Raw genomic sequence first — 115343 nt, forward strand, 5'->3', positions numbered from 1 at the left:
ATTGCTATTAAAATCCAGCAAATAAATCTTTGTGTGTTACAAGTAATTTCTTTAAAAACTTTTTGTATTCCAGAAGATAATATTGCTTGTAAGATCCAAGCTAAAGCAAATCCTGCTGCTAGTGCGATTCCGTACGCGCTTATTAGGCACAAAAATACTAGAGTTAAAGATAATTTCCAAGGTTCAGAATTGCGATTTTTCCAATAGCTAGCGCTCATTAGCAATCCTGCACAAAGTAGAGCATATGGGCGTGCTGTTACGCCATATTGGAAGCATACAAAATATGTGAAAGGTAGTAAAAGCGTAGCTGTGCGATTAAAAGGCGATTTGAAAATCAGCCATCCTCCGAATAGCGCAGAGCACAAAAATTGTATACTTTTAAGTCCGATTTCATATGGAACGCCAGTTTTTGCTGGAATTGAGAGAAGTAAAGTCCACAGTGGTGGGTGTCCTTCATAATGCGGACGGAGTAAAAGCAAATCAGTAAAAGATGAGTCGCGCGCAATAAGCCAACTTTGAGCTTCATCAAACCATGGCTCATGGAAGCACATTACGAGCGCAATAACAGCAAGATACGCAATGAATGTAAGAGTACGGGCATGCTTTGAAAACCACTCAATATAAGCAAAATGCGTACGAGTGGAGGAATTTTTCTCGTTCATAAATTTTTCTTTTTCTAATTATTTCTAATTATTTCTAATTCTTATTATTTTCTGATTATTTTATTTTCTATTTATTTTCTATTTATTTTCCTTGAGCGCTGCCAATCTGCGAGCATTAGATATTGCATATAAGCTAATTCCAGCTGCAACAGACGCATTTAATGATTCAACTGCGCTAGAAATAGGTATTTCAGCAATAGCATCGCAAGCTTCGCGCGTTAATCTGCTCATGCCTTTACCTTCGCTGCCAAGAACCACAACTAGAGGGTCGGTTTCAAATCCGGTTTCTCCTACTAGCTTATCTCCACCGCCATCAAGACCAATTGCGTACCACCCACGTTCGCGTAATCCGTCAATTGCTTTATTCAAATTTACAACTCTAGCTACTGGCAAGTGTGCTGCTGCTCCTGCTGAAACTTTCCAAGCTGCAGCTGTTACAGAAGCGCTCCTGCGTTCTGGAAGAATCACGCCATTAGCTCCAAAGGCAGCTGCTGAGCGGATTACAGCGCCAAGATTCTGTGGATCTGTAACTCCGTCTAAAGCAATAAACAGTGGGCGCGAATTTATGCGAACTTCTGCTGAATCCACAGTTTGCATAGCGCGTGCTCTTTTTTCAGCTTTCTCTACAAGCTCTTGAAGAGAATAATATTTATAAGGCTGAATCTTTAATATAATCCCCTGGTGATTGCTTGAGCGAGCAATGCGATCCATTTCCAATCGATCTGCTTCTAATAACCGCAATCCTTGCATGCCTGCTAACTTCACGATTTCGCGAGTGCGATCATCATGCTCAATCCTATTTGCTATATACAATTGAGTGCTTGGAACTCCTACGCGTAGAGCTTCCAATGCAGCATTGCGACCAATTACTGTTTCATCTGAATCAGCAGCCATCTTATCAACCCTTCTGCGTGCTGCTAATCTAGGATCTGCAAATGTTCGCTTTATTGCTGCTTTCTTTGCAAAATAAGCCTTGTGATATACGCGATCCTCTGCCTTTGGAGTAGGCCCTTTACCGCGTAATGCATTGCGATGTTTCCCACCAGAGCCCTTGGTTGGTCCTTTTTTCGTAGTCATATTTCCATTCTCACATGTCCCCGAGCCATTAACGTTTTAAACACTATTGGTTAATAGTGATTTTCGCTAGTTTAGTACTTTATTTATTTCGGCGCGCTGTAGTGTACTTTATTTCTGCGAGTTATATGGCATAATAGAACGGTATTTATTCGTTGTAATAATTACGTTTATTAAGTAAATCCACAACCGCGCAATAATTGAGATTCTTGCAAAAATAGATATATCGCGATTATTGACTACTCCGCGGCACTCCCAAGGGGGGAATTATGGTTGATCACGCTCTTGATCAATCCAGTGATAAAGAGACTGATTCTTCTATCAGCAGTAAAGATCCGTCATTATGTAGTGTGGAACAAGTAGCGCAATCGCTTAATGTAGATATTTCTCGAGGTTTGAGCTTTGAAGAAGCATCTTTAAGACTTGAAAAATATGGTGCTAACGCTCTTGCTGCTGCTCCTAAAGTACCTGCATGGAAACGATTCCTTGAGCAATTCAAAGATCCACTAGTGTATTTGCTTATAGCAGCTACTATTATCTCCGCGATTGCATGGTTTGTTGAGCGCGCTCAATCCAAAGGTAATGATGGAGGGGAAATATTACCTTTTGACGCAATCGTAATTATCATAATTTTGATTGCTAACGCTGTTCTTGGATATATTCAAGAATCTCGTGCGCAAGAAGCTGTTGAAGCATTGGCGCGAATGAGTGCTCCGCAAACTTCTGTGTTAAGAGATGGACGTGTTTTGCGAATTGACACATCAGAAGTAGTTCCAGGAGATATTTTAGTTCTTGGGGAAGGGGATGCTGTTTCTGCAGATGCTCGACTTATTGCTGCAGCATCATTGCGAGTTGCAGAAGCAAGTCTTACAGGTGAATCTGTGGCTGTAAGTAAAAAACCTGATGTTTTACAATCTGCAAAAGCTTTAGGCGATCGTACAAACATGGTATTTAATGGTACTGCTGTGACTCAAGGAACTGGTCGCGCTATTGTAACTTCCACAGGTATGAGAACTCAGGTTGGAAAAATTGCAGATATGCTTTCCAAATCAGATGAAGAATCTACTCCTCTTGAACGTGAAATGGTGAGAGTTTCTAAGGTTCTTGGAATTGCCGTATGTATTATTGCTGCTGTTGTTTTAATTTCAATGTGGTTACTTGAAGGTTTCCGTAGCGTACAAGACGTAATCAATTCGCTTTTGCTTTCAGTGTCTTTGGCTGTTGCTGCTGTTCCAGAAGGTTTGGCTGCTATTTTGACAGTTGTTCTCGCTCTTGGCGTTCAACGCATGGTAAAGCATCATGCTGTTGTAAAAAAGCTATCTTCAGTAGAAACCTTAGGATCTGCATCTGTTATTTGCTCCGATAAAACAGGAACATTAACTCGCAATGAAATGACAGTTGAACGCATAATTACTCCTAGTGGAGAAGTTCAGCTTACTGGAAGTGGTTATAAACCTGAAGGCAGAATGGTTTTGCTTGGTTCAAATGATGCAGATCTTGCAGTTGGCAAGAATCTTGAAACTGAAGTTATAGGAGCTTTAGGATCTGGATATTTAGCTAACGATGGAGATTTGCATTATGATGAATCGAATGGTAGTTGGCAGCCTGTTGGAGATCCAACGGAAGTTTCTCTAATAGTTGCAGCGCGTAAAACTAAAGCTGATCGCCGCTATGCACATCTATCTCGTGTTGCAGAAGTTCCATTTACTTCAGAGCGAAAGCGTATGTCTGTAGTCGTTAAAGATGGTTCCGATTCAGGTAATTTGATTGTTTGTGCTAAAGGTGCTCCAGATGTTTTGCTTTCCTATTGCAATCGAATTGCTGTAGCAGGTGCTGTGCGTCCGCTTACTGATGGAGATCGTGAAGATATTCTTGCAACAGTAGAGCGTTTATCTGGCGAAGCTTACAGAACTCTTGCAATGGCATATAGACCGCTTGGAGTAGATAGTCTTGCAAAAGTTGAAGGAATGGTTTCTAATGCCGCTGGACAGATTGCGGATGTTGCTGATCAGAGTGATGTTATTGAGTCTGATTTGATTTACAATGGCATGGTTGGAATTATTGATCCTCCTCGAATTGAAGTCAGAGATAGTGTTGCTCAAGCTCATCGTGCAGGAATTCGTACTGTTATGATTACAGGAGATCATCCTCTTACTGCAACTCGTATTGCTAGAGATCTTGGCATTGTTGGTGAAGAAGGACGTGCTATTACTGGAGATGAATTAGACGATCTTCTTTCTAAGAATGATGACAATATTGCTTTTGATGAAGCTATTAGCAAAACAAGCGTTTATGCAAGAGTTGCTCCTGAACATAAGCTTGCAATTGTTTCTTCTTTGCAACGTCAAGGAAATATTGTTGCTATGACAGGTGATGGTGTCAATGATGCTCCAGCAGTAAAGTCTGCAGATATTGGCGTTGCTATGGGTATTACTGGCACAGAAGTTACGAAAGAATCTGCAAAAATGATTTTGGCAGACGATAACTTTTCTACTATAGTTGCGGCTGTTCGAGAAGGACGAGGTATTTTCGATAATATTCGTAAGTTCTTGCGATATCTTCTTAGCTCAAACGTTGGAGAGGTGTTCACTGTTTTTGGTGGCGTAGTTTTTGCTGGCGCACTTGGAATTACTCAACCTGATTCTGTTGGAGTTACTTTACCTCTTCTTGCAACACAACTTTTATGGATTAACTTACTTACAGATGCTGCTCCTGCTTTGGCTATGGGAGTAGATCCGCAAACAGATGATGTAATGAGCAGACGTCCTAGAAATCTTAAAGATAGTGTTATCGACCGTCCAATGTGGGGAGATATTGTATTCATAGGTGTTCTTATGGCTGCAATTACTCTTATCGGTATGGATATGCATTTGTCTGGAGGATTGTTTACCGATAGATCTACTACAATTTTAAGTCATGCTGCTCAATTAACTCACGCGCGAACAATGGGATTCACAATTCTTGTGTTTGCTCAAATGCTTAATGCATTAGCATCTCGTTCTCATTTGCAAAGCGTGTTTGTGGGGCTATTTGCAAATCGTTGGCTTTGGGGTGCTATTGGTGTTTCTGTAGTTCTTCAATTGGCTGTGATTTACATACCATTCTTAAATGAGCCATTTGGAACTGTTCCGCTTGATTGGACTGAGTGGTTTGAGTGCTTAGGGCTTTCGATGGTTGTGTTAATAGGCTCGGAGCTTCGTAAATGCGTATTGCGTTTTATTGCTAATCGTAAAGGCTGAAACTTAATTTCTGTTTTTGCTGCTTATGCTCGCAATCATTTTGTAAATATTTATAAAACGTGGTGTGGTTAGTAGGATACTTTTGTTGACTACTTTTCGCGCCACGTTTTATTTTGCGTAATGGAAGCATATTTAATTATTTTTCTCAATAAAACTTGTTTTAATGGATTGTTTGGAGTTAATAAAAAAGGTTACTTTAATGTCGATATCGCAATTGTTGGACCTCGCCACGCGCTACAATTGCTTGTATTGTAATTTTCGTACAAAATAAACAATGAATTATTTCGTGCGAACAATGAAGTTACTTGTTTACTTATATCCATACAAGGAGAATTGACGCTATGCTGTTGTCTGATCGCGACATCCTCAAAGCCCATGATGAGGGGCATTTGGATTTGACTCCGTGGACTCCGGAAATGGTACAGCCGGCGTCTATAGATGTTCGTTTAGATAGGTTCTTCCGTCTGTTTAATAATCACGCTTATACGTATGTAGATCCTGCTGAAAATCAAGGTGAGCTTACAGAACAATTTGAAGTAGCTCCGGATGAGCCGTGGATTTTGCATCCGGGTGAATTTGCTTTAGGCGCAACTTGGGAATATGTAAAACTTGATAACACGATTGCAGCTCGCTTGGAAGGTAAAAGTTCGCTTGGACGTCTTGGAATATTGACTCATTCTACAGCTGGATTTATTGATCCAGGATTTGAGGGTCATATAACCTTAGAGCTTTCAAACGTGAGCACTTTACCAGTTAAGCTCTGGCCTGGAATGAAGATTGGTCAAATGTGCTTCTTCCAGCTAAGTTCACCGTGCGAGAATCCTTATGGTTCTGCAGTGAACGGCTCGCACTACCAAGGACAGCGTGGACCTACTCCTTCACGCTCATACGAGAATTTTTATCGTGCGAATTTAAGTGAATAGCTTGGATTATATGCAATTTGTGTTTTGCGATTATATGCTGCGAGTTAATGTTGCAGCTTAGCGTTTAGGAAGAATTGTTCTGATTATCTGTGATTTTCGAAAAAGTTTCGCAAGAGCTGCGCGCACTCAGATTCACATACTGAGCCAATAACTTCCGGATGGGATCCTATATGAGGATCTCGCAAAATATCCCAAACAGATCCGCATGCTCCAAGCTTTGCATCCCATGCGCCAAAAATTACGCGCTTAAGTCGAGTTTGAAGAATAGCTCCAGCGCACATAGGACAAGGTTCAAGAGTTACTACCAGAGTGCAGTCAGATAGATTCCAAGATTTATGCGAAATTGCAGCAGATTTCATAGCAAGCACTTCAGCATGAGCAAGAGGATCAGCGTTTTTCTCTCGCATATTTGCGCCTTTGCCAATAATATTGCCCTTGCTGTCAAGCACAACTGCTCCAACTGGGACCTCACCTGCAGAAGCAGATTCTCGAGCCAAATCCAAGGCTTGATTCATTGCAAATACTATCTCGTCTAGCATATCTATGAAATCACTTTACAAATTAAGAAATAAACGAAATCGAATAAAGCTAAATAATTCTAAATCCTACATAAATCATAACTTTACATAAGTTTACATAATTCTAAATAATTCTAAATAAGTTTACATGAGACCAGAAGAAATATCGTGAGTGACAAACCATTTGCGAATATCGCTAATTTCGTTCATGTCAACAGCATGATCCAGTCCACGGTAACGATGTTCTTCAAGCCAAGTGTGTTCTTCAAGCCATGCTGCAGCAGCAGAGAATTCGTAAGGTGCAATTACGTCATCTTCTAATCCGTAGCCGAAAAATACTGGAATATTACGTTCTGCTAAATCGTCATCTTTCAGAGCAATTTCAGATTCGCAAGTAGGAGTATTAGGGGCTATGAAACCGGAAAGCGAAACAGATGCACGGTATCGTGCAGGATTCAATCGTAAAACATGCACTGCTAACGCCGCGCCTTGTGAAAAACCAAATGGCACAATATCGCGATTTGCTGGAATATTTTCGCTCACCCACTCATTGATTGCGACTGCTGCAGCGTACATGTCGTAATCTAAATCTTCTCGCTGAGGCACAGCATCGTGGAACCAACTGTAAGCGCCTTCCGTTAGCTTAAGTGGAGCGCGTAACGCGATTGCATCATTATATGGTGCTACAACTCGCAATAAATCCAATAAATCTTCCTCATTTGAACCCCACCCGTGAAGAAGTAGAAGTATTGGATGCGTTGGATGAGCTGAAGCATTACCTTGTGAATATTGTGCATTTGTAACTTTTAAAGGCTCACCAAAACGGCCAGGCACAACATGTGATTCGCGACCGATATGCGTACGTTTCGAATTTTTCTCCGCATTATTGTCATTTAGTTCATCGCTAATATTCATTTCGTCACCGCCGCTCGTATAAATAGTTGCGTTATAAATCGTTATTTTAATAAATATTTCGTATCACGCCATTATGATTTATTATTTATGTCTTTCTAGATTACAGCATACAGCGCATCTTTGGCTTATAACCAGCGTCTTTGTTTTGAAGAGAATAAGTCTAATTACCTAAATGGCATGTGAAAAGAGACGTCCAAAATCCAAAGATAGCTAAAGTATAGAATAATAGAATATAAATTATAAAAATAATAATGGGGATTATATGACGACTTTTGACAGAGTGAACTTGCCGCAATCCGTGCGCACAAATGGCGCTACGCCAAATCCATGGTGGGCAAATGCAGTTGTGTATCAGATTTATCCGCGAAGCTTCCAAGATACTAATGGTGATGGCATTGGTGATTTGAAGGGCATTACTTCGCGCCTTGATTATTTGGCTGATTTAGGCGTTGACGTGCTATGGCTCAGTCCTGTTTACAAATCTCCTCAAGATGATAATGGCTACGATATTTCCGACTATCAAGATATTGATCCGCTTTTTGGCTCTCTGGAAGATATGGACGAGCTTTTGGCTGGTGCTCACGAGCGCGGTCTTAAAGTTGTGATGGATTTAGTGGTAAATCACACTTCAGATGAGCATGCTTGGTTCCAGGCTTCAAGAGATGCTTCGAGTGATTACGCGGATTGGTATTGGTGGAGACCTGCGCGCAAAGGCTGTGTGCCTGGTGAGCCTGATGCTGAGCCAAATAAGTGGGGCTCATATTTTGGTGGTTCTGCGTGGACTTACGATCCGAAGCGTGGCGAATACTATCTTCACCAGTATTCTCCAAAGCAACCAGACTTGAATTGGGAAAATCCTTCAGTCCGATCTGCTATTTACAAGATGATGAATTGGTGGATGGATCGCGGAATTGACGGTTTCCGCATGGATGTTATTACGCAAATTTCTAAGCATGTTGATTCTGAAGGACGTTTACCAGGTGAAGATGGTTGCCAGATTGAAGATTTGCAAGCCGGAGCTGACGGATACTCTTCGCCATTCCCATTCTGCTCGGATGGTCCTCGTCTAGACGAATTCTTACGTGAGATGCGTGCAAAAGTTTTCGAAGGGCGCGAAGGTTTTTTGACTGTTGGCGAAGCTCCGGGAATTTCAGCGAATCGCAACACGTATATTACCGATCCTGCTCACAGCGAACTCGACATGTTGTTCCTGTTTAATCACGTGGATATTGATTGCGAAAACGGAACTAAGTGGAATCCTGTGCCTCTTAAGCTTACTGCATTGAAGCGTGTGATGGCTGAGCAGCAGCATGCGGTAGCGGATTCTGGTTGGGCGAGCTTGTTCTTTAATAATCACGATCAGCCGCGTGCGCTTTCTCGTTGGGGGAGTGAATCTAGTGACGAGATGCGAGTTCGTTCTGCTAAGGCGATTGCAATGCTTCTCCACATGCATCGTGGTACTCCTTACGTGTATCAGGGTGAAGAAATAGGTATGACTAACGCGCATTTTACGCGTCTAGAACAGTATCGCGATTTGGAAGCATTGAACATGTTTAAGCAGCGCGTAGAAGAAGCGCATATTCAGTCAGCTGAGTCGATGATGGATGCGCTCGCAAAGCGTGGTCGCGATAATTCTCGAACTCCTATGCAATGGAACGCTTCTAAATACGCGGGATTCATGCCATTTAATGTGCAGTCGCCAAATAACTCAGAGCCGTGGATTAGTGTGAATCCTAATTATGTAGACATTAATGCTGCTGAGCAGATGGAAGATTCGGATTCCGTTTACGCTTTTTACAAGTATTTGATTGCGCTTCGTCATTCGGAGCCGATTGTTTCTGCTGGCTCTTGGAATTTGGTTGATGCGGATGACGAATGCGTGTACGCTTTTGTGCGCGAACTTAAATCTGATTGCGAAAAGCAGGAGGATTTTGTTGTAGATTCTGTAGATTCTTCTGCTGATTCTGCTTCAGATCCTACTGATTTCGCTTCAGATTCTGCTGAAAAAGTTTCTGAAAAATCTTCTGTATATTCCACAGAGCGCATGCTTGTGATGGTTAATATGACAGAATCTACTGTTCCTATACCTACAGAAAGCGCGCAATTATTGCAAAATCGCGCTTTAGGCAGATTTACTGAAAATGATGTGCTTCTTGCAACTTATGACGTGAACCATGCGCTTAATTCTGTGAAAAATGGCACGCTTTCACCTTGGGAAGGCATCGCTGTTATTTTGCAATAATCACTTTGCAATTGTTTCGTCCACTAACTTTGGCAGAGCTTTCGCAATATCTTCGCGAATAATTCGCTCTGCCAAGTAGTCGTATTGTGTAGAGCCTAGGTTCATTATTGTGATTGGTACTCCAGTGCGCGCTGCTAACGGTACAAGACTTGCTGCTGGAAATACTTCAAGAGTTGATCCAATAACCCACAATTCATCTGCTTTAACTATTGCTTGCGCGCTTCTTTCCATTGCTCCTTCAGGAAGTGCCTCGCCAAAATAAACAACGTCTGTTTTGATTAAACCGTTGCAAGGCATATTGCTACGGTATGGTAGAGCGCGTCTGCAATGCGGATCTGGATGCTCGTCTAAGTCGCGCATAATATCGGCAGTTTTATAGCTCGCGTGGCAGCTCATGCAGTGTGATGTTCCAATACTTCCGTGCAAATTTACTATGATGCCTGGGTTGTTTCCAGCTTTTTCGTGGAGTGCGTCAAAATTTTGAGTGGCGATTAAATCTAGCATTCCAGCTTTCTCAAGTTTTACAAGCGCTTTATGTGCTGTTCCCGGATGAGCGTTCCAAACAGGTGACTCTTTTTGCCATCGCCAAGAGTAAATACGCTCCTCTTCGCTGCTTAAAAACGCGTCTATGTCGTAAACGTTCATCTGCTCTGGATGCTTAGTCCATACGCCGTCTGGTCCGCGAAAATCAGGAATGCCAGCACTAGTTGAAATGCCTGCGCCTGTAAGAACTACTATGTGGTGGTTGTGACCTTTGCTGTTTTTGTTAGTCATTTCTTTCTCCTGCTATTACTTTATTTTAATAGTATATGCTTTATAACAGTTTCTTACAGCTAATACTTTGTTTTTGTGATTTGTTTGTGAGCTGTTCGTGAGCTGGAGCTGTTCTGAATTATTTTTTGTGAATTGGTACTATCTAGAATTATTCCTCGTGAGCTGTCGTTATTTTTTGAGTCTATCTTGCAAAACCCAAAGTACTTTGGAAAATATCAGATATAGGTGCGTGAAACGGTTCGCATACTAAGGAATCAGGGCTTGACGGTTCGTGATGTTGCAGAGCTTACGGGGGTTACTTCGCAGCGAATAAGTTCGCTTAAAGATTAGTGATTTAATCACAATGCGGTTGGGGTTATGCGAAAGTAAGTCGCTTAGTAACGTATAAACTTTATGCAAAATAAATCATTCTCTGGTATTACGCAAGCTCCAAAAATCATAAATGAAATCATCATTTAGTGTGATGCAAACTCTTTACGGCGATTATAGGCTATTAAGCAAAAGTTTAAATTCTAAATGAAGTGGTAATCATAAAAGCGTTAATTGCAGCATTACCGAGCCCTTTATTTATTTTGGATCAGTTTGAGAGGCTTGTTTCAACGCATCCTATGCGTTTACGAGTTTGGAGAGTGAGGAGCTTTGTATTATGCGTAAGTTTACAAAAGTACTCTTGCTTGCTGCTATGCCAGTGTGTTTGCTTACTGCATGCTCTGGTAGAGCAGTTGATAATAGTCAACAGCAGGCATCACGTGATTCAGTTCCACTTGTTTCAGTCAAAAAACAGCCTTTAACACAAGTTGTGTCGGGTAAGGCATCAATAGAACAATCGTCTACCTTTGTTATAACTGCTGTAAGTAGAGGGAATTTTTCTACATCGGTAAAAGCAGGAAGTGCTGTAAAAGCTGGAGGTATTTTAGGCTACAATGCTGGTAATAAAATTATTGCTCCCGTAGACGCTAAAGTTGTGTCAGTAGCTGAATCATCTGCGGACGTGCCTAAATCTTTCCCACTATTCACTCTTAAATATGAAGGTTTTTCAATAAGCCTTAATGCAAAAGCTTTACTTCGTTCTGCGGATATTGCAGATGTTAAAGGTCGCTTCCAAGTTGAAGATGGTGTTGGGCCAACCAATTGTTTGCAAATAGTACAAAGCGGTGGAACTTCTAGCGATGCTGCAGCTTCGGGTAGTAGCAAGAATGATAGTGCTGATTCGACTCAAACAGATGAGTCGAGTGAGCAAAGTACACCTAGTGTATCGTCAAAAGTTTTAACTTGTTTAATAGATAAAAGCGCAGAAGTAGAATCAGGCCAAAATGCGACTCTTGTTTTTAATGGCAAGCATAAACAATCGGTTCTAACACTGCCCGTTAGTGCGGTTGCTGGAAGAGTTCAAAAAGGTTTAGTCTCATACAAAAAAGGCGATAATTGGGAGAGTAAAGAAGTTGGTCTTGGAATCAGTGACGGCGCTAATATTGAAATTACGTCTGGTTTGCATGAGGGTGATGTTGTAGCAGGCGTTTCTCCTGATCTCATTCCAGGAGTGCAATGATTATGGGAAACAATACTGTTCCACTGGTTGAACTACAAGGCGTGTCAGCGCGTGTAAAACTAGGCAATGGCGAATGGCTTACCACTGTCAACTTTGCTTCTATGTTACTTAATCAAGGTGAAACATACGCGGTAGTTGGCAGGTCTGGATCTGGCAAAACGAGTCTTATTTCTATTATTGGATTTTTGAATAAAAATTTTACTGGAAAATACTATTATTCTGGCAAGTCAATCCAAAAGTGTAGCGATAATACAGTATCGCATATGCGCGCTCGAAATATTGGTTTTGTTTTTCAAAACTATTCTCTCATTAAGCATTTAAGTATTAGAGAAAATGTTGAGTTGCCGCTTTTATACGCAGGACTACAACAAAGCAAGCGGACAAGAAGAAAAACGATAGAAGAAGCATTATGTGATGTTGGATTGCAAGATAAACTAAACGAATACCCTGGAAGTCTATCAGGCGGTGAACAGCAGAGAGTCGCGATAGCGCGTGCTCTCGTTACTAATCCCGAATTACTTATTTGTGACGAGCCAACTGGTGCGCTCGATAGTAGTACGGGAGAAAAAGTGCTTCAAGTGTTGCATGATCGTGTTCAAGAATCTGGAACAACATTACTATTAGTCACTCATGATATGAAAGTGGCTCGTTCTTGCTCTCACATTTTTACTATGGAAGGCGGTGTTCTTTATGATCATGTTGCTTAAAGATTTGCGCCTGTCTCCTATGAGATCCTTCCTCACAGGTTTTTCAATGTTTATAGGCATTATTGCCGTTATTGCGTCAGTGCTTATCGGCACGGTTGGTAAGGACTATCTTATTGCAACTAACGAACAGCTAAACGGTCGTAGACCGACATACGAGATTACTTTTTCAGCACAAAATTTTGACGAATATTCAGTATTTGACAAATTCTTAAATCGCATTGAATCCGCAAACCGTAACGCTAACGTTATGCTACAACCAAACACTGGACTATTGTTTAGCGCTTCTATGCCAGCCTCGAAGAGTGTAAAAATAAGCAAAGAATATAAGACCAGCAATCTTCAATATGTTGACGCTGTTTACACTACTGCAGGATACAACAAAGTTTATAACTTACCTGTTGTAAGTGGGAGATGGTTTAGTAATAGCGCTAAAAGCAACGCATTAGAAATGGTAGTAAATCAATCTGCTGGCAAAAGATACAAGATTGGTGAAGTAGCATTTATTACTTCTCGCAAAACAACACAAATGAGTCCTATAAGGATTGTTGGAGTTGTGAACGATGGCGTAGACTCAGCAAAAGTATACGTGAATATTCTAGGATTATTACGTTACGCTCCAACTCTTTGGGAATATTCTGGAAAAGAAGCTCAAGGCTCAATCTACTGGTTGAATAAAGAAAATCGTTCTCAAAAATCAATTAAATCTTATGTTTCAGATGCTCTTTATGACTGTTGCGGTGGGCAAGTAAACGAAATTAGAAGACATGATAATAGTGATAATTACGAGAATGTTATAACAGTATTGCAATTAAGTTTTGCTATCGTAGCAGCATTATTGCTTTTTGTTTCCGCGCTAGGTTTAATCAATATTGGTTTAGCATCGTTGGAGCAGCGCACGCATGAACTGCTTATACGCAGAGCTTTGGGTGCTACTAAATGGTCGATTGCTTCACTCGTGTTAGGCAGTGCGATTATTTTAGCACTAATAGTTTCGATTGCTGCTGTTGCTGTTTCTTTTGGTCTTGTGTCTATAGCATCAAGTTTTTGGGATGCAGCAAGCCCAGTTAGTCCGCCAGTTTACCCATATGAAGCTGCTATTGGAGCTGTTATTGCGGCTTTTATTACAGCGCTTGCTGGAAGTGTGGTGCCGGCAATAAAAGCATCGCGTTTACAGCCAGCATTAGCATTGCGTTAATTTTCAAAAAATAAGAAAGAAGGAATAATGAATAATCATAATATTGGTAAAGCAACTCTTATTGTTGGTGTGCTTAGTGCGCTTCTTATGCTTAATGCGTGTGGAGGAGTGGGCAACAATAATGCGAGTGGTGTGGATGGTGCGCGATCGCAAAATAGTTCACCTAGAGAGACTGTTGATTTTGCTCATATAGAGAAGGAATATCAGGAGTCCGTTGCAAAGCTTAGTTGGCCTAAAAAATATAAAGCTCCTGCAAACTTGGTTGGAGAAGAAAAAGACGCTCAGTTCCAGAGTGGATATGGCGATACGCAAGCATCTAATTATTATCAGTGTGCTTGGGAACGGCAATGGTTAGACACGTATGCTAGTGATGAGCAAGCGGCAAGTAAAGCTTTGCGTGAGCTTGAAAAAGTGCCTAGCATGCCGTTTATGGGTCCAGACCGTTGTGATGATGCAACGCGAAACTTTTTCAAAGAGCATATGCGTAAAGCAAAACTGGGAGATCCGTCAGGATTCCAACAGGATGTGCAAACTAATTGTCCTGTGATGTAATTGCATTTTTATAGCTTTTTATTGTGTTTTCGCACTAAATAGCTTGTTATATGCCTCTTTTTATATGCTTCTTTTTACCCATGTTGATGGTGTCCAATAATCTTTGGTAATCATTGATGGGTATGTTTGTTTACGAGTTTGAATAATCCATAAGGCTATACCTGTTGAAACAAGTATTACACCGGCTGCAATCATTATGAATAATGATGAATTTAGATTTCCCCATGCTAGTACGCTTGCATACCCTACGATAATTCCGCATTGCTCCATAATAGAAGTAAAAGTAGTAGTCGCACCGAGAATGTGTGTTGGTATGCCATCGAGAAGAGCTGTTTGCCCATAGACAATAGTTGCGTCAAAAATAATACCTGCAATGAAAGCAGAGCAAAGAAAAAGAGCAATCCAATTATTAAGTGCGAAAATAAGTAAAGGAATAGAAAGGAATCCAGGTAATAAAATAGAGTATAAAATCTCATAATGCAGCACAATATATTTGCATAATAGCGAACCTACAATCATGCCAATGTTAAATATGCTGACTATTGAACCCCACGTGGATGCCGAATGAAAAAGCGTGAGACAATGGTGTGCTCCCATTAGTCTGAATGCGGCAAGCCATGATCCCGATTGTAATGCTGATACTACTCCTAAGACTATTAACCATGGTGTAGATTTCATATAGTGCAGAGAAGCTGCAAAACCAGCAGTTTTATTGCTTCCTGTCTTCGTATTGTTTGCGCTATTTTGTGCTTGCTGGTTTAGATTAACTAACAGTAGAGGTAGCGCCGCTAGTATCATCACAATAGCAATGCTCGTAAAGAAAATGAGCGGATTGCATATATCAACAAATATGCCAGTAATCGCTGGTGCAGCAAGCCTGCTGAGATTAATCCACATACGCATGCTTGCTAAAAATTTGGTTTTTTCGCCAGTTGGTGCGCTATATGCCATTAATACTTTTTGATTAGGCGAAGAAAATGCAGTAAAGAAACCGAATATTATGCCGAGTAGTGTAACCGTAATAGCAATAAGATTATGCTGTGCTACTAAAGCGAAACCATATCCAGTACACAACAATGCAAAACAAAACGTTAGCGCTATAAACAATCTAGTTGGTGGATATTTATCTGCAATAATTCCGCCAAGCGGTGCTGCTATGCAGGTCATAAGCGCTACGGACACCGCGTTAAGCGCTGCGTGAGATAAATCGACATGTATTAAAAGATATAGACTTACGCCAAATCTACAGCTCGTTAAAAGAAAAGCATTAAGCGATAAAACGGATATAACCAACCCCGATCGTACTCGTGCTGCAGCGTTCATGCTTACTCTTCTTACTTTTCTTTCTTTCATATTATGAATGATATGTGTCTTTCGATATGTACACCTTTATTTACACCTTTTTATGGACTGTGAGCGAAATGAGTGTTTATTGCGGTGTTTTACTCCGAAGTACCTTTAACTACTCTTAACTACTCCGAACTACTCCGAACTACTCCGAACTACTCCGAAGTGTTCTTAGCCTTACTCTCGTATAGCTTTGTTGGGTTTTCTTTGTGTTTATTGCGGTGTTTTACTCCGAAATACTCCGAACTACTCCGAACTACTCCGAAATACCTTTAACTACTCTTAACTGTTTTCTTTGTGCTTAATCTAATCTTTTATGCGCGCATAGTATTGCTTAGGGTCACGTTTTGAGTTACCATGCCATACAAGAGCTTGTTTGCTAGCAAGACCCTGTAATATTTTTCTGGTAGTAGTGTCGCTCATATTAATAAGATTTGCAGCTGTTTTTACGGTAATTCGATCATTGCTATATGAATATGCGAGAATTTTTCGCTCATTCTCATTGAACTCGCCATTATTTAGTTTTTCCTCTAACTCATTTATATGATCGTCCATGCGCATTTGACGTGAAGCATAGTTATTTTCTAACGTCAGCAATAAGGAATAAGGATTTGGCTGGCTGTATTGAGGATCATTGAGATAAAATTCCGCCATTTCCTCATAAATTCTATTAATTCCTTCATTAAGTTCTCGAACCCAGCCGAAGTTAACTAATGCGCGAGCAATACGAGGATTCCTAGCGTATCGCGTATGTCGCATATTCTCTAATGTAACAATATCTGGCAAGGAACCAGGACTGAATATCTCGAATCGATCGTCAAACATGCTGACGCGAATATAATCGCCTCTTAATGAATAATCGCGATGTGCTACGGCGTTAACAATTCCTTCAAACCAGGCAAATTCTGGATATTCTGGTACGACTTTGAATCTTCCATCGTTTCCAAGATATTCAAATTCGCGCAATTGCGTTCGTATAGCTGTTTGTGATTGTCGAATAATTGTTGGAATCGGTCCGTCAAAGGTTTGATCTTTAACAATATTCATTCGTGCGCCAGTCTCACGGTGGGTTCCTTCATATCGCAGGAATCTCAGACGAGCTTGTGGGAAATAATAGCTTGGATTTTTGCCAAACATTAAAATTGATGCGGCAGTTAGTTGACCTTGATGCATAAATCCGCGAGCTTCTAATACTTGCTGATTAGGTAAATGTTCGCAATTAAGTTGTTTTTTATATTCATTCAACAATTGTTCATCAAGATCTGCCAGGTTAGCGTCTGGAATTAGATTATCTTCGAATAATCTTTCGCCTTTAGCATACTCTAATTGCTTAATTTGAGAGTAATTTTGTTTGACGCTTTTATCTCCAATTCTTAAATAAACTTCTTCACTTCGATTTTTAATAAGTCTATTTTTTGAGCAATCAATATGAATGATAAATAATGCATTTTTGCCATCTTCGGATTCGTATTCTAACTTGCTGTAATCGATTGAAGGCTGACCAATGATATCTTGTTGGATTGCTAGTTCGTATTCGTCTAAAGAATGAGCCTCCGTATAATTTGTGCCAGATAATTTGCCATTATCATCGATGCCGATAGCCAATGTGCCTCCGTCTGCGTTGGCAAAGGCAATGACGTGTTTTAGTATATCTTTAGGCTTTATGCGAGCACTTTTGCGATCAAAATACTGACCTTCTTTCAGTTCTTTAATCTCTTCGATCTTGTACTCTTCCATTGTTCCGCCTTAAATATCGAAGTATTGCTGAGTGATTTTATACAACTAATTCTTGTGATTACTATACCAAAAGAAGGATATAGAGAGTATTATTCTTTCAAGGATTTGACTGGAATGCCATGCTCAAATTAAGGGTATTTATAGTGCGCTATTAAGTACAGTATTTTACTACTCTTAACTACTCCGAACTACTCCGAAGTGTTCTTAGCCTTACTCTCGTATAGCTTTGTTGGGTTTTCTTTGTGTTTATTGCGGTGTTTTACTCCGAACTACTCCGAAATACTCTTAACTACTCCGAAATGTACGTATTTTCATGGTTTGTTATTTTGTTGTGATTTACGGCGCTGCAGTTTGCAAGCAAGATGCAGTACTACTGTCGATAGTAGGAGAGGAAGTTGGAGAGTTTGCTCATTGCGTCACGAAGCGTTTGCAAGCGTGGCAAGTAGACTACGCGGAAGTAGCCTGGAGTTTGCCAATTAAAGCCTTTTCCGTGTACAATCAGCAACTTCTGATCGCGCAGCAAATCAAGCGCAAACTGTTCGTCATCGTGAATGTTGTATCGAGCAGGATCGAGCTTTACAAACATGTAGAAAGCGGCATCTGGTCGCTCAACGCTTACGCCATCCATCTCCTGAAGTGCATTATAGCAATACTCGCGCTGCTCATACACGCGTCCGCCCGGCTCCAGATACTTTTCAACGCTCTGGTATCCGCCCAAAGCAGTCTGAATAATCGATTGCGCAGGAACATTCGAGCATAATCGCATATTAGACAGCATGTTAAGTCCCATAATGTAGTCGCGAGCCTTGGATTTATCTCCAGAAAGACTCATCCAGCCGATGCGGAAGCCAGCAATCATATGCGACTTAGAAAGTCCGCTAAAAGTTACGCAGAACACGTCTGGAGCAAGAGAAGCAATCGAAATATGCTTCTTGCCATCCATAACAAGACGGTCGTAAATCTCGTCCGCAAAAATAATCAAATTAAACTCGCGCGCAATCTTAACAATCTCTTCCAAAACTTCGCGACTATACAACACGCCAGTAGGATTATTTGGGTTAATAATCACGATTGCTTTAGTGCGAGGCGTGATTTTAGAGCGAATGTCTGCAATATCTGGGTACCAATGCGACTTTTCGTCACACATGTAGTGCACAGGAGTGCCGCCAGCCAAGCTCGCGCACGCAGTCCACAGAGGATAGTCCGGGCTTGGAATAAGAATCTCATCGCCGCAATCAAGCAGCGCTTGCATAGAAAGGTTGATTAGCTCGGAAACGCCGTTGCCAGTGTAAATATCTTCCATTTGTACGCCGGCAATGCCCTTAAGCTGATCGTATTGCATAATTGCTTTGCGCGCAGAGAAAAGTCCGCGACTATCCGAGTAGCCTTCGCAGTCAATAAGCTGCTGTTGCATGTCGTAAATCACTTCGTCTGGAGCGCGGAAACCAAAAGGCGCAGGATTTCCAATGTTAAGCTTTAAAATATGAGTTCCGTTTGCTTCCATGCGGTTTGCTTCTTCAACAACAGGTCCGCGAACATCGTAAAGCACATGCTCAAGTTTGGTGGATTTGTTGAAGTTTCTATGTTTGAGCGTTTGTGAAAGTTCAGCTTCAGTAAGCTGTGGATGATTTAATTGTGATTCTTCTGCAGACTGGCAGTTTTGCCCGATTTTTGCACAAGAATGCCCACCTTTTATTTCATCGCTGCTGATTCCAAGAATTTCAGCTAGTATGTTACGTACGTCTTTGCGAGGCTCAGTTTTTCCGCTTAAATACTGGCTCAACTGGCTTTTGCCAAGCTTATGACCGTTTTTTGCTGCAAGCTCGATTACGTCAATCTGCTTATAGCCGTGTGATTTCATAGCTTTTTTAAGCTCATCAGCAAAATTCTGTGCCATAATACGTCTTTCTTTATTTTCTATATGATTTTTTTTTAGAATCACATAATTTGCAAATCTGATAATTGAACAAGTTGAACAATTGAATCAAAATTGAACAAATTGAACAAATTTGCACGCTATAAGTTGAACTTTTGCTCAATGTTACTCGGAATAGTCTGTTTTGTATAGCATTTTTAGAAGAAAATTATCAAAATTGAATTATTCTTGAATTATTCTTGAATTTTATTTGAACAAATGAATTTAAATAGCGATTGCTTGAACTTTTACACATTTTGGTTTTCGGTGTCTGGTGAGTGATGAGTGAGTGATGAGTGGGTGGGCTACCGGCGTGTGAGTGATTGAGTGAGTTGTGATTGAGTGAGTGGTGTCTGGTGAGTGGTGGGTGAGTGGGTGAGTGGGTGAGTGTGAGTGGTGAAGAAGCGTTGACTGGTAACAGGCGTGTGTGTCTGGTGGGCTACAGGCGCGTGATTTGTGCTATTGCGTGCGAGTGCCTGGCGTGCGATTTGTGGTTGCCTTGTATGTGGTTTTAGTTTGAGTGTTAAGAAGTTTGCTACCATGAAAGCTATGTATTTCTTTACTCCGCGCAGATGTGAATCTACTCAAAAAATAATGTATACAAATAAAGGGCAGGCTCTTATTGCAGCGGATAAAAGTCTCAGAGAGCGTGGTGCGCAACTGTGGGTTTATAAATGTGAATATTGCAGTTGCTGGCATTTAACTCATTCAAATCCTGCAATACGTAAATATTATGATATGCGCTCGCGTATTGAAACAACTAAGCAAAAGTCTAGAAAACGAGGTTATAAGCCGCGTAGAAAGTAACTTTGCTTAGAAAAATCACAAGATTAACGCGAAAAATCAGATTTTGAACGTAGAACCTTGTTTATTTAATTGTGTTTCGCAACTGTGGTTTTTAGCTCCTGAATCTGTTGCGAGTTTCACAATTTGCGCGCTAAAAGCGTCAACCGGTCGGCTGGCATTTCTCAAATCGTAATATTTGTGAACTCTAGCATCAAAATCAACTAGTTTTTCAATCAAATTGTTATTGTCGCTTGGGTACTCATTCTCAAAGAATTGCATGCTAGGATCCATTCGAGGTTTCAAATCTGGAGCCTGATCTGGCTTACCGATTGCAAGTCCTAGAACGGGATATGTGTATTTTGGTAATTTCAAAAGTTCAATTAACTCAGAAATATTATTTAAAATTGAACCTAGAATTACGCATCCAAGTCCTAATGATTCTGCTGCTGTTTCCATTGCGTGAAGTGCCAATATTGCGTCATTTTGAGATTGGCAGAAGCGATACCCAGTTTTAAGAGTGAATTCGCTGCTTTCTGTATCGATGCCGTTTTTGCGTGCTATAACAGCATTTCTGTGTTGGTCGATCACGAACACGTATAAAAGTGGAGTGGTTGCAATATATGCTTGGTTTCCAATTTCTGAAAGCTTTTGCTTTATTTCAGGATTAGTGATTTTAATAGCAGACCAATCGTTTAGAAATTGGCTACAAGCTGCTCTTTGCGCTACTAGTTCAAGAGTGTTGACAATTTCTTCACTGATTGGCTCATTTTTGAAAGCGCGTATGGATCTGCGGTTAAGAAGAGTGTTGATTGTGCTGTTATATGCTAATTTGTGTTCTTCGTTGTTAGTGTTTGAGTGTGTAGATTCTTGATTTTGCATTTTACTTCTTATCGTTTATTAGTGGTGTTGTATAAAACGTGTTCTATAAAACGTGTTCTATAAGTTTTCAGTTGACAGTTTTATTTTCTTTTTATTTATTCTCTTTTTTATTCTCTTTTACTATTTTATTTATTCTATTTATTTTATTTTTCTTCTCTTTTATTTTTTAGTTTTAGTTTGGTACAGTTTGCGTTTGTTTTTATTTGATTGTGCTTATTTATTTTTACTCTTTCATTCTTACAATATATTCTTCAAGAATGCAATTGGATGATGTGAAATCACTGAAAAATAAAAGTTTTACAAATTTTATTCATAAAAATTAAAAAAAATCGATGTAAAAATTACAATCAGCTGTACCATAGAAGGGTATAAGATGCGTTTTCTGCGATGAAGCGGTTTCGCTCTTGGAAGTGTTGCTAATCGTAAAGTAGCCAAAATCTACAATTGCGATTTATATTTAACGCGTAAAGGAGTTGCAATGGCTGAAGCTTACCAATCCTATATAGTTTCAAACATGCCGTCGCAAAGTTCGTGCGAGCATACAGGAAGACTCGTGTTGTTACGTCATGGGCAGACTGTGTGGAGTGAGTCTGGTCAGCATACTGGTCGAACGAATATACCTCTTACAGATAAAGGCTGTGAGCAGGCAAAAGATGCAGGAATGCGTATTTTACATGCTTTCCCTGATGGGTTTGATGAAGATTGTGTTTATGCTAGTCCTCTTCGTAGAGCTATTCAAACAGCTCAATTAGCAGGTTTTAAAAATTGTCAGCCTTTACCTGCTGCTATGGAATGGGATTATGGCGGAGCTGAAGGTCGTACTCGTAAAGATGTAGCTAATCTTAGTGGAAGTGAAGCTTGGGACGTTTGGTCCGATGGCCCAACAGTTTTGCCTTCAAGTATGTTATTTGACGGTGAAGAAACTTTGCCAAGCGGAGAAAGTGTTCATATTGTAAGAACTTCAGGAGAGAGTCTGGAATGTGTTTATGAAAGAACTGGTGAAATAATAGACACAGTATTGCCTAAATTGAATGCTGGCAATGATGTTCTGCTTGTTGCTCATGCGCATATTTTGCGTATATTGACGATGAAATGGCTTGGTATTGCTCCGACTATGGCAAGAATGTTGCGTCTTGATACAGCGCATTATTGTGTTTTAGGTGTTTATAAGGGAGATAGGGTTATAGTCCGATGGAATTGTTAGCGTGCTAATAGCATGTTAATATTAGGTTTTCACTCTGCTTTTTATTTTATGCTTAAGTTTTGATTCTGATTTTGCATTCGTGCTTTTGCTCTAGTATTGTTTGCAAAGTCGAGTTATTAAGTGAATAATGAATTGTAAGAAAGTGCTTTAAAAACTAGATAAGTTTCTAGATAAGTTTCTAGATAAGTTTCTAGATAAGTTTCTAGATAAAATTGACGATACGTAAGCTGACTTTATAGGAGAGGGTTCGATGATGAATCGTAAGATTAAATCAATGATTGCGCTAATAGCATGTGTTGTAATTACGTGCTGTGCAATGTCTGCATGCGGTTCGTCTAGCTCTAATAACAGTAAGGGTAGAGTATATTTTTTAAACTTTAAACCTGAAGTTGCAGATCAATGGAAAGAAGTTGCTGAGGAATACACTAAAGAAACTGGTGTTGAAGTTAAAGTTGAAACTCCTGCTTCTGGCACGTATGAGCAGTTTTTGAAAGGTGAAATTAGCAAAGGTAATGACGCACCTACGTTATTCCAAGTTAATGGTCCTGTTGGTTATGCTAATTGGCAAGAATATGCGTCTGATTTGAAAGATACTGAAATTTATAATCAACTTATTAGTAAAAGTGTTGCTTTAAGTGATGGAAATAAAATCGTAGCAATACCTTATGTTATGGAAACATATGGGTTGATTTATAATAAAGATTTACTTTCTAAATATATTTCTTTGCCGGATGCGAAGATAAAATCCGTTAAAGATATAAATTGCTTTGATAAACTTAAGGAAGTTGCAGACGATATTCAAGCGCGTAAAAGCGATCTAGGTATAGATGGTGCTTTTACGTCTTCTGGTTTCGATTCAAGTTCTGATTGGCGTTTTAAGACGCATCTAGCTAATTTGCCGCTTTATTATGAGTTTAAGGAAGATAGAATAATTAGGCAGCCTAAAAAGATAAAAGGCAGTTATTTAGATGGTTTTAAGAAGATTTTTGATTTATATCTTAAGGATTCAACTGTTTCTCCTTCTGAGCTTGAGTATAAAACTGGTGAAGATGCAATTGGAGAATTTGCTAAGCGTAAAGCTGTTTTTTATCAGAATGGAACTTGGGCTTGGAGTGAACTTTCAAAAGTTGGTATGAAGGATACTGAACTTGGAATGTTGCCGATTTATATTGGAGCTCCGAATGAGAAAAATCAGGGTTTGGCTACCGGTTCTGAAAATTATTGGTGTATAAATAATAAAACTAGCGATAATAATAAGAAAGCTACAAAAGATTTTCTGAAGTGGCTTGTTCTTTCAGATTATGGCAAAGATGCGTTATCTAAGAAGATGGGATTTAATACTCCTTTTAGAAGTCTTCTTAACGTTAAGTCAGATAATCCTTTGTCTGAAGCTGCTATGGAAGATGCTCGATTAGGTAAAGTTTCTGTCAGTTGGAATTTCACTATGATGCCTTCTGATAATTGGAAAAATAATTTAGGTTCTGCTTTGCTTGAGTACGCTAAAGGCAGTGCTAAGTGGGATAAAGTCAAAGATGCGTTCGTTCAAGGTTGGGCTAAAGAATATTCACAGTCGCATGCTGCTGATTAGTGATTGAGCGTTTTATATAATCAGTTTTGGCTTTGTGTCTGCTCAGTTTTAATTCTGTTGTTACTCAGTTTCAGCTTTTTATTTAGCTTTTTGGTTGCTAAGTTTCAGCTTTTATTTAGCTCTTTATTTAGCTCTTATTTAGCTGTTATTTAGCTAGTTTTATAAAACTTGAGTCTTGGCATATAAAGTTTTTATGATTTTTTGTAATAAAATTTGACTTTTATAACTTGAGTGTAGTAGACTCAAGTTTTGGAAAATGAATCAGGTAGTTGTTAATACGCTACCAAGTTAGGATTTGAAGATAATAAAGGAGAAAAAATGGGACGCGCAGTAGGTATTGATTTAGGTACAACTAATTCTTGCATTGCAACACTTGAAGGTGGAAGTCCAACTGTTATTGTGAACGCTGAAGGCGCACGCACTACGCCATCTGTTGTGGCATTTAGCAAGTCAGGTGAAATCTTGGTTGGTGAAGTTGCTAAGCGTCAGGCTGTAACAAACGTTGACCGTACGATTAGCTCTGTAAAACGTCATATGGGCACTGATTGGTCTGTGGAGATTGATGGAAAGAAGTGGACTCCACAGGAGATTTCTGCTCAGGTTTTGATGAAGTTAAAGCGAGATGCTGAAGCTTATTTAGGTGAGCCAGTCACTGATGCTGTTATTACTTGCCCGGCATACTTCAATGATGCTCAGCGTCAGGCAACTAAAGATGCTGGTAAGATTGCAGGCTTGAACGTACTTCGTATTATTAACGAACCAACTGCTGCTGCTTTGGCTTATGGTCTTGAAAAAGGCAAGGAAGACGAGCGTATTTTGGTCTTCGATTTAGGCGGCGGTACTTTTGATGTTTCTTTGCTTGAAATAGGCAAGGATGAAGATGGATTCTCAACTATTCAGGTGCAGGCAACTAACGGTGACAACCACTTGGGTGGCGATGATTGGGATCAGAAGATTATTGATTGGCTTGTTGGCGAAGTTAAAAACAAGTACGGTGTTGATTTAAGCAAGGATAAGATTGCTTTGCAGCGCTTGAAGGAAGCTGCTGAGCAAGCGAAGAAGGAGCTTAGCTCTTCTACTTCTACTTCAATCTCAATGCAATACTTGGCAATGACTCCTGACGGAACTCCAGTGCATTTGGATGAAACTTTGACTCGTGCTCATTTTGAGGAAATGACATCTGATTTGCTTGGACGTTGCCGTACACCATTTAACAATGTTCTTTCTGATGCAGGTATTTCTGTGAGCCAGATTGATCACGTTGTTCTTGTTGGTGGTTCTACTCGTATGCCAGCTGTTAAGGATCTCGTTAAGGAGCTTACTGGTGGTAAGGAAGCAAATCAGTCTGTGAACCCAGATGAAGTTGTTGCTGTTGGTGCAGCTGTACAGTCTGGTGTTATTAAGGGTGATCGTAAAGACGTTCTGCTTATTGATGTAACTCCGCTTTCCTTGGGTATTGAAACCAAGGGTGGAATTATGACTAAGCTGATTGAGCGCAATACTGCTATTCCAACTAAGCGCTCTGAAGTCTTCTCTACAGCTGAAGATAATCAGCCATCTGTATTAATTCAGGTTTATCAGGGTGAACGTGAGTTTGCTCGCGACAATAAGCCGCTTGGTACTTTTGAGTTGACTGGTATTGCTCCAGCTCCTCGTGGCGTTCCACAGATTGAAGTCACTTTTGACATTGATGCTAACGGCATTGTGCACGTTTCCGCTAAGGATAAGGGCACTGGTAAGGAACAGTCTATGACTATTACTGGTGGTTCTGGTCTTCCAAAGGACGAAATCGATCGCATGGTGAAGGAAGCTGAAGCTCACGAAGCTGAAGATAAGAAGCGCAAGGAAGAAGCTGAAGTTCGCAATCAAGCAGAAGCTTTTGCTTACCAGACTGAAAAGCTTGTGAATGATAATAAAGACAAGCTTTCTGACGAAATCTCCAAGGAAGTTACCGAAAAAGTTAATGCTTTGAAGGAAGCTTTGAAGGGCGATGACGTTGAGAAGATTAAGTCTGCTCAGAGCGAGTTGATGACTTCTGCTCAAAAGATTGGTCAGCAACTTTACGCTCAGCAAGGTGCTCAAGGCGCTCAGAGTACAGACTCTGGTGCTCAAGGCGCTCAAAGTGCAGAATCTAATTCTAAAGATGATGACGTAGTTGACGCCGAAGTGGTGGATGACGACAAGGACGATAAGGACAACAAGTAATGTCCGAGTTCAACAGCAACGATTATCTAAACGGCATCGATGATGTTGAATCATTGAAAAACAGTGATTCAGACTCTGATGCTTTTGCGAAAGATAATTCACATAAATCTAATAAATCAGAAGAATCTTCATCTTTTGATTCTTTAGAGAAGGATTCTTTAGATAAGGATTCTGAGTCTAGAGAAGATAAAAAAGAAGATAAAGCAGAAGGTAATAAAGAAGATAATAGCAATTCGGATTCGCATAATTCGAATTCTTCTGAAAATTCAGATGAAAAGTCTTCTGAAAGCCAGTGTGAAAAGTCTTCTGAAGGTTCTGAAGAGAGTACTTTAACACCTCTAGGTAAAGCCAAGAAAGAGGCTGCGGAGTATTTAGAAGCTTTGCAACGAGAGCGTGCTGAGTTCATCAATTTCCGCAATCGTGCTTCTAAAGAGCAGGATCGATTCCGTCAACATGGGATTATAGATGTTCTTAGTGCTCTTCTTCCAGCTTTAGACGATATTGATAGGATTCGCGAGCATAGTGATATGGACGATTCCTTCAAAGCTGTTGCTGCGAAGTTAGATAAAGCATTCGAGAAGTTCGGTGTGGAGAAATTTGGTGAAAAGGGTGAAGATTTCGATCCTACTAAGCATGATGCTATTTTGCATCGTCCAGATCCAAATGCCACAAAAGAAACAGTTGATGCTGTAGTTGAAGCAGGTTACAGAATTGGAGATCGTGTTATTCGTGCTGCTCGAGTTGTAGTTGCATCGCCAAATAATGCGTGATTGCTTAGTTTAATTGCATACTTACTCGTGTTGGTTTGAGTTTATATCAAGTCAACACGAGTAGGTCATATTATGGGAAAATATGTCACATGTGCTGAAAATGAAAGGAGGCACAGATGGCTGAAAATGAATGGTTGACAAAAGATTTTTATAAAGTGCTTGGTGTCTCCAAAGATGCCGATGATTCAACGATTACTAAAGCTTATCGTAAATTAGCTCGCAAGTATCATCCTGATTTGAATAAAACAAAAGAAGCTGAAGAAAAATTTAAGGATGTTTCAGAAGCTTATGATGTTTTGAAAGATAAACAGACTCGTCAGCGCTATGATGCTATTCGTCAATTTGGAGCTGGTGGAGCTAGATTTGAAGGAGGATCTGGCGGAGCAGGTTTTGATTCTGCAGGGTTTTCAGACATATTCTCTTCAATGTTTGGAGCAACAGACATGCCTGGTGGCGGAGCGAATACTCGAGTTCGTTTCTCTACAAATGGTGGTCCTGATTTAGGTAATTTATTCTCTATGTTTGGTTCAGCTGGTTCTCAATCTTCTGGATTCCAAGGAGATAGTGGATTCGCAAATCAATATAGTCAATATTCTCAGCCTGAATCTGCTCCTACTCCTAAAAATGGAGATGATATTACAACCTCAATTACGCTTACATTTAAGCAAGCATTCAAAGGCGCAACAGTATCTTTGCGTTCTGCTGGTAAGACTTTTAAGACGCGTATTCCGGCAGGTGTTCGAGATGGTCAAAAGATTAGATTAGCTGGTAAAGGTAAGTCTGGTCAGTTTGGCGGATCTTCTGGAGATATGTATCTTAATGTTCATGTAATACCTTCTGAACGTTTTAGTTTGCGTGAAAATGATCTGCTAACTAAATTGCCTTTAACAGTGAGTGAAGCTGTGCATGGCGCAAAAGTTACTTTACAAAATATAGATGGAGAGTTAGTAAAATTTACTGTTCCAGCTGGATCTTCAAGTGGAGATGAAGTATGTGTGCAAAATGCTGGAGTTCCTGGTAAGAATGGTAAATTTGTAGGAATAGTGGAAATTCATGTTCCTAAACGCTCTACAATGTCTATAAAACATGCTGCTAAAGAGTTTGATAAAGCTTGTGGTGATTCATATTCACAAGCTGTAGATAATTTAAGGCAGTAAGTAGCGGTGCTGTGAATTTAGCTGGTCAATTTTATTGATTTCAGTTGATTGTTATTGTTTATTGCATGCTGTTATTGGAATACCGTTTAGTTTAAAATCCGCAACACACTCAAGAAAGGCGAATTATAATGCGAGTTAGTCGAGACACTAAAGTCTTATATGAGATGTGCGCTGTTGCATTAGTTCGTGGCAGAGCAACGCTTGATGGTGCGGATGAAGTTGGATTCAACATAGATATGCCTATTTTTATGGTGAGCTATGTTGCTAGTATTACGAAAACTCATCCTCAAACGTTGAGACAATATGATCGATTGAATTTAATCGTTCCTCAGCGTACAGAGGGTGGAGCTAGACGGTATTCTTTGCGAGATATCAATCGCCTTATTCAAACGCAGCGTTTAAGCCAAAATGATGGTATTAATTTAGCTGGTGTTATACAGATTCTTTCTTTGCAAGAAGAAAATCGCCAACTTAAAAGGCAATTAAGGCATATTGAGCAAAGAGCTGAATCGTCTGAACGTAATATTTTTGCTGCGAATGCTCAGGGTGATATCGTTGAAGTGTTGCGTTCTAGAAACGCTCGTAATTGGAGATACGACATTCATTGTGAGCGCCGTGCTTTACCTTCATCTAAGTCTTTCTCAAATAGTGATTCTGATTCTTCAAATAGTGAAGATAAATCAATTGTGTTGTGGAGATCCTGGAGAGCGTCATCTGAGCGGCGATTACTTAAAGCCGTTTTTTGGGATATGGATGGCACGCTTATTGACTCTGAGCCATATTGGCATGAAGCAGAAATTTGTCTTGCTAAAAATCACGGAGGTCAATGGAGCGAAGAGCTTGCGTGGCAATATTCAGGAGGCTCTCTAGAGGCTGTTGCGAAAGCGATGATTGAGCTTGGAACGCAATTGTCGGTAGAAGAAATTGGCAATGGAATGGTCGATTATGTTGCTAAATGTGAAGAAAAGAATGTTCCGTGGGTTCCAGGTGTTATGGATGTACTAGGTGATTTAGCTAAAGCTGGTATTCCTTCGATACTTGTAAGTAATTCTCCTCGTAGATTAGTGGAAAATATAGTTAAACATGCGCCGAGCGGTGCTTTTGTGGGATATATTTGCGGAGATGATGGTTACGCGACTAAGCCTAGCCCAGAACCGTATATTGCAGCTGGAAAATTAGTTGGAATTAACGCTGATGGCATGCTTTCTGAAGAAGAAGTAAGTCGTGAAATGGCTTGTTGTATTGCTATTGAAGATTCTTTTGCAGGCCTTGCTTCTGCATCGTCTTCTGGTGCAACTACTTTAGCTCAAACTGCTTTTTCTAATCTTGATGTTAGTAATGGTCCTCAATTTGCTGAGTTACACGGATATGAAAATATAAATTGGCATACTTTTGAGGATATTGTTGCTAAAGCTTTGGGTGAATAGCGCTGTTTCGCTAGAGTTTAGTAGTGTCTTACTGAGTATTGAGATTAGTTGTTGTCTTTAGTATCTTTAGAATCCTTAGAATCCTTGGTATCTTTAGAATCCTTAGTGCCGCTATCGCCTTTATTATCTCTATCGCCTTTATTATCTCTAGCGCCTTTATTATCTTTAGAATCGCTATTATCTTTACTGTTTTTAGAATCGCTGCTGTTTGTATTGTCATCTGCAGATTCTGTAATTTGGCTACCTAATCCCCAAGTTCCATCTGGTCCACCAATCTTCCCATTATCTTTTGCGTCTGGAAAATCTTCTACTGGAACATCTTTCAGAGCGTTTCTCATATAAAGAGTAAATAAGTGGACTGGCAATGAACTTCCGCTTAATCCAAATCCTCCACGGAAAGTCGGAATAACTTGAGGGTTACCATTGCAATCCGGGTACCATAAAGCAAATACAGTTACTACATTTGGTGCAAAACCTATAAAACTTACAGCAGTTTGATCATTTGCTGTTCCAGATTTTCCAGCCATTGGTCTTCCAAGTTTTTTAACTTCAGTAGCTGTGCCATGATCTACTGTACCTAACATTGCTTTTGATGCTAGTGCAGCGTTATTAGGTGAAAAAACTTGTTTTAATGTTATTGGAGTTGTATAAACATCTCGATTTTCTGAATTTTTAACTCTTGAAACAATATGTAAATCAGGTCTATTACCTTTATTTGCAAAAGTAGAATATGCTTGCGCAATTTCACTTACGTGAACATTATCATTGCCGAGAACAGTAAAAGGATTTTCTCCTGTAACTCTTTTAGGGCTTAATCCTGCTGCAACTGCAGTTTGAGCAATTACGCGTCTTCCAAGTTTTTGCTGTAAAGCCATGTAAGGAGTGTTCACAGATTTAGCTGTAGCTTGATACATATCTATGTTTCCATAGCTAATATTTGAAAAGTTTTTAACGGGATCTTTGATTCCATCGAATTTTATAGGCGAATCACCATTAAATAAAGTATTTAGATTCATTCCAGCTTGTATTGCGCCCATAAGAGCGAAAGGTTTCATAGTGGATCCGGGTTCATATAGTGCTTGCGTGACGTTATTCAAAGGTTTTTTAACATAATCATCGCCTGCGTATATTGAAATTATCGAACCATTTTTCGGGTTAATTGATATAGAGCCAACTTGAATACCTTGTGGCAAGATTTTTCTCATGGTTTGAGAAGGGCTTGCAACTTTAAACATAAGATTTTGTTTGTTCTTATCTATAGTAGTTATAATTCGATATCCGCCTGTATCTAAATCTTCTTTGCTGAAAGCTTTACTTTTAGTAAGTTCTTCTCGAACCATATGCAAAATGTATCCGTTAGGTCCAGAGTAAATATTTTGAGATTTTTGATTTAACGTTTTAGGGAATTTTGTTTTTTCTCGTTCTTTAGAAGTTATGTAACCGTCTTTCTCCATAATTTTTAGAACTCGATTAAATCGCGATCGTGCTTCTTCGTTTCCGACTGCAGGATCCCAACTACTTGGAGCTGGTATTATGCCTGCTAAAAGCGCGGATTGTGCTAGTGTTAAATCTTTCGCGTCTACTCCGAAATATGCTTTTGATGCAGCTTGAATACCGTATGCTCCTCTTCCAAGGTAAATAGTGTTCATATAGTTGCATAAAACTGTGCTTTTATCTTGAGTTTGTGAAATTTTCAAAGCTAAAATTGCTTCGTGTAATTTGCCTATGTAAGTTTTTGTTTCGCCTAAATAGTAGCGTTCGGCGTATTGTTGTGTAATTGTTGAGCCTCCCCAGCGTTTGCGTTTAGTAACGTTATGTATTAAAGCTCGTCCAATCCCTTTAAAATCAATGCCGTTATCTCTATAAAATGATCGATTTTCTGATGCTACTATGGCGTTACCAACGTATTTTGGTAGTATTGAGCAATTGATTATCTCTCGATTTTGCTCAGCAAAAGACCCTATTTCAGTTTTTCCATCTGAATAAAAAACTTTCGTTTTATCTGCCATTGCGATTTTATATGGTTGTGGAATTTCTGTTGTGTAATACAAATATGCAAAAAGTAATAATCCTATTGCTATAAACAGAGTAAATAAGATAATCATCCATAATATTATTGGATGTTTTTTGTGCTGTTTACGGTTCTGATTGCGATTTTTAGCTCCAGTATTTGTATTGGATCTAGATTTTGTTGCAAATCTAGTGTTTGCTCTTTTGCTTGTTGTTTTGTTTGTGCGCGTGTTTGTATTTTTGCTTGTATTTTTGCTTGATTTTGATTTTGCGTCCTTTTTTGCTAAATCTTTATTGCTATGTTCGTGTAATTTGGAAGATTCTTTGCTATTTCTTATATTACGTACACTTGAGTTACTTTTTGAGTCTTGCTCATTGTTACGCATAGTCATGAAATCAAAGTTAATGCTAGGTATTGAATTTATAAGTTTTATGTAATTTTTTGTGCTAATTTGTGCTATTTTAAGTTAAATTTATAAATTATATGGAAAATATCAAAAGAAACTAACTATATAACTCAGTGGATAGTATTATGAATATGTTAGTGCTACATAGAGCATAGTCATTGATTTTTGCAGGCAAGGAGTTTATATGAGTATCCGCGTTGCCATTGCCGGCGTGGGCAATTGCGCTTCATCGTTGGTTCAAGGTGTGGAATACTATCGAAATGCCGATGATGGAGATAAAATTCCAGGATTGATGCATGCTGTTTTTGGTTCGTATCGTGTAAGAGATATTGAGTTTGTTACAGCATTTGATGTTGACGCATTAAAAGTTGGTCGTGATTTAAGTGAAGCAATTGGAGCTTCCAAAAATAATACGATTCGTTTTGCTCAAGTTCCAAATCTTGGAGTGGAAGTTTTAAGAGGCCCTACATATGATGGTTTAGGCGATTATTATCGTCAAATGATTGATGAATCAGAAGCTGATCCAGTAGATGTGGCTCAAGTTTTACGAGATAAGCATGTTGATGTATTAGTTTCGTATTTGCCTGTTGGATCTGAGCAGGCAGATAAGGCTTACGCAACTGCTGCTATGGAAGCAGGATGTGCTTTTGTGAATTGTTTGCCAGTGTTTATTGCTTCTGATCCTGTTTGGGCACAAAAATTCCGTGATGCTGGCGTTCCTATTATTGGCGATGATATTAAAAGTCAGGTTGGAGCGACTATTACTCATCGTGTAATGGCAAGATTGTTTGAGGATCGAGGTGTGAGGTTAGATCGCACTTATCAATTGAATGTTGGCGGAAACATGGACTTTATGAACATGCTTCAGCGATCTAGATTGGAATCTAAGAAGATTTCTAAAACGCGTGCTGTGACTTCAATTGTTCCTCATGAAATGGATGATCATAACGTTCATATTGGTCCTTCTGATTACGTTGCTTGGCTTGACGATCGCAAATTTGCTTTTGTTCGTTTAGAAGGAACTACTTTTGGTGATGTTCCATTGAATTTGGAATATAAGCTTGAAGTTTGGGATTCGCCTAATTCTGCAGGCATTGTGATTGACGCTGTTCGTGCTGCTAAGATTGCGTTAGATCGTAAGCTTTCTGGTCCTATTCTCGCTCCAAGCTCATATTTCATGAAATCTCCAGCTGTACAACATGAAGATAGTGAGGCTCGTGAATTAGTTGAGCTTTATATTAAAGGCGAAGTTGAAGAAAATGAATCTCAGCTTGATTCTGATTTAGAATCTGCAAAAGAGCATGGTAAAAGCGTGTGGCGCGCCTAAAAATTGTAATTTACTCGACAAGTAATGAAAATAGTGTAATATAGATAAAGCCTCCGTGTGGCATTAAGTCACCCAATCCCCCCAGGGCAGGAATGCAGCAAGGGTAAGTGGCCTCTGATGGGTGCGCGGGGGTATTTCTTTTGTAAAACTCTTTTGGCGTGACGCTGTCGTAAAGTCTAAAGTATGAGTGAGGAATTAAAGAATTCATCTAGAGGATTGCAAGGTTTGGAAGATATTGAGCCGTTGCCAGAGCTTCCTAATGAACACGCTACTGATTATTCAAAAGATAGCGTAGAGATTACAGATGAATCTGTAGACTTTGACGATAATAGTGCTCAAGTAAAAGCGCTTAAAAATAATGAATCAACAACTAGTGCATTTAATAGCGATGGAACTTCGAGCGCACAATTTTCTGAAAATGAATATAATTCTTTAAGTCTTAAATCTTCTTCTAAATCTTCTACTCAAGATTCTAACAATTCTAAAAATTTAGTTTTAGAGTCTGCAGATTTAGATTCAAGTTCTTTTAATAATTCAGATTTTTCTCCAATAGACCCACTTCTTTCTAGTCCTCGCATATCTACACGCGTGTGGTGTGTTGTATGCGGAGTGCTTATGCTTATTGTTGCTTTCACTTTGTGGTTTCTTGCTGTTAGAACTCCGTTAGGTCAAAGTTATGAAGAAATAGTTATAGACGGTTTTGGAACTAGAGCATTGCCAATATGGCTAGAATTATTGCTTAAGCCTTTGCGAAAATCCATAGTAATAATTTCAATAAGCGTTCTAATTATGGCATGCGCTCTTGTAATCGCTTTTATTCGTAAACGTTGGTTGCTCATTGGTCAGTGTGTGGCAATAGTGTTGTTATCTCTTGCATTTGAGCCGCTTAAAAAAGTATTGCCTCGCCAAATGCTTGTGAATATAGAAAGCTTGGCAAGAAATTCAGCTCCTTCGGGTCATACTCTGTTAGTCGCATCTGCTTGTGCTATATTGGCGTGTTGCGTTACGAGAAAACTTCGCGCATGGGTTGCATTAGTTTCAGCGATATTTACTTGTTTAGTTTCTTATTCTCTTATGGCTGGAAGGTGGCATAGGCCTACAGATGTTATTATGTCACTGTTGATTGTTGGAGCTATTTCATCGTTCATTTTGTCTTTATCTAGAAAATCTGGTATGGATATTCCTGAATCACGTAAATCTTCAGTAAGCATACAAATTATTGGCACTTCTATGATTACATTTGGTGCGTTTGCTTGTGTTTATTCTATGTATCTCGTCTGGCAAATTTTGCCTGGAGTAGAACTATCTGCACGCTGGGCTGAAAAAGTGTCGTATTTATCAGTCTATTGCGCAACTGCTGGCATATCGTTACTAGTGTTTGGTGTAATAATGGTTTTGCGTCAATCTAGCGCATCTCCTTTAAGTAAGTTAGGTTTAGTCGGCGCTCCTCCGACTCCGCCGTCTGCATTATCTAAAGATAAATTAGAAGAGCAATCTGCAAAAGATAAGCTTTCACAAATATTGGCGTGAAGCTTATATTTCTTCTACAGTTAGCCACTAGGTGATATCGTTATAGCGTTTTGAATATAAGTTATGATTTTCATGCGTTTATTACTTTTGAAGGTGTATGAATGTAGGAAAAGCTAAAAATCTAGGATATTACATAAAAATTATGTAAAAGTCGCGTGCATAGTTGTATAAATAGAGGTATAAGTAGCAATTATATGTGAGCAAATATTTTACGTGAGTGTGATTGATTAGCAACTTTTGAATAACAGTGTTGTGAAAGTAGCGTTGTAATTGATAACACTTAAAGTGTTGTGAGATTTGCTTGCGTAATGATTAAATAAGCGTAATGTAAGATTCGATGTGAAGAAAGGGACGAATATGGCAAAAGAACAGAAGCTTGTCATTGTGGAGTCTCCAACCAAAGCTCGGAAAATTGGCGGTTTTCTGGGTGATGGATATACTGTTATGGCATCGGTTGGTCATATTCGTGATTTGGCGCAGCCGAGCCAGGTTCCTTCGGCTAGTAAAGCTGATTTCGGAAAATTTGGTGTTGACGTAAATCATGGTTTTGCTCCATATTATGTTGTTGGAGCAGATAAAAAGAAAACAGTTGCTGATTTGAAGCGCGCACTATCTAATGCAAATGAACTTTTCTTAGCAACTGATGAGGATCGTGAAGGCGAGGCTATCGCTTGGCATTTGGTTGAAGCGTTAAAGCCAAAAGTGCCAGTAAAGCGTATGGTTTTCCATGAGATTACTAAGGATGCTATTCGTGCATCTCTTACTAATACTCGTGATGTTGACGATCACATGGTTGATGCTCAAGAAACACGCCGTGTGCTAGATCGTTTGTACGGTTATGAGCTTTCTCCTGTTTTGTGGCGAAAAGTTGGACCTGGTCTTTCTGCAGGACGAGTTCAGTCTGTTGCTACTAGATTGATTGTTGAACGAGAGCGCGAACGTATGGCTTTCAAGAAAGCTACGTATTGGGATATTTCTGCCGTTCTTTCTTGTTCTAATTGTGCTGATTTTGATAGTGGCGATCAAGAAAATCTTAATTGTGAAGCTCATTTGACTGAATTTAATAATCATCGTGTTGCATCATCTAGAGATTTTAACGATAGAGGTGAGTTAGTCCCTTCACGTAATTCTTCTGATTCAGTCGATTCTTCTGACTCTAGTAATTCAGTCGATTCAGTCGATTCTTCTAATAATCTATCGCTGAATTCAAATGATTCTAAAACTCTGTCAGAAGTGATTCTTATTGATGAATCTCATGCAAAAGCTATTGCGAAAGCTTTGGAACAGTCTGATTTTGTTGTAGAAAATATGGACACAAAGCCTTATCGTAGACGTCCTATGCCTCCGTTTACTACTTCTACTTTGCAACAAACAGCTGGAAATAGGCTTTCTATGAGTTCTCGTCAAACTATGCGTGTTGCTCAAGCTTTGTATGAAAACGGTTATATTACTTATATGCGTACAGATTCTGTAACTCTTTCGCAAGAAGCTATTGCTGCAGCTAGAAATGCCGCGCGTGAACATTATGGCGATGAATACGTTTCTGACGCTCCAAAGCAATATACAACTAAGACTGCAGGTGCTCAGGAAGCTCATGAATGTATTCGTCCTGCAGGAGCGCGTTTCCGTTCTCCAGAAGAGTTGTCTTCCTCTTTGCCTGCAGATCAATTGAAGCTTTATACATTGATTTGGCAGCGTACTATAGCTTCCCAAATGGCGGATGCTACTGGTTTTACTGCTACAGTTACTTTGAAAGCAGCTGCTTCAGATTTGGGAGAAGCTACTTTCCAGGCATCGGGTACTGTTGTGACTTTTGCTGGTTTTATGAAAGTTTTTGGTAATCAGAATGTTTCTTCTGCAGATTCTTCTGCACTCTCTTCTGCTTTGCCACCGATGAATGCTGGAGATGTGCTTTCTCCTGTGCAAGTAGAAGCAAAATCGCATGAAACACAACCTCCTGCTCGTTATACTGAAGCGTCTTTGGTTAAGACGTTGGAAGCTAAAGAAATCGGTCGTCCTTCTACTTATGCGACTATTATTTCTACGATTATTGATCGTGGATACGTTTATGAACGTGGGCGCGCTCTTATACCTTCTTGGCTTGCTTTCGCTGTAATTAAGTTGTTGGAAGCGAATTTCCCTAAATATGTGGATTATGCTTTCACTGCAGATATGGAAAATGGCTTAGATCGAATTGCTCACGGTGAAGAGTCTGGACGTGACTGGCTTACAAGATTCTATTTTGGGTCTGGTGCTGAATCTGCACAATCTTCTCTTCAAGCGCATGTTGGTTTACAGCAGCAAGTTGCTGAACTTGGTGAAATTGATGCTCGCGAAATAAATACGATTGATATAGGCGATGGATTAAGCGTTCGAGTTGGTAGATATGGCCCGTATTTGGAAGATTCAAAGCATTTAGATTCTGAAGGTAATCCTCGTCATGCGTCATTGCCTGAAACTTTAGCGCCAGATGAATTAAGTGTTGAAGTTGCTCGTGATTTACTTGAAAATAATTCTGCTGGTGCGCGCGTTTTAGGTGTAGATCCTGAAACTGGTGGAACTGTTGAAGTGAGGAATGGTCGTTTTGGACCTTATATTGCTTTAGTTCAGAGCGAAGATTCTGACGGATCTAATTCTGAAGATTCTTCTAAGTCTGAAGTGCGTCCAAAAATGGCATCTTTATTCAAAAATATGCATCCTGAAACTGTGACTTTGCAAGAAGCTTTGCAATTATTGAATTTGCCGCGATTAGTTGGAAACATGCAAGAAAGCGATGAAAACGGTAAATCACAGGAAGTGCGTATTGAAGCAAATAATGGTAGATATGGTCCATATCTAACTAAGACTTATGTTTCTAATGGTGATTCTGAAGTTTCTAAGCCGGATACTCGTTCGCTTAGTAGTGAAGAAGCTATTTTCACTGTGACTTTAGAAGAAGCTAAAGAGATTTTTGCGCAACCGAAGTATGGTAAGCGCACTCGTGGTGCTGCTAAGCCTCCACTTCGTGAGCTTGGCAATGATCCTGAAACTGGCAAGCCAGTAGTTATTAAAGATGGATTCTATGGTGCTTATATTACTGATGGTGAAACAAATCGTACTTTGCCAAAACAATATACTCCAGATTCGATTGACCCAAGCGAAGCGTTTGATTTATTAGCTAAGAAGCGTGCTGCTGGTCCTGTAAAACGTAAGAAGCGTGCGTCTTCAAAATCAGCGTCAGCAAAATCGGCATCAGCAAAATCGGCATCTAAGACTTCTGCTAAGAAAACTACAGCTAAGAAGTCGCCTGCTAAGACTTCTGCTAAGAAGACTACAGCTAAGAAAGCAGCATCTAAATCTTCTGTAAAATCTACTGTGAAAAAGTAACTTCTACTAAAATAATTATTATTTAAGTAGTCGATTGCGTTAAACATGAGCTAAGTAGGGAAGCGTATGACATCTAAAAGCAGTGATTTTTCAAGCGGGTGCTCTTGCGATGTGAATTGTGCGTGCGATGTGAATTGTGCGTGTAATGCGAATGAAGAAAGCTCTAAAGGCTTATTTATATCATTTGAAGGCATTGATGGTGTTGGCAAATCTACTCAAGTTGTATTATTGCGTAATTATCTACAATCTATCGGTTTTGAAGTTGTAGTTACTCGTGAGCCTGGTGGAACTTCTTTAGGTAAAGAATTGCGCGAAATATTATTGCATGGAAGTAATATATCTGCTCGTTGTGAAGCGTTACTTTTTGCTGCAGATCGTGCTCAACATGTTTCTCAAGTCATTGTTCCAGCTTTGAAGCGTGGAGCTATTGTAATCACAGATCGTTATATTGATTCCTCGCTTGCGTATCAATCTGGCGGACGTGAATTAACTATGAAAGATATACGTGATTTAAGCAAATGGGCCACTTCATCTTTGTTGCCGGATCGTACATATTTGCTAGATATGGATGCTGAAGATGCCTTCGAAAGATTACATGGCAAAACAGATCGCATGGAATCTGCTGGTCTTGATTTCGCTCGCCGTACTCGTGGAGCTTTTATTGATTTAGCAAATGAAGATAGTACACGCTATTTTGTACTTGATGCAAAGCTTTCTGCAGAATGCTTGAGCACGATAATTTCTAAAGATATTGACGCTTTAATAAAAGCAAAATCGTTGAAAAATCAAGGATTTTAAATATGAGCGTTTGGGATTGCGTAATCGGTCAGCCACATGTTGTTGACATGTTAAAAAAAGTCGTATCGTCAGATAAGAATTCCATATCTCAATGTTGGCTTATTTGTGGTCCTTCTGGAAGTGGACGAGATAAAGTTGCTAGAGCTTTTGCTGCAGCTTTAGAAAGTGAAGATTTAGGAGAAGGAAACACATTATCAAAAGTGTCTTGCGAAGTTTTAGCTGACTTGCATCCAGATGTGAATGTAGTCACATGCGATAAAGTAACAATCACTATTGATGAAGTTCGAGATATTGTTGCGCTATCTTCTCAAATGCCAAGTGTTTCTCCATGGCGAATCATAATTGTTGAAGATATTAGCAGAATGTTAGATCGCACAACGAATGTGCTCTTGAAAGAGATTGAAGAGCCTAGTAAGAATACTATGTGGATTGTTTGTGCTTCTAGCGAGCATGATGTTTTGCCAACTATACGTTCCCGTATGCAAGTTGTGAATCTTTCTATGCCAGATGAAGAATCTGTTTCTCGTTATGTAATAGAGCAAACGAATGTAGATCCTAATATTGCTAAGCTTGCTGCACGAATTTCACAAGGCAATATTGACGAAGCATTGTTATATGCGTCAAATGAGAGCGTTAGAACTAGTAGAGATGAGTTAATTGCTGGAATTCTTCGTATGAGTAGTGCTTGTGATGCGATAGTTTTAGCTGGAAATATTATTGATGACGCTAAATCTCAAGCTGAAGATGAAGTTCAAAAAGAAGTTGAAAATCAGCAAAAAGAGTTTAGACGCATTAACGGTCTTTCTGATGAAGATCGCATACCTACGAAACTTCGTAGCGCGTACGCAGCTTTAAGTAAAAAAGATGAAATCAAGCGTAAAGTTACTCGTAAAACTCGTGATTCAATAAACAGGTCTTTGGATGCGATTGATACTTTGTATAGAGATGTATTAGTGATTCTTAATAATGCTCAAAGCACAGCTCAGCTTATAAATCAGCAATATAAATATAATATTGAGAATTTAGCTAAACGATTTTCTCTTAAAGATGTGCTTTTTAGGATTGATGCAATCGCTGATGCGCGTAGGCGTTTAGCTTGCAATGGGAATACTGTGCTTGATTGTGAAGCTCTACTTTGCTCGCTTATTTAACGATTAAGCAGTTGTACTAGATAATTGTTAATAAACATTGAGTTAAGTTTTCGCAAACCTATTGTTGTTCGCGAAGTTTTCCCATACATCACATACATGTATTACTTTTCTGTATTACTTTTCTGTATTACTTCCATACATCGCTAGTACATAATCTGTATTTAACTCACTTCGTCATTGATGTATTGGATACTTGAGTTATGGATATTTCAACAGATTTTGTAGTTGTACCGGACGATTTTTCTAAAGCTGCGCCGGAGCAGAATAAGATTAATGGTGTTCCAGTAGTGTCGTTTCCGTTTTATATAGATAGATTGCCTTCTTTCGTGCATTATTTGCATTGGCGATTTGTGGATGATGATGCTATACCTGTGTGTGGTTTTTCTTGGATTCATTGGACTGTAGCAAATGTGCCAGTAGAAGCGTTAATGTTTGATTTTAATGATTCTCATGCTTTGCAAATTCCTGAAGATTTTTCTCGTAAAATGACTTCTATGATTCCTGAAGCTGTGCAAGGTGTCAATTCGCAAGCAAGTAGATTTATTGGATGCAAAGATGCGTCTATTACTATGCGTTACAACGGTCCGCAACCTCCAGACAAGAATCATGAGTATATGCTTGAAGTATTTGGCACTGAAAAGCCATTTGAGGATCTTAAGCAAGGTTTTTATATGAATGAATTGATGAGAGATTTGCGATGTAATAATTCTCCGGTAGATGCTGGAGGTATGTACATTACAGGTAGAGCATAAAGTTTTTCGTAAATGTCTAATATTTAAGAATTTAATTTAAGAATTTAAATTAGGGATTTAATTTAGGAATTATTTTCTAAGTTAGTTTTAAATTACATCGCTTTCGTTTTCTAGATTATTACGTAAATCATTTCACATTTTATTTTGTTACTAATCTAGTAAATTGCGTCTAAGCGTTAGAATCAATCAGTAATAGTAAATAAAATAGTAAATAAACAGTAAATAAACAATATCAAATGGGGGATGCTATGGCATGTACAACAATTCTCGTAGGGCGCGGTGCTAGTTACGATGGCTCTACTCTTATTGCTCGTAATGAGGACTCTGCAAATGGTGAATTTAATCCGAAGCGACTTGTAGTAGTAAAACCTGATCAATGCCCACGAGTTTACAAGTCTGTTCTTAGTCATGTGACTGTTGAGTTGCCTGATGAACCGTTGCAATATACTTGCGTTCCAAATGCTGACTTAAGTGAAGGAATTTGGGGAGAAGCTGGAGTAAATGAGGCGAATGTGGCAATGAGTGCTACTGAAACGATTACTTCTAACGAAAGAGTTCTTGGAGCTGATCCGCTTGTAGAGTTTCAAAAATCTCAAGGTGACCCTGAAGATGGTGTTTTAGGCTACATACCAGAAACTCCAGGTGGAATTGGCGAAGAAGACTTTTTGACTCTTGTTTTGCCTTATATTCGTAGCGCTCGCGAAGGTGTATTGCGTTTAGGTTCATTGCTTGAAAAATACGGCACTTATGAAATGAATGGTGTTGCATTTTCTGATGTAAACGAGATTTGGTGGCTTGAAACTGTTGGCGGTCATCATTGGATTGCTAAACGCGTTCCGGACGAATCTTATGTTGTTATGCCAAATCAGCTTGGTATTGACGAGTTTGATTTAGATGATGCATTTAATGCACAAGAAGAACATATGTGTTCTGAAGATTTGCTTGAGTTTATTGAAGAAAATCATTTGGATTTGTCTGTTGAATCAACATCGCTATTTAATCCGCGTGATGCGTTTGGATCTCATTCAGATGCAGATCATGTTTATAACACACCTCGCGCTTGGTATATGGAGCGTTTCTTGAATCCTTATGATGAAGTGTGGGATGGCAAAGATGCTGATCATCGTCCGGATAGTAACGATATTCCTTGGGCGCGTCAGCCTGAACGCAAAGTGACAGTTGAAGACATTAAGTATGTTCTTAGCTCGCACTATCAAGGAACAGAATATGATCCTTATGGGAAGATTGGCGATGAGTACACTCGTCACTTATTTAGACCAATTGGAATCAACCGTCAAAGTGAGCTTTCTGTAATACAAATAAGACCGTATCGTCCAGAATCCTTCCGTGCGATTCAGTGGATTGCTTATGGTTCTAATCCTTTTAATGCGTTAGTGCCGGTTTACCCTAATGTAAACGAAATTCCGCAATATTTTGAAGATACTACTACTCGAGTGACAAGTGAAAACTTCTATTGGGAAAATCGTATTATCGCAGCTCTTGCTGATGCAGCATTTAATGATACTGCTAACGCAATTGAGAGGTATCAAGAACTTATAGGTTCTTTAGGTCATCAAATGATTAAGACTGCAGATGAAAGCGTTGCGGAATTGGAAGAAATCAACTTGAATGATTTTGTGCCTGAACGCGAAGGTGACGAAGATTATGGAGATTTAGTCAGAGATACGGATGCTATTCTTGCTTCTACGCGTAATGAAAAAGTTCGCCGCGCTCTGGCTGCTATAAATAATTGCATGTCTATAAGAGTTAAGACTGAAACTGATTCTTTGCTTGATAATGTGCTTTACATAACTAGTATGAAGATGAAGAATGGTTTTAATCGTTCTGATCATTGATAGTTTGTATAGTTTGCGAGAGTAGCGTAAAAATATTATTAAAAGAATTTACAAAGATAAAAATAATAAGTAATTATTAGAAAATTTGTTAAAAAATAATAAGGAAGGAAACATTATATGCCAGGAGCAAATCTGACTCGTGTCGAAGCAGAAGAACGTTTTGATGCGGTTCATATGCCAATTCATTACGATGTATCGCTTGATTTAGGTAAAGGTGCTCGTGATTTTACATCGCGTACAAAAATTACATTCGATGCTAAAGCTGGTTCTAGTAGTTTTCTAGATTTGATTGCTAATAGTGTTGAATCAGTTGTGCTAAACGGAGCGTCTCTTGATGTTTCTACAGTTTTTGCAAATAGTCGTATTGAACTTTCGGATTTAGATGAGCATAACGTTGTAGAAGTTGTTGCAAATTGCCAATATTCCAACACTGGTGAAGGTTTGCATCGTAGTGTTGATCCGTCTGATGGGAATGTATATCTTTACACGCAGTTTGAAGTTCCTGACGCTCGCAGAGTTTATGCTGTATTTGATCAGCCAGATTTGAAGGCAGTTTTTGATTTTACTGTAGATGCTCCAGAAAGCTGGATTGTGACTTCAAATATGCCAGTTAAAAGTTCTGAAAAGTTGCAAAACAGTCAAACTGAGTCTGGCACTTTGGAAAACGGCGTTGTTGAAGGTATGAAACGATGGGAGTTTGAGTCAACTCCAAAGATGAGCTCTTATCTTACGGCTGTTTGTGCAGGACCTTATGCTCAGTGGCATACAGAATACAATAATGAAGATGGTCGCGTAGTTCCGATGGCAATGTATTGCCGTCAAGCTCTTAAAGATGCTTTTGCAAAAGATGTTGACTATCTATTTGATATTACGAAAAAGGGATTTGCTTTTTATGCAAAGACTTGGGGAGTGCCATATCCGTACGCAAAGTACGATCAGATTTATGTGCCAGAGTATAACGCTGGTGCAATGGAAAATATTGGCATGGTTACAATTCGTGATCAATACGTTTTTGAATCAAAAGTTACAGACGCTTATGCTGAGCGCCGTGTTGTGACAGTTTTGCATGAGCTTGCTCATATGTGGTTTGGCGATTATGTAACTATGAAGTGGTGGAATGATTTGTGGCTTAATGAATCCTTCGCAGAATTCACTTCTACTCTTGCTACTGCTGAAGCAACGCAATGGCATGACGCTTGGAGCACGTTCAATTCTGGGGAAAAGAGCTGGGCGTTAAATCAAGATCAGCTACCAACCACACATCCGATTGTTGCTCCAATCAACGATTTGAATGACACTTCCGTAAACTTCGATGGAATCACTTACGCAAAGGGAGCTTCTGTTTTAAAGCAGCTAGTTGCGTATGTTGGTCGCGAAAAGTTCTTTGAAGGAATTCACAACTACTTAAGTAAGCACGCTTATAGCAATGCTACTTTAGCTGATTTATTGCATGAATTGGAACTTACAAGCGGTCGTGATTTAAAGTCTTGGAGTGCTAAGTGGCTTGAAAAGGCTGGAATTAACACGATTTCTACAGAAGTTGAAGAGTCTAGTGATGGAACTATTTCTGCTTTGCGTTTGCGCCAAAGTGCTAGTAAAGAGCATCCTGTTCTTAGAGCGCATCGTTTAGCAGTTGGTTTCTATGATGTTGATGAAACTACTGGAGAAATCAAGCGTACTAAGCGAATTGAGCTTGATGTTGATGGTGAGCTAACGCAGGTTGAAGAGGCGCGTGGCTTGCGCAGACCGGCGTTAATTTTGGTTAATGATGATGATTTAACATACACTAAGCTTCGTTTTGACGATAAGTCGCTTGAGTTTGCTGCAGAAAATCTTTATCGCTTTAAGGATTCTTTGACGCGCTCTATTATTTGGCTGTCTTTGTGGGATATGACTCGTGATGCGCAATTCCCAGCAGAACGCTTTGTGGAACTTAGCCTTAAAGCTTTGGCTACTGAACGAGAATCTACTACTTTCCGTTATGCGCTTGGACAAGTGAAAATCACAGCAAGCCACTATGTTGTCCCTAGTCGTCAAGCAGAAGTGGCAAAGCATGTTGCTCATGAACTTTGGCAACTCGCTTTGGCTGCTAATGCTGGTTCTGATGAGCAGTTCCAATTAGTTAAAGCTTATCTTGGATATGGAGAAGTCGGCGACTCAGAATTTATTCGTGTAGCTCGTGGATTGCTTGACGGCTCTGTGAAATTAGAAGGCTTAGATATTGATAACGACTTGCGTTGGAGTATTTTGATTGCGCTCGCAGGAGTGAATGATTTGAGTGAAGCTGATATTGATGCTGAACTTCAAAAGAGAGATACTACTGAAAATCGTGAGCATGCTTATCAGGCTCGTGCATCGCGCGCAACTGCAGAAGCTAAGGATTGGGCGTGGGAACAGGCTTTGCGTAATCTTGACTTGACTAATATGCAGATGGGTGCTGTTGCTGCAGGTTTTTACTCTACAGCTAAGGGAGATCTCGCTAAGCCATATGTTGAGCGATATTTTGCTGATATTGATTGGATCTGGAAGAATCGCACATTCCATATGGCAGAAGCCTTAATTGAAGGTTTGTATCCTGTGTATGCACCAGTTGAGGATTTGGTTGACGGTGGAGCTAAATGGCTTGAAGCTCATAATGACGCTCCTGATGCACTTCGTCGTATGGTGCTTGGTAATCTTGATCTTTCGCGCCGTACTCTTATGGTACAGAAATATAACGCTTCGTTGAGCTAATTCAACAGTTTCGTTATTTTTAATTAAATGCGAGGTTTGTAGTCAACGTTATAAGTTGGCTATGAATCTCGCATATTTTGTATTTGTTGACGCAAATTATATTGCTATTTTCACAAATCTAGTGATATAAGCTAAATCTATTGTTATGAGCCAAATTCTATAGAAATAAGCTTTGTAAGAATGTTTATAATCTCGTTTTGTTTCATAGTGCTTTCTTTATGGCGCGTTATGTGAACTTGTGCATAAAATAATAAGCAGTGTGTGGCGCGCAATGAGTAATGTTTTGCGAGCGCGTGAATGAATTGATTCATTGATTTTGTTGAAAGAGGCGTTATTATGCCACGAATGTTTGGTACTGATGGTGTTAGGGGATTAGCAAACCGAGATTTAACAGCTAAGCTTGCGTTGGATTTAGGAGATGCTGCAGTTAGAGTATTGGGAAGTGTTTCTTCTGAAAACTGTGGTGCTTCTGAAAACTGTGTTTCTTCAGATTCTTCTGATACTAATTCCGATTCTTTAAATAAATCTGTTCATGCTCGTAGACGCGCTTTAGTTGGTAGAGATACTCGCGTTTCGGGCGATTTTCTTGCTGCAGCTTTATCTGCTGGTATGAGCGCAGGTGGATTTGATGTGATTGATGCTGGAATTATCCCTACTCCTGGCGTGGCTTTTCTCACTTCTGTGCTGAATGTGGAAATGGGTGCTGTTATTTCTGCATCTCATAATCCTATGCCGGATAATGGTATTAAATTCTTTGCTAGAGGTGGATTTAAGCTGCCGGATAGCAAAGAAGATGAGATTGAATCAGTTCTTGGTCAAGATTGGGATCGTCCAACTGGTGATGGTGTTGGTCGTATAAGTCGAGATACTACTACTGCTACAAATCTTTATATAGATCACCTTGTTTCAGCAGTTGCGCCTTTGAGTAGTGGTTCTACTACGCGTCCAAAGCCGCTTGCAGGTTTGCGCGTTGTTGCAGATTGTGCGAATGGAGCTACTTCTGTTGTTGCTCCTGAGGCTTTGCGTAGAGCAGGAGCAGAAGTAATCGTAATTAACGCTTCTCCTGATGGTTATAATATCAATGATCACGCTGGCTCAACTCATCCTGAGCAATTGCAAGCAATGGTAAAAGCATCTAATGCAGATTTGGGAGTAGCGTTTGATGGCGATGCTGATCGTTGCTTAGCTGTAGATGAAAATGGGAATATGGTCAACGGCGATCAAATTATGGGAATTCTTGCTCGCTCTAAAAAATCTGAAGGTAAACTTAACCATGATACTTTAGTTGTTACTGTTATGAGCAATCTTGGTTTGAAGCTTGCACTCAAAGATATGGGAATTTCAACAGTTCAGACGAACGTTGGCGATCGTTATGTTTTGGAAGAGATGCTTAAACACGATTATTCTTTGGGTGGAGAGCAATCTGGGCATGTGATTAACAGAGAATTTGCTACTACAGGAGATGGCACTCTTACGGCATTAACTTTGTGTCGTGAAGTTGTTCGTGCAGGAAAGAAACTTTCGCAAATGGCTGCTGATTTTCCACAGTTACCTCAGGCTCTTGTGAATGTGCCTAATGTAGATAAAATGGCTTCTAAAACTAATGCTGTAGTTCTTGATGCAGTAGAGAAAGAGTCTAATCTTCTTGGTGATTCTGGTCGTGTTCTTTTGCGTCCTAGTGGAACTGAACCTCTTGTTCGTGTTATGTGTGAAGCAGGAACTCAAAAGCAAGCAGATGAAGTATGTGCTCGATTAGCTCAAGTTGTTATAGATAATTTGAAGCTGTAAAGTTTTTGAGAATTTGCTTTTAGAAGTGGGTTTGAGGATAGTTATGTGTATTACATTTGCACTAAGTATTCTAATGCGTTGAGTTTTTGTTTGTATCTGGCAATGCGAAAATAATTTTGATATACTTAGCATTTCGGTGTTATGTTCATATGATGCACGTAATACTGTGTTTTCGTGCACTATTTTCGCATTCGTTAAAGGAGTCCTATGTTTACGCATCACGCAAGTGTCGATACAAAACTCAGTCGTGCAGTTGAGCATCTTTTGGATTCTGCAACGAGTGATGGAATATTGCCTATTGTTCAGGCTGGTGAGCCTGTATTGCGTTCTCGTACTGTTGAATATGATGGTCAACTTACTAGAGCAACTTTAGATAAGCTAATTTCGCTTATGCATAGCACGATGCTTGAAGCACCTGGGGTTGGTTTAGCAGCTCCACAGATTGGTCTTGGTCTTGCTATTGCAGTTATTGAAGATCATGTTCGAGATGATGAAGATGATCCTCGAGATATTGAGGAGTTGCCGTTCAGGGCAATAATCAATCCTCATTATGAGCCTATTGGTACTCAGACTCGTAGTTTTTATGAAGGCTGTCTAAGTGTTTCTGGTTATCAAGCTGTTCGTCAACGTTGGCTTGATATTAAGGCAACTTGGCAAGATGAAGATGGAAAGCAACATTCTGTAAAACTTCATGGTTGGCCTGCTAGAATTTTCCAACATGAAACAGATCATCTTCGTGGTGAATTATATATTGATCGTGCAGAGATTCGTTCATTAACTACAGATGAAAATCTTGAGGATTATTGGGCAGATGAAGCTGTTCCAGTATCTGCTGCGCGTAGTTTAGGTTTTGCTATTTGATATTTTACTTGTAAATTAGAAAATATAATTTAAAATTTCTATTAGTAAAGCTTTGTGCTTGTAATATGCGCGCTTAGCGAGTATTTTTGTACTTTAACACGATGATGAGTTTTGTATAAGGAGAGAGAGTATGAAGGTTTGTAGTCGTTGCAAAACCGAGAACAGGGATGTTGCTAATTTTTGCAAAGAGTGTGGTAATAAGCTTACAGAAAATTTTGTAAATAATCCTTCTGTGGAAAACAATCCTCAACAATCTTATGAAAAGTTTGATTTTCAATCTCAGCAGAACCAATTGAACGCGCAGGATGAACCTCGCGATACTAATTCTTTGGCGCAATTAGCTAATAAAGATAACTTTGCTGCTAGTGTTGCTGGTGTTTCTAGCGTCTCTGGTGCTGCTAGCGCTGATGCTAATAGTGCTTCTACTGTTGAGGCTGCTGCTGGTGCTAGTGTTGCTGCTCCTAGTAGTTATCTTGAATCTCCAGAAGGTGTTGCTGCCAATAGTGATTCTGCTCATGAAGCTGCTGCTGCTAGTGCTGCTGGTAGTGCCGATTCTAGTGTTGATGCCAGTGTTAGTGTTGCCGATACCGCCAGCGCTGCTGGTTATGAGAATTATAGTGACATCTCGGATTCTTCTTATTTTGGTCAGCAGAATCCTAAATCGGAGCAGGATTTTCAGGTTAAACAGTATGAGCAAGCTGATAGCGAGCAATCTGATAGTGGGCAAGCTGATAGTGAGCAAGAGTACATTAGTGATAGTCATACAGGTGATGATGTTAGATTTGATGAACCTCGTTTTGACGAGAATAAAAGTGACGATTCAGAATCTAATAAATCTCAGTATTCTCAAAATAATTCTGCTAATTCTAATAGTGCAACAGCGGAATCCAATAATTTGCAAAAAGCTGATTTTGAGCCTGTGAATCAGACTCTTTCTGACGAATCTTCTTCTAGTCAGCTGGGTCAGAATCCTCAGTTTGGTCAACAAAACCCACAGTTTGGTCAGGATTCTGCTCGTCAAAACCCACAGTTTGGTCAGAATCCTCAATTTGGTCAGCCAAATCAGCAGCAGAACCCACAGTTCGGTCAGCGTCAACAGAACCAACCTCCTTATGGTCAACCTCCTTATGGTCAGTTTGGTCAGCAGCAAGCTTCATTTGGTCAGAATCCGCAGTTTGGTCAGAATCGCGCGCCGCAGTTTGGTCAAAATCGTGCTCCGCAGTTTGGTCAAAATCCTCAGTTTGGTCAGCCAAATCAGCAGCAGAGCACTCAGTTTGGTCAGCGTCAACAGAACCAACCTCCTTATGGTCAACCTCCTTATGGTCAGTTTGGTCAACAGCAAGCTCCATTTGGTCAGAATCGTGCTCCGCAGTTTGGTCAACAGAACCCACAGTTCGGTCAGCCAAATCAGTTCGGTCAGCGCAATCCACAGTTTGGACAGAATCCACAGAGCCAGCCTCCTTATGGTCAGTTTGGTCAGCAGCAAGCTCCATTTGGTCAGAATCCTCAATTTGGTCAACAAAGCCCACAGTTCGGTCAACAGCAACCTCCATTTGGTCAGAATCCTCCATTTGGTCAGCAGAATCCTCAGTTTGGTCAACAGAACCAACAATTCGGACAGCCAAATTCCCAAAATCCTCAGCAGCGTAATCGTGGCAACTATAATCCACAGGAAGGTGATGGTTCTCAAAATTTTAGGTGAAATATTAAGATTTATCCCAATTTGTATTTCGTGAAACAAATATGAAAATTATTTGAGAACATTTAAATTTCTTGTAAACTGCATCTAATTAGTTTTATGATGCAGTTTTTTATTATGTGTGATTAAACACATAAACTATTGATAGCCTACGTATTCGTATAATATTGTTTTTGCTTGTGAATTTTGATTTGCATTTACGAGTGTTGCCAAATCTAATTGGGTTACAGCTAGGATTAACGGCAAAAGTTTTCACAAATCAGTATGTTGCGCAAAGAAAGTGGGGAATATGACAATTCTTGAATCATTTACAACTTCATACGGGTTGGTTTCTAAAATTGATGCTTTTGGATTTATGGATTATCTTAGCAAACATCCTAATGAGAATCGTAAGCACGGTAAAGTTGTTCTCGTTACGGCAGATACTCCTCTTAAAGCTTCCAGAGGTGAGGGTAAAACAACTACCACAATCGCTCTTGTAGATGCATTACGTAAACGCGGTATTGATGCTGCTGCTGTTCTTCGCCAACCAAGTATGGGAATTACTGCAGCTGGCTCTAAGGGTGGAGCTTCTGGCGGTGGAAAGTCTTCTCTTGCAAATCCTGAATTGATTGATTGGGGTTTGTGCGGTGAAATGGCTGCTATTGCTAGTGCGCAAAATCTTCTTGTTTCTTTTGCTGAAAAAGCGATTGATGAAGGTTTATTAGATACTATTTTAGTTCCTAGAGTGAGTGAAGTACCTTCTCGTTCTTTAAGAAGTATTGCTGTAGATTTTTCTAAAGGAACAGTTCCTGAGCGTGTTGTGCTAACTCCAACTTGTGAGCTTATGCAAATTGTTGTGCTTTCAAGAAGTATGGATGAGATTTCTAATCGCGTTTCTTCTATGATTGCTGGCACAAAGGATGGAAATCCTGTAACTTTCGGTTCTTTTGTTGATTTATGGAGAATCACAAATATACTTTCAGATGCTGTAAAGCCTGTAAAAACTGAAACAGTGAATGGTTCACCAATTTATGTACATTGTGGACCATTTGCGAATGTTTCTCTTGGAATTCCTAGCTTAATAAGTGTTGAGATGGCATGTGCTGAGCATGATGTAGTAATTGTTGAAGCTGGATATGGTGCAGATGCAGGTGCTCAAAAGTGGCTAGATATTGCAGCTCGTGAATATGGTGCTCAATGGCCAACGGCAGCTGTTGTTGTGACTCGTTCAACTACTTGGCGTGATGATCCAGATCTCGCATGGCGCTATCCGTTCCATGTTGAACATCTTGAGTCTTTGCATATTCCTGCATTCCCTCTTATAAATTTGTGGGAAGGTGAAGATGATCAAATTTCTGATTTGCGCTCTATTGCTGAATCTCTTGAGTTTCGCAATCCTTTGATTGGCAATCTTTTCCGTGATGGTGGAGATAGTTTAGTTAATCAGCTTGATGATTTCGTATCTGTTGTTGAAAGTGAACTTCCTGCTGTAAGAATCCTACCTAAGAGCCATCGTGGTAAGTCTTTGCTTAATCGTATTGAGTCGCTTTGTGAAGAATCTTATGGAGTTCCAGCAGAGCGCGTGATTAAGAAAGATGGTTTTGAAGATTCTTTGGCTGCTGCACAAGATTTGTGTAATAAAGCAGGTATCGCTTTTGATGATTTAGTTTTAGTAGCAGTTAAATCTCCTGCTACTATGACAGATGACGATCGCAAGCCTTGTGACGAGCGCACTGTGACTTTGAAGAAAGTAGAAGTTCATTCTGGTGCCGGACTTGTGCAAGTAAATCTCACATCTTCGCTTACAACTCCAATGCCTAAGATTGTGTGATTTTATCTGTGATTTTAGCTGTTATTTTATCTGTCTTCTGTACATCTTTTATCCAAGATTTTTAGCCGTTAATAGAAAACGTCGCCAACGCATTATTGTGTGGGCGACGTTTCTTAATTTATTTTTGAGGAATAACCTTCATTTTTGTCTTGGGAAATAACCTTCATTTTTGTTATTATAAATTGAAAGTTCTTCTCAACCAATCGCATGCAAAACCAATCCATTGTTGTACTTCTGGCTGTACAAACTCAGGAATAACGCGTCCATTTTCATCTCGTTTAGCAGTTTGTTCAACAGCAAGTGCCAAACCATGAGGACCTTTAGGGAATAAGTGTGCTTCAACATTCACACCTGCTTTGACGCATGCATCTATAAACATAATTGAATTTTCAACTGGAACAGTTTGATCTGTAACAGTTTGCCATATGAAAACAGGTGGAGTTTTAGAATCTACATGCTTTTCAAGAGAAAGATCTTCAACAAGTTTCTCGCGCTCATCTTCGCTAACATTGCCAAAAAGACGATCGAAAGTTGGCTTGTGTGCGTAAATTCCTGCAGAAATCACAGGGTATGCAAGCATAAGAGCATTTGGACGAACTTCGTCAGCTTTATATCCGTTAGCTTCTTCAATTTCATCGCTTACGTGAGTTGCGAGATTTGCTGCAACATGCCCTCCTGCAGAGAATCCAATAATTGCAACATTTTGCGGATTTATATGCCATTCTTCAGCATTTTTTCGTATTAAATTCATTGCAAGAGCTGCTTCCAAAAGTTGCGTTGGGTGCGTGCTTGGTACTAGAGAATATCGTAAAACAAACGCATGGAAACCTTCAGATGCAAATTTCATTGCAATTGGTTCAGATTCACGATTTGAAGTGCGTAAGAATCCTCCTCCTGGAAGAATTAGAACTGCTGGTCTAATCTGTTTTACTTCTGTATCTGTGTTATCGTCTAAAACGTATCCAGTAAGTTTTGCAACACTTCCGTCAATGCCTTTAATTTCACGCTCAATAGTTTTCATAGCATTTCTTTCTTTTTGTATAAAATTGCACTATTTATCTCAAGCATAGTTCTAATCAAATACCTTGCTTTTTTAAGTGCGTTATATGTTAAATTCGTGTAGAGTTTAAGAAGATTTAAGGATATTTAGGGATTTTTATGAGTTTTAAGGAGATTTTATATGTGTGATGAAGATACGAATATAAATATTAAAAATGTAGGTAAAGTTGTGCTTGCAGCTACGCCTATTGGCAATATGGAAGATGCTTCATCTAGGCTAGTTCATCTTTTACAAAACGCGGATATTATAGCAGCTGAAGATACGCGCCGTTTATATGACTTAGCGAATAGGTTGAATGTGCGTATGTCTGGGAAAGTTATTGCTTATCACGATCATAATGAGCGAAATAAAGCTGATGGTTTACTAGATGATGTTGAAAAAGGTGCGATTGTATTAGTTGTTTCAGATGCTGGAATGCCAACAATTAACGATCCTGGTTTAGCAATTGTTAGAAGGGCTATTGAACGTGAGCTTCCTGTAACTTGTGCGCCTGGTCCTAGTGCTGTCTTAGATGCTTTAGCTCTTTCTGGTTTGCCAACTGATAGATTTTGTTACGAAGGATTTTTGCCTAGAAAATCAGGTGAGCGTAAGCAACTTTTGCGCTCGCTATCTTCTGAGCGCAGAACGATTGTGTTCTACGAGGCTCCGCATCGCATTAAAGAAGCTATGGAAGATATATGCGATGTTATAGGACCTAATCGTTTAATGGCTTTATGCCGTGAGCTTACTAAAGATTATGAAGAGATTCGCCGTGGAAGTGTAAAAGAAATTTTAGATAGCGTTCTTGAAAATCCTCCTCGTGGAGAAATAGTGTTAGTTATTTCTGGTGCAAGCGATGATGAAGCTTCACTTGACGTTGCGTCTCTTAGTGTTAAGCAATTTGCTGAGCTTTCAATTGAGCTTGCAAAATCCGAAAATATTCGCCTTAAAGATGCTATTTCTCGTGTTGTGGAAAATCATCCTTTATCGGATGGATCTTTTGCTAATCGCAAGCAAATATATTCCGAGTGCATGGAGATTAAAAAGTGATTTTGTGCGCTTTTGTGCGTTTGTATTACTTTAATAGGTTTGCGCGTGATTACGATAGTGTTTGCGCGCTCTTGTGCTCTTGTTTATTAAGATTTGTGCGAATTTGCTTAGACTTTTTGCTTTTAGATTTGTGAATTTTTAGTATACTTGTTTTGCAATTTTTCGTGCATATAATTGTAGCTTTCAAAAAGTATGTTGAAACTATGTTTCACGTCTGGGCCGCCTTTTTGAGATACGTATTCTAAAAGTCTTGCATCCGCTGAAGTGTTTGCAATAATCCATTTTCTTAAGTGTGGAATATTTTGTGCTATGTACCACAATATTTCGGGTTTAGTTTCAGGCGAACTTGCAATGTCTTCAGTTGGCATAATTGGCGGTTTGGGTGGAGTGAGTTTTTCTTTATAAGTGTTTTTCATAGTTTGCCTATAGTTTATTGTTGTTGGGTTTGTTGCTGTTATATATTCTTTCTTTTATTAAGCTAATTTCTTCTTTGTGTTTTGGCATATTTTAAGATTTTTATTTAGCTTTTTTACTAGTTCTCTTTTTCATGCTGTATATAATATTTTCCATCCATGCTCGTGCTGCTACTGAGCTTGGAAAATGATGGTTATCTTGTAAAATTTTTGCACAATCATATATATTTATCGTATAATTTTCCATAATTGTACGTATTGTATTAAATCTTATTGTATTTTCTGAGTCTGATTCAGTTTTCGTGAGCACTATATCGCATATTGTTCTAGTAGGTGTTGTTACAAATAAATCTCCAATTTTTACGTAATCGTTGTCAATGATTTTGCGAGTATAAACGTGTATCGGGTGACCGTATGGCCTTCTTCTATAGTGTCCGTTTGAAAGTATGTCTAAAGAATCTGGGAATTGACCTCCAAGCCAAATCCATGATGCTGTGTATAAGCATGCTATTGAATTAGAAGGGAGTAGCTTTTTTACTATTTTGCTTCGTCCTTCTATGGTTGAGGATTCTTTGCGAAGAAAGCCGCTTTGAGTGTCAAGTTGATCAAAAATTCCAAGATTTTTTAGCCTGTTCATACACAAAGGACCAGGTAAATGCGAAGTATCTAAAATTATTGGTAGATTTTGATTTATTTCGTTAGATTTCGTTAATTCTGCTTTTTTAATTGCATCATTTGTGAAATCTGAAATATTTTTTACGTTTTTTCTTTTGATTACTTTTGCAAGAGATGTTTCGTGTGGCCTAGTATTTCGAGGTGACGTATTTAATTGATTGCATTCTAATAGATTGCGAGCTTTTGTATATTTAGTAGCTTCTTTCATTTTCGTTCCTTTCAAAATTTGTGTTTGTATTTGTGTTTCTTGTGTTTTGTTTTGCTTGATTTTGATTTTGCGTTTTCTTATGTTTTCTTATGTCTTCTTATGTCTTAATTCTTTACGAATTTTTTGTATATTATTGTGTGTTTTTGCACGTATTTTGTATTTTATTTGTGTCTTTTATACTCGTTTATATTTGTATTTTTTTTATATTCGTATCTTCTAAAATGAGGTTTTTTATAGCCTAAGCTTATTTATTAAATTCCGCTACATAGTTTTTAAAAATGTGGATATGTGGATAAATAAATCTTCATATTTTTACGATTATTACTTTATTTTTTGCTGTTCATTTTCGAGTATTTCTTTGATGTGTCCTCGCTGAACAAGATAATATTTGGCTATGAGTCATATTTTGGTGAATGTTGCTTGGCCATATGCTAATGGTCCTCGTCATATAGGCCACGTTGCTGGCTTTGGAGTTCCTTCAGATGTGTATGCGCGCTATGAGCGCATGAAGGGCAATGATGTATTGATGGTGTCTGGCACGGATGAACACGGTACACCTATTTTAGTAGAAGCAGATAAAGAAGGAGTCAGCGCGCAAGAACTCGCGAATCGTTATAATCGAGTGATTACAAAAGATTTGTGCGATTTGGGGTTGAGCTACGATTTATTTACTCGTACTACGACTGGAAATCATGAGCATGTTGTGCAAGAGATGTTCCGCCAATGCTTAAAAAATGGTTATATTTATAAAGGTACACAAAAAGTTGCTATCTCTCCTTCTACTGGTAGGACTTTGCCAGATCGTTATATTGAAGGAACTTGCCCTTTATGTGGTGCTGATGGCGCTAGGGGAGATCAATGTGATGCGTGTGGTAACGAGCTTGATCCAGATGATTTAATCAATCCAGTTTCTAAAATAAATGGTGAAACTCCGCGTTTTGAAGAAACTGAGCATTATTTCCTTGATTTGCCAGCTTTAGCAGAAGCAAATCTGAAATGGCTTAATTCTCGCGATTCTTGGCGCACGAATGTTATTAACTTTTCTTTAGGATTATTTAGAGAAGTAAAACCTCGTGCTATTACTCGTGATATTGATTGGGGTATTCCTGTTCCAGTTGAAGGTTGGATTGATAATCCAAATAAGCGTTTATATGTGTGGTTTGACGCTGTAATTGGTTATTTGTCTGCTTCTATTGAATGGGCTCGTAGACAGGGGACTCCTGATGCTTGGCGCGATTGGTGGTGTGATCCAAAGACTCCTGGATATTATTTCATGGGCAAAGATAATATAACTTTCCATTCTCAAATTTGGCCTTCAGAAATGCTTGCTTATAATGGTCAAGGCTCTTTAGGTGGAGAAACTGGCTCTTATGGACCGCTTAATATGCCTGAGCAAGTTGTTGCTTCTGAGTTTATGACTATGGAAGGTAAAAAATTTAGTTCTTCGCGCGGAATCGTGATTTATGTTAAAGATATTTTAGCGCGTTATCCTGTGGATGCAGTTCGCTATTACATTTCTATTGCTGGTCCTGAAAGTTCGGATGCTGATTTTACATGGTCTGAGTTTGTCCGACATAATAACGAAGAGCTTGCTTCTAGCTGGGGAAATCTTGTAAATCGCGTAGCTAATTTGATTCATAAAAACTTTGGTGAAATTCCTCCTTTAGATGAGGATTCTATGACAGATATGGATCGCGCTTTATTGGATCAAACTTCTAATGCTTTCGAGATTGTTGGAGGTATGATCGATCGTCATCATCAAAAGAATGCTTTGACTGAAGCTATGCGCGTAGTTGGGGATATAAATAAATATATTTCCGCTACTGAGCCTTGGAAGATTAAAGATGACGATGTACGTTTGGGCACAGTTTTGCATGTTGCTGCTCAAGCTGTTTCTGATGCGAATCATTTGTTAGCTCCGTTCCTTCCTCATTCTTCTCAAAAAGTTTGGGAAGCTCTTGGTGGAACTGGAGTGTTTTCACCTTTGCCTCGCATAGAAGAAGTGGAAGATTTGGATAAGCCAGGATTTAAGTATCCGATTATTACTGGTGATTATCGCCTTGGTGAAACTGTGCATCCTTGGGAGAGTGAAGAGTTGGTTGTTGGCACTCCTGTGCCTAAGCCTGTTCCAATCTTTGCTAAAATCCCTAAGGAAGCAGTAGATGAGGAACTTGAACGTTTTGAATCTGCTTTAGCTGAGCGCAAGCGTAAAGAAGCTGAGCGTCTTTCACTAGCGCAGAAAGATTTAGCTAATAAGTGAGTTTTAGTTAAAAATTTATCTAAAAGTGACGTATATAACAAAAGTTAAGCGTTTAATCAGGAATCTTTAGATTTTTTTCAGGAAATTTTTAGCTTAAAATAAACTTTTTCTAAGGAAGTATGGTGTATACTTGAGTGTGCTAGCGGTTCGCCGTTAGTGAGATTCGCAAGTCGAATCCCATAACTGAAACCTTCTTCTCTCTTTCTCTCTGCCCCAGCGGGCTTTCTCTCCCGCTGGGCTTCTTATTATAAATTGCGCTTTTCTATTTTGCGTAATAACTACATCTTGGGTAAATATCTAGTAATAGCTAGTAGATTAACCCGTATTTTGTGGAATAGCCCGAAATAACCCGGAATAATCCGAAATAGCCCGTATTTTTGTATATAAAAAAGCGCAGACTGATTTTTCAATCTGCGCTTTAATTTAATCTGCGCTTTAATGCTTAATTAAATTAAGTAATATGAAATTACTTTACTTGCAACGCTTTGTTAGCGGTTCCCATGGTTCAACTTGAATAGGTTCTTGCTTCAATACTTCAAGTGTTGCTGAATCAAGATACTTCTTATCAATAATGATCTCTGTTACATAGCGATCGAACCATTGTGCAGATCCGACGTAATATCCGTCTTCTCCTGCATCTTTACCCCAGCTGTTTTCAATCTTCCAGCGGTCTGGATTGCCGTCTTTGTCTAAGTTCACGCCTGTGAAAGTCATTGCATGGTTGCTTGGGCTATCCATGTATTCTAAGCCTTTAGCTTTGTCAAAAGTGAACTTTACATCGAATAGTTCATCAACTCTAACTACTGCTGGATCAAAGAATCCATCATGTCGAAGAGAGAATTGAGTGCAATCGCATGCAAACCAGATTGGGTGTCCTGCTTCAAGCTGTGCTACAGCAGCTTTACGGAATACATCTAATGAAACGTTTACAAATTCCATATCTGGTGTTTCTGCAACGTTTGTTGTGTATTTAATGCTATATCTCTTGTTAAATGGTGTGCGTTCCATTGGAGAGTTATTTAGTGTGACGAAATCGTTTACGTCAACTGGTAAGTACTTTTTAGCGAATTCTAGAGGAGTGATGCCATATTCGCGAATCATAGGACGTTCATCTTTGCCTGTCTTAGGCTTTTTATTATCGTCTTTCTTTTCGCTTTCTTCGGCTTTTGTTCCGTCTTTCTTTTCGCTATCTTTTTTATCGTCATCTTCTTCTTTAGTGCGCGCAATGAAGTCAAATCGCTCTGGTGGTTCACCTAATGCAATTGTTACCATTCTGTACACAGTTTCCAAATCGCGTACTTTCATTTCGCGCAATTCTTCTAATGAAGCTCCATTTTTATGAGCTTCACGCATTTGAGAAGCAAATTCGCGCAACTTAGTGTTCACGTATTGTACGAAAGCGTCTGAATCACGAGAGTTTTCTGATTCTGGATATGCTGATTTTGGAACAAGCCCGTATTTGTTTACCAAGTTTACGAACATCTGCCACCAACCGCCATCATCGATTGGTCCTTCGTTAATTACTTGGAAGAGTCTGCTATCAACTGGCTCGTCTAAAGTAGATAACACGTTTTCTAAATACGCGTTTGCTTTTTCAATCTTATCCCAGAAGAAAAGATATGTTTCTGAGAACTCGAAGTCTTCTAAATTCCACTTGTGCATTAGCTCATAGCGCAAAGTGTTAAGAGATGCAAACATCCAGCAACGTCCTGAGTGCTGTTGATCTGTTATTGCTCCTTGCTTTAACTCTACTGAGAATGTTCTTGGTAGAGCTCTTTGACCTTGATAGCTTGTTGCTGCTTTAAGAACGCCGCTAGAAACAGAAGCGTTTGCAGCTACGCGATTAGCGCGTTGGTCGTTAAAATGTTTTGAATAAGCATGCACATGATCCAGTGTCACGGCTTTGATATTTTCTGCCATATGACTTATTTTTCTCCTTGAATTAGATTGTGTATTAGAGAATAAATGCTATTGTATCTACTGGAATGCATTAGGCTTATTGCTTTATGTTTCGTAATTGTGACATATTATTTACAAACTTGAGGAATTTTTGAATTATTGCCCTTGTTTCGATAAATTTTCTGTTTTTATCGTCAAATTCAGAATTTATTTTATTTATTATTATTTTCAATATTTATTACAATAAAAGATTTACTTAAGAGAAATTTATTTTTATTTTGTTAATTAAAGAAAATAAAAATAGCTCAAAACCTTTGATATATTGCGATTGTTGACCTATTTATAGTAACGAAATTATATAAAATTTTATGTAGAAAATATATTAGATTATGCGCTAAATAGTGCGTTACTTATATGTCGTGTTGTACATAGGTTAGCTGAAAATATACTAATTACAGTCCCGAGTTCTGCAGAAGGGCGGATTAAGTGCGTCCTTTTTCGGGTATTTTAGTTGTAAAAGCGGCGTACGAACCTCCGCAGTTCGTAATTGCCTATGGAGGAATAATGGTAGGCGGAGAAAAGAGTCACAATGATAAGATACATCGTTAAGCGATGCCTGAACTATGTGGTGATGCTGTTTGTCGCCGTATCTATGACGTATTTTTTGGCGAGCGCTTTTATGGATCCACGTTCGAATTACATGTCTAGGCATCCGCATCCGCCGATTGCTTCAATCAACCGTTCCTTAGACTTAGCAAATATTAACGATCAAACACCAGTGCTTACACGTTATGGTCGTTGGCTTTACGGCATTCTCACTAGATGGGATTGGGGATTAAGCCCAGATCAAGCTCCAGTAGGCCCAGCAATTGCTTCTCGTATTGGTGCATCAGTTCAGCTTGTTACTGGTGCTACTGTGCTTGGAATTGTTTTAGGCGTAAGCGTTGGTGTATATACAGCAATTAGACAATATAAGTGGCAAGATCGAGTTTTGAACTCTACTGCTACATTCTTGCTTGTTGTTCCTGCAGCAGTTTTGGGATTGATGGTTGTTCTTGCTGCTATTAACATCAATCGCCTTTCAGGAATTCGTATGTTCTACGTTACTGGATTACATTCGTATCAGGGTTCTAATCCACTTATGTTTATTCTTGATTTCTTGCAGCATTTGATATTGCCAACTATTGTGATGACTATTCCAGGTATGGTTAGTTATCATTTAACGCAGCGTACTTATTTGCTTGATACTATGAATGCTGATTACGTTCGTACTGCTCGTGCTAAGGGTTTGCCATTGAATTTGGCTATACGCCGTCACGCATTGCGAACATCTTTGATTCCAACTGCTGTTGACGTTGCATTCTCTATCGCTGGCGTATTTACTGGTGCTGTTATTACAGAAACTGTGTTTGCTATCAACGGCTTGGGTAGCTATTTTGTGCAAACAATTTTGCAAAACGATATCAATGGTTCTGTTGCCATTGCTGCGTTTGGTGCAGTATGTACATTGACTGGTGCTTTGCTGGCAGATATCTTCTCTGCTTGGCTTGATCCGCGTATTCGTTTGAACTAAATGCAAGACAGTGTAGGTGACATTAGCATGAATAGTGATAAATCTTCACAACCTGTAGCTTCTTCTGAGAAGAATCATTCGAAAAAGAATGCTTCTGGCGCATGGGGTAATTTTAAGCGTACTGGCAAATTAACACTTTATACACGTCGTTTCTTTAGACGTCCTTCTGCAGTTGTTGGTTTGGTTATGCTTATTATCTTGGTTCTCTTCGCAATATTTGGTTCAAAGATTTCGAAGTATAAGTACGATGAGCCAGATTTTACGGCTCTTGCCACTCCTCCTTCTGCTGATCACTGGCTTGGAACTACTCCTGGCGGTTCAGACATGTACGCTATGGTAGTTCGTGGTTTAGGTCGTTCTCTTTCTATAGGTATTGTTAGCTCAATTACAATCACTGTTATTGCTGCTTTGGTTGGTACTGCTATCTCATACTTTGAAGGTTGGTTTGAGCAAGTCGGAATGTGGATTCTTGATATGCTGCTGATCGTACCTTCATTCCTGCTTATCGCGTTAATAATCAGCGCATCTACTGGCGGCAGCGATTGGCTTTGGCTTGCATTTGGTTTAACAGCGTTTGGTTGGATTGGTTACGCTCGTACTCTTCGTACACTTACATTGAGCTTACGTGAGCGTGAATATGTTCGTGCAGCTAAGTTTGCTGGTGTTTCTTCGTTTGTTATTATTGTGCGCCATTTAGTTCCAAATCTTGGTTCTGTGTTGATTATTAACACAGTTCTTGGCGTTATTGGTGCAATTAACGGTGAAACTGCTTTGAGCTTCTTAGGCCTTGGTATTAAAGCTCCAGATACTTCTCTTGGTACTTTACTTAACGCAGGTCAAAGTGTTGTTCAGACTTCTCCATGGGTCTTATTAGTTCCATCAGCTGTGCTTGTTTTGCTCACTTTCTCTGTTCAGCTTATTGGTGACGGCTTGCGCGATGCAATTGATCCATATTCCAAGTCAGTTGGTAAAGCTGAGTAACGAGCGTTTGGAGTAATAAACATGACTATGAATGTGGGGAATGGCGAAATGAGCGAAACGAATAATATAAATCAAATGGCTCAAGTGAATCCAGTAGATTCTGGCAATTTTGCAGGAGATTCTGCTGGAGAACCTTTGCTTTCTGTTCGAAACTTATCCGTTAGCTTTGCTTCTGAAGCTGGAACTGTTCACGCAGTTCGAGATATGAATTTTGATTTGTATCGCGGGAAAACAATTGGTATTGTTGGCGAATCTGGCTCTGGTAAATCTGTTACTTCTTTGGCTGTTATGGGTTTGCTAGATAAAAATGCTAGCGTTAAAGGCTCAGTAAAATATATGGGTGAAGAGCTTTTAACTAAGTCAGATGCTGATATGAGTAAGATTCGTGGCAAGAACATAGCCATGGTTTTCCAGGATCCTCTTTCAGCTTTGACGCCTGTTTTCTCTATCGGAGATCAGCTTAAAGAAGCTTTGATAATTCATAATCCAAAGATGACTGAGGAACAGATTCGTCGTCGTTCTATTGAACTACTTAATTTGGTAGGCATCAGCAAGCCTAGCGAACGGTTGAAAGCTTTTCCTCATGAGTTCTCTGGTGGTATGCGTCAGCGTGTGATGATCGCTATGGCAATTGCTAATAATCCAGACATAATTATTGCAGACGAACCAACAACTGCTTTGGATGTTACTATTCAAGCTCAAGTTTTGGAAGTTTTGAAGAAAGCTCAGCGTGAAACTGGCGCAGCAATGATTTTCATCACTCATGATTTGGGTGTTATAGCTGGTATTGCTGACGAAGTTATAGTTATGTATTCAGGACATTTGGTTGAGCATAACAGCGTAGAAGAAATTTTCGCTCATCCAACGCAACCGTATACGATTGGTTTGCTTGGTGCTGTTCCACGTGTAGATCAGAAGCGTCAGCATCGTTTAACTCCTATTTCTAAGCCAACTATGGATATGTTGATGGCTGAAGAAAATAATGGAAATCCTGATAGCATGATTGGACTTGAAGCAGAAAGTGAAACTGTTCGTTCGTTAATCCATTCTGAAACTGAAAAACCAATCAAGCCTATGTTTGAAGGCATCCCTCGTGAAAATCGTAGGATTGTCTTGGAAGTTAAAAATTTGGTTAAGACTTTCCCGATTACAGGCGGTGGTTTCTTACGCCGTAAGATTGGCGAAGTTCGTGCTGTTGATGGCGTGAGCTTAGAAGTTCGTGAAGGTGAAACCGTAGCTTTAGTTGGTGAATCTGGCTCTGGTAAATCTACAACGTTGATGGAGATTATGGGCTTGAAACAGCCTGAGTCTGGTTCTATTACTGTTTTTGGTAAGAAATTAGATAGAAGTTTAACCAATTTGGATCGCATGAAATTGCGTGCGAATATGCAATACGTCTTCCAAGATCCAATGAGCTCGCTTGATCCGCGTATGTTGGTTTACGATATTTTAGCTGAGCCTTTGCGTGTGCAGCATAAGTCTAAGGAAGACATTCGCGTGCGAATTGCTGAGCTTATGCAATTGGTTGAGTTGAATCCAGATCAAGTTGATCGATTCCCAACTCAGTTCTCTGGTGGTCAGCGTCAGCGTATTGCTATTGCGCGTGCTTTAGCTGTAAATCCTAAGCTTTTACTTCTTGATGAGCCTGTATCTGCTTTGGATGTTTCTATTCAGGCTGGAATTATCAATTTGCTTGAAGATTTGCAAGATAAGCTCGGTGTTGCATATTTGTTTGTGGCGCATAATATGGCAGTGGTTCGTCATATTTCTAGTCGAATTGCAGTTATGTATCACGGACGAATTGTGGAAGCTGGAGAAACTGATGAAGTCTTTGACAATCCTCAGCATCCTTACACTAAGGCTTTGATTAGCGCTGTTCCTATTCCAGATCCTACTATTGAGAAGAATCGTAAGCGTATTATTCTTTCCGAAGATGATTCGTTTGATAATATTAAGTGATTTCTAAAAGTCTTAAAAAGATTTTTGAACTTACTTTTACTTGGGGCGTATTCCTTAGAATTTAGGAATCGCCCCATAATTTTTTCTAAAATTGCTTAATGCTAGTACAACATTTTTTATTTATAAAACTGTTATGCACGTCTATTTTTTTGTAAACATTAGATAAACTAACGTAAAGTAAAATATTTTGTTTTTTAATAAAAATTAACTAAAAAATTTTTAGTTTTCACTTTTATTTGAATGAATTACCATTTTATTTAATGAAGATTTGTTTAGCAAACGTTATCTGCGGAAGTATTTGAGAAAATTGTAACCCAAATGTCACATGATTGGATATACTCTATCCACATACCGGAAAAGAGGACATCATCCGGGGAATGAGAGGAATCATGAAAAATACGAATGCAGGTAAATTGACTGTATTTGCAGCTGCAGCTCTTTCGCTCACCATGTTGCTTGGTGCCTGTGGTGCTGATACTGCTAACAGTGGCAATAAGTCTTTGACTGAAGAGCCAGCTGCCGGTGTTGACACTTCTTATACTGGCGAACTTCCAATGCCAGATGTCAACAAGCGTTACGACAATCCACAGACTCGCGATAACATCAAGGATGGCGGTACTTACACCGTTGCTCTTCCTGTTCTCGGTCCAAACTGGAATTACGCTTCTAACGATGGTAATTCTGGTTACATGGCTACTTTGTGGAGCTTCTACCAGCCAAATCTTGTGGCTTACGACACCGTCAAGGGTGAGAAGATCAAGTACAACCCTGACTACGTCACTTCCGTCAAGAAAGTTAGCGATAATCCACTCGTCGTTCAGTACAACTTGAACCCAAAGGCTAAGTGGAACGATGGCACAGATATCGACTACACTGCTTTTAAGGCGACTTGGCAAGCTTTGAACGGAAAGAACAAGGATTATTCTGTTCCTAGCACCGAAGGTTATGATTGCATCGAGTCTGTTGAGCAAGGCTCCAGCCCTAAGCAAGTAATCGTTAAGTACAACAAGCCATGCGCTACTTGGGAAATGCTTTTCGCTCCATTAGTTCATCCAAAGGCTGGTGACGTTCAGACCTTCAACCAGGGTTGGGTTAATAAGCCTCACAATGAGTGGGGTGCAGGTCCATTCCAGATTGAGTCTGCAACTGATAACCAGGTTGTCTTCACACGCAATCCAAAGTGGTGGGGCAAGAAGGCTAAGCTCGATAAGATCGTTGTAAAGCGTATGGAAGATACTGCTGCTTTGAACGCTTTCCAGAATGGCGAAATCGATGCTGTAACCGATTCTATCTCCTCTAAGGATTCTATTAAGGCTGCTCGTAGCGTTAAGGGCGCTCAGCTCCGTTATGGATATAGCACTAAGGTTCGCGTTTTGAACTTCAATTCTCAGTCCAAGCCATTGAATGATCTTGCAGTCCGTAAGGCTGTTGTTCAGGCTTTCGATGTTGCTACTTACAACAAGATTCAGTTCCAGGGCATGAACTGGAAGAGCGAACAGCCAGGTTCTGAGCTCCTTTCCATGTTCCAGGCAGGATACAAGAATAATCTCCCAGCTGAAGGCAAGTACAACGTTGCTAATGCAAAGAAGACTCTTGAAGCTGCTGGTTACAAGATGGGCTCTGATGGCTACTACGCTAAGGATGGTAAGCCACTCGAGATTTCCTTCACCTTCTTCGGTGATGACTCTACTCAGGCAGCTCTTGCTAACGCTTTCCAAGCTATGATGAAGAAGGCTGGAATCAAGTGCAAGACTGTGAACCAGGCTGTTGCTAAGTTCTCTAAGGTTGTTGCTGCTCACGATTACCAGGTACTTCCATTGGCATGGCAGTCCACATCTCCATTGAGCTTCTTGTCTGCAGCTAGCCAGGTTTACAAGTCTGATAGCGATTCTAACTTGGGTCTTGTTGGCAACAAGGATATTGATGCCATGCTCGATAAGGTCGGCAAGACTTACGATTATAAGGAACAGACTGAGTACGCTAACAAGGCAGAATCTGAAGCTCTTGCACTGTATGGCACTCTTCCAGTTTCCGCTCCTCCTATCTATCAGGTGTTCAAGAAGGGCTTTGCTAACAATGGTCCTGCTGGTTATGCAACCACCTACCCAGAGGATATGGGCTGGCAGAAGTGAGTAAATTTATTACAATAACTTGTAAGAATTTACTTAAGCTAATTGCTTAACTTACAGCATGTGGTGTGTGGCTTTGAGCTATGCACCACATGCTTTTATCCTTGTTTAGTTACAACACTTAATAATTAAATAATTTTTAATCTTTTGCGAATTTGAAACTTTTTGTGAAACAGTTGCTTAAAAATCGCTTCTATGAAAGTTTAAAAATCTTTAGATTGAAAACAGTTGCTTCAAAACTTACAAATCTAAGCAAAATTACAAATACAAATACAAATACTAAATTAAATAAAGATCTAAATAAAAATAGAAAATAAAGCAAGATTGAAATTAAAATCGAATTAAAGCAAAATCGAATTAAATTAAAATCAAATTAAAGGAGAATCTAGCGCATGTATGTAAACCCAAATAAACGCAAAGATGCGAGCAATGTGCGCTGGATATTGCAATATTGCAAACCAGATATGTGGAAAGTTTGGATTTCGATTTTTCTGTTTATTATTAACGACACAATGGCAATGACAATGCCGTTACTTTCTGGCTTTATTGTAGACAAAATCATTATTGGAAAGAAGCATAATCTGCTTATTGGCGTATGCACATTGATGATAGCGATGATGATTATTCGTGTATTCTCAAGGTATATTTATCAGCTTTTGATGGAGAAATTTGGTCAAAATGCAGTGTATCGCCTTGTGAGTGACGAATATGAGAAACTTCATTCGCTTGATTTTACATACTTCAATCACACGCGTACCGGCGATATTATGAGCAGAATGACGTCTGATACGGATGCGATTCGTCACTTGCTCAGCTGGGTTTCATATATGGCGTTAGATTGCGTTGTAATGTTTATATTCGCGTTAATTATAATGACGATAATTCAGTGGCAACTTGCATTAGCGTTAATGGCTATTACTCCATTGCTGTTTTGGCTTACACGAACTCTAGGTAAAAATGCTAGGCCAAAATTCCTTGCGATTCGTGAATCTTTTGCTCGTATGAATTCTATGGTTGAAGAAAATATTGAAGGGAATCGTATCGTAAAAGCTTTCGTGCGTGAGACTTACGAAACTAAAAAATTCGATGAATGCAACGAAGACTACTTTAATCGCAATATTACGCTTGCAAAGAATACTCAAAAATATATGCCGTGGATTGACAGCATGGGATTTGTGCTTGATCTTATAACAGTTGGTTTTGGCGGATTGCTTGTTTTGAACGGGAGCATGACTTTAGGCGTATTTGTTACTTTTAACAGTTTCCTTTGGATGCTTAATATGCCTATTAGAATGTCTGGCTGGCTTATTAACGATTGGCAGCGATTTAACGCAGGATGTGTGAATATTCGCAAGCTTCTTACGCAAGAATCGCATATTGATATTTCAAAAGAAGCGGATAAAGACGTTAAAGTTAAAGGTGAAATCACTTTTGAGCATGTTGATTTTGCGTTCCCAGACGATGAAGATTCTCCTATTTTGAAAGACATTGATTTAAGAATTCCTGCTGGAAGTAAGCTTGGTATTCTTGGCGAAACTGGATCTGGAAAATCAACTCTTGTAAATCTTATTTCAAGATTTTATGATCCGACGCGCGGACGCGTTCTAATTGACGGGAAAGATGTGCGCTTGTTGCCGCTAGAAACTGTTCGTAGTGAAGTTAGTATAGTTGCGCAAGAAACTTTCCTATTTTCAGATACAATTGCCGGAAATATTAGTTTTGGTTTGGCTAAAAACAAAGAAAATTGCAAAGAATTAGATGATACTATTCGCCGAATGGCTCGTATTGCTGCTGCTGACGATTTTATTGCAAATATGCCAGATGGCTATGAAACTGTAGTAGGAGAGCGTGGAGTTGGTCTTTCTGGAGGGCAAAAGCAACGTTTAAGCTTGGCTAGGGCATTGGCGAACAATCCTGCAATTTTGATTATGGACGACACAACTTCCGCTGTAGACATGGAAACAGAAGAGCATATTCAGCAGGAGTTAAAGAAACTTGATGGCACGCGCACTGTAATTACAATCGCACATAGAATTTCATCTGTTAAAGATGCAGACATGATTGTTGTATTAGATCATGGCGAAATTGTGGAGCGCGGAACGCACAGTGATCTTGTTGCTAAGCATGGAAGGTATTGGGAGATTTACAGAAAGCAGTTGGGATTGCAAACTGGTAAGTCTGCAGGATTTGAAACTACTAAGGCGGAATAGAATATGGCTCAAAGAAACACATATCGCGAAGATGAAAGTCAAGAAGAACGTATAAATATTCATGAGCTTATGCGTATTAGAAAATACGTGAAGCCATATTCTATAAAGCTTCTATTAGTAATTATGGTAGTTATTAGCGGCAGCATAATTATGACAGCTATGCCTATGATTACAAAAATATTGATAGATGTGGTTTTGCCACAAAAAAGTTTAACGTATCTATATGTAATCATTGCAGTTTTTCTAACTTTTATTATTTTATACGAGTTAGGTTTGGCATACAGAACTTTAGCTATTACAAAAATAGGTCAGTTGATAATTAAAGATATGCGAAGAGATATTTTTACGCATGTGCAATCATTATCTTTTGATTATTTTGATTCTCGTCCTCACGGAAAAATTTTGATTCGCATTGTAAATTATATAAACACGTTGTCGGACACTCTTTCTTCGGGACTTATTAACGTGTTTTCCGATGTTTTCGTGCTTATTATTACGTTGATTACAATGTTTGTAATAGATTGGCGAATGGCGTTGTGGAGCTTGGTTCTGTTTCCAATATTTATAATTTGGACTCGTACTTTGCAAATTTTGCAGCAAAAAGCGTCTAAAAAATTATCAAATAAGCAAAGTAATCTTAACGCGTATTTGCATGAGTCAATTGCAGGTGTAAAAACAACTCAAACTTTTGCTCGAGAAGCTGAAGCGTATGGTATTTTCCAAGGTCAGCAGTCTGAAGTAAGAAAAGCATGGATGAAGAATGTTAGATTTCAATTATTGCTTTGGCCTGGAGCGTTAATCATTGAAACTTCTGCAATATCTTTGCTCTACTATGTTGGTGTAACGAATGTGTTCTCAATGAATGTGAGCACTGGTACGCTTATAGCTTTTATTTGGTATTCAACTACTTTCTGGGAACCTGTAGTGAATATTGGTAATTTTTATACTCAACTTGTAACATGTTCTGTATATTTGGAGCGAATTTTTGAAACTTTGAGAATTAAGCCAAAGATTGTAGATAGTCCTGACGCTATCGACTTGCCTAAAATTGAAGGTAAAGTAGATATAAATGATGTTGTATTCCGTTATGAGGATGACGGAAGACTGATTTTGAATCTTGTTGATTTGCATGTTAAACCAGGAACTACTGTTGCTTTGGTAGGTCCTACTGGTGCTGGAAAAACTACGATTGTAAGTCTTCTTTCAAGATTCTACGATGTTTGCGAAGGCTCAATCACTATTGACGGATATGACGTGCGTTCAGTAACTTTAGCGTCTTTACGTAAGCAGATGGGTGTTATGCTTCAAGACAGTTTTATTTTTAGTGGAACAGTTCGTGAAAACATTCGTTATGGAAAGCTTGACGCGAGTGATGAAGAAATTGAGGCTGCAGCGCGCGCAGTTCATGCACATGAGTTTATTGAAGATTTACCAGATGGTTATGATACTGAAATTGAGGAGCGTGGAGCTACTCTTTCTGCAGGTCAAAGACAGCTCATTTCATTTGCGCGCGTACTTTTGGCAGATCCGCGCATTTTAATTCTCGATGAAGCAACAAGTAATATTGATACTCGTACAGAAGAAGCTTTGCAAGCAGGATTAGCTCAGCTACTTAAAAATCGTACTTCTTTTGTAATTGCTCATAGGCTTTCTACTATTGAAAATTCTGATTTGATTTGTGTAGTAGATCATGGGGAAATTGTTGAGCGAGGTTCTCATGAAGCGCTTATGGCAGAAAAGGGATCTTATTATCGTCTTGTTAAATCACAATATGATGCGATTCGTAAAGCAATTGTTTGAGGTTGCGTGATTTTGTTTGTGATTGCGTGAGGTTGTTTGAGATTTTGTTTGTGATTTAGCTAGTCTATATTTATCTTAAATTTTGCGGCGTTTTTCGTTACAAAATAGAATTTTTATTGCGCGAGTACACTTGAAAATATGAGTAAACATCATCGTGAACATAATTGGGCGCCTGCATTGGCATCGCTTAATGAAGACGAACTCTCAAATAAAGATTTGAAATTATCGCAATCTGCAGTTTCGCAATCTGCAGTATCGCAATCTGATTCATGGTTAAATCTAATTAAAAGCGGAGTGTCAATAGCAGACGATCACACTCATATGTTAAGTGTAGTAAATTTTGTGCACGAATTAAATCTGCAATTAGCCCAAAAAGGTCGTGATTTAATATATCAGCCAACTGCAGATGATTTAGTTGTTAAAGCAAAAGCATCAGGAGTTTCGCATATGTTAGAAGTTGGCTGCGAGTACCCAGATTGGGAGCCAACTATCTCATTTGCTAAATCACACTCGGATTGTGTTCGTGCTGCAATTGCAATACATCCAAATGAAGCAGTGTTGCACGGTCATAGAGGTACAACTGGTCCAGACGGATTGCCTGTAGTTTATAAGCCATATCATGACATACCTTTCGATGAAGCAATGCAGCATTTGCGCTCGCTTATAATCTCAAATCCGGAAGAAATAGTTGCTATTGGTGAAACAGGCTTAGATTATTTTCGTACAGGCGAACCATCTAGGTTTGCTCAACGTGAGGCTTTTCGAGATCACATATCACTTGCTAAAGAGCTTAATATGCCATTGCAAATTCACGATCGTGAAGCTCATAGTGATGTTATAGAAATTTTATTAAAAGATGGCGCTCCAGAAATGACTGTATTTCATAGTTATTCAGGTGATGCTTGCATTGCGGCTATTCTTCGTGAAAATGGCTGGTTTGCTAGTTTTTCTGGAACTATTGGGTATAAAGGTAATGAAGATTTGCGTGAATCTGCTCGTATTATTGGTCTAAATCATATTACTGTTGAAACAGATGCGCCGTATCTGACTCCGATGCCTTACCGTGGACGACCTAATGCTCCTTATATGGTTCCATATACTTTGGAAACGCTTTCCCAAGTACTCGATATTAGTCTTTCAAAAGCTGCTAAAGTAACACGAGAAAATACAGAGAAAATTTACGGATTTTAAGTGTAAAACAACTTTCAAGAATCCTTATTTTTCAACGATTTTTGAATATTTTTTGCACTATATATCTATTATTGTATACAATATCCAAGTACGAGTTAAATAAAACTGTAGATTGAATAAGGCTGTTATTATCTTCCGCATATGTGGAAATACGTCTTAGCTATGGAGGAATCTGGCATGACGAAGTCACGCATTAGTGTGCCAACGAAAGAAGGTGCAAAGGATCCTCGCAACGGTGCGAAAGATTCTACAAAAAGCTCAAAATCTGCGATTTTGCGCGCTGCATCATTTACTAAAGCGCCGAAAGTTTCGCAAAAAACGACTACTCGCGAAGAGCGCGAAGTAATAGCTCAACAGCAAGCTCAAGAAGTTAAAGAAGCAGAAAAGCTTGCTGATTCCGCTGTTCGTGGTCCGCTTGGACGTTTGTGGGCTAAGATTCAGACAAGTTCAGATAAATTCACTCTTTCAATGGCTATTGTTGCTCTTGGAGTGGTTTATGGAGATATTGGTACTTCGCCTTTGTATACTGCTCAAACATTTTTAGCTGGTCAAGGCGGATTGCAAAATATCAATCGTGAAGCTATTTTTGGAATGCTTTCTTTGGTGTTTTGGTCAATATCTTTGATTACTACAGTCAAATATGTCTTTGTTGCAATGCGCACAGATAACAAGGGTGAGGGCGGCATCTTTGCTTTGTATTCATTGATGCGTAAGCGCGGAGCTTGGCTTGCTATTCCTGCAATGATTGGTGGAGCAGCATTTTTAGCTGATTCTGTTTTAACTCCTGCAGTTTCAATATCTTCTGCAGTTGAAGGTCTTCGCACTATTGATGCGTTTAAGCCGATTTTCTTAGAAAATAGCAATTTAGCTTTGATGATTACGATTGTTATAATCGTGATTTTATTCTCTGTTCAGCAACGTGGTACAGAGAGGATTGGCAAAGTATTTGGAATCGTAGTTATGATTTGGTTTGCCTTCCTTGCGCTTGTTGGAATAATGAATATCGGAACTGATTTTGCTATTTTTGAAGCTCTTAATCCTGTTTATGGTATTAAGTTCTTATTTAGCTCTCATAATATTGCTGGCTTGGCTGTTATGGGTACTATCTTCCTTTCGACTACTGGTGCTGAAGCTTTGTATTCAGATATGGGTCATGTTGGTAGAGGAAATGTTTATGTTACTTGGCCGTTTATTAAAGTAGCGCTTATACTTAATTACTTCGGTCAAGGTTCGTGGATGTTGAAGCATCAAAGCGATAAGTCGTTATGGTCTACTGAAGGTTTGAATCCGTTCTTCCAAATGCTTGGTCCAAATTTGCGATATGTTGCTGTTGTTCTTTCTGTTACAGCTGGCATCATTGCATCTCAAGCTTTGATTACTGGTGCTTTTACTATGGTTTCTGAAGCAACAAGTTTGAATTGGATGCCTCATTTGCAAGTTCAATATCCTGCTCGTACTCGAGGCCAGCTTTATATTCCAGTTGTGAATGTTGTTTTGTGTATTTCAACTTTGACTGTGTTAGCAGTATTCCGCGATTCAGAGCATATTTCTGGTGCTTATGGTCTGGCTTTGACTATGACAATGATTGCAACAACAATTCTTCTTACTGCGCATATGTGGTATCAGAAGAAACGCGTTGGAGCACTTGTGTTTGCAATCGGATTCTTAGTTATTGAGCTTATGTTCTTCGTGGCGTCTTTGGCTAAGTTCATGCATGGTGGCTGGTTTACTATGCTTCTTGGAGCATCGATTTTGATTATTATGCTCACTTGGAAAGATGGCACTAAGATTGAACGTTCACAGCGCTTGCATATGAAGCCTAAAGATTTCTTACCTGTTTTAGATAAGTTGCATAGCGATTTCCGTATCCCTTATTTTGCCGATAATATCGTATATTTAACTTCTGATCGAGAGATGAAGCGGTTAGATACTGGTATTTTCTTCTCGATTTTTGCTGATCATCCTAAGCGTGCTAGAGCTTGGTGGGCTGTGTCTGTTGAAACTGATGATGCTCCGTTCACACGCGAGTATTGTGTTGAGAATTTTGGAACTGATTATTTGTTCCGAGTAAAAATAAAGCTTGGTTTTAAAGTTTCGCCTTCAATTCCTGCTTATTTGCATCAAATTATGCACGATCTTTCTCACACTGGAGAGTTACCTCGGCAGAAATCTGTGTATCCTAAGGTTGATGCTGATCCAGATATTGGACCAATTCGTTATGTACTTTTGCATAAAGCTTTAATGCCTGAATCTAATGTTTCAGTTCGTGGAGCTTTGTCTTTGAAGATGAAGTATGCGATTAGGCATATTGCTGGAACTCCTGTTAAGTGGTTTGGTTTAGCGCCTTACAATCCTATTGTAGAAGTTCAGCCTTTGTTTGTTTCTACTCGTAGGCCTCCGCGTTTGAATCGTGAAGACGATTCTTCTAGAGCAGTGCAGTCTTTGCAAGGTGCTTCTGCAGCTGAAATAGTTTCTGATTTGCAAAGCAATCGTCCAAGTGACGCTGAGCAAACAGCTATTATGAATGCTCGAGATATTGCTGCTGTTAATGGAACTATTGATTCTGTTGATATTCTTGATCCGCATCAAGATGGTAAGTCATCTAATGACAAGTCATCTAACGACAAGTCGTCTAATAATGTTTCTAAAGCTAGGCAATAAATATGCTTTTTAATTCTGAAATTTCTGGGAATGTTGATGGTTCTGGAGTGATATTGTCGGATATTCCTGATTTTTCTGAAGTTGAGCGATTGCACTGTGAGATTGCTCCGTCTAAATCTGCATACGATTTAATTCATGGTCATTGTGTTGTTATTGCTACTATTGCTTGGCAAATTGCGATGAATCAGAATAAGTTGTTATGCGAGAAATTGTGTAATGATAAGCCACGCGATAGCAATTTGAGTTATTGTGATTCTAATCTTGAGTACTTATCCTTTATGCCGAAATCCTATGCTGATCGCGCGCTTATGGCAAGAAGTGGGATGATTTCGCTTATTGGTAATAAGACTTTGCCGAATTTTGTTGGCGGATATGCGCCTAGTTGCTACGTTGATGAATATGCAGTCTGTATTGGTGCTTTATTGCATGATATTGGAACTTATAAATTATTGAAGGAAGATGGAACTTCTGGAACTTTAAGATTTGACGGTCCGCGTTATATTACTCATGGATTATTGGGATACAATTATTTGCTAAAGAATTCAGTTAGTGAAGATATTGCACAATTTGCGCGCAATCATACTGGCGTTGGGCTTTCTAGAGAACAAGTTAAATCACAGAATTTACCTTTGCCTGTTGATGACTATATGCCTCGCACAGTTGAGCAAGAAATTGTTATGGTTGCAGATAAATACAATAGTAAGTCAGTTCCGCCGCGATTTTTGACAGTTGAATCGTATCGACGTAAGGCAGCTCGTTTTGGTAATGATAACTCATTGCGTTGGATGAGTTTAGTAGAAAAATATGGCGAGCCAGATGTTTATGCTTTAGCAGAGTTCTTTGGGCTTAGAGTTGATTAGATAGTTTTTATTTATTTATTTATTTGTCTGTCTGTTTATTTATTTCTTTTTGTTGTTTAAGTTTTTGTCTGTTTGTTTTTGTTTCTTGAGTTTTCTTTATTTCTTTATTTTGTTTTTTTATTGTTTATTAGTTTTTTTTTTACTGTTTATTTGTTTGTTTATTTGTCTTGTTTCTTGTTTTTGCTTGTTTGTGGGGTTGGGTTGGTGTTTTTCGACACGCCGGTGTTTTGGCTTGTTTTCAGTGGTTTTGGGGTTGTTTTGTTTTTTGGGTTTGCGTTTTAGCGTGTGTTGGTGTAAGTTTATCTTTTGCTGCTCAGCGCGGCTGGTTCTCCTCGGTTGGGGTTGATGAGCCGGCTGGTGTGGTGGTGGTTTGAGAACTCAAAAGCGTGTCTGTACTACTTATTTAGTTAATTATTGCCAGTTCATTGTCAGCCTCACAGTTTGTGGGGTGCCTGAGAGATGGTTAAATGGTGGTGAGGTTTTTGTGGGATGTTTTTTCCTTAAAGAATGTCTCGTCTTTTTCTTTATTTTTTGGAGCCTAGTTTGGCTTTTCATTGAAATTTTTTTCGTGGAGGGTTCGATTCTGGCTCAGGATGAACGCTGGCGGCGTGCTTAACACATGCAAGTCGAACGGGATCTGACCAGCTTGCTGGTTGGTGAGAGTGGCGAACGGGTGAGTAATGCGTGACCAACCTACCCTATGCTCCAGAATAGCTCCTGGAAACGGGTGGTAATGCTGGATGCTCCAACTTGACGCATGTTTTGTTGGGAAAGTGTTTAGCGGCATGGGATGGGGTCGCGTCCTATCAGCTTGTAGGCGGGGTAATGGCCCACCTAGGCTTCGACGGGTAGCCGGCCTGAGAGGGCGGACGGCCACATTGGGACTGAGATACGGCCCAGACTCCTACGGGAGGCAGCAGTGGGGAATATTGCGCAATGGGGGAAACCCTGACGCAGCGACGCCGCGTGCGGGATGAAGGCCTTCGGGTTGTAAACCGCTTTTGATTGGGAGCAAGCCTTCGGGTGAGTGTACCTTTCGAATAAGCGCCGGCTAACTACGTGCCAGCAGCCGCGGTAATACGTAGGGCGCAAGCGTTATCCGGATTTATTGGGCGTAAAGAGCTTGTAGGCGGTTCGTCGCGTCTGGTGTGAAAGCCCATCGCTTAACGGTGGGTCTGCGCCGGGTACGGGCGGGCTAGAGTGCAGTAGGGGAAACTGGAATTCTCGGTGTAACGGTGGAATGTGTAGATATCGGGAAGAACACCAATGGCGAAGGCAGGTTTCTGGGCTGTTACTGACGCTGAGAAGCGAAAGCGTGGGGAGCGAACAGGATTAGATACCCTGGTAGTCCACGCCGTAAACGGTGGACGCTGGATGTGGGGCCCATTCCACGGGTTCCGTGTCGGAGCTAACGCGTTAAGCGTCCCGCCTGGGGAGTACGGCCGCAAGGCTAAAACTCAAAGAAATTGACGGGGGCCCGCACAAGCGGCGGAGCATGCGGATTAATTCGATGCAACGCGAAGAACCTTACCTGGGCTTGACATGTGCCTGATGACTGCAGAGATGTGGTTTCCTTTCGGGGCAGGTTCACAGGTGGTGCATGGTCGTCGTCAGCTCGTGTCGTGAGATGTTGGGTTAAGTCCCGCAACGAGCGCAACCCTCGCCCTGTGTTGCCAGCGGGTTATGCCGGGAACTCACGGGGGACCGCCGGGGTTAACTCGGAGGAAGGTGGGGATGACGTCAGATCATCATGCCCCTTACGTCCAGGGCTTCACGCATGCTACAATGGCCGGTACAACGGGGTGCGACATGGTGACATGGAGCTAATCCCTTAAAACCGGTCTCAGTTCGGATCGTAGTCTGCAACTCGACTACGTGAAGGCGGAGTCGCTAGTAATCGCGAATCAGCAACGTCGCGGTGAATGCGTTCCCGGGCCTTGTACACACCGCCCGTCAAGTCATGAAAGTGGGCAGCACCCGAAGCCGGTGGCCTGACCTTTTTGGAGGGAGCCGTCTAAGGTGAGGCTCGTGATTGGGACTAAGTCGTAACAAGGTAGCCGTACCGGAAGGTGCGGCTGGATCACCTCCTTTCTACGGAGTTTTTGTGCACGCTCGGTTTGAGTGTGGTTACTGGTGTGGAAAACAATAGTTGATGTTTTTATGTGAGTGGTTTAGGCATGTTTTTGGGTTCCCGGATTGCCACCCCCCTTGTTTTGGGGTTGTAGTCTGTGACTCATGGGATTACGGGTTAATGTTTTGTTGGCTCGTGTTTCGTGGTGTTGTGGTGGTTTGAGAACTGGATAGTGGACGCGAGTAAGAATACGAAACTTTTTGTTTTGTTTTTTTGCTTTTATCAATTTCAACCGGCTCCATTTTGGTGGAGTCGTCTTGATCGTTTTATGATCGTTTAGTGTGATGATTAGTTGTCTAGAGTATTTTGCTGGTAGGTCTTATTAGTGTGTATTACTGGTAAGGGCGTATGGTGGATGCCTTGGTAGACAGGACCGATGAAGGACGTGACGGGCTGCGATATGCCTCGGGGAGCTGCCGAGTGGGCTTTGATCCGAGGATTTCCGAATGGGGAGACCCGGCCATTGTTATGAGTGGTCACCACAGTTTTGTGGGGGGTACGCAGGGAAGTGAAACATCTTAGTACCTGCAGGAAAGGATACTCCGTGAGTAGTGGCGAGCGAAAGCGGATGAGGCTAAACCGGGTGCGTGTGATAACCGTCAGGTGTTGCGTGCTCGGGGTCGTGGGATTGATTGTTCAGCCTCTGACGGGGTTGAGAAGAGTGATAAAATGTCGTGTTATGTGAATGGGATTGAATTCCCAGCCGTAGAGGGTGATGGCCCCGTAGCAAGTCGTGCGATGTCTCTTTATGTTTATTCCCAAGTAGCGCGGGCCTCGTGGAATCCCGCGTGAATCTGCCCAGACCGTTGGGTAAGCCTAAGTATTCCTGTCTGACCGATAGTGTACTAGTACCGTGAGGGAAAGGTGAAAAGCACCCCGGGAGGGGAGTGAAATAGTTCCTGAAACCGTGCGCTTACAATCCGTCGGAGCCTTTTTATGGGGTGACGGCGTGCCTATCGAAAAATGAGTCTGCGAGTCAGTGGTATGTGGCGAGGCTAACCCGGGTGGGGGAGCCGTAGCGAAAGCGAGTTTTAAAAGGCGTTTGAGTCGCATGTCCTGGACCCGAAGCGGGATGATCTAGCCCTGAGCAGGTTGAAGCGCGGGTAAGACCGTGTGGAGGACCGAACCCACCTAGGTTGAAAACTGGGGGGATGACTTGGGGTTAGGGGTGAAAGGCCAATCAAATTCCGTGATAGCTGGTTCTCTCCGAAATGCATTTAGGTGCAGCGTCATGTTATTGCTTGCAGGGGTAGAGCTACTGGATGCTTGCGGGCCCATACCGGGTACTAATAGCAGCCAAACTCCGAATACCTGTTAGGTTTATCATGGCAGTGAGTCGGCGGGGGATAAGCTCCGTCGTCAAAAGGGAAACAGCCCTGATCGTCGTCTAAGGTCCCTAAGCGTGTGCTAAGTGGGAAAGGATGTGGAGTCGCATAGACAGCCAGGAGGTTGGCTTAGAAGCAGCCACCCTTGAAAGAGTGCGTAACAGCTCACTGGTCTAGTGGTTCCGCGCCGACAATGTAGCGGGGCTTAAGCACGCCACCGAAGACGCGACTGTGTGATTTTTTCACGCGGGGTAGGAGAGCGTCCTGTATGAGGTGAAGCGGCCGTGTGAACGTGTCGTGGATTATACGGGAGTGAGAATGCAGACATGAGTAGCGAAAGACAGGTGTGAATCCTGTCCGCTGAATGACTAAGGGTTCCGGGGCCACGTTCGTCGTCCCCGGGTGAGTCGAGTCCTAAGGCGAGGCCGACAGGCGTAGTCGAATGGATGAACGGGTTGATATTCCCGTACCGGTGTTACACCGTTCGAACTGAATCTGAGAGTACTAACCTTCGTTTTATTATCTGGTTTCCTTTCGGGGTTGTTAGATGGTTTAATGTTGGGACTGTATCGGTAGTAGGTTAGCGTGGGAGTGACGCGGGTAGGTAGCCGGCTGCGGAGGTGGTTTTCCGTGGCTAAGCGTGTGGGCTGTCCTCTAGGTAAATCCGGGGGATGTTAAGCTGAGGCGTGATGGGTAGGCTGTAAGGCTGATTCCGGTGATCCTGCTTGCCAAGAAAAGCTTCAACGTGAGGTGTGATTCCGCTCGTACCCTAAACCGACACTGGTGGTCTGGTAGAGTATACCGAAGCGATCGGGCGAATCCTGGCCAAGGAACTCGGCAAATTACTCCCGTGCCTTCGGCATAAGGGAGACCCCTGATGGTGATATGGTTTCACATTGTTGAGCTGTTGGGGGTGGCACAAGCTAGGGGGTAGCGACTGTTTACCAAAAACACAGGAGCGTGCGAAGGCGTAAGCCGCTGTATACGCTCTGACGCCTGCCCGGTGCCGGAAGGTTAAGAGGATCCGTTAGCCTTTTAGGTGAAGCGGTGAATTTAAGCCCCGGTAAACGGCGGTGGTAACTATAACCATCCTAAGGTAGCGAAATTCCTTGTCGGGTAAGTTCCGACCTGCACGAATGGCGTAACGACTTCCCCACTGTCTCGGCCAGGAGCCCGGCGAAATTGCAGTACGAGTAAAGATGCTCGTTAAGCGCAGAAGGACGAAAAGACCCCGGGACCTTTACTATACCTTGGTATTGTCGTTAGGTGTGGATCGTGTAGCATAGGCGGGAGGCTGTGAAGCGTGGGCGCTAGCTTGCGTGGAGTCGTAAGGTGAAATACCGCTCTTTCCATATCTGGCGTCTAACCTCAACATGTTATCCGTGTTAGGGACAGTGCCTGGCGGGTAGTTTAACTGGGGCGGTTGCCTCCTAAAGAGTAACGGAGGCGCTCAATGGTCCGCTCAGCCCGGTTGGCAATCGGGTGTTGAGTGTAATCGCACAAGCGGGCTTGACTGTGAGACTGACGGGTCGAGCAGGGACGAAAGTCGGAGATAGTGATCCGGTGCCGGCGTACGGACGTGGCATCGCTCAACGGATAAAAGGTACCCCGGGGATAACAGGCTGATCATTCCCAAGAGTCCATATCGACGGGATGGTTTGGCACCTCGATGTCGGCTCGTCGCATCCTGGGGCTGGAGCAGGTCCCAAGGGTTCGGCTGTTCGCCGATTAAAGCGGCACGCGAGCTGGGTTCAGAACGTCGTGAGACAGTTTGGTCTCTATCCTCTGCGCTCGTTGGAATGTTGAAGAGGCCTGCCCATAGTACGAGAGGACCTGGGTGGACAAACCTCTGGTATGCCGGTCGTCACGCCAGTGGCGCTGCCGGTTAGCTACGTTTGGAAGGGATAACCGCTGAAAGCATCTAAGCGGGAAGCCTGCTCTAAGATTAGCATTCCTTACACTTTTGTGTGTGAACCCCCATGTAGAACACGTGGTTGATAGGCTGGATGTGGAAGCCCTGTGAGGGGTGGAGCTGACCAGTACTAATGGGTGATTGTAATATACTTTAAATTTAAGGTTTAAACAGTTTAATGTTTTAGACGCTTGGAGTGTTAAACGTTTCTGCGGTTAAGATTGTTGAGATTGATTTAAGTTATACTCGCGTTCATGTCCGGTTCCCAAACCGTCACTTTCCACTCATTAAGTGAGTGTATAATATAGTTTTGCGGTGGTCATGGCTCAGGTGAGACGCCCGGTCCCATTCCGAACCCGGAAGCTAAGGCCTGACACGGTGAGGGTACTGCACTCGATAGGGTGTGGGAGACTAGCACGCTGCCGCATTATTCTTTTAACGGGGAGTCACTTGACTCCCCGTTTTCTTATATTACTTTCCACGTTCAGCAACCTACTACTTACCATATAAGCCTTATATTTAAACGCTTTTAACTTCTACTACTTGTCATATAAGCCTTATAACCCGGTTTACAAGTTAAGCAGGTTTATAAGCTAAGCACGGTTTATAAGTTAAATTAAAAACCCTGGGGCTTTAGTCCCAGGGTTTCTAACTAAAAGAGAAGAAGAAAATTAAATTATATTAAACACAACTCAAAACCATTAAACTCAATGATTTAAATCCTATTAAAAATAAAACCACACTATCCTGAACAAAAGAATACCAAACCCTTAAAAAACCCTGAAAAAACAACGTTAATTATCTAAGATTCTTATTTTTTATATTTTATATTATTTCTTACTTATATATTTAAAGCATGAGAACAGTTATAACGTTTGCTAATCGTAAATAAAGCGATAATTGCGTGTAAATAACGCCACATTGCGAGTAAAGATTGCTACCACACTAAAATGAGCTGAAGTAGACGAGAATAACGAATAGATCGCGCGATAACGTTTGCTAATCGTAAATAGGGAAGTTGTGATTACATGTGTGAGAATTTGTTATTAAGTACACTCGTATGATTTTGCGATTGATTGATAGTGTAATAATTTATGATTGATTGAATAATGATTTGTAATTTAGTGTGTATGATTTTGCGAGTAATGATCTTAAATTTTGGTAATTCTCTAATTTGCCGTATGCTTGAACTATGCCTGAAGATATTTCGTCTAATTGTGAAGCTCAGAAGTCAGCTTACGATGGTGTGAAGCCCGAAGAAAATCACTCAAATAGAGGGCTTTGCTGTGAGTCTAATGGTGAGCATTTGCATGCAAATAGTGAACTTTGCAATGAACCTTCGCATGCGAATAGAGAATGTGTGCTTAGTGAAGACGTAGATAGTAGATATGGCGAATGTGATTTGCTTAATGTTGGTGTGAATGCAAATTTGAATATTGCTAATGATTCTAAACTTTATGAGAGCCGTGTTGATGAAAATGATTTTGCATGTAGTCGCGTTAGTGAAAATGATTCAGATGAAGTAAACGTTGTAAAAAGTAGTGTTGAAAGTTCTACTACTCATGATGTTGTAAAGTCTAATGTTAAGTTACCTTTATCTATTTCAGCGCGACTGGGTCAATTGCAATTCCATCTTTCTGGAAAGTTTCGTGTGCTTCAGTGTGCTGATATACAAGAAAATTCTAAAGTTTCAAAAGATACTATTCGTCTTATTGAAGCTGCTTGTGATGAGGCTAGACCAGATATAGTTATTTTCACTGGAAATCAGATTGCGGGATATGATAAAGATTTTTCTAATACTTTTACGCGCCGTCGTTGGGAACATAATTTAGATTTTTCAGATTCTGATTTAGAAGATACGCGTGAAAAAATTCGCAAGCATATAAGTAGCGTTGTAAAACCCTTGGAAGATAGGGGGATTCCGTGGGTTGTAACTTATGGAAATCATGACAATCAGTGTGGTTTGAGCAATGCACAATTAGATGATTTATATAGAGAATTTTCAGGTTGTTTAAATCATAGCGGAAATATTTCCGATAGAATGGAATATGAAGATAAAAATTGTGATTTTAGTGAAGAATCTGCCTTTAAATCTGTAAAAGTACAACATGCAAAAGGTGTACAACGCGTGCATGGAATATTGCCTAATCAAGTGATTTTTCCTTGTGAACCTGGTACTTTAGCTTTGCCTGTAAAAGACTGTAAGAATAAAGATATAGTGTTTTCTTTAGTGTTAGTGGATTCTGGTGACTATTCTCGCGCGGGTGGTTATGGTGAGCCATCTAAAATAGCTCTCGATTTTTTGAGCAAAATTTCTAGCTTTTTGCCTGCAAGGTTTTGTGTATTCCAGCATTTTGCTCTTAAGCAATATTACGATTTGCTTAGAGAAGTACCTAAGAAAAATGCAAGTGCTGAGCGTGCGATAGAAGGGTATCGTGCTTTTAGTGGAAAATACTATGTGTTAGATGAGTCTAAAGTTTTATCTGATTGTTATCTGAGTGAAGGCGTAAGCTGTCCAGATCTAGATAGTGGTGAATTTGCTATTTTGCGTAAAAATGGCACGTTTTCTATTGCTTCTGGGCATGATCACCGTAATTCTTTTGCAGGTAGAGAGAAGTCACATAATATGCTGCTTGTTTCTACTCCAACTTGTGGATTTGCTTCTTATGGCCCTGAGCCTTATAAGCGTGGTATTCGTCTTTTTGAATTTGATATACGTCATCCATTTGAACCTCGTACTCAGATGCTTGAGTTTGGTAAATTAGTTGGTAAGCCATCATCTCGTAAAGCCTATACTTATGGTCTAACTGCAGAATCTGAACACAATCTTCCTGAAGTTGATTTATTGCGCAAGCCGTCTATATTTACGCGTTTAATTCATAGATTACGTAAAAGGTGATTTGTTTTAGTTTTTGTTTTAGTTTTTGTTTTAGTTTTAGTTTTTGTTTTAGTGCTTTATTGATTAGATTTGCTGATTTGCTTTAATTTTTAGTGCTTATTGCTGTCGTGCGAGAGTTTCGCGCGTTTGTATACGTATTTCATACGCGCATTTTGTACGCGCGTTTTGAAAGTCTGTTTCGTGGGTAAGTCTTTCGCTATTATATATATAGTATTTTGAGTGCGCTGCAATTTTCATGCAAAATGTGAGTTTTCTTGTCAGCGATTGCTTATGGAAGTTTTGACTATGCACGCGCGTAAACGAAAGAGGTAAATGTGTTTGCACAGAGCGTAGCTGATACTAGCGATAATAACGCATTAGATGTGTTACATGTTGAAGGTGGTAAGCCCTTAAATGGCACTATTAAGGTACGTGGTGCGAAAAATTTCGTCAGTAAGGCAATGGTTGCGGCACTGCTTGCTGCTGAAAAATCTACATTAAAAAATGTTCCCGAAATTCGCGATGTGCATGTTGTTTCAGATTTATTGCGTTTGCATGGTGTTAATGTTGATGTAAATGTTTCTGATGGTATTGTTGAAATTGATGCTGCAAAAGTTCAATTAGCAGACGTTGCAGATGTTGACACTCTTTCAGGCTCTTCTCGTATTCCAATACTTTTCTCTGGTCCATTGTTACATCGTTTAGGGGAAGCTTTTATACCTGCATTAGGCGGTTGTAATATTGGTGGACGCCCTATTGATTTTCATTTAGAAACCTTGAGAAAATTGGGCGCTAATGTAGATAAAGATCACGAGGATGGCATACATATAACTGCTCCTTACGGTTTGCATGGAACTAAAATTCATTTGCCTTATCCGTCTGTTGGTGCAACTGAGCAAACATTATTAGCAGCTGTTTTAGCTGAAGGACGCACTGAAGTTTCTGGAGCTGCAATTGAACCTGAAATTATGGATTTGGTTGCTGTATTACAAAAAATGGGCGCTATTATTTCGGTTGATGTTGACAGGACTTTCCGTATTGAAGGCGTTGAAGAGCTGCATGGATATACTCACACTGCTTTAACTGATCGTATTGAGGCTGCATCGTGGGCTTCTGCTGCATTAGCAACTCATGGAGATGTGTTTATTAAAGGTGCAACTCAGCCTGAAATGATGACTTTCCTGAATGTTTTTCGTAAAGTTGGCGGTCGTTTTGATGTTACTGATCAAGGCATTCGTTTTTGGCATCCGGGCGGTGACTTGCAACCTGTTGCGATTGAAACAGATGTGCACCCTGGTTTTATGACTGATTGGCAGCAGCCTTTGGTTGTGGCTCTTACTCAAGCAAAAGGTTTGAGTATTGTGCATGAAACAGTGTATGAAAACAGGTTTGGTTTTACTAAGCCTTTGGTTGATATGGGTGCAAAAGTTCAGCTTTATAGAGAATGTTTAGGATCTTTGCCGTGTCGTTTCCAGCAGCGTAATTATAAGCATTCTGCTGTGATTTTTGGACCTACTCCTTTAACTGGTCAAGATATTGATGTTCCTGATTTGCGTGGTGGCTTTAGTCATTTGATTGCTGCGTTGACTGCTAAAGGTCCGTCTAATGTACATGGAATTTCGTTGATTGATCGCGGTTATGCTGATTTTCGTGGCAAGCTGCTTGCTTTAGGTGCAAATATTGATTAGCTATTAGTTTGTTAGTTTTTTAAGCTGCTAAATCTTAGTTTTTTAAGTGGCTAAAGCGATGTTTGTCTATTAAAGCGTCATATGTTTCTGTGTGTTATAGTTTTCTAGGTGTTTTAGAGCGTTCGCAAGATTCTTGTGAACGCTTTTTGTTTTACATTAGTGTTAGATTTTGTAATATTTAGTTTGTTTATGTAATAAAAATGTTGTGTTAAACTTTCAACCACATTGGCGGAAAAAGCTTGGCTTAGTAAAAAATCTTCATTAAAGTAATATTCACATTGAAGTGTAGCTGCTTTAAATAATTGTTTTTAGAGTAAAAAAGTTTGCGTATTTGGTTTTATGGTTTTTGTTTGAGAGTAGATGTTATTTGGAAGCGTACATAACAATATGCGAATTGCTGAAAATTGGGGGAATAATGAATTGCGTAGGTGGTAGATACCAGCTACTTGGCGAGTTGGGGCGAGGTGGCACGTCTATAGTGTATCTCGCTGTAGATAATGTATTGCAATGCAAATGGACTGTGAAAGAAGTTGTTCTTGAACAGTCTAATCAGTCTGCAGATGTATTGAAACAGGCATTGCGTGCAGAAATCGCTATTCTTAATCGCTGTGATAACCCGTATATACCACGTATTGTCAATTATTTTGAAGAAGGGAATCGTGCTTACATAGTTCGTGATTATGTTCAAGGAAATCCACTTTCTTATATAGTTTCTAAGAATGGTGCTCAAAATATTAAATTTGTGATCCGTATTGGTATTGAATTATGTGAAATATTAAAGTATTTGCATAATTTGCATCCTGCTGTTGTTTATGGTGATATGAAGCCATCGAATGTGATGATAAATCATGATGGTCACGTAAAACTTATAGATTTTGGTGCTGCTCAAGAATTGCGTACAATTCAGCGAGAAAACTTAATGAATAGTAGTAACGTGACTTTTGGAACTAAAAGTTTTGCTGCTCCTGAACAATTTTCTAATTTAGGATTAGTAAGTGTTCAATCAGATATTTATTCTCTTTCTGCAACTTTAGCTTATGCGCTTTTTGGTAGAAAAGTTAATGGGAAGATTGATTTTTCGCGATTTTGCACTGTAGATGATTGTAATGAATTAGACTTTTGCTCTACATCCGGTGTTTCTAGTGTTCTGGGTGTTTCCAGTTCTCGTAGCGTATCTAATGCGTGCGAAACATCTAGCATGTTTCGTGATGGCAATTATAAGCGAGTGAGCGCTTTAGATAGAGATGGCTATGCGGATGATAAAAATAATTTTTGTCGAAAGTTTAATGATGGATTTGATGAAAGTTTGTTATTAAATAATTATGTAATGGCAAAATTATGTAGTGTTATAGCTCGCGGTATGTGCATAAAACCAGAGAACAGATATAAATCTTGCGATTTCATGATGGAAGATTTGCTAAATTTGCAAGAATTATTGATCAAAAATAAATATTGCAATAAAAATATGAAAATTGCTGAATCTCGTGATTGTGGATTGCATGGTTGTAAATCTCTGGATTGCGAATCGTCATCTTGCGAATCGCGTGATAGCAAATTGCGTGATTGTGAATCTAGCGATTGTGAATCGTATTCCGGAAAATCTAAGTCAGATAGTTCAGTTGCTAGTAATTTAGATCTTGCAAAATCAAATTATATTGAGTTAAATTCTCGTGAATCTCGTGATTGTGAATCTGGTGTTCGTGAATCTAGCGATTGTGAATCTGGTGTTCGTGAATCATCATCTCATGAATCTGGTATCGATAATTCAAGTTTTAGTCAGTTTGATAGAAAGTCTAATAGAGTTAAGAAATCATTTGTTAGTAGAAGAGAAATTAGGGCTAGAAAACGTAGGCATTTTGCTTATGTTTTAGTCCTAGCGCTTTCTGGGTTATTGTGTTTTGTGCTTAGTCCAGTAAGTTTTGCTGTTTCTCAGCGTGTTCGTAATGAGAATTATGACAGAAATATTCGCAATTGTTCTTTAGCATTGGATTCTGAAAATGCTGAAATGTATTGCGAGCGTGCAATAAGTGATGAGTCTATGCCTATGACACCTTTATTGCAATTATTGAAATATCACTGTAGAGATTTTCGTTGGGATTCTCGCGAAAGGCGCGTATTTAATAAATTGCTTTCGAAATATGATTCTAGATTGCGTAGTCAAAGTGAATTGTGGTCTAAGCTTTCTTTTGAGATTGGTAAAGCGTATTGGTTTTATGCTTTTGATTTTACTAAATCAGAAAATGTTGGGAATAATTCACTCTTAATTGATAGAAATGATAAATTGAAGAATTCTTCATCTCAAGATGATGCTTTAGAAAATGAGTATGTTGAATATGTTCATGAAGCATTAGATTGGTTTGATAAAGCATCGCATGATGTTAGTTATCAGCAGCATGAGCTTATTTCGTTATATAAATCTGTTGCTAGTGCATATTTTAAGATAATACAAAATTCTCAAGTTGATTCTAAAGAAGATAGTGCTATTGGAGATAAAAATGTTGGAAATTCTGATAAAAGTTTTAGCGATAATGAGAAAGAGAGTAATAGTGTAAAAGATGTTTATACGGATTCGTATTATCGCAATTTTTGTATGAATCTTCTCGACTTTCTTGAAGTAAATCGTAATAGCAGTAATGAAGTTGTTCGTATTGGTAGTGCAGAAGTTGCATTAGATAGTGCTCAATTCTTGGAGAAAAAATTAAGTTCTGAAGAAGATAGTAATTCTATAGAAAAGCTTTATAATCTTTCGCTTGATATAGCTAAATCAACTAAGACTACAAGTTATGTAACAGAATCACGTAAAAAACAATTGCTTAGTGTTTTTGAACTTTTTGAAAGTAGCAAGAATGTTAATCACGATGTAGTAAAAGGGATTCTTATTAAAAAAGAAGATTTGAGTTCAAATAAATATGCAAATACTGGTGGAGTAATTATCAATGATGACAGTAAAGATTCTGAGAAAGATTCTGAGAAAGGAGATAATAAAGCATCGCGTAAAGCATTTGGTAAAGGCTCTAAGAAGGGAAAATAAGGAAAGAAAGTAAGGAAATTGAATGAAGTTAAAGAAAGAAAAAGTTAGCTAAGGAGGGAAGTTAAGTGGGGGTGTGTTAAGTAGGGGTGTGTTAAGTAGGGATGTGTTAAGTAGGGATGTGTTAAGAAAGTTAAGAACTTTAAGAAGGGAGTTAAGAAGGGAGTTAAGAAGGGAGTTGAGAAGGAAATTTAAGAAAGGAAGTTAAGAAATTTAAGAAGGAAGATTTGAAACCTGAAAATAAAGGATCTTGCAGAAAAGAGATAAAAATCATTTGTGAGCCTAGAAAAGATGGGAGGCGTGGATAGCTATGAAATAAATGAAGATAAAGAAAATCTTAATAATATTTCTGAAGGAACGAATTGGAGTAGTACGCGAGTTGAATACAACAAAAATATAAAAAGAAAAATAAATGAATTAGATTTCTTCATAAAATTTAGTTCATTTGCATGAGTTTCGGGGGATTTATGACAGCTGGAATGTGGAGCATGCTGGGGTATTTTTTGCTAATAATTGGAGCTTTACTATGCTTTAGTGCAATTATTGTGTCAAAAATCATAAAGATAAAACGTGCGATTAGATATATAAGTTCGTTTTTATACACTTCTGCAAGACATAGTCATAAATCATCTTTAAATTCTAGAAAGCTTTTTCTTCGTTGTAAGTCGAATCTTGCAGGTGCATGTTTGATTGATAAGGGTTCTGCTGATAAGGGTTCTGCTGATACGTATTCAGTTGATACGTCTTTGGCTGATGTAAATCATGCTGTAAGTATAAGGCATATGAATCGCAAGAATAGAGTTAATAATTTAACTAGTGTGAATCGCGCGAATTATATGAGTGACGTAAACAAGTCGAATATAGTTACTTCAAAATCTCGTTCTGCTTGTGCTAAAAAGCGTTTGCGTGCTCTTGTTTGAGTGCGCTATTCGAATGATTGTATAGAAAATATCACTATTTATTGGGGGAAATGTGATGATGAGAAAGTTGAGTAAGCATACTTTTTATGGAAAATCATCGCTAAGGAGATGGGTTTATGCTGCTATAGTTTGCGTTGTTATTATGTCTTGGATATGCATTGGTAGTGAAAATATTGCATCGCTTGTATATAATACAAAATCTTCTTCTGCTATGGCAACAGAATCTGTTTCTTCTGGGACAATTGGCGAATATATTGATTCGAGTTCGATTTCGAGTTCAATTGAAGAAATGCAACCTAGTATGCTTGGATTGCGTTATATTCATGTTAAGAATGTTGATTTTTGTGGAGAAAATTCAACTGAGATATTGAATAAAGGAGCTTTCGCGTTTGCGCATGCGTCTGTTCGCTTAAAAATCACTATTGATGGTTTTACTCGTGCTTTTGCAAAACGTTTGCAAAAATTACGTGTAAGTATACAAAAATATAAAGTTACAGGTGATTCTCGCATTCTTGAGCCAACAAAATTATTGTCAGAAAGCGTTGATGTTCATTATAGGGAAGATCCTCAAACGAAGAGTCTGACTTTAGATGCTCCAACTAGTTATACAATCAATTTAACTCTTAGTGGTGAAGGTGTATACGATATTGGAACGTTAAAAGTACGCGCAATTGCTCTTAAAAGCATACCAAAAGCAAATAGATACTTCACTAATAGTAGCTTTGTGAAAAATTCTTATGAGAATACTAATAGTTCCATAATTGATTCTATACAAAATCCTACTGGTGTTCGTTTCATAGTAATCGACAACACGCGTCCTTCTATGAAAGTTATGTATGAAGATAAAAAAGATGGTAATACTAAGTATTTTAATCATCATCGAATCGCGCATATAACTGTTAAAGATGCGAATTTTTCTTTAATGAAACTATTGCAAAATGATGCAATAGCTCGTACAGATGATGAAAAATCTCAAGTTATTATTAGTGCATCTGATTTTATAAAAGATAATAAATCTAGTGAAATATGGCATTCTACTTTGAACTACGATGATGGCGATTGGCGTGTGATTTACAGAGTAACTGACATGTCTGGTAATAAATCGGAGTATGTAAAAAATTCATTTATTGTTGATACTAAAGATCCTAATGTTGAAATTTCTGATATTGCGAGCAATAAAACTTACGAAGTAGAAAATTCTGGTTTTCCATTTAAAGCGATTGTTCGCGATAATATGCGATTGAAGTCTTTTCTTATGCGCGTTAACGGAAAAGTGGTTATAAAGTGGAATTCTAGTTCTAAATCTGAAAGTAATAATATTAACTCTGATTCTGAAGATTCTAGTTATTCTAATGGCGTTGTAGTAAAAAATGTTTCAGATTCAGAAAAGTTATTAACTTACACGTTAGAACCTTCCGAAAAGCTATACGATGTTTATGTTGAAACTACGGATTTTGTTGGTCGTACTGTGTTCCAGAAAATTGAAAATGTTAGAGTTAAATCGCGTTCTAACAATAGTTCAAATTCTGATAGTAACAAAGTTGTGAACGATTCTTATGATAGTGAATCATCTTTTGATAAACTTTACAATATTGTGCGTGGAATTATTAAAATTCCAGTTTCTACAGATAAACCAATAACTAATACTGATCAAGAGAATCAAAATTCTGTAAATTCTGGGAATTTAGGTAAACAAAAGCCTGCTTCAAGTGAAAAATCTTCTAAAAAATTATCTCATCATTCTATAAGTCCGAAGAAAATACTTTCTAACAATGGTAATAGTGTAGATAATTCACATTTGAAGAATCAAAAGACTTCGCTTAAAACTAAAGATCCGTCCAAGAGTCAAGGACCAAATGAAAAAGATTCATTAAAAAGTGGAGGAGATAGCAAAGCTCACAATTCAGATTCAAATGATGAATCTTATGGTCCAATAGATAAGAAAAACTCAAAAAATAAAAATGTAAGCGAGAATGAGAATAGTATTTTGAGTAGCTCTTATAGGTTGCATCCGAGGTGGAAAGCAATATTAAAAGAACGTAATCGAGTTATATCGCATGACTTAGCTGATGCTATACATTTGCATAGTTCTAAAAATGTTAGTAATGGGAATGATAAGAATAGCAGACATAATGCTGATGTTGCTCACTCTCGTTTTAGTGATAAAACATATGATTCGCAAAATAAATTGCGAAATAAGAGTAAAGATGCTAATAAAAATGACAAAGATTTGGTTAGTGGAAATATGAAGAAGAATGAATCTAGTGGAGATGATAGCGAGGATAGTTATAAAAAAGATTCTAATGATGATTCTGAGGAATTGTTAGATAAAGACACGCAAAAACTTATTTCTGACGCAAAATCGGATTCGCATTCAAATAATTCTAATAATTCTATGATTATTTTGCTAACAATTGGAGTAGTAATTATTAGCATCGTTTCTGTGTTGGTAGTTGGATATGTTGTTTATAAACGTAATGGAGGAATTTTTATGAAACACTAATTTCATGTATTACTGTTCCTTACTTGCGCTCGCAACTCTCTTGAGCGTCAAGCATAAGTATTGTGCTTAAACTCAAGAGAGTTGTTGTTTAGTGTTTAAATATTTCTATTTAATATGACTATAGTTTGCTTGTGCTGTGAAGGATAGTTGATGTTTAATTACTTTTAAGCGTTGGCTTTTAGTTACTTTAGAATGCTTGCGTTTAATTACTTTTAAGCGTTGGCTTTAATGAATAGTCACTGTTAAAAAATATGAGTTAAGAAAGCTAGTTAGTTAAGAAAGCTAGTTATTTAGTGCGTCACGTATTCTTCCAATAGTAATTGCTGTTTGCAAAACGTACGCTTCACGCGGATCTGTGGCATCCCAACCAGTTGTTTGTGCTACTTTTCTTAAACGATATCTCACTGTATTTGGATGAACATTAAGCTCATGTGCAGTTTGATCTAATGCTCCGCCAAATCTTAGGAACATATCTACAGTAGGAAGAGTTGGATCATCTGTGCTGTAAGGCGCTAAGCTTTGATAAACAGATTTATATAGAGTTTCTATTGCAGATGAATCTCCAATGAGCGCTCTTTCTGGAAGAACGTCATCTGTGTGAATAATATTTGGCAAATGATTAACAGCTGGTGCTACTGCAAGAGATGCTAAAGTAGCTGTGATTGCGTCCGCAACTTGATTTACGTTTTGAGCTATTCTACTAACTGCAATCGGCTTTTTAGAAGGAGCAAATAACTGACATAGTTTTTCTAAAGCTTGATCAGATGGATCTTCTCGAATTGCGAGAATAATAATATGAGATGGAGCTGAAAAACTTGAAGTTCGCGTAGCTGAACTAATATTCCATGCATGTGCTATGCGCTCTATTGCATCATTTTGAACGCTTTCAACTATTGCATCATAAGCATTACAAGATCCTAACATTGGCCAAACTGCTCTTCGCAATGAGTCAGTGTTGTTTGCGAATTCATGTGTAGCAATATGCCTTGTTGGACCATTATCTTTATGCTTTATTGCCCCATATGTTCCTGCAATAACAATAATTTTAGGATTATTTTGCCATTGTAAAAGATGCATCAATGCGCTTACTCTCTGATCTGCAATTCCATTCATAAGGCAAGTTGCAATAAGAGTGTGTAAACGAAGTCGTGTTGTTGAATCAAAAACTTTTCCATCGCGATTATCGTAAATACCAAATTGTTGTTCGCATATTGGTGCTGTTGGCAATACGGTGAAATGTGGAGTTTCGCTGTTTGTATTATTTTGAGTTTTTTGAGTTTTTTGTGAATTTCTAGATCCAAAATGCCAAAGACGATGCTTATGTTTTTTTGTATAATCTTCAGAAGGTTCTGTGTTTTCTATTTGCGAATCTTTTTGTTGTGTATTTTTGTAGTTTTTATGTTCAGATTCATCAAATGTTGTTTCTTTTAAAGAAGATGAAGAAGAAGATGATTCAGATTCAGATGATGAAGACGAATTTTCTAAAAGTTGCGTTTCAATATTGTTTGAATAAATACTGCTTCCATCTGCTTTAATGCCTGTAAGCAAAGAAAGAAAATCAAAGTCATTTTGAATAGATTTAGGTAAGGAACTTCTAGGAGAGCTTGAGTCGCTTTGCGCAATTCTCTGGCTGTTCTCATCTTGAGAATCATGGCTATCAGTCGAAATTGCATCAATCATTGCACACCTTGTTATTTGTAGTAAGCATAGAAGTTTCTTCTATTTTATTCACATTCATGCCATTTTCTTTTTCAATCGGCATTTTGTTTTCTTCTAATAATTTTTTAGTATTTAGTTCAATAGATTTCTGCTCTTTGCTAGATTTGCTAGATTTGCTAAATTTATTAGATTTACTAGATTTTGATTCGTTATTGCTGAGTTGTGATTCTTTACTAGATTTACTAGATTTCTGCTCTTTGCTAGATTGTGATTCATTCCAGAAAGTTAAAGCTGTAAACCAAAAAACAAAAGTTATAGGTAACATGTGTCTTTCAAAATTATTTGCTGGAGCTAGCATCATAACTCCAACTAAAAGCGCTAAAGGTATGTGTAAAGCAACTGTTTTCCATCGTTTACAAATAATTTCAGCTGCTCCAATCAGCAAAGTTGCAATAACATAAGTATTTCCGTGAATTAGCCAACCTAATTCAGTATTATCACTGAAATCGCTTGCGTTCTTATAAACTTTATTTCTCCAATCAGGCATCCAATAGCGAATCCAAGTTGAATTTTGAATATTATCTGTGTTTATATAATATTCAGGACCAACATAAGGTTTATCTGTTATATCAAAGTACCCATAAGTTTTAGCCAAAAACGCGTCTATTGCTGTAAGCGGACTGTTTTTAACAATCAGCCACCATGCTCGATTAAACTTTTGTAAATCTTTTTTAGTTACGTAACGCCATCTATAACTTACTTTTTTTGATTGTAGCCCAGAAGATTTAACAGGATCTGCGTCTTGCGGATTGTATGTTTCTGCAGTCTGATCTAGGTTGAAAATCGGCTCTATATCTTTTCTAGCTTCGTACGGAATGCTTTTTGGATTTAATCTTGCGGTTCTAGCTATTTGTTGAAGTTGTAATCCTTTGCTTTCAATAGGATCTCCACTTATAATTACTCCGTTGTGTATGAGCAATGAGATCGATCCGTGAATAGCAATAATTGGAAGAAGTATGCAACAAACCCATATGCACCAACGTTTTCTTTCGCTTATAAGTAATATTACGAATTGAATTATTAAAATGTACCATGCATATTTTGCTGCTATTAGCATTACGCATACAGATATAATCAGCTCAAATATTGTGTGGTATCGATAATTTTTATTTCGAAGTTCATATAGCGTTCCAAACCACCACACGAATGCGAACGCGAATAATGGTGATTTCGTTAAAGATATAGTGCTGAAAGTTACTAGTGGGCTAAATAAGAATGTAATAAGTATTGCTAATCTAATAAAAACGGGTGTGCTTGGTGTGTTCGATGAGATTGGTGTGCTCTGTGTGCTAGTTGCGCTTGTTTCGCACACTGTACTAGTTCCACCAGTTTCGCTAGATGTAATGCATGTTTGTTTTATGTCTTTTATGCTGTTATTCCATGGTTGATTCAGAAATCTATTTGCGCTCGCTGAACAGCACCATATTGCGAATAAAAATTGAAGTGCTGCTAATAAAACAATTCCAGCATCATTTGAATTTGTAAAATATCTAGAAACTGCAGTAACTGATCCGTAAATAACAGTAAGAACAATATTATGTTGATCAGTTAAATATGTTGGGTTTTTGGGCCATAAATAATGTGCAGTTGGATAAATATCTGCAGGCACAAAGCTAAAGAATCCAATATAAGGTTGTTTTAATCCTGTAACTTGATTCCAAGCCCAGCTATATTCTCTTATTTGTGAGCAGATGTCAGCTCCGTAAGCAGCCAAAAGCGTTACTGGAATCCATAGCCATCCTATAAATAGCGTAATCATAATATTTCTACGCGTTCGTGTCATGTGTATTATGCACGCGCGCGCGAATTTATATAAGATTTTGAATAGATTATTTAAAGCTTTTGTGAATGTGTGTAAAAACGTTAAAAAGTGTTGTGAATTTTTATGCGAGAATTTCGATACTATTTTTAATACAAAAGATTTTATGTGCTTTAATAAGAGTAAAAATTTGTGAGAAAATCGAATAATATGATTTGGCAAATGAGAAGTTTTACCAAAATGAACTATTACGCAAAGTATAAAATAATATAAAGCGAAAGAAATAACAAAAATTAAGAAATGTTGTAAACGGAAATTTGCGATAGAAGCGAAAACTAAATCGTCATTATGTGATATGTACTTATAATCTTGTGATCGGAAAATAGGTCCGATGCTTGTACATAAAGCGAACCATGCGCATAGTAGGACCATAAAAATATGGGTTGCTATTGCTTGTGCAATTTTTATAGCGCTTTTGCTATGCGTGGAAGTGTTTTTCATATTCTACCTATGCTAGTAATAAAAACTACTTTATTAGCTTACATCTTTTACTTACTAAATTGTGTGTTTGTGTTTTTCAAATATTTGTGTGAATCGTGTTTGTGATTATTTTTCGTGATTATTTTTCGTGATTGCAATGTTTGTGATTGCAATGTTCGTGATTGTGTTTATGTATTTGCTTTTTCAACTGTATGATTGTTCTTATTTTTGTTGATTTTGTAAATTTTATACAATCATAATTTAGAAATTTAATAAATATATAACTGTCAATATTTCATATAATAAATATTATGAATATTCCTATTTTTTCAGATGAAACGAAATTGCCTTCTAAAGCAGATTATGAAGTTTTGCCTTTGACTAAAAGGCAAGCAGATGGATTAGTTTACGTATCTTGCACTGATTCTACTCAAAATATTGCAAGAAATATGATTAAAAAAGGCGATATTTGTGCTAGTAAAGATGGAAAATTAACTGTTTATGCAATAGTTGCAGATGATCAAACAGCAGGTAGAGGTCGTCTTGGACGCAAATGGGTTAGTAGACCTGGAGAAAGTTTTCTAGTTTCTTTCGTTGTTTTATTGCCTAAAAATATAGTCATGGACGCGAGTAGGAATGGATGGCTTCCAATAATTGCAGGTCTTTGCGCGAGGGATTCTTTACTTGAAACTTTTAGCGAATATAAAAGTAAAGCGATTCACGGTGATGAATGTACTTTGAAACTTAAATGGCCAAATGATATATTTTTGCATGATTGTAAAGAAGGCGGAATATTAACTGAACTAGTTTCTTCGACTGACAATAATTATATTGGAGTAGTTTTTGGAATTGGATTGAATTTGCATGTTCCGCAATTTGTTTTGCCTATAAAAATGGCAACTTCTTTGCAAATGCATATGACTTCTTTGCCTGAATCTTTAAAATTGCGAGATTTTATTGCTTCTCATATTGTTAGCGCTTTGCGTTTGCGATTAAGTGATTTTATAGAAAAATATCCAAATAACTATGATGATTTGCTTAGCGAATTTACTAAAGTTTGTTGGACGCTTGATCGTTTTGTTAGCGTGCATCCTGTTAATGGTAACGCTATTAAAGGTTTAGCGTTTAGAATTGGCGAAGATGCTTCGATTGCGATTCGAGAAGATTCTGGTAACGAAGTAGTTGTTAAAAGCGGAGATGTGCATGCTGTTGCGTATGAGAGTGAAGACTTGCTTTAGAGTTTAGTGCTTAGAATCCAAGCTTTTAGTGTTTAGAGTTTATGGTTTTTAGAGTTTATGGTTTTTAGAGTTTATGGTTTTTAGAGTTTATGGTTTTTAGAGTTTATGGTTTTTAGAGTTTAGATCTTAGAGTTTGGATTTTAGATTTTGGATCTTATGGTTTAGATCTTATGTTGATTAGCAATGTTGGAAAATAAATTCGCACGGGGAATCCATTGGACTTTCCGTGCGAATAAGCTTTTATTTTAATGTAAAATTTATGACGCTTTTTAGATTATAAAGCGAATCTTTTAAGCGCGCTTTTTATTTAAAGCATTGTATAATCCTGAGCAAATAGCGCTTGCTGCGAAAGCTTTAATCAAATCTCCAATCATGAAAATAATCAAAGTAGATGCAGCTGTTTGTAATGCCATTCCGGTTAAGTAGCTTTGTCCAAAGATGCCGAATGCGTAAATCACGATAGTGCCGATTATAGAAGCCACGGAGTAAGTGCAGAATCGTACGAAAGTCTTTTTGAATGAACGTTCTGGCATCATTGCATCTAGAGCAATGTCAAATATGCGTTTCAAAGCTGCAGTTGCTGCAACGCCAAAAATAAAGCCAACAAGGAATCCAGCAGTTGGTCCAACTAATACAGCTAAACCTCCTTTAAAACCTGCAAATACAGGCAATCCTGTAGCACCCAGAGCAAGATACATAACTACTGAAGCAATACCTTCACGCCATGTTAATGTTAAGCCAATAATGCATAAAACAAGAGTTTGCAATGTAATTGGCACAGGTGTAATAGGAAGATAAATTGCGCCTGCCATTGTAGATAATGCTAAAAGCACAGTAAGAAGAGCTGGTTTTGCAATCCAACGAGCTGCATAATTAACATTTTCTAATAAACGTGATGATGTTGTGCATTTAGTAGTGTTATCTAAATTGCTCATGATTAACCTTCTTTCGTTTATTTTTCCGGTTGATAAAAACATTACGTGCACTAAAAATCATGTGCATTGGAGAAGTGTACAAAATTTTGCATTAGGTTTTGTGTATGTTGGCTCATACTAAAACAGGATTTTTCAGATATTTTTTATCTTATGGTTACGAATATCAAAAAATTACTTATCGCTAATCGCGGTGAAATTGCTTTACGAGTGATCCGCACAGCGCATGAAATGGGCATTTCTACTGTTGCGATTTACGCACCAACTGATCGCAGTGCTCAATTTGTAGAAATGGCAGATGAAGCTTACGCACTTTCTGGAGATACATATCGCGATACTTATTTGAATGAAGATGCGATTCTTGAAATTATTAAAAGAAGTGGCACTGATGCTGTACATCCTGGATATGGATTTCTATCTGAAGTTGCGTCTTTTGCGCAAAAAGTCAATGATGCTGGTGTGATTTGGATAGGTCCTCGTCCGGAAGCTTTGATTGACCTTGGAGATAAGATTACTGCTCGCAGGGTTGCTGTGCGAGCTAAAGTTCCGCCTGTTCCTGGAATCTCTGAGCCTGTAAAAGATATTCGAGAGCTTTTAACATTTGCTCAAACTCACGGTTACCCTGTGATGATGAAACGTACAGATGGTGGCGGTGGTCGTGGTATTACAGTCGTGCATAACGATGACGAATTGCGCGGTTTTTACATGAATCACGATGCTTTGCAAGGCGGAGATTTAGACGAATACTTTATTGAACGTTTTATAGACAAAGCTCGTCACGTTGAAACGCAATGCGGACGTGACGCTAATGGGAATTTCACCGTATATTCCACGCGCGATTGCTCTGTGCAGCGCCGAAATCAGAAATTGGTTGAAGAAGCTCCTGCACCGTTCTTAACGGACGATGAAAATGAGCAGCTTCGCAGATATTCTCGTAACCTATTTGAAGCTGTTGATTACGTAGGTCTTGGCACGTGTGAATATATGGTGACTTCTCAGCATAAAGTTTATTTCCTTGAAGTAAACCCACGTTTGCAAGTGGAACACACTGTTAGTGAAGAAGTAAGCGGACTCGACTTAGTGCGCGAACAGCTCAATATTGCTGACGGCAAGAATCTTACTAAAGATCCAGAGCCTAGAGGTCATAGTTTTGAGTTGCGAATCACTTCTGAAGATCCTGCTACTAATTTGACTCCAAGCTCTGGAACTTTAACGAAAATAAAGTGGCCTTCTGGTCCTGGAATTCGCGTTGATTTTGGAGTAGAAGAAGGTGATAACGTATCTCCAAAATTCGACTCTATGATGGGTAAGTTGATTATAACTGCGCAAAATCGCGAAGCTGCTGTTGCTCGTGTTCGAAGAGCATTAAAAGAATTGTGTATTGAAGGTGTGCCAACTCCTGCAAAATTATTCGAACAAATCTTCAACGATCCTGAGTTTACTGCAGAAAATCACAGTTTTGACGTATCTACTAAGTGGTTGGAGCGCAAATATTTGAATCGTGTTCCAGCTGCGTCTTTGGGAGGTCAGCCAGCTTCGCTTGTTTCAGGACAAACTTCTGATAGTGACGAAAATAAGCAACCTGCAATGGAATCTTTCGTAATTGAAGTTGATAACAAGCGTGTAAAGCTTACGATTCCTCAAGATATTGTTGATAATCTTACTGGTTCTGCTCGCGTTCGCAACGTTTCTAGAGTTTCTCAACCTTTGCGAGGTCGTGGACTTAGAGGAGATACGCATAAAGGTGAGGAACAAAAACAGATTCCAGGTGTGATTGCAGCTCCAATGCAAGCTGTTATTACTCGCGTGAATGTTGCTGAAGGTCAGAAAGTTGCTAAAGGCGATTTACTAGCTGTTCTTGAGTCTATGAAGATGGAAAATTACGTTTATGCTCCAGCTGCAGGAACTGTTACTGGTATTTTTGTTGCTCCTGGCGATGGCGTGGAAGCAGGCGCAAAGATTGTGACTATTGAAATTGCTGGAGATAGTGATAAGAATTCTTCGAATAAAACTGAAGGAGCACAAAAATGAGCAATTTATTGCAAGAAAAATCTGCTGTTTCTGAGGTTTCTGCTGTTTCTGGAATCAATACAAAAACTGTTTCTAGTTCTACTGTAGAAAATAATTTACAACCTCGTAGAGGTAAAGCTGCTGTGCAACACGCTGCTCAATTAGCTAGAGATGCAGAACAGAGCGCGTGTGATAAACAGCATGCTAAAGGAAAAGGAACTGCTAGAGAGCGTTTGGATTTGCTTTTTGACACTGGCTCTTTCGTGGAAATCGGTCGTTTTAACGGCGGCGATATTAACAATGATGTAGCTGGATGTGCTGTAATTACTGGTTTTGGTGAAGTTTATGGCAGAAAAGTTGCCGTGTATGCACAAGATTTTTCTGTAAGAGGTGGCACTCTTGGAAAAGCCGAAGGTGAGAAAATTTGTCATCTTTTAGATATGGCTTTAGAGCTTAGAGTACCTGTAGTTGCTGTAATAGATTCCGGCGGCGCTCGCATTCAAGAAGGTGTTGGAGCTCTTATGCAATACGGGCGAATCTTTAAGAAAACTTGTGAAGCAAGCGGCTTAATTCCTCAAATCTCGCTTATTCTTGGACCTTGCGCTGGTGGTGCTGTGTATTGTCCTGCATTAACAGATTTGATTATTATGACTCGCGAGCACTCCAACATGTTCGTCACTGGTCCAGATGTTGTTAAAGCTGCAACAGGCGAAGCGATTAGCATGGACGATTTGGGCGGAGGACTTGTGCATAACGCAACTTCAGGAGTCGCTCATTATTTGGGAGAAGATGAAGCTGATGCAATCGATTATGCTAGAACTGTTTTAGCTTATTTACCTTCGAGTTGCGAATCTAATCCTCCTACTTTTGCTTATTGTGCAACGCGTGCAGATCGAGAAACTGCGCGAGAATTAGCGAATATTGTTCCAGATAACGATCGACAGCCATACGATGTACTCGATGTAATTCGAAGAATTGTAGACTATAGCGAGTTTGTACAAGTACAAGAATTGTATGCTGCTTCTGCAGTGGTTGGATTTGCTTGCATTGAAGGCCATCCAGTTGGAATAGTAGCTAATCAGCCTAAAGTGAACGCTGGAATATTGGACGTTAATTCTTCTGAAAAAGTTGCTCGATTTGTGAGATTGTGTGATGCGTTTAATTTGCCTGTTGTGACTTTAGTTGACACTCCTGGATATAAGCCTGGATCTGATCAAGAGCATGCTGGCATTATTCGCAGAGGTGCAAAAGTGATTTACGCTTATGCAAATGCTCAAGTTCCTCTTGTAACTGTGATTTTGCGTAAAGCTTTTGGCGGTGCATACATTGTTATGGGCTCGAAATCTATGGGTGCAGATGTTAATTACGCGTGGCCGACAAGCCAAATTGCAGTGCTTGGTGCTCAAGGAGCTGTAAATATTATTCATCGTAAGGATTTGCATAAAGCAAAAGAGCGCGGGCAAGATGTAGATGCATTGCGTAAAAAGCTTGTTGATGAATATGAAGCTACTACTGTAAATGCAAATCTTTCTCTGGAAACTGGTCAGATTGATGCGATGATTGATCCTGAGCAAACGCGCGATATGATATCTGGCTCTTTAAGTCTTTTGCGTAGTAAAAAGCGTATTAAAAGAACTGGAAAACATCATGGGAATCAGCCTATGTAAAAGAAAGAAGAAAGTCTTCTGATTTACAAAATCCTAATAATTTTTAACTAAATATAAACCAATATCAGATTTACATCAGATTTATAAAAGATATACATCAGATATAAACGAGAAGGAAATATCATGACAACATACTTTTTCGATCGCCTTGCTAAAGATCCTCATGTGCTCGCTTTCGCCGGGCAATCAACACCATGGGTTGAATGCCTTTCTTCATTGTGCAAGGATGCTGAATTAGACGCTGAACTTCACCGTTATGAAAATGGTGCAAAAGCGTTATTATCTCCAATTTATGCAGAATTATTGGCTAATGCCGGTGGAGATATGAATGTTTTTGATGCAATCGAAAATAAGCATATTCATGCATCTGATGCTCAATTAAGTGTGCCTGGAATCGCTTTAGCGCAATTGGGAGCGGTTTTAGATTTAACTAATCTCGGTTATAACTTTGAAGTTAATAAGCCATATGCTGTACTTGGTCATTCGCAAGGTGTGATTGCAGCTAGAATGGTTGAAGCTCGTATTAAATCTGGATCTTGGCAGAAAGCTCGTGCGCAAATAGAGGAGTTGCTTGCTTGCGCTTATATAATTGGATCTGCTGGAGATCGCGAATCGCGTATGCTTGAAATCTCTGGAGATGGCGATTTAACTCCAATGCTTTCACTTAAAGGCGTGACTGAAAAGCAAGCTAAAGCTTTGATTGCACGAGTTGAAAGAACGAAGGGCGCTATATCAATTGCTGTTAAGAATTCTAGAAATCATGTAGTTCTTTCTGGATATCCGGAAGATATGGAATCTGTTGCAAATGAAGCGCAAAAAGAAGCTAAGCGTTCTAAAAAATTGCGTGAAATGAAAGTGCGTGGTGGAGCTGTTTTCTCTCCTGTAGCCGAATATTTGGATGTAACAGTTCCATTCCATTCTCAAATGATGGAAGCTGCAGTTTTGCAGGCTGAAAATTGGGCTATGGAAGCTGGATTGAACGTAGAAATAGTGCGTTCTTTGGCTGATGAAGTTTTAGTTAAGGCTGTTGATTGGTCTGAGATTGTTAAAAATGTGCTTGAAAACACTGAAACTCGCACTCTTTGGATTCTAGATATGGGTCCTGGGGAAGTGCTTGGTAAGCTAACTAGTGTGCTTGTTCAAGGAACAGGCGCTGGTGTAGTCGAAGCGTCTAGCGTTAATTCTCGCGCAAATCTTTCTACATTGGATTGTGCTCCAGAGCGTAGTGGATGCTGGGCTGATTTTGCACCTCGTGTTATTGAAACTCCTGCTGGTCGTAAAGTTCTTACTAAGTTTAGTAAGTTGACTGGTAAAGCTCCTGTATTGCTTGCTGGAATGACTCCAACAACTGTTGAGCCAGAAATTGTTGCAGCAGCTGCAAATGCTGGATACTGGGCTGAACTTGCAGGCGGCGGTCAAGTTACTTCTGAAGTATTCGATAGGCATATGGATTCCCTAGAAAAGCAGCTTAATGAAGGCGCTACTGTGGAATTTAATGCAATGTTTATGGACCGTTATTTGTGGAATTTACAATTTGGTTCTAAGCGCATTGTGTCTAAAAAACGTCAATCTGGTGCTCCAATTGATGGTGTTGTAATTTCTGCAGGTATTCCAGAAATAGATGAAGCAAAAGAATTAGTGTCTTCTTTGCATGCTGACGGATTCCCGTATGTTGCATTTAAGCCTGGTACTGTTAATCAGATTCGACAAGTTATACGTATTGCTAAAGCTGTTTCGCCATCTATGATTATTGCGCAAGTTGAAGGTGGATCTGCAGGCGGACACCATTCTTGGGAATCGCTTGATGACTTGCTTATAAGCACGTACGCTCAAGTTCGCGAATGCGATAATTTAGTTCTTGTTGCTGGCGGTGGAATTGGTACTCCTGCTCGCGCTGCGGATTATATTTCCGGCGAGTGGGCGAATGATTATGGTTTGCCAAATATGCCTGTTGATGCTGTGATGATTGGAACTGCAGCAATGACAGCAAAAGAAGCACATACAAGTCCTGAAGTAAAGCGTATGCTTGTTGAAACTCCTGGAATTGTAGCTCCTAAAGCATCTAGTGTTGAAGGTTTTGATGATGATCCATTTGCTCCAATGGGAGAGCGTTGGGTTCCATCAGGTGGTGTAATTGGTGGAGTTACAAGTGGTTTGAGTCATTTGCATGCAGATATTTACGAACTTGAAAATTCATCTGCTAAATGCGGGCGTTTGCTCGTGCATATGATGAAGCATCCAGAAGAGCTTGAAACTCGCCGTGATGAAGTTATATCTGCTCTTAATGCTACTGCTAAGCCTTATTTTGGTGATGTTGAAACAATGACTTATGCTCAGTTTGCGCAAAGATTCCTTGATTTGGCTTATCCTTGGGTTGATCCTACTTACGCGGATCGCTATTTGCATTTGCTTCAACGTATTGAAGCTCGTTTAGTGAGCCAAGATTCCGGTGAGTTTACTTCAACTTTGCCATCTAGAGCAGAAGTTAGCGAGCATCCTCAAGATGCATTGGATTCTTTGCTGAAAGTATTGTCTAAAGCGCGTGAACTTAACGTTGTTCCAATGGATGCAGCATGGTTCCCAACTTTGGTTCGCGAATATCCAAAGCCAATGCCATTTGTGCCTGTTATTGATAACGATTTATTGCGTTGGTGGGGACAAGATCAACTTTGGCAATCGGAAGATTCTCGCTACTCGGCTGATGCTGTTCGCGTAATTCCTGGACCTATTTCTGTATCTGGAATTACTACTATGGATGAGCCTGTTGCAAATATACTTGCTCGATTTGAATCAGCTATGATGCAACGTGCAGAAGCTCTAGGTGTTGATAATAGCTCAAAGAGTATTGCAAAGGGTAGTGCAAAGGGTAGTGCAAGAGATGCAGAAAAGAATTTTGAAGTAAATAAGATTGCTTTCAGCCAAATTGATGATTCAAAAGATGTTGAGGCATACGTGCGCGCATGCCCTAATATTTCTTGGATTGGTCATGTGACTTCTAATCCAGCTTATGGCACTAATATTAACGATGAAAATTATGTTATTAGTGTTCTTGATGAGAAAAATAATCTAATTAAGCTTGATTTGGATATTAAGTTAGACACTTTCTGGGATAATCAAAATTCTAATGATTTTGATAAATCAAATAAGTCATCTAATAAATCGGCTAACAAGATTGCATCAAATCCAAATGATAAATCTTCTGCTCCTAAGCATGCTGTGCGTGATATTGTTATCCCGCTGATTGTTGATTCTTCACGCGCTGGAAGTATTCCTGTAGTAGATCGAGATCGACTGCCTGAGCATGTTTACAATATGCTTGCTGCTACTGCAGGTATTGGAAATACTGCTATTACTGGCGATGTGCTTGAGAAAATGCCAAAAGTTGAAACAAATGGTGAAGGATCAAAGCTGAATTCAGATTTGATTGCAGAAGGTTATTCTGATTCTCCGTTTGGCTTAGTTCGTTCATCTTATACTTTCTCTCGCAATCTTGGAATAGATCATGAATCTGCTACAGCAGGTCGTCTTCCTGATGGCTTAAAGGCATCTCGAATCGTTCCAGATGCTTTAGTTGGACCTGCTTGGCCAACTATTTACTCTGCTCTTGGTTCAGTGCTGGTTGACGGTTATCCGATTATTGAAGGCTTACTAAATGCTGTTCATTTAGATCATTTAGTTGAGCTTGATATTGATGCTTCTGATTTTAGTAATTACGTAGGCAAGCGAATTAACTTGCTTGGCTGGGCAGAACAGTATTCTGAGTCTGCGTCAGGTCGTGTTGTAACAATTCATGTAATTCATACAGCTGCTGACGGAACGCGTCTTGCACATGAAACTGAGCGTTTTGCTATTCGTGGACGTAGCTTCAGTAATGCGCTACCAACTCCAGCTGCTGAATACGGTGACGCTGCTTCATTGCATGGATATGAGATCGAAGATACTCCACGCAGAGCGCTTCGAAGAGTTACTGTTCGAGCTCCTCATGATATGACAGCTTTTGCGCGTACTTCTGGAGATTTCAATCCAATTCATACTTCTAAGCGTGGTGCTGCAATATCTGGACTTTCTGCTCCTCTAGTTCATGGAATGTGGCTTTCTGCAACTGCTCAGCATGTTGCTCAAGCAGTTGATGCAAAAGGCGCGCGTTATGAACTAATCGGATGGTCATACAACATGTATGGCATGGTTCAGCTAGATGATGAAGTTGAAATAACTGTTGAGAGAGTAGGAAAGGTCCGCCGTGGTGGACTTGCTTTGGAGGTTACTTGCAAAGTTGCAGGTCAAATTGTTTCTAAAGCAAGTGCGTTAACTCGTGCTCCTCGTGCAGCATTCGTATATCCTGGTCAGGGCATTCAGAAGCAAGGTATGTCTTTGGATGAGCGTGCAAAATCACCAGCAGTACGTGAAACTTGGGAGCGTGCTGACAAGCTCACTCGTGAAAAGCTTGGATTCTCAATCCTTGCTGTTGTGCGCGATAATCCAAAAGAACTTACTGCTCATGGAGTGACGTATCGTCATCCTGAAGGATTGCTTAACTTAACTCAATTTACGCAAGTTGCTCTTGCAACTGTAGCTTTTGCTCAAACGGCAAGATTGCGTGAATCTGGATGCGATATTTGGCCTGCATATTTCGCTGGGCATTCTCTTGGTGAATACAATGCTTTAAGCTCTTTCGCTCAAATTATTCCACTTGAAACAGTGTTGGAATTAGTGTTCCATCGTGGCTCTACAATGCATCATTTGATTGATCGAGATTCTCAAGGTCGTTCAAATTATCGCATGGGTGCTCTTCGTCCTAACCAATTCGGCGTGGATGATAGCGGAGTAAAAGCTTATGTTGACGGTATTGCTAAGGAAACTGGCGAATTTTTGCAAATTGTAAACTATAATTTGGCTGGTCAACAATATGCTGTTGCTGGAACAATCAAAGGTTTGAAAGCTTTGGCTTCAGACGCATCTAAGCGTGCAAAAGAATATGGTGGTAAACCTCCATTCATGTTTGTTCCTGGAATTGATGTACCATTCCACTCTCGCATTCTTCGAAAGGGTGTGCCGGAATTCCGCGATAAGCTTGATTCTTTGCTTCCAAGCAATATTGACTATTCACGTTTAGTTGGAAGATATATTCCTAATTTGGTAGCTGTGCCTTTCGAGTTGACTCGTGAATTTGCGCAGAAGATTTTAGACGTTGTTCCTTCCGAGCGTATTGAGGCTGCTTTAGAGGATGAAAATACTTGGAAGTCGTATGCTGAAGATGAACAAAAATTAGGTAGATTACTTCTTACGGAATTGCTTTCATGGCAATTTGCTTCTCCAGTTCGATGGATTGAAACGCAAGCTCTTATGTTTGCTGATCGCGCTCGTGGTGGACTTGGTGTTGAAGAATATGTTGAAGTTGGTTTAGGTAATGCTCCTACTTTGGCAAATCTTGGCGCTAAAACTCTAGCTTTGCCTGATTTTAGCGGTGAAAAGGTCACAGTTTATAATGTTGGCAGAGATGAAGGTCGAGTGTATATGACTGACACTGATTCTCTTGTTCCACAAAGTTTTGATGAAGAAGATAGTCAAGACGCAGCTCCTGCTTCTGTGCCGGCTGCTACTGAGTCGTCTGCTTCTGCTACTTCAGCTCAAGCTCAAGCTCCTGCTCCTGCTGCTGCTACTACTTCTGCTGCTCCTGCATCAAGTGGACCTGTAGAAGACTTGCCTTTCAAAGCGTCTGACGCAATCTCAATGCTTATTGCTTATAGCGCAAAGATTCGCATTGATCAAATTGGAGATACTGATACCACTGATACTCTTACAAATGGAGTATCTTCTCGAAGAAACCAGCTTCTTATGGACATTAGCTCCGAGCTTGGTGTTGCTAGTGTTGACGGTGCTGCTGAAGCTCCAATGAGCGCATTGCGTAAGTTGGTTAATTCTGTTGCTCCTCGTTACAAGGCATTCGGTGCAGTGCTTTCAGATATTGTTCGTGAACGTTTACGCGCGCTTTTCGGAGCTGCAGGCGTGAAACCAGCTCAAGTTGACAAGCGTATTAGCGAAGTTTGGCACTTGGGTGACGGTTGGCGTGCTCACGTTCTTGCTGCATTGGTTTTGCAAACGCGTGAAGGAGCGAGTGTTAGAGGTGAAAACCTTGCTCAGATTTCAACGCAGCCGGCGAAGAATGTTGCTGCAGCTGATGCTTTAATTGATGCTGCAATTGAGCAGGTTGCTCGCGCTAATGGTGTATCTATATCTAAGCCTGGTGCATCTGGTTCTGCTGGTGGTGCTGTAGTTGATTCTGCTGCTCTTGATGCTTTTGCGCAACGTGTTGTTGGTAGTGATGGTGTTCTTGCTGCAACAGCTAAATTCGTGTTAGCAAAGCTTGGAGTAGAGGCTCCTAAAGTTGAAAATGGAGAAGATGAAAACGCTGCTGTTGTTGAAGCTGTTGAATCTGAGCTTGGTGCGGATTGGCCAAAGCAGGTAGCTCCTCGATTTGATGAGCGTAAAGCTATACTTTTCGATGACCGTTGGGCATCTGCTCGTGAAGATGTTGCGCGTTTGTATTACGAATATGCTTTAGGTGATAACAATGCGTCTTCTGCTAATGATGTAGATCCAAGTGATGTTGCAGGAATATTAAATAACATTGGTAAATTCTTAGGTGCAGGATCTTCTGTTGCTGCTGAAGCTGATTGGTTTGCAAAGAAATCTAAAGAAAAATGTCTAAATAATTTATCTGCAATATTCGAGAAGATATCTAAGGATGCTAGAACAAGCGTATATGATGCGTCTTGTGCTCAAGATGATAGCGAATCTCAAACTCGATTTGCGTCAGATGTAGCAGTTGTTACAGGAGTTGCTCCTTCTTCGATTGCTGCTCAAGTAGTTACAGGTCTTCTTGCAGGTGGAGCTACTGTTATTGCAACATCTCACAGTTTTAAGCCGAGTGTAAAAGCGTGGGCGAAGAAAGCTTATCGTCAATATGCTTCCAAGGGCTCGAAACTGTGGCTTGTTCCAGCTAATTTATCTAGTTATCGTGATGTTGATGCGCTTGTAAAGTGGGTTGGCACTGTTTCTAAGAAGGTTAGCGGTGCAAAAACAACTATTTTGAAGCCAGCTTATGAGCCTAGCTTGTTCTTCCCATTTGCAGCTCCTCCGGTTCATGGAACTTTGGCTGATTCTGGTTCGCTTTTCGAATCTCAATCAAGGCTTATGCTTTGGGGCGTTGAGCGTGCTATTGCAGGATTTGCTCAAATTGGAGCTGATACAGATGTACAACATCGTATGCACGTTGTTTTGCCTGGTTCTCCAAATCGCGGTATGTTTGGTGGAGATGGAGCTTATGGCGAAGTTAAGAGTGCGTTTGATGCGATTGTTAATCGTGCGCATGCTGAAAGCGTGTGGTCGAATCGCGTAACTTTCGCACATCCTAAGATTGGATGGGTTCGTGGCACTGGCTTAATGGGTGGAAACGATCCATTAGTAGATGTTGTTGAGCGTCATGGTCTTACAACTTACTCAACTAAAGAGATGGCAAATCGCTTGCTTGATTTGTGCACAAAAGAATCGCGCGAGCAGGCTCTAATAGCTCCGCTAGACGTAGATCTTACTGGAGGATTAGGTAAAGAACCTCTTGATTTGAATGCTCTTCGTGCTGAAGCATTAGAGGATCAACGTTTGGCTGCTCAAGCTAATAATGGTGGCAATTCAGATAATGCAACTAAAGATGATGAGAATAATGCATCTTCAAAGTCAACTAATAAAGCGTTGCCAACTCCTTACGTACCTTCTCAGCCACGTGTCAATCTAGATGATTGGAAGAACGTAACAGCGCGTCCAGAAGATGAGATTGTAATCGTTTCTGTTGGAGAGCTTGGACCGTGGGGATCTGGACGTACAAGATTTGAAGCGGAGCTTGGAATTCAAGAAGATGGTTCTGTGGAGCTTTCTGCAGGAGCGGTACTTGAATTAGCTTGGAATATGGGATTGCTTACTTGGCAAGATTCTCCAAAGCCGGGTTGGTACGATTGCGAAGGAACGCTTGTTCCAGAAGCTGACATTGCTGAAAAGTATCGTGATGAAGTAGTGGCTCGCTCAGGTATTCGTCCATTTGAAACCGGTATGGGTGGCGATTATAAAGATGGAGCTAATGAGGAAGAAGCAGAGATTTTCCTTGACCATGATGTTAGCTTTAATGTTCCAACAGAACAAATCGCTAGAGAATACGTATCTCTTGATGAATCTAATACTGAGATTTCTCGTGATGATGAGTCTGGAGAATGGATTGTAACTCGTAAATCTGGATCTGTAATTCGTGTTCCTCGCCGTGCTGCAATGACTAGAACAGTTGGCGGACAATTCCCTAAGGGATTTGATCCACTTAAGTGGGGTATTCCAGCATCTATGGTTGGAAGTGTAGACACAATTGCGTTGTGGAATATTGTTACAACCGTGGACGCTTACATTTCTGCCGGTTTCACGCCTTCTGAAATTTTGCAATCAGTGCATCCGTCAATGGTTGCTTCAACTCAAGGTACAGGATTCGGCGGCATGAGTTCTATGCGCAAGCTGTATTTGGATCGTTTCCTTAACCACGAAATTCCGACAGATGTGTTGCAAGAAGCGCTACCAAACGTTGTTGCTGCTCACGTGATGCAAACATATATTGGTGGATATGGAAATATGATTCAGCCAGTATCTGCTTGCGCAACTGCAGCGGTTTCGCTCGAAGAAGGCGTTGATAAAATAGCGCTTGGTAAAGCTGATTTCGTTGTTACAGGTGCTATTGACGACATCGGCGTTGAGTCCGTAGTTGGCTTCGGCAATATGAACGCTACAGCAAATAGTGAAGAAATGTATGCAAAAGGCATAGATCCACGATTCTTCTCTAGAGCAAATGATCGTAGACGCGGAGGATTCCTTGAATCTCAAGGCGGCGGTACGATTCTCATAACTCGAGGAGATATTGCATTAAAGCTTGGATTGCCTGTTGCTGGAGTAGTTGGTTTCATTCATTCTTACGCTGATGGTATTCACACTTCGATTCCAGCTCCTGGATTGGGTGCTTTAGCTGCAGGAATGGGTGGAGCTAAATCTAAGCTTGTGCGCGATTTGGCAGCTTTAGGTGTTACTCCGGACGATATTGCTGTTGTTTCTAAACACGATACGTCTACGAACGCAAATGATCCGAATGAATCTGAGTTGCACAATACTTTAGCTCATGCAATCGGGCGCACGGAGGGAAATCCTCTGTTCGTAATCAGTCAGAAGACGCTGACTGGTCACGCAAAAGGTGGTGCGTGCATATTCCAAATCAACGGTTTAACTCAACTGTTTAGAACAGGAGTAATTCCTGGAAATATGTCGCTTGATTGCGTAGATCCTGCTCTTGAGCGTGACGATCACATGGTGTGGTTGCGTAAGCCAATGCGTGTTGGTTGCACTTCAATAAAGGCTGCGCTCGCTACTTCTCTAGGCTTTGGTCACGTAAGTGGATTTGTGGCTCTTGTGCACCCTGGCGCATTTGAGTCAGCTGTGGCGGCTACTTGTGGTGTAGATGCATTAGAAGAGTGGCGCAATCGTGCTAACGCGCGTTTGGCAGCAGGTCAGAGGCATTTGCAAGAAGGCATGATGGGACGTGTTGAACTGTTTGAACCAGTTGAAAATCGTCACTTGCTTAAGGATGGTACTCGTATGGCTGATGGAACTCGCTACAACGGACATGAAGCTGAAAAGGCGATGTTGCTTAATCCTGACGCTCGCCTTAACGCGGATGGTTACTACTGCTGATTTTTAAGTTGATTTTTTTTTTAAGTTGATTTTATAAGTTAATTTCAGCGTGATTATTGAGCTTGCTAAGGTTTTAAGCATATTATGCTTTCAGCTTTAGCAAGCTTTTTTATGAAGTGCAGCTTAATAATAAAATCCGCATGTTTTTGTTATTGTTGCTTAGGTGTTTGAAAAATAAAATAATATAGTAAGCTCTATTGGTAAAGAGTAAGTTTAGTTTTGTAAATGGGATTGTTACTTGCGATAGAAGGTTTAGATGTTTTGTATAAATTGCGGAAATAAGATTGACGAAGGTGATAATTTCTGCTGTTTTTGTGGATTTGCTGTTGAAGATGATGTGGATTCGAAAGCAGAAACGCAATCTTTTAAATATCAAGAATCAGATATCGCGAATAATCCAAGTAATTTAGCTATTCCAACTAAATATGCAAATCCGAATGCTTTTAATGAATCTAACAATCCTAATACTTCTACTGAATCAAACAATCTGAATACTTTTAATGAATCTAACAATCCGAATACTTCTACTGAATTCAATACTTCTAATAAGTCAACTTCGTATGACAATCACAGCAATAAGCAAAATCTTAAAAATCGCAAAAGTGTTGTGATTATTCTTGTTAGTGTTGTGCTCACAGTTGTACTTGTTTTAGCTGGTTCGATTTGGTATTTTGCTAAAAATAGAACTTCTGGCACTAATTCTTCAAGCGCAAATTCGGTGCTAATTCCTGAAGCGAAATCTGGCGATAGCGCTGATAGCGTTGCGAAATCCTTGGAAAATAAGGGTTTTCGCACGAAGATTATTGATGAGTTTAGTGCATCGAAACGTGGAAACTTCCTTAGATATGCGAATGTTAAGCCTGGTTCGAAAGTGTCAACTAGAAAAGTTGTGAAAATTATAAGATCTAAAGGTCCTGGTGTTCCAGCTAGGGGAGTTGTTGGAGAGAATTTAAGTCAAGCTTCAAAAATTGTTAAGTCGATGGGTGTTCCAGTTAAGCTCCATCGAGTTCCTGTAACTGATTCTTCAGCAGATAAGATTGTTGCGTCTAGTCCACTTCCTGGAAACGCTGTTGGCAAAGACGGTGTAATAAATATTGCTGTTGGTGAAAAGTGCGATGGTGTTCCAGTTGATTTGTTTGGGTTAAATAGAGACAAAGCTAAGGATATGCTGTCTTCTAAGCCTTTTAGTGTGGATCTTCGCCCGAAGTTTTCATCGCCAAAATATTTTGGCAAAATTGTTGGTGCTTACCCTGCTTTAGGCACTAAAGGAAATCCTAAAGAAGTAACGCTTTACTATGGAGTTGACGCATCTAAAGCAAAAGATGTTGTAACTGAACCAATGAATCTTGGTGACGAAACGGCTTATCTTGTGCAACGTGCAGGCTCTTTTGTTGGCAAATGGTGTACGAATAGCGGTAAATGCATAACTCTTGTTCCGCATCGTATGCGCAATGAACAATTCGTAGAAGAACGAAATATTAGGAGTCTTATTCCAGTAGATTTTGATGATACAGACGGAAGAGTATCTGATTTAGATAGCATGGGTTATATAGATAATAAGAGTATTCTTGATTTGAATTCTGGAGGTCAAGATCCTACGGATTACGCTGTATTTGATAAGAATATTAAAAATAGTTCAATGATGAGGAATCATCTTATTTCCGGCGATACTGGTGCTGTAGAGCTGTATTCTGGAGGCGCTATTGTGCAATGTGGCAATCAAGATGTTCCTATTTGGGGTTCAGGAGTTACATGTTTGAACGGGAAATATACTGAGGCTCCTACTGATTCTTATGAGCAAGCAAGAATTGACAATGATCCAGGTAAAGGTATTGGATATTATTACACGATGCGAGATTTTATGGTAATAGTACCTGTTGGAGCGAAGTTCGATGAGCTTTTAAATAGTGGATATTTCGTTGGAAAGCCTACACGCAAACCAGATTTAAAGCGTCCGTTTATTTTGCGAAGGGATTCTGACCTTTATAAAGAAACACGCAAAGATTTGCCAAAAGGTGATTTTGTTAATCCTTTTGTTCCTACTTATCAAGGACGTGCAGTGCCTTTTGCGCCAGCTCCAGATGATTCGAACGCGTACTATCTTGTTGAAGAGCCTTTTGACTGGAGCACAAATCCTGGCGAATCGCTGTGATTTCTCAGGAAGATGGTTTGTATGATTGCAGGACTTGGACACGATATTGTTAATGTTTCGCAATTTGCTGAGCAAATGAGCGTAAGCAATGGTTGGCGTGCGCTATTTTCTACTCGAGAACTTCGACAGTGTTCAATAATCGCGAAATGTAAGCATGATAATGAAGCTATACATATTGCTGCACGTTGGGCTGGTAAAGAATCTGTTATAAAAGCTTGGTGTGAAGCACTTGGAGCTTTTGAAGCAAAATATCCATATACTTTAGATAACACTCCATGGAATCAGATTGAAATTCTTAGTGACTCCCATGGTTGCCCTAGCATACATCTTTCGAGTGAAGTAAAAGAAAAACTTGTAGAATCGTTAAAATTGCAATCTTATGAAAACGTAAAATGGCATATATCGTTATCTCATGATGGAGATGTTAAAAGTGATTGTGCGCTTGCGTCTGTGGTTGTTATTTTAGAAATTTTATAGGATTTGCATAGTGTTTGAATAGAAGTTGATTGGTAAATAAAAGTTAGGGCATTTAGAGTTAGATTTGCGGATAATTATAGTAAATTGTGAGTGTTGCAAGCGTTTGTTTAGTGTATTTTGGCGTGTTATAACAATTCTATTTGTTATATGTCTTAAGTACCTGTATAATTAGACGAGTCGCCATTTTGCTGTGAAGTAAAGTGTGATGATTGCGGACGTAGCTCAATGGTAGAGTCTCAGTCTTCCAAACTGATTACGCGGGTCCGATTCCCGTCGTCCGCTCCACTTGAGGAGAGTTGATATATCAATGTTCTTCGCCTGTTCCTACGTCTTAGAAATAGGCTAAATGTGCAAATAATGTGTGCAATTGAATCTATTTGTTCTAATAGTTATTAGTGATTCAGTTAAATTCTTTTTATTTTATAGTTTTTCTCATATAGTGTTTGGTTTATATCTTTTTAACTCGTTTTTGATATTTACATTCATTCATCATGCGTTTGCAATATACTTGCATATCAAAGGGTGTAAAGAATTTATAGTTTATGAGGAATACGGAATTGCAAAAAATTTTGGAAAAATTTCTAGAAAAAAATGCCGCAATACGAAAAATATTACCATTTGTAACAATATTTGTAATAACTGGTCTTATTGCAATCGCATTTTTCAGCAACCTGTACCTTGCATACAGCTCACGTAATTACGTGCAAAAACCTCTTGTCTTAAGCAAAGCAATCATACCGGATTTAAGCAGTTACAACGAGCGAACCGGTGAAAAAAATAACAGAGAACAAGCGCAAATTATCGGCAATTCCATTTCTATCCCAAATTCGGGAGCAGATGTAATATTAAGCGGAATTAACGAAAATACTAAAGCTTTAAAAATCGAGTTGCAGCAAGAAAAGCCGTCAACTTTCGTCACTGGCACGTTGGAAATTGAGGACTTTGGCATAGCTCCAAACGCGTACACTCTAGCGGATTCTTTCCAAATGTCTACCGGAAAGCACAATACTAGAGTTCTTCGTTTTGAAAGTCACGGAACTGCGTACAAAGCTAAGCTGCATTTTAATCAAACAGGAGCTCCTTTCACACTCAAAGCTGTTACGGTAAATCCGCCTTTTGTGCTGCACGTAAACTTTGGAATGTGGGCAGTACTTTTCGTTGCAAGTTCGCTTATATTCTTGGTATACAAGAAAAAGTGGTATTTGCTTAACTATGATCGCCACAATCTTGTACAAAATATAGTTTTTTGGGCACTGTGCGTAATGCTTATGGGATTCTCGCTCTACCTGTGCTTTGTTGTGTACCGTGGTCATGGCATACGAGTGCCATTTCCGTCTGACTTATATGATCGTGTCAACGGAAATCCGTACACTGAGCAGCTTAAAGCTTGGAAATCAAACTCTTTTGCTCTTCTGCAGCAGCCACCTAAAGAATTAGTAGAATCCACAAACCCGTTTAGTTGGGGTGAGCGCATGTACTTGGGCTCTAAAGGAGTGTATATACCTTGGGATGTGGTGTTCCACAATAATCATTACTATTGCTACTTTGGTATAGTGCCGTTCTTGCTCACTTACGTGCCTTTTAATCTGATATTCCCACATGCAGTTCCTTCTGCAGTATTAGTTGTTACAATATTTGCGGTTGCGATTATTCCGTCTATGTTCGCGCTTCTTAAAGAAGCTGTTGAATTCTTTGCAATACGCGCCAATTACTGCCTGTTTTTGCTTGCTGCAGCAGCTTTCCCATTCGGATGCTTAATCTTCTACTTGCAATCCTCAGCATCCCTTTACTATATTCCGCTTCTTAGTGCAATACTGTTTGGAGTCTTATTCTTATATGCTTCTCTTAAAGCTGTGCGGCTTCATGCGGTCCGTCCGTGTGCTGGATATGCGCTTTTTGCACTAGCTGGCATAAGTCTTGCTTTGCAATGCGGATCTAGGCCAAACGCGTGCATTCCTGTCGTTGCTTTTATAGCGCCATTATTTATTGCGCTATTATTTGATGTAAAACGAAGTATTTTAAATCGCGTTGCTGCAGCTTCAAGCTTCCTTGTGCCTGCAATTGTAGGCGTATCTGGAATATTAACTTATAATTACTTGCGTTTTAAGTCTTTCTTTAATTTTGGAAATGAAGAGCAGCTTACTAATTTCGATTTGCGGTTTAATAGTAAATCTTTTGATCCTACTAAGGTTCGCGATATTATCCTTAATTATTTCTTAAAACCTTTTAATATTTCGGAAAATTTCCCATATATCTCTATACCTTGGGCAAATAATCAGGGTTATGGAAATTCTTTCTACACGCATATGATTTTCGGTCTTATGATGATTCCACTTTTCTGGTGGCTGTTTACATTAAGACGTAAGTTTATGCAAAAAATTGAGTATAT

Annotated in this window: 66 protein-coding genes, 1 tRNA gene, 3 rRNA genes, 1 other RNA gene and 3 pseudogenes (2 of these 74 cut by a window edge); 57 read left to right on the forward strand and 17 right to left on the reverse strand. The window is 39.5% G+C overall.

Translation table 11 applies throughout. From position 1 onward, the window contains the following. Positions 1-662, reverse strand: the 5' end (the start) of a protein-coding gene (locus tag HXT27_RS02695) for a hypothetical protein (RefSeq protein WP_075522994.1). The gene continues 1111 nt to the left of window position 1, outside the view; 662 of the gene's 1773 nt are visible here — the first part of the coding sequence; its start codon is at positions 660-662; the stop codon falls past the left edge of the window. Between the two features lie 78 nt (positions 663-740). Further along, positions 741-1739, reverse strand: a complete 999-nt coding sequence (gene rlmB, locus HXT27_RS02700) for a 23S rRNA (guanosine(2251)-2'-O)-methyltransferase RlmB (RefSeq protein ID WP_075522993.1) — start codon at positions 1737-1739, stop codon at positions 741-743. A 266-nt stretch (positions 1740-2005) separates the two neighbouring features. On the opposite strand from rlmB, the gene HXT27_RS02705 reads away from it, so the two are divergent. Together HXT27_RS02705 and dcd are read left to right on the forward strand one after the other, a co-directional pair. Beyond that, the gene (locus HXT27_RS02705; RefSeq protein WP_103042774.1) at positions 2006-4975 is read left to right on the forward strand and encodes a cation-translocating P-type ATPase; all 2970 of its coding nucleotides are present in this window, start codon (positions 2006-2008) and stop codon (positions 4973-4975) included. Positions 4976-5316: 341 nt separating this feature from the next. After that, on the forward strand, positions 5317-5898 hold the full coding sequence (gene dcd / locus HXT27_RS02710) for a dCTP deaminase (RefSeq protein WP_103042775.1): 582 nt from the start codon (positions 5317-5319) through the stop codon (positions 5896-5898). A gap of 83 nt (positions 5899-5981) precedes the next feature. On the opposite strand, the gene HXT27_RS02715 is transcribed toward dcd, so the two are convergent. Together HXT27_RS02715 and HXT27_RS02720 are read right to left on the reverse strand one after the other, a co-directional pair. Further along, positions 5982-6437 carry a nucleoside deaminase gene (locus tag HXT27_RS02715; protein WP_422113195.1) on the reverse strand — a complete coding sequence of 152 codons (456 nt, stop codon included), beginning with the start codon at positions 6435-6437 and terminating at the stop codon, positions 5982-5984. 123 nt (positions 6438-6560) lie between these two features. Further along, entirely contained in the window at positions 6561-7331 is a 771-nt protein-coding gene (locus HXT27_RS02720; protein ID WP_103042776.1) for an alpha/beta hydrolase, read from the reverse strand. A gap of 262 nt (positions 7332-7593) precedes the next feature. Here HXT27_RS02720 and HXT27_RS02725 point away from each other — a divergent pair, with 262 nt between their 5' ends. Continuing rightward, the gene (locus HXT27_RS02725; RefSeq protein ID WP_103042777.1) at positions 7594-9573 is read left to right on the forward strand and encodes an alpha-glucosidase; all 1980 of its coding nucleotides are present in this window, start codon (positions 7594-7596) and stop codon (positions 9571-9573) included. Here HXT27_RS02725 and HXT27_RS02730 read toward each other — a convergent pair whose 3' ends face one another. Beyond that, positions 9574-10347, reverse strand: a complete 774-nt coding sequence (locus HXT27_RS02730) for an SIR2 family NAD-dependent protein deacylase (protein WP_103042778.1) — start codon at positions 10345-10347, stop codon at positions 9574-9576. Between the two features lie 225 nt (positions 10348-10572). Here HXT27_RS02730 and HXT27_RS02735 point away from each other — a divergent pair. The 5 genes and pseudogenes from HXT27_RS02735 to HXT27_RS02755 all read left to right on the forward strand — a co-directional run. Continuing rightward, positions 10573-10677 (forward strand): annotated as a pseudogene (locus tag HXT27_RS02735) (XRE family transcriptional regulator); the annotation flags it as partial. 316 nt (positions 10678-10993) lie between these two features. Next, positions 10994-11896, forward strand: coding sequence for an efflux RND transporter periplasmic adaptor subunit (locus HXT27_RS02740; protein WP_103042779.1), 903 nt, complete (start codon positions 10994-10996; stop codon positions 11894-11896). Next, positions 11893-12603, forward strand: a complete 711-nt coding sequence (locus HXT27_RS02745; protein WP_103042780.1) for an ABC transporter ATP-binding protein — start codon at positions 11893-11895, stop codon at positions 12601-12603. Before HXT27_RS02740 ends, HXT27_RS02745 begins: the two co-directional genes overlap by 4 nt. After that, positions 12587-13798 (forward strand): ABC transporter permease, encoded by a 1212-nt coding sequence (locus HXT27_RS02750; RefSeq protein WP_103042781.1) that lies wholly within the window; start codon positions 12587-12589, stop codon positions 13796-13798. The genes HXT27_RS02745 and HXT27_RS02750 overlap by 17 nt, the downstream gene beginning before the upstream one ends. A 27-nt stretch (positions 13799-13825) precedes the next feature. Then, positions 13826-14350, forward strand: coding sequence for a hypothetical protein (locus HXT27_RS02755; protein WP_103042782.1), 525 nt, complete (start codon positions 13826-13828; stop codon positions 14348-14350). A gap of 60 nt (positions 14351-14410) precedes the next feature. Here HXT27_RS02755 and HXT27_RS02760 read toward each other — a convergent pair whose 3' ends face one another. From HXT27_RS02760 to HXT27_RS02770, 3 genes are all read right to left on the reverse strand, one after another. After that, entirely contained in the window at positions 14411-15673 is a 1263-nt protein-coding gene (locus tag HXT27_RS02760) for an MFS transporter (RefSeq protein ID WP_103043239.1), read from the reverse strand. Positions 15674-16003: 330 nt separating this feature from the next. Then, entirely contained in the window at positions 16004-17434 is a 1431-nt protein-coding gene (locus HXT27_RS02765) for an ATP-binding protein (RefSeq protein WP_103042783.1), read from the reverse strand. Positions 17435-17804: 370 nt separating this feature from the next. Beyond that, a complete protein-coding gene (locus HXT27_RS02770) occupies positions 17805-19331 on the reverse strand; it encodes an aminotransferase class I/II-fold pyridoxal phosphate-dependent enzyme (RefSeq protein WP_103042784.1) in 1527 nt (508 codons plus the stop codon). Positions 19332-19889: 558 nt separating this feature from the next. Here HXT27_RS02770 and HXT27_RS02775 point away from each other — a divergent pair. Further along, the gene (locus HXT27_RS02775) at positions 19890-20156 is read left to right on the forward strand and encodes a hypothetical protein (RefSeq protein ID WP_082266194.1); all 267 of its coding nucleotides are present in this window, start codon (positions 19890-19892) and stop codon (positions 20154-20156) included. Between the two features lie 36 nt (positions 20157-20192). Here HXT27_RS02775 and HXT27_RS02780 read toward each other — a convergent pair whose 3' ends face one another. Then, the gene (locus tag HXT27_RS02780) at positions 20193-21014 is read right to left on the reverse strand and encodes a nitroreductase family protein (RefSeq protein ID WP_103042785.1); all 822 of its coding nucleotides are present in this window, start codon (positions 21012-21014) and stop codon (positions 20193-20195) included. Between the two features lie 514 nt (positions 21015-21528). Here HXT27_RS02780 and HXT27_RS02785 point away from each other — a divergent pair. The 7 genes and pseudogenes from HXT27_RS02785 to HXT27_RS02815 all read left to right on the forward strand — a co-directional run bounded on the left by HXT27_RS02785 (position 21529) and on the right by HXT27_RS02815 (position 29365). Continuing rightward, positions 21529-22218 (forward strand): histidine phosphatase family protein, encoded by a 690-nt coding sequence (locus HXT27_RS02785; RefSeq protein WP_075522999.1) that lies wholly within the window; start codon positions 21529-21531, stop codon positions 22216-22218. A gap of 250 nt (positions 22219-22468) precedes the next feature. Then, positions 22469-23806, forward strand: a complete 1338-nt coding sequence (locus tag HXT27_RS02790; protein ID WP_075522980.1) for an ABC transporter substrate-binding protein — start codon at positions 22469-22471, stop codon at positions 23804-23806. Positions 23807-24124: 318 nt separating this feature from the next. After that, positions 24125-26011, forward strand: a complete 1887-nt coding sequence (gene dnaK, locus HXT27_RS02795; protein ID WP_103042786.1) for a molecular chaperone DnaK — start codon at positions 24125-24127, stop codon at positions 26009-26011. After that, positions 26011-26781, forward strand: a complete 771-nt coding sequence (grpE, locus tag HXT27_RS02800) for a nucleotide exchange factor GrpE (protein WP_103042787.1) — start codon at positions 26011-26013, stop codon at positions 26779-26781. The genes dnaK and grpE overlap by 1 nt, the downstream gene beginning before the upstream one ends. A gap of 116 nt (positions 26782-26897) precedes the next feature. After that, complete coding sequence (locus HXT27_RS02805) at positions 26898-27938, forward strand: DnaJ C-terminal domain-containing protein (protein WP_103042788.1); 1041 nt, start codon at positions 26898-26900, stop codon at positions 27936-27938. A 128-nt stretch (positions 27939-28066) separates the two neighbouring features. Further along, positions 28067-28645, forward strand: a pseudogene (locus HXT27_RS02810) (heat shock protein transcriptional repressor HspR); the annotation flags it as partial. After that, positions 28622-29365: an HAD family hydrolase gene (locus tag HXT27_RS02815; RefSeq protein WP_255408285.1), complete on the forward strand. Its 744-nt coding sequence runs from the start codon at positions 28622-28624 to the stop codon at positions 29363-29365. The pseudogene HXT27_RS02810 and the gene HXT27_RS02815, both read left to right, overlap by 24 nt. A gap of 44 nt (positions 29366-29409) precedes the next feature. Here HXT27_RS02815 and HXT27_RS02820 read toward each other — a convergent pair whose 3' ends face one another. Continuing rightward, positions 29410-31767, reverse strand: coding sequence for a transglycosylase domain-containing protein (locus HXT27_RS02820; protein ID WP_369803116.1), 2358 nt, complete (start codon positions 31765-31767; stop codon positions 29410-29412). A 199-nt stretch (positions 31768-31966) separates the two neighbouring features. Between HXT27_RS02820 and HXT27_RS02825 the strand changes: the two genes are divergently transcribed. The 13 genes from HXT27_RS02825 (at position 31967) to HXT27_RS02885 (ending at position 51456) form a co-directional block, all read left to right on the forward strand. Beyond that, positions 31967-33109, forward strand: coding sequence for an inositol-3-phosphate synthase (locus HXT27_RS02825; RefSeq protein WP_075522976.1), 1143 nt, complete (start codon positions 31967-31969; stop codon positions 33107-33109). A gap of 44 nt (positions 33110-33153) precedes the next feature. After that, positions 33154-33250: signal recognition particle sRNA small type (ffs, locus tag HXT27_RS02830), an RNA gene on the forward strand. 42 nt (positions 33251-33292) lie between these two features. Beyond that, entirely contained in the window at positions 33293-34639 is a 1347-nt protein-coding gene (locus tag HXT27_RS02835) for a phosphatase PAP2 family protein (protein WP_103042789.1), read from the forward strand. Positions 34640-34996: 357 nt separating this feature from the next. Continuing rightward, on the forward strand, positions 34997-38005 hold the full coding sequence (topA, locus tag HXT27_RS02840) for a type I DNA topoisomerase (protein ID WP_103042790.1): 3009 nt from the start codon (positions 34997-34999) through the stop codon (positions 38003-38005). Between the two features lie 66 nt (positions 38006-38071). Further along, the gene (gene tmk, locus HXT27_RS02845; RefSeq protein WP_422113196.1) at positions 38072-38803 is read left to right on the forward strand and encodes a dTMP kinase; all 732 of its coding nucleotides are present in this window, start codon (positions 38072-38074) and stop codon (positions 38801-38803) included. 2 nt (positions 38804-38805) lie between these two features. Further along, complete coding sequence (locus HXT27_RS02850) at positions 38806-39954, forward strand: DNA polymerase III subunit delta' (protein WP_422113197.1); 1149 nt, start codon at positions 38806-38808, stop codon at positions 39952-39954. A 200-nt stretch (positions 39955-40154) separates the two neighbouring features. Then, positions 40155-40706: a YbhB/YbcL family Raf kinase inhibitor-like protein gene (locus tag HXT27_RS02855; RefSeq protein ID WP_422113198.1), complete on the forward strand. Its 552-nt coding sequence runs from the start codon at positions 40155-40157 to the stop codon at positions 40704-40706. A 248-nt stretch (positions 40707-40954) separates the two neighbouring features. Beyond that, positions 40955-42562, forward strand: a complete 1608-nt coding sequence (locus tag HXT27_RS02860; RefSeq protein WP_422113199.1) for a C69 family dipeptidase — start codon at positions 40955-40957, stop codon at positions 42560-42562. Between the two features lie 117 nt (positions 42563-42679). Then, the gene (gene pepN / locus HXT27_RS02865; protein WP_422113200.1) at positions 42680-45295 is read left to right on the forward strand and encodes an aminopeptidase N; all 2616 of its coding nucleotides are present in this window, start codon (positions 42680-42682) and stop codon (positions 45293-45295) included. A 336-nt stretch (positions 45296-45631) separates the two neighbouring features. After that, positions 45632-47083 carry a phosphoglucosamine mutase gene (gene glmM / locus HXT27_RS02870; protein ID WP_422113201.1) on the forward strand — a complete coding sequence of 484 codons (1452 nt, stop codon included), beginning with the start codon at positions 45632-45634 and terminating at the stop codon, positions 47081-47083. Between the two features lie 207 nt (positions 47084-47290). Continuing rightward, the gene (locus HXT27_RS02875; RefSeq protein WP_075522968.1) at positions 47291-47944 is read left to right on the forward strand and encodes a peptide deformylase; all 654 of its coding nucleotides are present in this window, start codon (positions 47291-47293) and stop codon (positions 47942-47944) included. A gap of 130 nt (positions 47945-48074) precedes the next feature. After that, on the forward strand, positions 48075-49646 hold the full coding sequence (locus HXT27_RS02880; RefSeq protein ID WP_422113202.1) for a hypothetical protein: 1572 nt from the start codon (positions 48075-48077) through the stop codon (positions 49644-49646). Positions 49647-49932: 286 nt separating this feature from the next. After that, positions 49933-51456: a formate--tetrahydrofolate ligase gene (locus HXT27_RS02885; protein ID WP_422113203.1), complete on the forward strand. Its 1524-nt coding sequence runs from the start codon at positions 49933-49935 to the stop codon at positions 51454-51456. Positions 51457-51631: 175 nt separating this feature from the next. Here HXT27_RS02885 and HXT27_RS02890 read toward each other — a convergent pair whose 3' ends face one another. Then, positions 51632-52477, reverse strand: coding sequence for an alpha/beta hydrolase (locus tag HXT27_RS02890; protein WP_075523654.1), 846 nt, complete (start codon positions 52475-52477; stop codon positions 51632-51634). Positions 52478-52636: 159 nt separating this feature from the next. On the opposite strand from HXT27_RS02890, the gene rsmI reads away from it, so the two are divergent. Continuing rightward, a complete protein-coding gene (gene rsmI, locus HXT27_RS02895; RefSeq protein WP_422113204.1) occupies positions 52637-53545 on the forward strand; it encodes a 16S rRNA (cytidine(1402)-2'-O)-methyltransferase in 909 nt (302 codons plus the stop codon). 122 nt (positions 53546-53667) lie between these two features. Here rsmI and HXT27_RS02900 read toward each other — a convergent pair whose 3' ends face one another. Next, positions 53668-53961, reverse strand: a complete 294-nt coding sequence (locus HXT27_RS02900) for a hypothetical protein (protein ID WP_075523656.1) — start codon at positions 53959-53961, stop codon at positions 53668-53670. Between the two features lie 100 nt (positions 53962-54061). Beyond that, positions 54062-54841, reverse strand: coding sequence for a hypothetical protein (locus HXT27_RS02905; RefSeq protein WP_422113205.1), 780 nt, complete (start codon positions 54839-54841; stop codon positions 54062-54064). Positions 54842-55235: 394 nt separating this feature from the next. Between HXT27_RS02905 and metG the strand changes: the two genes are divergently transcribed. Beyond that, positions 55236-57101: a methionine--tRNA ligase gene (gene metG, locus HXT27_RS02910; RefSeq protein WP_296157388.1), complete on the forward strand. Its 1866-nt coding sequence runs from the start codon at positions 55236-55238 to the stop codon at positions 57099-57101. Between the two features lie 471 nt (positions 57102-57572). Here the strand turns inward: metG and HXT27_RS02915 are convergent, their stop codons facing one another. After that, on the reverse strand, positions 57573-59021 hold the full coding sequence (locus HXT27_RS02915; protein WP_075523658.1) for an aminopeptidase C: 1449 nt from the start codon (positions 59019-59021) through the stop codon (positions 57573-57575). Positions 59022-59589: 568 nt separating this feature from the next. Here HXT27_RS02915 and HXT27_RS02920 point away from each other — a divergent pair. The 18 genes from HXT27_RS02920 (at position 59590) to HXT27_RS03005 (ending at position 90749) form a co-directional block, all read left to right on the forward strand. Beyond that, positions 59590-60573: an ABC transporter permease gene (locus HXT27_RS02920; protein ID WP_082266275.1), complete on the forward strand. Its 984-nt coding sequence runs from the start codon at positions 59590-59592 to the stop codon at positions 60571-60573. Between the two features lie 27 nt (positions 60574-60600). Then, positions 60601-61554 (forward strand): ABC transporter permease, encoded by a 954-nt coding sequence (locus tag HXT27_RS02925; RefSeq protein WP_075523684.1) that lies wholly within the window; start codon positions 60601-60603, stop codon positions 61552-61554. A gap of 75 nt (positions 61555-61629) precedes the next feature. Beyond that, entirely contained in the window at positions 61630-63513 is a 1884-nt protein-coding gene (locus tag HXT27_RS02930; protein ID WP_103043242.1) for an ABC transporter ATP-binding protein, read from the forward strand. 389 nt (positions 63514-63902) lie between these two features. Then, the gene (locus HXT27_RS02935; RefSeq protein WP_296157382.1) at positions 63903-65645 is read left to right on the forward strand and encodes an ABC transporter family substrate-binding protein; all 1743 of its coding nucleotides are present in this window, start codon (positions 63903-63905) and stop codon (positions 65643-65645) included. A 389-nt stretch (positions 65646-66034) separates the two neighbouring features. Next, on the forward strand, positions 66035-67852 hold the full coding sequence (locus HXT27_RS02940; protein WP_075523660.1) for an ABC transporter ATP-binding protein: 1818 nt from the start codon (positions 66035-66037) through the stop codon (positions 67850-67852). A gap of 3 nt (positions 67853-67855) precedes the next feature. Then, on the forward strand, positions 67856-69652 hold the full coding sequence (locus HXT27_RS02945) for an ABC transporter ATP-binding protein (protein ID WP_422113206.1): 1797 nt from the start codon (positions 67856-67858) through the stop codon (positions 69650-69652). 138 nt (positions 69653-69790) lie between these two features. Beyond that, complete coding sequence (locus HXT27_RS02950) at positions 69791-70843, forward strand: TatD family hydrolase (protein ID WP_422113207.1); 1053 nt, start codon at positions 69791-69793, stop codon at positions 70841-70843. A gap of 177 nt (positions 70844-71020) precedes the next feature. Further along, positions 71021-73504 (forward strand): KUP/HAK/KT family potassium transporter, encoded by a 2484-nt coding sequence (locus HXT27_RS02955; RefSeq protein ID WP_422113208.1) that lies wholly within the window; start codon positions 71021-71023, stop codon positions 73502-73504. Between the two features lie 2 nt (positions 73505-73506). Beyond that, on the forward strand, positions 73507-74364 hold the full coding sequence (locus tag HXT27_RS02960) for an HD domain-containing protein (RefSeq protein ID WP_422113209.1): 858 nt from the start codon (positions 73507-73509) through the stop codon (positions 74362-74364). 565 nt (positions 74365-74929) lie between these two features. Further along, positions 74930-76455 (forward strand): 16S ribosomal RNA (locus HXT27_RS02965). A 367-nt stretch (positions 76456-76822) separates the two neighbouring features. Further along, a 23S ribosomal RNA gene (locus tag HXT27_RS02970) occupies positions 76823-79886 on the forward strand. Positions 79887-80043: 157 nt separating this feature from the next. After that, positions 80044-80160: ribosomal RNA gene (rrf, locus tag HXT27_RS02975) — 5S ribosomal RNA — on the forward strand. Together the 16S, 23S and 5S rRNA genes form the textbook arrangement of a ribosomal RNA operon. A 1172-nt stretch (positions 80161-81332) precedes the next feature. Further along, positions 81333-82631 carry a metallophosphoesterase gene (locus tag HXT27_RS02980; RefSeq protein ID WP_297642816.1) on the forward strand — a complete coding sequence of 433 codons (1299 nt, stop codon included), beginning with the start codon at positions 81333-81335 and terminating at the stop codon, positions 82629-82631. Positions 82632-82945: 314 nt separating this feature from the next. After that, the gene (gene murA / locus HXT27_RS02985; protein ID WP_075523476.1) at positions 82946-84298 is read left to right on the forward strand and encodes a UDP-N-acetylglucosamine 1-carboxyvinyltransferase; all 1353 of its coding nucleotides are present in this window, start codon (positions 82946-82948) and stop codon (positions 84296-84298) included. A 415-nt stretch (positions 84299-84713) separates the two neighbouring features. After that, positions 84714-87329, forward strand: coding sequence for a serine/threonine-protein kinase (locus HXT27_RS02990; protein WP_422113210.1), 2616 nt, complete (start codon positions 84714-84716; stop codon positions 87327-87329). A gap of 273 nt (positions 87330-87602) precedes the next feature. Further along, positions 87603-87779: a hypothetical protein gene (locus tag HXT27_RS02995; RefSeq protein WP_155642884.1), complete on the forward strand. Its 177-nt coding sequence runs from the start codon at positions 87603-87605 to the stop codon at positions 87777-87779. A gap of 14 nt (positions 87780-87793) precedes the next feature. After that, complete coding sequence (locus HXT27_RS03000; protein WP_075523478.1) at positions 87794-88246, forward strand: hypothetical protein; 453 nt, start codon at positions 87794-87796, stop codon at positions 88244-88246. Positions 88247-88301: 55 nt separating this feature from the next. Next, positions 88302-90749 carry a hypothetical protein gene (locus HXT27_RS03005; protein WP_155642885.1) on the forward strand — a complete coding sequence of 816 codons (2448 nt, stop codon included), beginning with the start codon at positions 88302-88304 and terminating at the stop codon, positions 90747-90749. Between the two features lie 282 nt (positions 90750-91031). On the opposite strand, the gene HXT27_RS03010 is transcribed toward HXT27_RS03005, so the two are convergent. Both HXT27_RS03010 and HXT27_RS03015 read right to left on the reverse strand, forming a co-directional pair. After that, the gene (locus HXT27_RS03010; RefSeq protein WP_422113211.1) at positions 91032-92429 is read right to left on the reverse strand and encodes a PucR family transcriptional regulator; all 1398 of its coding nucleotides are present in this window, start codon (positions 92427-92429) and stop codon (positions 91032-91034) included. Positions 92430-92592: 163 nt separating this feature from the next. Further along, positions 92593-94728: pseudogene (locus tag HXT27_RS03015) on the reverse strand (DUF6020 family protein); the annotation flags it as partial. A gap of 290 nt (positions 94729-95018) precedes the next feature. Here HXT27_RS03015 and HXT27_RS03020 point away from each other — a divergent pair. Then, positions 95019-95945, forward strand: a complete 927-nt coding sequence (locus tag HXT27_RS03020) for a biotin--[acetyl-CoA-carboxylase] ligase (protein WP_103042815.1) — start codon at positions 95019-95021, stop codon at positions 95943-95945. 290 nt (positions 95946-96235) lie between these two features. On the opposite strand, the gene HXT27_RS03025 is transcribed toward HXT27_RS03020, so the two are convergent. Continuing rightward, on the reverse strand, positions 96236-96880 hold the full coding sequence (locus tag HXT27_RS03025) for a biotin transporter BioY (protein WP_075523482.1): 645 nt from the start codon (positions 96878-96880) through the stop codon (positions 96236-96238). Between the two features lie 150 nt (positions 96881-97030). On the opposite strand from HXT27_RS03025, the gene HXT27_RS03030 reads away from it, so the two are divergent. From HXT27_RS03030 to HXT27_RS03060, 7 genes are all read left to right on the forward strand, one after another. Beyond that, positions 97031-98908, forward strand: coding sequence for an acetyl/propionyl/methylcrotonyl-CoA carboxylase subunit alpha (locus HXT27_RS03030; RefSeq protein WP_075523483.1), 1878 nt, complete (start codon positions 97031-97033; stop codon positions 98906-98908). Beyond that, positions 98905-100554, forward strand: a complete 1650-nt coding sequence (locus HXT27_RS03035) for an acyl-CoA carboxylase subunit beta (protein ID WP_075523484.1) — start codon at positions 98905-98907, stop codon at positions 100552-100554. The genes HXT27_RS03030 and HXT27_RS03035 overlap by 4 nt, the downstream gene beginning before the upstream one ends. 123 nt (positions 100555-100677) lie before the next feature. Further along, the gene (locus tag HXT27_RS03040; protein ID WP_103042816.1) at positions 100678-110325 is read left to right on the forward strand and encodes a type I polyketide synthase; all 9648 of its coding nucleotides are present in this window, start codon (positions 100678-100680) and stop codon (positions 110323-110325) included. A 256-nt stretch (positions 110326-110581) separates the two neighbouring features. Further along, complete coding sequence (locus HXT27_RS03045; RefSeq protein WP_146024444.1) at positions 110582-112477, forward strand: PASTA domain-containing protein; 1896 nt, start codon at positions 110582-110584, stop codon at positions 112475-112477. A 21-nt stretch (positions 112478-112498) separates the two neighbouring features. Further along, the gene (locus HXT27_RS03050) at positions 112499-112954 is read left to right on the forward strand and encodes a holo-ACP synthase (protein ID WP_103042817.1); all 456 of its coding nucleotides are present in this window, start codon (positions 112499-112501) and stop codon (positions 112952-112954) included. A gap of 211 nt (positions 112955-113165) precedes the next feature. Next, positions 113166-113239 (forward strand) — tRNA-Gly (locus tag HXT27_RS03055). 272 nt (positions 113240-113511) lie between these two features. Continuing rightward, a protein-coding gene (locus HXT27_RS03060) for a hypothetical protein (RefSeq protein WP_103043244.1) crosses the window boundary here: on the forward strand, positions 113512-115343 show its 5' portion. It continues 364 nt past the right edge of the window; the window shows 1832 of its 2196 coding nt (coding positions 1-1832); it begins with the start codon at positions 113512-113514; the stop codon falls past the right edge of the window.

The sequence above is a fragment of the Gardnerella bivia genome, from assembly GCF_049262715.1.
In the GTDB taxonomy this organism is placed as follows: Bacteria; Actinomycetota; Actinomycetes; order Actinomycetales; family Bifidobacteriaceae; genus Bifidobacterium; species Bifidobacterium vaginale_A.

Coding starts and splice junctions, on each gene's coding strand:
- rlmB (WP_075522993.1), bottom strand. CDS start 1,739: ATGACTACGAAAAAAGGACCAACCAAGGGCTCTGGTGGGAAACATCGC.
- HXT27_RS02705 (WP_103042774.1), top strand. CDS start 2,006: ATGGTTGATCACGCTCTTGATCAATCCAGTGATAAAGAGACTGATTCT.
- dcd (WP_103042775.1), top strand. CDS start 5,317: ATGCTGTTGTCTGATCGCGACATCCTCAAAGCCCATGATGAGGGGCAT.
- HXT27_RS02715 (WP_422113195.1), bottom strand. CDS start 6,437: ATGCTAGACGAGATAGTATTTGCAATGAATCAAGCCTTGGATTTGGCT.
- HXT27_RS02720 (WP_103042776.1), bottom strand. CDS start 7,331: ATGAATATTAGCGATGAACTAAATGACAATAATGCGGAGAAAAATTCG.
- HXT27_RS02725 (WP_103042777.1), top strand. CDS start 7,594: ATGACGACTTTTGACAGAGTGAACTTGCCGCAATCCGTGCGCACAAAT.
- HXT27_RS02730 (WP_103042778.1), bottom strand. CDS start 10,347: ATGACTAACAAAAACAGCAAAGGTCACAACCACCACATAGTAGTTCTT.
- HXT27_RS02740 (WP_103042779.1), top strand. CDS start 10,994: ATGCGTAAGTTTACAAAAGTACTCTTGCTTGCTGCTATGCCAGTGTGT.
- HXT27_RS02745 (WP_103042780.1), top strand. CDS start 11,893: ATGATTATGGGAAACAATACTGTTCCACTGGTTGAACTACAAGGCGTG.
- HXT27_RS02750 (WP_103042781.1), top strand. CDS start 12,587: ATGATCATGTTGCTTAAAGATTTGCGCCTGTCTCCTATGAGATCCTTC.
- HXT27_RS02755 (WP_103042782.1), top strand. CDS start 13,826: ATGAATAATCATAATATTGGTAAAGCAACTCTTATTGTTGGTGTGCTT.
- HXT27_RS02760 (WP_103043239.1), bottom strand. CDS start 15,673: ATGAACGCTGCAGCACGAGTACGATCGGGGTTGGTTATATCCGTTTTA.
- HXT27_RS02765 (WP_103042783.1), bottom strand. CDS start 17,434: ATGGAAGAGTACAAGATCGAAGAGATTAAAGAACTGAAAGAAGGTCAG.
- HXT27_RS02770 (WP_103042784.1), bottom strand. CDS start 19,331: ATGGCACAGAATTTTGCTGATGAGCTTAAAAAAGCTATGAAATCACAC.
- HXT27_RS02775 (WP_082266194.1), top strand. CDS start 19,890: ATGAAAGCTATGTATTTCTTTACTCCGCGCAGATGTGAATCTACTCAA.
- HXT27_RS02780 (WP_103042785.1), bottom strand. CDS start 21,014: ATGCAAAATCAAGAATCTACACACTCAAACACTAACAACGAAGAACAC.
- HXT27_RS02785 (WP_075522999.1), top strand. CDS start 21,529: ATGCCGTCGCAAAGTTCGTGCGAGCATACAGGAAGACTCGTGTTGTTA.
- HXT27_RS02790 (WP_075522980.1), top strand. CDS start 22,469: ATGATGAATCGTAAGATTAAATCAATGATTGCGCTAATAGCATGTGTT.
- dnaK (WP_103042786.1), top strand. CDS start 24,125: ATGGGACGCGCAGTAGGTATTGATTTAGGTACAACTAATTCTTGCATT.
- grpE (WP_103042787.1), top strand. CDS start 26,011: ATGTCCGAGTTCAACAGCAACGATTATCTAAACGGCATCGATGATGTT.
- HXT27_RS02805 (WP_103042788.1), top strand. CDS start 26,898: ATGGCTGAAAATGAATGGTTGACAAAAGATTTTTATAAAGTGCTTGGT.
- HXT27_RS02820 (WP_369803116.1), bottom strand. CDS start 31,767: ATGACTATGCGTAACAATGAGCAAGACTCAAAAAGTAACTCAAGTGTA.
- HXT27_RS02825 (WP_075522976.1), top strand. CDS start 31,967: ATGAGTATCCGCGTTGCCATTGCCGGCGTGGGCAATTGCGCTTCATCG.
- HXT27_RS02835 (WP_103042789.1), top strand. CDS start 33,293: ATGAGTGAGGAATTAAAGAATTCATCTAGAGGATTGCAAGGTTTGGAA.
- topA (WP_103042790.1), top strand. CDS start 34,997: ATGGCAAAAGAACAGAAGCTTGTCATTGTGGAGTCTCCAACCAAAGCT.
- tmk (WP_422113196.1), top strand. CDS start 38,072: ATGACATCTAAAAGCAGTGATTTTTCAAGCGGGTGCTCTTGCGATGTG.
- HXT27_RS02850 (WP_422113197.1), top strand. CDS start 38,806: ATGAGCGTTTGGGATTGCGTAATCGGTCAGCCACATGTTGTTGACATG.
- HXT27_RS02855 (WP_422113198.1), top strand. CDS start 40,155: ATGGATATTTCAACAGATTTTGTAGTTGTACCGGACGATTTTTCTAAA.
- HXT27_RS02860 (WP_422113199.1), top strand. CDS start 40,955: ATGGCATGTACAACAATTCTCGTAGGGCGCGGTGCTAGTTACGATGGC.
- pepN (WP_422113200.1), top strand. CDS start 42,680: ATGCCAGGAGCAAATCTGACTCGTGTCGAAGCAGAAGAACGTTTTGAT.
- glmM (WP_422113201.1), top strand. CDS start 45,632: ATGCCACGAATGTTTGGTACTGATGGTGTTAGGGGATTAGCAAACCGA.
- HXT27_RS02875 (WP_075522968.1), top strand. CDS start 47,291: ATGTTTACGCATCACGCAAGTGTCGATACAAAACTCAGTCGTGCAGTT.
- HXT27_RS02880 (WP_422113202.1), top strand. CDS start 48,075: ATGAAGGTTTGTAGTCGTTGCAAAACCGAGAACAGGGATGTTGCTAAT.
- HXT27_RS02885 (WP_422113203.1), top strand. CDS start 49,933: ATGACAATTCTTGAATCATTTACAACTTCATACGGGTTGGTTTCTAAA.
- HXT27_RS02890 (WP_075523654.1), bottom strand. CDS start 52,477: ATGAAAACTATTGAGCGTGAAATTAAAGGCATTGACGGAAGTGTTGCA.
- rsmI (WP_422113204.1), top strand. CDS start 52,637: ATGTGTGATGAAGATACGAATATAAATATTAAAAATGTAGGTAAAGTT.
- HXT27_RS02900 (WP_075523656.1), bottom strand. CDS start 53,961: ATGAAAAACACTTATAAAGAAAAACTCACTCCACCCAAACCGCCAATT.
- HXT27_RS02905 (WP_422113205.1), bottom strand. CDS start 54,841: ATGAAAGAAGCTACTAAATATACAAAAGCTCGCAATCTATTAGAATGC.
- metG (WP_296157388.1), top strand. CDS start 55,236: ATGAGTCATATTTTGGTGAATGTTGCTTGGCCATATGCTAATGGTCCT.
- HXT27_RS02915 (WP_075523658.1), bottom strand. CDS start 59,021: ATGGCAGAAAATATCAAAGCCGTGACACTGGATCATGTGCATGCTTAT.
- HXT27_RS02920 (WP_082266275.1), top strand. CDS start 59,590: ATGATAAGATACATCGTTAAGCGATGCCTGAACTATGTGGTGATGCTG.
- HXT27_RS02925 (WP_075523684.1), top strand. CDS start 60,601: ATGAATAGTGATAAATCTTCACAACCTGTAGCTTCTTCTGAGAAGAAT.
- HXT27_RS02930 (WP_103043242.1), top strand. CDS start 61,630: ATGGCTCAAGTGAATCCAGTAGATTCTGGCAATTTTGCAGGAGATTCT.
- HXT27_RS02935 (WP_296157382.1), top strand. CDS start 63,903: ATGAAAAATACGAATGCAGGTAAATTGACTGTATTTGCAGCTGCAGCT.
- HXT27_RS02940 (WP_075523660.1), top strand. CDS start 66,035: ATGTATGTAAACCCAAATAAACGCAAAGATGCGAGCAATGTGCGCTGG.
- HXT27_RS02945 (WP_422113206.1), top strand. CDS start 67,856: ATGGCTCAAAGAAACACATATCGCGAAGATGAAAGTCAAGAAGAACGT.
- HXT27_RS02950 (WP_422113207.1), top strand. CDS start 69,791: ATGAGTAAACATCATCGTGAACATAATTGGGCGCCTGCATTGGCATCG.
- HXT27_RS02955 (WP_422113208.1), top strand. CDS start 71,021: ATGACGAAGTCACGCATTAGTGTGCCAACGAAAGAAGGTGCAAAGGAT.
- HXT27_RS02960 (WP_422113209.1), top strand. CDS start 73,507: ATGCTTTTTAATTCTGAAATTTCTGGGAATGTTGATGGTTCTGGAGTG.
- HXT27_RS02990 (WP_422113210.1), top strand. CDS start 84,714: ATGAATTGCGTAGGTGGTAGATACCAGCTACTTGGCGAGTTGGGGCGA.
- HXT27_RS03000 (WP_075523478.1), top strand. CDS start 87,794: ATGACAGCTGGAATGTGGAGCATGCTGGGGTATTTTTTGCTAATAATT.
- HXT27_RS03005 (WP_155642885.1), top strand. CDS start 88,302: ATGATGAGAAAGTTGAGTAAGCATACTTTTTATGGAAAATCATCGCTA.
- HXT27_RS03010 (WP_422113211.1), bottom strand. CDS start 92,429: ATGATTGATGCAATTTCGACTGATAGCCATGATTCTCAAGATGAGAAC.
- HXT27_RS03020 (WP_103042815.1), top strand. CDS start 95,019: ATGAATATTCCTATTTTTTCAGATGAAACGAAATTGCCTTCTAAAGCA.
- HXT27_RS03025 (WP_075523482.1), bottom strand. CDS start 96,880: ATGAGCAATTTAGATAACACTACTAAATGCACAACATCATCACGTTTA.
- HXT27_RS03030 (WP_075523483.1), top strand. CDS start 97,031: ATGGTTACGAATATCAAAAAATTACTTATCGCTAATCGCGGTGAAATT.
- HXT27_RS03035 (WP_075523484.1), top strand. CDS start 98,905: ATGAGCAATTTATTGCAAGAAAAATCTGCTGTTTCTGAGGTTTCTGCT.
- HXT27_RS03040 (WP_103042816.1), top strand. CDS start 100,678: ATGACAACATACTTTTTCGATCGCCTTGCTAAAGATCCTCATGTGCTC.
- HXT27_RS03045 (WP_146024444.1), top strand. CDS start 110,582: ATGTTTTGTATAAATTGCGGAAATAAGATTGACGAAGGTGATAATTTC.
- HXT27_RS03050 (WP_103042817.1), top strand. CDS start 112,499: ATGATTGCAGGACTTGGACACGATATTGTTAATGTTTCGCAATTTGCT.